Origin of the sequence: Paenibacillus sp. FSL R7-0652 (assembly GCF_038595045.1) — a bacterium.
Lineage (GTDB): Bacteria > Bacillota > Bacilli > Paenibacillales > Paenibacillaceae > Paenibacillus.
This window is the reverse complement of sequence record NZ_CP152001.1, coordinates 5,315,357-5,430,699: the sequence shown is the minus strand read 5'-3', so window position 1 is coordinate 5,430,699 and position 115,343 is coordinate 5,315,357. Positions and strand designations below refer to the sequence as shown.

Below are 115,343 nucleotides of genomic sequence, written 5' to 3'. Positions count from 1 at the left end.
GGCCAGCAGGCGAAATATACGACGATGCAGCTGGCCCAGTACACTACCATGCTTGCGAACAAAGGCAAACGATTGGAGCCTCATCTGGTGAAGGAAATTCGAGATGCAGATGGCAATGTGGTGAAGAAGTTCAAACCAAAAGTGCTTAATGAGGTGAAGTTTGCGGATGCACACTGGAACGAAGTGCATAAGGGCATGGTGACCAAAGTAAGCTCATTCGACGGATTCCCTTATGATTACGCCAGAAAAACGGGAACATCCGAGCAGGGAGCCGGACCGAATAAAAAGGAGAACGGGGTCTTTATTGCCTTTGCTCCGCGGGAGAATCCGAAGCTGGCTGTAGCCGTTGTCGTACCGGAAGGCGGGTTTGGATCGGTCAGTGCTTCACCTATAGCACGTAAAATTTTTGATGCTTACGATGAAGTGTATGGACTGGATGGTATTCCGAAGGGCAAAAAGGACCAGAAGCAGGAGTAGGATTAAGGATAAGCTTTATAAAGATGGTGCAGTTCATTTAAAGGACAAAGCTGGTTTAATTTGATGCGGCTGCATATAAACCTCAGGACAGGCAGGGGAAATTATCCCTTGCCTTTTGTTTTGTCATCAGATAAAATTTGCACAAGGGAAACATTATTAGACGAGTTTAAAAGTTGATACCTTGTACAACTTAATTAGTTGAGGACAAATGTTGTAGTAGAGGGAAAGGGGAGGCTGGAATTGTTAAAGGTGAAGATGAGGAGTATTCAACGTGGATTCATTACTCTGGCATGTATTGTGCTGATTATCGTGCTGACAGCTTGTTCAAGCAATCCGGGAACAAGCGGGAATGGGAAAGTGCAGGTCACAGCAACGACAGGAATGATCGCGGATGCAGCAAGAGAGGTAGGCGGAGCATACGTTGAGGTTACCGGCTTGATGGGACCCGGGGTAGACCCGCATCTATACAAGGCATCTCAAGGAGATATCCGCAAACTGGAGCAAGCCAAAGTGATCTTCTACAACGGCCTGCACCTGGAAGGCAAAATGACAGACATTTTAGAGAAAATGTCTAAAAGTAAGCTGGTCACTGCAGTTGCGGAGAAAATTCCGACAGAAGAGCTCCATTCCGGCCAAGCGACAGGTGGAACGGAATATGATCCCCATGTCTGGTTTAACGTTAAGCACTGGATGCGTGCGGCAGAAGCGGTTCGAGACACGCTGATCGAAGCAGATCCGGAACATGCAGAGCAGTATAAGACACAGGCACAAGCATACCTGGAGAAGCTGGAAGCTCTGGATGCGGAAGTGCGGGAGAAAATTGGGCAGATTCCCGAGTCAAGCCGGGTATTGGTTACAGCCCATGATGCATTTGGTTATTTTGGCCAAGCCTACGGGATTAAAGTGATGGGGCTTCAAGGCATCAGTACGGCAGCGGAATACGGTGCCAAGGATGTAAGCGAACTGCGGGATTTTCTGGTGGAGAACAAGATTAAAGCTGTGTTTATCGAATCAAGCGTGCCGGCGAAAGCGATGGAAGCCATCATAGCCGGCGCAGCTGAAAAGGGCCATAACGTAAGTATAGGCGGGGAACTGTTCTCAGATGCCATGGGAGCCGAAGGTACTGAAGAGGGCACCTACATTGGAATGGTGCGCCACAATGTCGAAACCATCGCAGCGGCGCTGAAATAATAATTCATCTGGAGAGAGGAGAATGACGTTGATGAGTGATATAAATGTGAAACAGCAGCCAATAGTGAATACGTCCAGTGATCGGCTTGGACAAGGAACGAAGAATCCATCTTCTCCTCTTATTGTAAGGAATCTGGCTGTGGCTTATCACAAAAAGCCGGTGCTCAGTAATGTAACTTTTGATGTTCCCGAGGGACAGCTGATTGGCATTCTTGGGCCAAACGGAGCCGGTAAATCCACATTAATCAAAGCCGTTCTGGGACTTGTGCCCAAAATGCACGGTGACATAGAAATTTTCGGACAGTCCTATCGTGAAGCACGCCGGCGTATCGGCTATGTTCCGCAGCGGGAGTCCGTAGACTGGGATTTCCCGACGCATGCGTTAGATGTAGTTATGATGGGACGATACGGGCATCTGGGCTGGTTTCGCCGTCCTGGTAAAAAGGAAAAGGATATGGCGGCTCACTGCCTCGAGCAGGTGGGTATGGGAGATTATATGTATCGGCAGATCAGCCAGCTGTCAGGAGGTCAGCAGCAGCGTGTATTTCTAGCGCGGGCTTTGGTGCAGCAGGCAGATCTGTATTTCATGGATGAGCCGTTTGCTGGCGTGGATGCTACGACGGAGAAAGCGATCATCTCGCTGCTGGAAGAACTGAAAAAGCAGGGGAAAACGGTGCTGGTTGTCCATCATGATCTGGCCACAGTAGAAGAATACTTCGATCATGTACTGCTGCTCAACGGTCGTATGGTAGCAGCTGGAGCTACAAGCGAAGTATTCACGCCCGATTCATTACAGGAGACGTACGGAGGCCGGATTGCAATGATTGGCAGCCGGACGGAGAAAGGTCAGGTGTAACCTATGTGGAACTGGATCATTTCCATTCTGTCAGATCCGAACACACGCTGGATCCTGCTTGGCTGTCTGCTCCTTGGGTTCAGCAGCGGTATCATCGGTTCGTTTACCTTTCTTCGCCGCCAAAGTTTGATGGGTGATACCCTTGCCCATGCGGCACTGCCCGGCATATGTATTGCGTTTATGATGACAGAAACCAAGTCGATTGGATTATTTCTGCTCGGTGCGCTCCTCTCGGGAATTATGGCGACTTTCGGTGTTTCCTGGATAACCCGATATTCACGGATCAAACAGGATGCTGCCATGGGCATTGTGCTGACGGTATTTTTCGGAATCGGTGTGGTGATGCTGACACGTATTCAGCACAGCGCCAGCGGAAGCCAGAGCGGACTTGACAAGTATCTCTTCGGACAGGCAGCATCTATGGTGCTTACGGATGTGTATGTGATGGCCGGGGTATGTATTGTACTGCTCATCGCCTGCCTTGTCTGGTTTAAAGAATTCAAACTGGTGAGTTTTGACCCGGGTTTTGCAAGAGGCATGGGCCTGCCTGTAGGCGTGCTGGAGCAGTTGATTCTGCTGCTCACCGTCATTGCCGTAGTGGCTGGAATTCAAGCGGTTGGCGTGGTGCTGGTTGCAGCGCTGCTGGTGACCCCGGCAGCGGCGGCAAGATGCTGGACGGATTCTCTTGCACTGATGGTGCTGCTGTCTGGACTATTCGGTGCACTCAGTGGTGCAGCAGGCACGGTGTTCAGTACGTTTGTCCCTAATCTGCCAACTGGACCGGTAACGGTGCTGGCGGCAACATTGCTGTTTGCCGGATCTGCTCTGTTCGCACCAAGACGCGGATTGTTTGCACGCAAGCTGCGGAGCATGCAGGCGAAGTCTGCTTATATGCGCGAAGAGAAGGCTGGGCTGCAGACCCTCGCTGCGCAGCCCCGAGCACAGAAACGGGGGGAGATGTAAATGGCATCGTTCTGGATTATTTTAACGGCAGTATTCGTTTCCTCCGCCTGCGCAATTCTGGGTTGTTTCCTCATTCTCCGACGTATGGCTCTGGTCGGTGACGCGATCAGTCACGCGGTGCTTCCGGGAATCGCGATTGCATTTCTGTGGAGTGGGTCCAGAGATTCGATGTGGATGCTGCTGGGGGCAGCGGTGTTTGGACTGCTGACGGTATTCTTCATTCAGAGCCTTCAGGCCGGAGGACTGTCTTCGGATGCGTCCATCGGTATTGTATTTACAGCACTCTTCGCTGTGGGGGTTATCCTGATTAGTCTGAATGCACAGCATATCGATCTGGATCTGGACTGTGTGTTGTTCGGTGAGATTGCTTATGTGCAGTGGGATACTTTAACGCTGCGGGGAATGGATGTGGGGCCGAGGGCGGTGTGGATGCTGGGCATTACGCTGCTTGTTATTCTCATCGTGATTGGGCTGTTCTACAAACAGTTCAAATTATGTGCCTTCGATCCGGCCTTGGCAGCAGCTTGCGGCATCCCGGTTGTGCTGTTCCATTACCTGCTCATGGGGCTGGTATCCATGACGTCGGTGGCTTCTTTTGAAAGTGTCGGCTCTATTCTTGTCGTAGGTATGTTAATTGTCCCGGCAGCGGCAGCTTATCTGCTCACGGATCGGCTGGGCCAAATGATTCTGTATGCTGTGCTGATTGGTGCGGCTTCCTCTGTTGGCGGTTACCTGATGGCTTACGCGATGGATGCTTCCATTGCAGGATGTATGGTGGCTGCAGCAGGCATATTGTTTGTACTCGCGCTGCTGCTGTCTCCAAAACACGGTATCGTGTTTCGTTATGTACGTCGTAAATATGCGGCAAGGTAAATGCAAACAGAAGCATCAATCGGCATGGGGTACACCCCGCGGTTGTGCTTAACCTGCACAAATCAGTTTATTCAAGTGACCGCCTGCTTGGCAGGCGGTTTTTGGTAACCTTTTTTTCAACAACAGCTGCGGCGAAGCGTCAAAGATCCGAATACAGGTTACTTTGTTGCATATGGATGATCTGTGGTAAAATGGCGTTAGCTGTGACGTCCGGGGCGTCCGCCATTAGCGGATACCGGGCGATCTTGTTGTTTTAGAGAGAATATGGAGAAAGAGAGTTTCAATGGAAGATAACATGGAGAGAGAAATACTGGAGGAGGATTTGCAGCATGAGTGAATTGAAATACAAACTGCTTGCCCTGGATATGGATGGCACGTTGCTGAATGATAATCATGAAATTACACAGGAGACGGCCAAGTGGATTCAGATTGCGATCCGGCGCGGGGTGCACGTGTGCTTGTCTACGGGAAGAGCGGTATACCACGCCATGCCTTATGCGGTACAGCTCGGACTGGAAACACCGATGGTGACCGTCAACGGCAGCGAGGTCTGGAAAGCACCGCATGAGCTTCATATGCGTCATCTGATGGACCCGAGTCTGATTCGCAAGATGCATGAGATTGGGGAGAAATACAACAGCTGGTACTGGGCATACTCCGTGGAGGAGCTGTTTAACCGAGATCGCTGGACGGACAATATCGAAGGATTGGAATGGCTGAAATTTGGATTCACCACTGAGGATGATGAGGTTCGTCATCAGATTATGATGGAGCTGCAGCAGATGGGTGGTCTGCAAATGACCAATTCGTCTCCTGTAAACATTGAGGTGAACCCGGAGAACGTATCCAAAGCTACCGGTGTATCCGAAGTATGCCAGCTGCTGGGCATCAACATGTCCGAAGTGGTTGCTGTGGGCGACAGTCTGAACGATCTGGCTGTCATTGAAGCGGTTGGTCTGGGTGTTGCTATGGGCAATGCACAGGAGCAGGTGAAACAAGCGGCAGATTTAATAATTGGAAGCAATAATGAGGATGGCATTGCTCATCTGATTCGTGAACATATTTTGAAGGGGGAGTAACCTTTGCTCGCAACCGTTGGCTGGATTTTAATTGTACTGCTGTTTGCAGTAGGTATGGCAGGTACGGTGTATCCGATTCTGCCGGGTGCAATCGCGATTTTCTTCGCATTTCTGGTCTACGGCTGGTTTTTCAGCTTTGATCCGTTCGGGGTCTGGTTCTGGATTATACAGATCCTCATTGTGGTAGTGCTGTTCGTGGCAGATTACGTCGTCAGTGCTTGGGGGGTCAAAAAGTTTGGCGGCTCCAAGCTGTCTACAACGCTGAGTACCATTGGTGTGATCATTGGTCCGTTCGTGATTCCGGCGTTTGGACTGGTTCTGGGACCTTTTCTCGGTGCATTTATCGGGGAGATCATTGGCGGTTCTTCACCTTCCAAAGCTTCCAAAGTTGGATTTGGTTCTGTCGTCGGGCTGTTTACGAGCACGGTGATGAAAATTATTTTGCAGCTTGTGATGATTGTTCTATTCATTATTTGGGTGGTTCGATTCGCCTAGAATGTCAGGTTAGCTAGCTTAGGTCCGGAGAGGTCCGGTGTGGGGGAAAGAAGGGGAATTCGTTTTGTCTAAGAAGGAAACATTTATTAAAGGTACGCTCATATTGGCGGCTGCAGCATTGATTGCAAGGGTACTCGGTCTGGTGCAGCGCGTGCCGCTGGAGCATATTCTCGGGGATATCGGTAACGCATCGTTCACGATCTCCAATACGGTGTATTTAATGCTGTTAACTGTGGCAACGGCGGGCATACCGAGTACGCTGAGTAAGATGGTTTCGGAACGCTACGCGCTCGGACGCGCAGGGGAAGCGCAGCAGATCTACCGTGCAGCCCTTATTTTCGCGGCAGTGGCCGGTGTCGTCATGTCTGTTCTGTTATGGTTTGCGGCACCATTCTATGCCACCCATATTTCCAAAGTACCGGAATCCGTGAGTGCCATCCGTGCGCTTGCTCCGGCCCTGCTGCTCTTCCCGGCGATCGCGATGATGCGTGGTTATTTCCAGGGACGCGGTAATATGACGGCAGGTGGTATCTCGCAGATCGTAGAGCAGTTTGCGCGCGTAGGCGTAGCGATTATTGTGGCATTTGTAATGCTGCAGTGGAATTACGATGATCAGACGATTGCAGCCGGGGCATCTTTCGGTGGTGTATTTGGCAGTATCGGCGCATTTGCTGTGATGCTGTACTTCACATTGAAGCTCCGCAAAAGTGATCGTGCGGCACAGCTGCATTATGAGCGGGCAGAGCAGCTGCCGATGCGCGGCATCTACACCGATATTTTTAAACTTTCAATCCCGATAGTGTTATCTTCTCTTGCTGTTCCGGCAATTAACTTTATCGACTCCTCTCTCGTCGTTCCGCTGCTTAGCGGACAGATCGGTGTGGGAGAAGCGACAGGAGTACTCGCAATTCTGGGTGCGAAGGCTCAAAGTATTGCAGGTATTCCGCCAATTCTGGCAATCGCGCTTAGTCAGTCTCTTGTGCCTGTCATTTCGGCGGCCTTTGCCCGTAAAGATGAGATTCACCTGAAAAATCAGGTGACGCTGGCCATGCGTATTTCTATCCTGACCGGGATGCCAATTGTGATTACGTTGTGTGCAGCCGCTCATTCGGTAAACGGATTGATATTTACAAGTCCGGACGGTACGCCGATTATTGCATTGCTGACGTTCGGTACCATCTTCCAAATTACCATGATGACGACGAATTCCATCCTGCTTGGGGTGGGTAAACCACGAATCACGATGATTAGCGTAGCGGCAGGTATTATCGTGAAGCTGATTGCGAGTCTTATCCTGGCGCCGATCTTTGGCATTTACGGGATTATTATCGCAACGGCGCTGTGCTTCCTGGTCATCACATATTTGAATCTGCGTGTACTGCGCAAAATTGTGGATTTCTCGATTATGGGAGATCGCTGGCTTGGATTTATGATTACGGTGCTGTTGGCGGCAGGCATTGGATTTGCAGCCAACTGGAGCGGGAATCAGATCTTTGGTGCTTTCCTGCCTGCACGCGTATCGTTCCTGGTCACCTGTATGGTAGTGGGGGTGCTGGTCGTTGTGGTGTATCTCGTGCTGATGGTTATGCTGCGCGTCCTGCGTAAGGACGAGCTGGGCAGTTATCCACGAATTTTGCAAAAAATTCTTCGTCCACTTATGCGTCTACAGCGTGGTGCCGGGCAGCGTGGATAATTCGTTATTTTGGCAGCGTAGGCTGTGTACCAGCCTTTGATTTATTAAAGCGCGGTCTGCTCCTGCAGCGGACTGCGCTTTTTTTCTTTTACGCGCTGCGTTGTTATTACATCAGATATGGCTTTCTTAACGGTGAATATTGAACTTGCTGCGTCGGGTGTTTTGGATTTTGTAATGTTGTCTTTTTGTGGTGGTATCAGGTGTACCGTTTTGCCTGCAGGTTTGTACGTTTTAACTTGTATTTCGCACGAGTGCAAGTGCTGCTTCCTTTTGGATGGAATTCATGTTATTTTTGCTCCGATTGTTAGTGAGTAATTTCCTGCACATCATGGGCCAAAGCCGTTTTTAACATGCCGTACCGATGCTCATGACTCATCTCGAACAGCCAAGGTCTGCGGGGCGAAGTAAGGTATCCAAGACAATCGCGTGTTTGAAGCCAGTCATGTCTTGTAATCGGTTCATAAGGGGTATCGCTCCAGACAGTGAGCAGCTCTGGCGAGTACAGCCTCTGACCTTCCGGCAGCCATTCCTCATTCAATAAGGCTGCGGCATACAGGTTATGATCCTTGGGTCCACTGTGATGCTTGGTGAACAGACCCGGCCAATATTCCGCCCGTGAGCCGCCGTGAGGAACGGTGCGAGCGAACTCCAACACTTGCTGCAGGACCTGTTCTACACCGAATAACAGGGCATACAAGACTTTGCCGAACTGGATGCGTTCATTTAATTTGCCAAAATGTTCGATGACCCGTCCGGTGAGTCCACCTCCTTGTCCGAGAGGGAAAACGATATGGTTCAGCCCCGCCAGATTGTGCAGATGAAAAGCAGGTTTGGAAAGCACTTCTTTTTGAAAATACGGATGCTGTACCACCCGGCTCTCAATATAGTTCTGCTCATTAATAATTAACGCCACACTGAGAATGGAACTGCAGCGTTCCAGCCAGAAGCGCTCCCAGAATGGGGTCATAAATGCCGATACGTGAAAATGGGACAGCAGATGGAAGCAGCTTCGGCCAAGCCGCCGACTGTGCATATACAGCTGCAGCTGTGGATATGCATCTTGAAATATAAGAGCATTGCACCGCTCCAGCAGGCGATACATATGCCCACGAGCCTCCTGGTTCTGCAGATTATGCATCAGGTCGCTGTGCAGGTCGGTCATATGATATCCGCCGTTGCGGGATACCATGTGCGCAAGCAGTGCCCAGTGCAGTTCGGGATACTGCTCGTAACATTCCAAGTAAGCAGCCGTACGTGTCACATTACTGCGATTCTGCTGCTGCGTTAAGGTCTTGATTTCTTCAAGAATGATACAGTCTTCTTCACATACCAGTGCACTTTGCGCCTGAATGTTCCGCGAAGGAGAGGGTCTGCCTGCTGCGGGCAGCAGCCGCTCAACTTCAACCTGCAGAGCCGCTGCTGTGTCTGCCTTCCAGTTCAGGTCACGTGAAGGATGTCTAAGCTGGGAGGATGCATGCCAGGCCGCCTGTTTACCGCGCCATACTTCCCGGGCTGCTCCGGGGATCGATCGAACGATCTGCAGGATAGAACCTGTGTGCTGGTTATCCGAAGAGTCACTTCTGGTGGAAGTCATGAATGGACACCCTTTCATGAGAAACTGTTTGATATGCCAGAACTTGTGGTTATTCTAAGTATGCGCTGAACATTTGACTTCCAATCACCAATTTGCTTCACTTAGATGGAGACAAGGTACAGAAAGGGAGATGTGACAATGGAACAGATTACATCCAAACCGGAATTTGATGTAGCGATTCAATCGCCGCGTTTGACAGTGGCCGTATTCAAGGCAGACTGGTGTGGGGACTGCAAATACATCGATCCGTTTATGCCTGAGGTGGAAACGAAGTATTCACGTAATCTTACACTCATTGAAGTGGACGTTGACCAGGTAGGTACAGTGAGTCAGGAACAAAATATTTTGGGCATCCCAAGCTTCGTAGCTTACACGGACGGACGGGAATTAGTGCGTTATGTGAACAAACTGCGCAAGTCGAGAGAAGAGATCGAACAGTTTCTGGACCGTGCAGTAGAGGTATACAATACGATTCACAAGTAAGGTAGTTAAGGATACAACCCAACCCTTATATGTTGGAAGATTGTTGAGCATAATTTAGAAAATAAAACTCCAATATTTAGGGTAGATGATTAGAATGTTTGTGAAGCGTTTATCAATTTTTTGCAAAAACATGGCTGTCAATTAAGCTCTAATCTGGGCTTAAGACAGCCTTTTCTGTTCTAATAAGACAATCACAATTTTTACATAATATAAATCTGCCAGCCTTATAGAGCAGTGCAATCTCATGCAGCTCTCAGGAACGGCTGGGCTCGGCTTCATGAAAAAGGGGGGGGCGGCCGTATGCTGCCGTATCGAAATCCCTTCAAATTTTTCCAAGAGTTTAGTATAATGACCTGCGGGTCAAAATGGTATCAGACGTTAACATTTTGTCACAAAGCGCTGCGTCAATGAGGAATTTATCCGGTATAATGAATTTAGTTGTGAAATTAGTGTCAAAGTGCAGAACAAGCACTGCATAAGTATCGTACTAGTGCTGCTAAGCAGCATACAAGTACCGGATAAACAATGCAGCTGATTTTGTACTCAAGCAATGAAGTTAATAACATCATCAAGCGAAGAATTCCTTTCGCCAATCTAAACCAACAGCGGGTGAGAAAAAATTGAAACACTTAACATTGTTTAAATGGTTAACCGTATTAACCTGTCTTGTGATGTTCCTGGCTACCTTTGGCGGCGGGATCGTAACCAAAACAGAATCGGGCCTTGGCTGTGGTACACAATGGCCTTTATGTAACGGAAAACTCGTGCCAGCTCATACTGTTGCCTCTCTGATCGAATATTCCCACCGTGCAGTCAGTGCACTGGCAGGACTGTTGTCCATCGCTTCGTTTGTGGCCTTCTTACGATTTGGCAAGCAGCGCCGGGATCTGCAGCTGTTCTCTTTCCTAACGCTTTTGTTTGTCATCATTCAGGGAATTATGGGGGCTTTTGCGGTTGTATTCTCGCAATCGTCGGCGGTCATGGCCCTTCACTTTGGATTCGCGCTAATTGCCTTCGCAAGTTCGTTAATGATGGCTCTCGGGATTCGGCAGGAAGCGAGATATGGAGGTCTGGAACGTCTGAACCAATATCCTCGCGTCAGCAGGGGATTCCGCAATTTGGTCTGGTTTTCAACTATTTATACGTACCTGGTGGTATATACCGGAGCATTCGTGAGCCATACGGACTCAGCCGGAGGTTGTTCCGGATTCCCCCTTTGTAACGGACAGATCGTTCCAGAGCTCTCCGGCGGGGTAGCTGTTGCGTTTGCCCATCGTCTGGCAGCTGTATCACTTGTTATTGTTATTGCTATTCTGGGGCATTTTGCTTATCGTAAACACCCTGATAACCGTGAACTGCGGACACTTGGTGTACTATCTGTAGTCTTGATTCTGTTACAAGTGGTCATCGGTATGTTCATGATGTGGACGATCAGCCGCCCAGAGGTTTACATGTTTGTGGCGCTGGCACATATGCTGGACATTGCCATACTCTTCGGGATTTTGACCTATATGAGTTTCCTTGTGTACAAGCTCCATCGACCGGTTAACCGGTTCTAAAAGGTTTTTTCGCTACAAATAGTGATGCTGTATAATGCATCAATAACTGTACTGGATTTTGCTGTAAAGTCCACCATCCGGTGATGTACATCATTGGATAGGTGGACTTTTGTTTGATGTTTGAGGCTGCAGGGCAACCTAAACGAAGCTGTAATGATGATGGAATTCGGGAACTTTTGCTTCGGCCTTCAGCAGTTGATCAGCTGTGACGATATATATTTTGTAGGATCAGCGAGAAAGAGGAGGGCATCTATGCTGCGAACTTTACTTGGTGAAAAGCCCCGGGTTAATCAGGGATTATTGAAGGAAGCTATGGATACTATGGCATTTACGCTGGAATCTTTTGAGCGGCAGATGCATGTGGATCATGACCCGAATCATGACTATCGGAAATTGTATGTATGGACTCAAGGACTGATCTCCTCGTTGGATGAACTGGAGCAGAGCTGTTTTGCTGCAGCCCATTTTCGTCAAAAAGTGGTGGCCGGTTCCACGGAAGATATGAGTGCAGCGGAAAAAGCGGAGTATGCTCGTTATGTTTATTTTTACAAAGACGCGTTCATAAGATGTTTCGCGATTTTGGACAAATTGGGCACCGTATTAAATGAAATTTTTCAATTGAATACGTCCAAAACGAAGGTGCATTTCTCGTATTATACCGTTCTGAGGCAGTTTGATTATCACCGGGAGCATCATGCATTGGCACTGCAGCTCATTCAGATTAAGGATAAATACCGTGAACCGATGAGCCGTCTGCGTAAGCGGCGTAATATGGAGATACATTATATGAATTCTGAGATGCAGGATGATTTGTGGCAGCTGCATCAAACGATGCAGGGGAAGGTGAAGCTGGAGGATCTGGATCAGCATCTGCTTGAGATGCAGCAGGGTGTGGATATGGTCTGTGAAACGCTGCATACAGCGTATCGATACATCAATAAAATTTGGCGTAAGCAGGGTGCGAGACGTTAATGGCATGACAGACTCCGAAAATAATACCATTTGACAAATCGGAATAGTTTGACTATACTGAGTTTCAGATCGAAACATACATGGAATCGTGTCTGTAATTAAGCATTTAATGCAGTTCGCTCATTATATATGATGAACTACATGAACCTATATAATTCTACAACTGTATATTTCTCTTATCGAGAGTGGCGGAGGGACAGGCCCGATGAAGCCCGGCAACCGATCTGCGATGATGGACTTTAATGTCTCTTATTTCAGGTGTTAGGTGCTAATTCCTACAGAATCATGAAGTGTGATTTTGGCAGATGAGAAGGTCATTTCACGTGAAGAGCCGTCTTTGTATCTGCAAAGGGCTCTTTTTTTGTGCTAAAAGGGGAGTTTTCCCTTCCTTCGGGTAAAGATATATGTAGGTGATGGGGAAGGAGCAGTACTATTGATTGAACTGGTTGGATTAACCAAAACATATGGCAAACGCGGGAAAACAACTACAGCGTTGTCAGAACTCAATCTGAATATCCAAAAAGGTGAAATATTCGGTGTGATCGGTCACTCGGGTGCGGGGAAAAGTACGCTGATTCGCTGTATCAACTTGCTCGAGCGGCCGACCGAGGGTGAGGTTTGGGTCGATGGCATTAACCTGACCGAGCTGAGTAAAAGCGAATTACAGCAGCAAAGACGCAGGATTGGTATGATCTTTCAGCATTTCAATCTGTTGTCTTCTGCAACGGTTTACGATAATGTTGCTTTCCCGTTAAAACTGGTGAACACCCCCAAGGAAGCGATTGATCGCAAGGTGAAGGAAATGCTGGCACTGGTTGGTCTGGAGCAGCACAGCAGTAAATATCCGGCACAGCTGTCTGGCGGACAGAAGCAGCGGGTAGGTATAGCGAGAGCTCTGGCAAGTGATCCGAGTGTACTTCTCTGCGATGAGGCAACCTCGGCACTTGATCCGCAGACAACGAATTCGATACTGAAGCTGCTTATGGATATCAACGAAAAGTACAACTTGACCATAGTACTTATTACACATGAGATGCATGTCATTCAGAATATCTGCGATCGGGTGGCGGTCATTCACCAAGGCGGCATTGTGGAACAAGGACCCGTGACAGAAGTGTTCCTGAAACCGCAGCATGCGATTACCCGGGATTTCGTCTCACGTGACAGCGAAGGCGGACTGGCACTCGAAGAAACGGTCTTAAACAGTGCCGGAACCGAACTGCCAACAGGCGTATCTTCCAAACTAGTCAAAGTATCCTTTCTTGGAAATAAAACGTATGAAGCGATTTTGTCGAGAACCGTTCGCAAAACGGGTGTGGATTTTGCCATTCTGCAGGGCACCATCTCTACGATCAAGCAGGTTCCTTATGGGCAGCTGACGGTACGTTTTGAGGGTGACTTCCCTGCGATTGAGCAGACTTTGTCTGAATTAACCGCAGAAGGACTTGATGTGGAGGTGCTGCGATAATGGATTTTTCCAAAGTACGCTGGGAAGAGGTTGGCACGGCCTCCATTGAAACCCTGCAGATTTTGGCGGCAGCAGGTTTATTTACCGTTATTCTAGGTCTCCCGCTGGGGGTAATCCTGTTTATGACGAGCCGCTCGGCATCAGCAAAATCAAGAATAACCTACATCATATTGTCCGTCATTGTAAATATTTTGCGCTCTGTACCTTTCATCATATTAATTGTTGCAATTATCCCTTTCACCCGTTCATTAGTGGGTACTGCAACCGGAGTGTTAGGTGTAATTCCACCTCTAGTTATCTCGGCCGCTCCGTATTTTGGCCGTCTAGTAGAAAATACACTTCGTGAAGTGGATCGCGGTGTCATTGAAGCGGCACAGGCAATGGGGGCATCCACAGGACAGATTGTCAGACGGGTACTTCTGCCCGAGGCTTTACCTGGCTTGCTAGCTGGAGTTACGATCACGATCGTTACATTGGTATCCTACACAGCTATGGCGGGTATGGTTGGCGGTGGAGGATTGGGAACACTGGCGATCAATTATGGGTACTACCGTTACCAGTATGAAATTATGATCATTTCCGTAGTGTTCATGATTATTCTGGTCCAGCTTTTGCAGATGGTTGGCGATCGTCTGGTTATCTATTTCACCAGGAAATAAACAGATAGATGAAAATATAATGCGAAGGGGTTTTACAGATGAAAAAATGGTCTATTGTGCTTCTGAGTCTAATGCTGATTGCAGTGCTTGCTGCTTGCGGCAACAACAAGAAATCGGACAGTGGTGCGGATAACTCCGCAGGCGCTCCGCGTACCGTCGAATTGAAAGTTGGTGCTTCACCTACACCTCATGCTGAAATTCTGGAAAGCATCAAACCTGAACTTGAAGCTCAAGGTATTCGCCTGCAGGTTGTGACGTTTAATGACTACGTGCAGCCAAATCAACAGCTTGCTGATGGTAAATTGGATGCGAACTTCTTCCAGCACCAGCCTTATCTGGACACGGAGAACAAAGAGCGCGGTTTTAATCTGGTTGCTGTAACTCCGGTTCATGTTGAACCTTTTGGCGGCTACTCCAAAAAGATCAAATCTTTGGATGAACTGAAAGATGGCGCCAAAGTAGCCATTCCGAATGATCCTTCCAATGGTGGACGCGCAATGCTGCTGCTGGCGAAAAAAGGTCTAATTACACTCAAAGACGATACGAACATCGCATCAACCAAACAGGACATTACAGCAAACCCTAAAAATCTGGATATCATTGAATTGGATGCAGCCATGATGCCTCGTCAGCTGGATGAAGCCGATCTCGTCTTTATCAATGCGAACTATGCACTGGAAGCAAACCTCAATCCGTCTAAAGACGCTTTGCTGATTGAAGACCTGCAGGGAAACCCTTATGCCAACATTTTGGTATCCCGTGACGATAACAAAGATGCAGATGCGATCAAAAAACTGGCAGAAGCACTTCATTCCGAAACGGTGAAAAAATTTATTAAAGAACGTTACCAAGGAGCAGTTGAACCTGCATTTTAAGGTGAAGTTCAGATCATAACTTATAAGCCCCACATGTTCTTACAAAGAGCATGCGGGGCTTTCTTATTGGGTTGGATTACCATTTGTGAACTGCTTTCGGGCTGCAAGTTGTGAGAGGGAGATAAATCTTTTATACTGGATGAGTGACTGCTCTTTGAAGAGGGGGATGAACGTGAAGGGAAAGATTGCCCTCATAACGGGAAGTGCCAAAGGTCTTGGTAAAATGACGGCCCTCAGTCTGGCGGATCAGGGATGCCACATTGCGCTTAATTATGTGCACAGCCGTTTGGAGGCTGAAGCACTGCAGGCTCAGATTACTGCCAAAGGGGTTCGCTGTACAGCCATTCAGGCCGATATATCGAAAGCAGAAGAGATTCACGCGCTCGTTGATGCAGTACAAACGCAGCTGGGACATATTGATATTTTGGTGAATAACGCCGGTCCGTTCGTGCGGGAACGCCGGGTCTTTGCAGATTATTCCGAAGCAGAAGTGCAGATGCTGGTGCAGGGCAACCTGCTTGGACCGATGATTCTGGATCAGCTCGTCCTGCCCGAGATGCGCCGCAAGCAGTGGGGCCGTATTATTCATTTTGGGTTCAGTCATGCGGGTGAAGCAAGATCTTGGCCTCATCGTGCTGTCTATGCTGCTGCGAAGGTAGGTTTGGTTTCGTTTACGAAAACTCTTGCCGTGGAAGAAGCGCCTTATGGGATTACAGTGAACATGGTATGCCCTGGAGATATACGCGGTGCGAACAAAGAGAAAACAATCGATGACATTGCAGGCATCACGGATAAGGAAACGCCGAGAGGACGACCTGGCAGCGGAGAAGATATTGCGCGAGTGATTACGTATCTGTGCCTGGATCATTCGGATTTCATTACAGGTAACATTATGGATGTGTCTGGAGGGCTTGATCCCATTCGGCCTACAATTTAATAAAGCATCAAAAAAAAGAGCCCTCCGCTTCTTCGAAGCGAAAGGCTCTCTGATCTTTATTTCGTGAAGGATTGATTAGAATACTTGTACAACTTCTTGTACACCCTCAACTTCTTCGAGGAGGGCACGTTCAATCCCGGCTTTTAAGGTAATGGTGGAGCTTGGGCAGCTGCCGCAGGCACCGACCAGTTTCAGCTTAATGATGCCATCCTCCACGTCGACCAGTTCCACGTCACCGCCATCGCGCTGCAGGAACGGACGAAGTTTATCAAGCACATCAGATACCTCATCATACATGGTGCTTTGTGCGTTTTCGCTCATATTGTTCAACTCCTTTCCTCCCTTTATTATATTACAAACGACCATAAATTAAAATGGTCAAACAAAGCAGGTGAACTGAAATGAGACCAATTATTGAATTTTGTGCTAACAATATGCATTTTGGCACCGATGAAGTCATGGATCAGCTGGATGAAAATCCGGACTATGATGTGATTGAATACGGCTGTCTGACCAATTGCGGTCAATGTTATATGACACCTTTTGCCTTGGTTAATGGTGAAGTGGTCGCCACGGACAAAGTAGAGGATTTATATAACGCCATTCTCGCCAAAATAGCTGAAGCGGATGCCTGGGACGCGCTGGATCTCGACTAACCGAGATGGCGTTTGGACATCCAGAGCACACCGCTTTTCAAAATACGAGGCACACGTCCCATCATGGACGTTTTGCCCATCAGCCCAAATCCAGCCTTTTTGCCTAGCGCGCCGAGTGTGCCGCGAAGCTTCAGAGGCTGCGGATTGGGCTTTTCGCCTTTCCAGAGAGCATGCTGAATATGAGCGATCTGTTCACCCTGAACCTCTGCAGCCTGACCGCTTGGTGCATAAGGCACGCTGGCACAGTCACCGACGACATAAACATCGGTATACTCCGGAATTTGATAATATTCGTTTAATACGACACGGCCCTGAGGGTCCTTGGTTACATCAAGGTCTTGAACGACTTTGACAGGTTGGATGCCTGCCGTCCATACAACAGCATCGGTCTGAATCTGTTCATCGCGGTTGTAGATCGCGTTTGGCTCCACCCGTGAAATGGCGATATGTCCCCGGGCCTCAACCTGATGCTCGCTGAACCATTCGTGAACATAAGCAGAGAGACGTTGAGGGAATGCAGATAATACGCGCTCACCGCGATCCAGGATACTAATATTCAGATCGGGTCTGCTTTCGCGCAATTCGGCAGCCATCTCAACACCACTCAAGCCACCGCCCACAATGTGAACATGTCCATAAGCCTTAACTTCATTAAGACGCAGATACGTCTCACGTGTTTTGCTGAAGCTTTGAATCGTGCAGCTGTATTCCTCGGCACCGGGTGTATTGTGAAAACGATCTGTACATCCCAGGCCAATCACGAGTTTGTCATATTCCAGAGGTTCCTGACCTTCGAATTCAATCTGACGCTGCTCCAGATTAATGGCTGTAACCTCACCGAAACGGTGTGTTACTTTCTCATTTACCGGAAAATGGATACGCAGGTCGTAATCCGATACTGTTCCTGCTGCGAGTGCGTAATATTCGGTCTTTAATCCTTGAAAGGGGCTGCGGTCCACCAGTACAATTTGCGTATCTGACGGGATTTTACCTTCCAGAAGTTCCTTGATGATCGTGAGGCCGCCATAACCGCCTCCAAGAATGACGAAATTTTTCATGACTCGGCTTCCTTTCTGCATCAGTCCCATTGCTGGGACCTTAACCTGCGGAGCAGCTATGCCTTCACATAGCTGCTCCGTGTGTTGTTTTTAGTTTCAAGTTAATTTAAATAATCAAGAATGAGACAATGAAAATTTTAAATATGAGATCACAGTTAAGCATCACTCTGTATAAAACGTCTCCCTGCTTGTAACAAAGTTTCGTTCTTTGATGAGTGATGCTTGTGCTGCTGTGACGTTTGCCTCGTATCGAAGCAATCGGTCAAGTCTATTCGTAAACTTGAATTTCATTGTAGAATGTATCACGTTCTACTGGAATACGTCCTGCACCTTTAATAAGCCATATGAGCTCTTTACGAGTAAGGCCTTCAGGTGTGAGAGCACCTGCGGCATGACTAATCCGTTCGCGAACAATCGTGCCATGTGCATCTGAAGCACCGAATCCAAGGGCAACTTGAGCCAGCTGTGGACCGATGTTAATGAAGTATGCTTTGATATGATCGATGTTATCCAGCATCAGTCGGCTGATCGCTATTGTTTTGAGATCCTCATAAGCCGAGTTGCGACGCATAATGCTTGCGTTTTTACTTTTTGGCTGCATGGAAAGCGGAATAAAGACCATGAATCCGTTGGTCTCGTCTTGCAGTTCACGAATCTGCACCATATGATTGACGCGGTCCTCATAGGATTCGATCGATCCATACAACATCGTCGTATGTGTACGCATGCCGAGTTCATGAGCTGTGCGGTGCACCTCAAGATAACGATCCACGTTGGCTTTGTCTACACGCATTTTTTTGCGATATTCATCCGAGAGAATCTCAGCGCCGCCACCAGTCAATGTTTTCAGACCTGCTTTCTGCAGCTCCTGCAGAACTTCTCTGATACTAAGTCCGCTAATCCGGGTGAAGAAATCAATCTCTGCCGCAGTGTAAGCTTTCAGCGTAACATCCGGATATTTCTCGTTTAAAGCACGCAGGGAATCGACATAATATTGAAAAGGAACATGGTTGTTGTGTCCACCTACGATATGGAACTCACGCACGCCTGGATGAATATGCTGCTCCACATAGTCGATCATTTCCGGACCGGATAACGTATAAGAGCCTTCTTCGCCCTGGTCTTTGCGGAAATTACAAAATGCGCAGCGAGCTTCGCATACGTTGGTGAAATAAAGGCTCATGTTCTCGATGAAATAAACTTTCTTGCCGTTCTTCCGCAGATTGGCCTCATTGGCCAGCTGGCCCAAAGTCAGCAGATCATCTGTTTGATACAGATACACGCCGTCTTCTACGCTCAGCCTTACGCCGTTCTGCACTTTCTCAACGATTTCAGCCATTCTTTTGTCGGTGAACGGTGTTACCAATGTAGACATGCTGTTTCCTCCTGTTCTTTACCGGAATTCGAGTTGTGGTGTGTTGAACCATTAAACAGAAATACATAGCAAAGATGCGGTCAACTGCCGCCTTCCTGTGAAAGACTAACTCTTATTACCCGGTGCAGCGTGTGCTGCAATCGAAAAGTTTATTTTTTCAAAAGGAGTCAAAGTGACTCTATATGCATTGGGGACTGAGAACCAGTCTCGAAATGTGAAAAAAATTACAACTCCATATATGACCAACATCCGAATAAGTCATGACGAAATATTGACATTTTCAGTGAGACCACCTATCCATTATAAACCTCGTGCCGCAGGGGTTCAATACACTGGGAAGAAAAAGGAGTTCAGGGCGAACGCGGAAACGGGTAAACATAACTTGAGCCCCTTGACGGGGTGGAGTATAATTTAAGTGTAGATTCAATGAAAAGGAGAGTGACCTGGCATGATTAGTATCAGCGAAACGGCTGCAGACCGATTGAAAGAGATGCTTGCACAGCAAGAGACACCTGGAATGTTCCTGCGTCTAGGCGTAGCACCGGGCGGTTGTACCGGATTTTCGTACGCCATGGGCTTTGACGATAAAGAGTCCGATGAGGATATATATATGGACATTCAAGACATGAAAGTGGTTGTAGAGAAAGAAAATGTGAAATATTTGAATGGACTCGAGATTGATTTTGAAGAATCCGGCATGTCCGGCGGCTTCACCATCCATAACCCGAATGCGGTTGCGACATGCGGCTGCGGTTCATCCTTCCGTACACGTGAAGAAGCGGGTGTACCGGATAAAGATTGTTAATCTGTTGTTTAGTGTGATTTCAGCGTGTTTGATGATCATCTAAAAGTAAAAAGGGTATAACGATTTAGGTGCATTTCCGGCGAAGAGGCTTCGCCAGGAAGTGTGCCTTTTTTATTTTTCTAGTATTGACATTTTGTTCCATGGGCAGGTATATTATTTTGTGCAAACGTTTGCAATATATAAGATGCATGCAGCACTTTAGATCAGAAATGCAGCGGAAAAACATAGTTATATAAGGTGTTTAATTCTCTCTATTAATGCAAACGTTTGTTCAAGAGGAACTCTTTGTTTAGACGGCACGAGATTGTAGTTTGTTTCACGCAGGATTCCAGAGGAGAGGAGGCACGAGAGCAGGCTTATTTTCAAATTCAAACAAAGGGTTCTAATAACTTTCAAATGAATTACAATTCACGGTCCCCACAGGGGCAACAGATGAGGGAGGAAAAACATGAAGCTTGTGCGCAGACTTGGCGCATTCCTGTTGGCATTATCCATCGTCATTTCCACACAACCCGCAGCAGCTTATGCCGAAATCTCCGCTTCCCATGTGTACCATAACCATATGCCGAATTTCTGGGCTTACTACGACACATCCAAGTATGCTTCCACACCTGTAGGATCACCGATTCGATACACCTATGACGGGCAGGTTATTGATCTGAAAAAGAACCCTCCGGCAGCCTATCCCTATTTTCTGCCTGGTGGTGCACCGATGCCGCATGATGATCTAGTCGACTATTATACCCATCATGCCAAAACCGGAGCCTATCTCAGCTGGCCCTGGCAGACAGCAGGCGATTTGAAAAACAACCATCCCGCCGCAGGCATGCAGGTAACGATGTCAGGCTCCCTACTGAACAATGTGGACAGTTTTATGTATACCAATAATGTAAACGGTTACAACAATAAAGCTTGGGGAGCACCCTGGAAGAACGCGTACAATAACTTGAAAACGACCAATGGAGAGCGGACGATGGACCTTGTTCATTTTTCCGGGCATCACTCCATGGGACCACTCGCCGGCAACGAATATTTGCTCAAGGACTTGATATACCAAAATGCCGTCATGGCTCAACCCTTTTTCCTGGGGGACAGCTTTAAGTCTTCCAAAGGCTTCTTCCCGACCGAGCTTGGCTTCTCGGAACGCATTATTCCGGTTCTGGATCAGCTTGGCATTGAGTGGTCTGTGATTGGCAACAATCACTTTTCGCGTACGCTCAAGGACTATCCGCTGTTAAACGATCCAGGCAAGGATACGATGGTATCTCCACCAAACCGTGCCGATCTGCAAAACACCAGCGATGTTGGATCATGGGTGTCTGCACCGATGTTTAACGAAAAACAGGTGGTGTACAACAAGTACCCCTTTGCATCCACACCACACTGGGTACGGCATGTGAATCCCGAAACCGGAGCAGAGAAGAAGATTATTGGCATTCCTGCAGCTCAAGCGGAATCGTGGGAAGAAGGGTATCAAGGATCGGTAAAGGCAGATGCACTCAAACCATTTGAAGGGCTGGTGGATCAGAAGCAGTTTTTTGTCATTGCCCATGACGGAGATAACTCTTCAGGACGTGCAGGCTCTGAGGACACCTGGCGCAATGCAGGGAATGTGACCTATGCACAGCCCGGGGTAAAAGGAGAAAGTATCAACGCATATCTGCGTACCAATACGCCCAAAGCCGAGGATGTAGTCCATGTGCAGGATGGCTCCTGGATTGACACGCGTGACTCTTCCTCTGATCCGACATGGTATCACTGGCGTCTTCCTTTTGGCATCTGGAAAGGACAGTTTGATGCGTTCAACAAGGCCACGGGCCTTAATCTGGAGCCGAAGAAGAATCTGGACGGGGTTCAGGAAGGCATGACGGTATCCTTTGAATACGGTTATCACTATCTGGAGCGTAATTTTGCGTTGGAGCAGGCAGCGCTGAATTATGCAAAGACAGCCGAGCAGATGTGGCTGGATGCCAACCCGAACCATTGGAAGCCAAGCACTGCGCTGGATCGGGAGATCACCTATGAAGGCAATCAGCTGAATCCGTGGATGATGGCATACCCCTTCAAGGGAGACCCGGCGAACAATTACAAGGGCGGGGCGAATCCGGCAGAGCTGAGCTGGTACTTCCTGCTGCCTGCGCTGGATTCGGGTTTCGGATATTATGATGAAAATGTGGATGACGGCGTGAAGCCGACACTGTCGTTTAATCAATCCCTGTTTTTCTCCAAACCGTATGTAGAAGGACAGCTATCCAAGGATCGCACAGGCCCGTCGGTTTGGTGGCCGCAGCGTTATCCTTACAATCCAGGCAGTGCTAATGTCAGCAAGGCAGAAGGCTGGACGCTTCATTATTTTGACAATACGTTTGGTATCTACACCTATGCTTATGACGTGAGTGGGATTAGCGATATCAAGGTGAAGGTGCGGACTCATCGGGATAAACAGGCGGATGCAAAGGATAACACGTTCCGTGTATATGATCCGGCAGCGCTCAAAGCCAAGGGTGTAACCAACATTGATCCGGCCAAAGTGAGCCCTTGGCAGGAATATTCGATGATCAAACGTGATTTGAAGCCTGACATCAATGGGGTGGCTTGGCAGCCAAGCAGCACAGATATGTTTAAACGTGTACCTGCTCAAGAAATTGGAGATATGTATTATACCTATTTCAACGATTTCCGGGATCAGCTGGTCGACTATTATATCGAGGCGGTAGACGGTAACGGCAATGTGACTCGCAGTGAAATTCAGACGGTATATGTAGGTACGGGAAAATACAAGAAAGATGCCTCCGGTAAAGTGGTAGAGGACGCAAACGGAACAATCCAGGGAACACACACGTTCCTCGTGGTGGATCAGACGCCGCCTTCGGCCCCAGCCGGTGTCAAAGCCGCACGCGTAACGGATCGAAGTGTTACTCTCCAGTGGACAGCTTCCACCGATAACGTGGGTGTGGAGGGATATGACATTTATCGGGACGGCACCAAAGTGGGCAGTTCGCAGACGACGGAGTACACAGATCGCGGACTTGAACCGGCAAAAACATACACGTACAAGATCCAAGCAAGAGACAAGGCAAATAACGTCTCTGCTGCCAGTAAAACTTTGGAAGTGCAGACACTCGTCGCAGATATCGAACCGCCGACAGCACCAACCAATGTGGTATCCCCAAGTTCAACCTCATCCGCTGTAACCTTGGAGTGGTCAGCGAGTCAGGATAACTACGGCGTTGCGAGATATGATATCTACCGTGACGGAAGCAAGGTTGGAGAGTCAACCCAGTTGACGTATACCGATACATCTCTTGCTCCCGCAGCAAGTTATGTATACTTCATCAAAGCAGTGGACGCTGCAGGCAATGTTTCGGCATCCAGTGAGCCGATTACGGTGAAGACCAAGGAAGGCAATGTCGTCACCATTTATTACAAACAGGGTTATACCAATCCGTACATCCATTATCGTCCGACGGGCGGGACGTGGACGACGGCTCCGGGTGTGAAAATGCCAGCAGCCGAAGTGGCAGGTTACACTAAAATGACAGTGAATGTAGGCACAGCTGCGGGGCTGGAGGCAGTTTTTAACAATGGCAGCGGGACATGGGATAACAACGGAGGGAAAAACTATCAGTTTCCGCTGGGGGTAAGCACCTTTAATGGAGGCGTCATCACCCAAGGTGCACCACAAGCAGATACGACTCCGCCAAGCGTACCGGCAAATCTGACGGTAACCTCGAAGGCTTCTGATCGTGTGGCGCTGGCTTGGAATCCTTCAACGGATAATACAAGTGTGACGGGATACGAAGTATTTCGGGATGGCGTCAAAATTGGCATAAGTCCCACACCTGCATATACGGATACCGGATTGAAGGCTGCAGCGTCCTATATGTATCATGTTATTGCGTATGATGCAGCGCAGAACAAATCGGCGGCAAGCACGGAACTACGTGTGACGACGGATGAAGCACCAAAAAGCAGCAGTGTCACTGTCTATTATAAGCAGGGTTATACACAACCCAACATTCATTACCGCCCGGTGGGCGGCATATGGACGATACCTCCAGGTGTGCCAATTCCACCGTCCGAACTGCCCGGTTATCATAAAATTACAGTGGATGTAGGCACAGCTGCCGGACTGGAGGCCGTTTTCAACAACGGAAGCGGTATCTGGGATAACAATGGGGGAAGAAACTATATATTCCCTCTGGGAGTAAGCACTTATCATGGGGGTGTCATCACCCCGGGAGCCCCTGAGGGAGCAGCTTCAAGTACGGGGGACAGCCTCTCGGCCTTTTTACCCGTGGAATTCACTTATTTCTCACCTTGGAAGATGGGACGCAAGAGCGCCTGAATGGGAGGAGCAGGATCAAGAAGGCTGGAAATTCTAATTTATACGAATGCCTCAAACTGCAGTTCAGAAGATTGGATTGGAAAAAATAGAGTGCTCTGTTCAGGTGATGAACAGGGCCTTTCTACTCTTTTTACCAGAGTTTGATCCAAAGCATGACCCATGTTTTTCATTTTGATCTTAAACATAATCCTGCAGTGCAGCTTTTCTACATAAAAGAAGAACATGTTGACAAGTTTAGTTGTAACTATTATAGTTACAATATAGAGTTTAGGAGAACGTTCCTAGCCCAAAAAGAAACAAACTTTTACATCGGAGGAGAGATTTTAATGAAGATCGGAATTATTGGTGCAGCAGGTAAAGCAGGTAGTGTCATTTTAAAAGAAGCAGCAGACCGCGGACACGAGGTAACCGCTATTGTGCGCAATGCATCCAAATTGGAAGACAAGAGCCTGAAGGTGCTGGAGAAAGATGTGTTTGACCTTACTGCAGAGGATGTTCGAGGTTTTGACGTTGTTGTTAATGCATTTGGCGCACCAGCGGGCAAAGAAAACCTGCATGTGGAAGTGGGACAAGCTCTCATCAACATTCTGAAAGATGCTCCAAACACGCGTCTGATCGTTGTGGGCGGCGCAGGAAGCTTGTTCACGGATGAGTCCAAAACACTACGTGTTGTTGATTCTCCAGGTTTCCCTGATGCGTACAAAGCAACAGCCTCCAACCAGAGCAAAAACCTGCAGGACCTGCAAGCGTCCTCCGGCATTCAATGGACGTTTCTCAGCCCGGCTGGATTCTTCAATCCGGAAGGCGTGCGTACGGGTAAGTATCAGTCAGGCAGTGATGTGATTATGGTGAACAGTGAAGGCAACAGCTATATCAGCTATGCTGATTATGCGATTGCACTTGTGGACGAGATCGAGAATTCACAGCACATAAATGAACGCTTTACTGTAGTTGGCGAAGCGAAGTAAGATATTAGTACTAAGTGCTGCACAAACGAACAAACAAACGGACACTGAGCTTAGATAAACAGTGTCCGTTTTTGTTGATTTGAAATTGTAACGGACGGCCCATAGACATGGATTAACAGCTCCTGGCAATCCATGTTGAATGATCGAAGAGACCAGTACAAAGAGACAAATGTAAATACAGCATATAACATTTTACTTCAAGGCAGTGGATATTTATTGGCGCTTTGGCATCTTGCTCTCATCCATGTAGAGTAGATTCCAGCGGTGACCGTCCAGATCGGCAAAACCTGCACCGTACATCCAGCCTTCCGTTTCGCTTGGCTTGCCAAACACGCTTCCTCCTGCACGCTCCACGTTCTGAATAAAGGAGTCGACTTCTTCTCTACTTTTGGCACCAATGGAAATAATAACTTCTGCACTATGAGAAGTATCCGCAGCTGTGGTGCCTGTAAATCTCTCAAAGGTTTCAATTGGAAACAGCATAATCGTGGTTTGGCCTATGGAGATCATGGCTCTCTCGCTGCCAACGTTCATCGCTTGGAATCCTATTGCGTCGAAAAAAGCAGCTGCCCTTTCAACATCTTTGACTGGCAAGTTAAACCAGATATCCTGTGACATCGCTGCAGCCTCCTGGAATCGTTTTTGATCTTACTATACTCTATTTTGGAAAGAAGCATGTACTTCTTATAAGGAAGCAGCGACTAAACCGGGCATGAATATTGTTAGGATCTTTGTATTTCCATAAGTATTTCTTTACTTATGCAAGGGGCGGAGCGTATAATCCGGTGAGATATTAGAGAACAAATGAGACATAACAGAGATGAAAAAGAGAGGGTACGTTTCATGAATAACGGATTAATTAATGCCATTATTGCGTATGTCATGTGGGGGATTCTCCCGCTTTATTGGAAGCTGTTTAATGATGTGCCGGCTGGTGAAATTTTGTCGCACAGGGTCGTATGGTCGTTTGTATTTATGGGGATACTGGTCGCCATTCAGCGCCGCTGGAGTGATGTGAAACGGATCTGGACCAGTCGTACGTTGCTGCTGTCCCTAACTGCCAGCGGACTGCTGATTGCGATCAATTGGCTTATTTTCATCTGGGCAGTGAACAACGGTCATGTCGTGGAAACCAGTCTTGGTTATTACTTGAATCCTTTGCTGAATGTGCTGCTTGCGGTTGTTTTTCTTCATGAAAAACCAAACCGGGGTCAATGGCTGGCTATTGCTATTGCAGCGGTTGCGGTGCTGATTATAGCGATCGACTACGGACGTTTCCCGTGGATTTCGATTTCGCTGGCGGCTTCCTTTGGTTTATATGGACTTGCGAAGAAAAAGATCAAGCAGGATGCTTCCGTAGGTTTGCTGTCAGAGACAGCGGTTGTTCTGCCTATTGCATTAGGTTACTGGGTATACCTCGGCCTTGCTGGCCAAACAACGGCCTGGACGCTGCCTGCACCTATGTTTTTTGAACTGCTGCTTTCCGGTGTGGTGACAGCCCTGCCGCTGCTGTTTTTTGCTCGTGCAGCTGCCCGCATGTCGCTGTCTACGCTCGGATTTGTACAGTACATCGGCCCAACCATTATGCTGATCCTGAGCATATTTGTGTTTAAGGAGTCCGTTTCACTTGTGCTGCTGGTTGGTTTTGCTTTAATATGGACAGCTCTGGTTGTCTATGCTGCTTCATCTATGCGAGCCGCCAAGCTGGCTAAGTCCGTGTAATAACAGAAATGGTTGTAATACTAAAAAGAAGTAATAACAAAAACGAATGGTAATAACGGTCTTCTCATCCTTGATGATGGGAGGGCTTTTTTTACCATCGTCTAAGATGAGAAGAGAATTAGGAAAATTCTTTTATTTACAAATTAAGGAACGCATGTTCTAATTGTAGAGATTGAGTTTTTTCGAACGGCGGTGGATGTTTGGAGTGAGGGAGCAGCAAAGTATTGTATTCGTTGTGAGTGTTTCGATCTTACATAAAAACAGGATGCTTATCATCAAAGAGAACAAGGCATCCGTGCGGAATAGGTGGAATTTTCCCTCAGGCAGAGTGGAGTACGGGGAAGATATACTGGATGCGGCACGTCGGGAAACCAGAGAAGAGACGGGATATGAAGTCAGATTAACAGCTGCCACAGGAGTTTACAATTTCAGAAGCAGTACCGGACAGCAGGTGGTTCTGTTCCATTTTATTGGCGAGATCATTGGCGGATCTCTGCAGCCGGATGCCTCAGAAATTGCTGATGCGAAGTGGGTTACGCCCGAAGAACTGCTCAGCCCGAATGTACTGGAGCTGCGTGATCGGGAAGTAATGCTGCAGATTGTGGATAATGTCATATTCAAAAAAGAGTATCCATTAGCGCTTTACCAGCGCCAAATATAGAAACGGAGTCATGCGACATGAAGTCCTCTTATTTAACACATCCCTTTTATTATTTGTGGACAACTCAAACGGCAGCAAACGCCGCAGATGTACTTTATATTATGGCCTTAACGGTGATGGTGCTGGATCGTACCAACTCGCTTATATCTGCGGCACTTTTGCCTTTGATGCGGAGCGGAGCTCAAATGTTAAGCAGTCTGGCCGCACCTCTGTTGATTCAGCGTTTTAAGCTGTCCAGCCTGCTTTTATTGTCACAAACCGGACAGTTTCTGCTGTTTGTCGTTCTGGCTGTGTATTTGCATGTTAATGGAGATGCCTCCTCATTGGTCCTCGTATTTTCGCTTGTATTTGTGATGTCGTTTCTGGATGGCTGGACTACTCCTGCTCGCAATGCGCTGATCCCGCGGCTGGTGACACATGAGCAGGGGTTACTCAAAGCCAATGGACTCATGAGCGTCAGTGATCAAGTTGTACAATTTGCTGGATGGGGACTAAGCGGTATCATCGTGGCATGGATCGGGTCCAGTTCAACCCTGCTGGTTACTGCTGTTATTTATGGTTTGGCAGCGGCGTTTACACTCGGCGTCAAAGAGCCAACCCATGCGGAGATGACCGGGAAGGATCTGTCAGCTGGAGCTGCAGCGGAAGTGGGTACAGGCAGATGGCATACGTTAACGGAAGGCTGGAAAATGATATGGAAAACACCCCGTCTGCGGGTGCTTACGTTTATGGATATGATCGACATGCTTGGCGGTTCAATCTGGGTGGGCGCGTTCACACTGGCTTTTGTTCAAGCTGCACTTGGTCAAAGTGAAGAATGGTGGGGCTTCATTAATGCGGCCTATTTTGCCGGAACGATCGGTGGAGGTTTGCTGGTGCTTGCACTCGCCAGAATCATTGGACGCCGCTATTTCGGAGTGATGATGTTAGGGATGGCGGGGTATGGTGTACTGACTGCCGTCTATGCACTGAACTCACAGCCGTATGCTGCCCTAATTCTCGTCATGCTGATGGGGCCATTCGCCGAGCTTGCCATGATTAACCGACGTACGTTGATTCAGAGCAGTGTGGCTAGCTCGATACTTCCCAAGGTTTTATCTGCGCAAGCCTCGATGATGCATTTTGTATTCTGCATTTCTTTGCTTGGGATGGCCTGGCTTGCTGAATATATCGGGATTATAAACCTCTATCTGTTTGCAGCCGGATTGACGATATTAGCGATTGCTGCTGGTTTGCTTCATTATCGGGCTTTTCAGGATAATACAGTTCAACGTCAAACGACGCACTAGAGAGGAGAAGGACAATGGTTAGCGATGATCGGATGCATTCCAAACGTGGTCGTTTCGTGCTGCAGGGAAATCGGGTTCGGTTGATATCTTCATTTCTTTTTTCCATCATTATCGGTGTGGTCTATGCTTGCTTGATCGTAAACGAAACAACCATGGGGTATATCCATAACATATTACCGAGTACAGATGGTCCGGATCTCTATCAATATCTTCCAATCATTGTTCCGGCAGCTGTCTTTTCGTATTTGGTACAAAGAAGACATATGATTTTTATTGAAAATATTTCATTCAGCTGTATTCAAGCGATCACTGCTTTCCTCAGTCTGGCTGCATCTCTTATGGTTGTTATGATATTCTTTTAAATCCTGAGCTTTCTCCATGAAGCTCCCACCAGTGACCCAAGTACTCAATACATAAGGGAGTGCGGCAGTGCAGTTTAACGGCAAAAGGCGCCATCCCTAAGGAAGAGCGCCTTTTATTTTGTATTCACTGTCCGGTGAAATACCGAAGCACGTTTTAGAAGCCCTTGCTTAAGGAGCCGCGCGTAGTGGAGGGGGCGGGAGTGATTCTGAAGAAGCGAAGCGCTCGCGTTTGCCCTCGGATTTCCCCCAATTGAAGGGGAAATCAAAAGAAATCCGAGGACAACCAGCGATCGCAAGAACACCCCGCCCCCGGAACGTCCCCCCGCAGCGTCCTCCCTCAATGTTTTATCTGCCTCCGTGAAATACCGAAGCACGTTTTAGAAGCCCTTGCTTAAGGAGCAGCGCGTAGTGGAGGGGGCGGGAGTGATTCTGAAGAAGCGAAGCGCTCGCGTTTGCCCTCGGATTTCCCCCAATTAAAGGGGAAAATCAAAGCAAATCCGAGGACAACCAGCGATCGCAAGCACGACCCGCCTCCGAAACGTCCCCCCGCAGCGTCCTCCCTCAATGTTTTATCTGCCTCCGTGAAATACCGAAGCACGTTTTAGAAGCCCTTCCTTAGGGAGCCGCGCGTAGTGGAGGGGGCGGGAGTGATTCTGAAGAAGCGAAGCGCTCGCGTTTGCCCTCGGATTTCCCCCAATTAAAGGGGAAAATCAAAGCAAATCCGAGGACAACCAGCGATCGCAAGAACACCCCGCTCCCGGAACGTCCACTCGCAGATCCAACCCCCGTAAAGGCTTCTAACCCCCGTGCTTAGTCAATGAACCCTTCCATGGTAGCCGTTGGCATCATATTGGACTGCCAAGCTCCTTTGCCATAGCCGCTGTTATAACCTGGTGTGGCCTGCGGCTCCCAGTAGAACACGCCTTTACCTTTGCCATTTGGCAGATTGCGAATTTGATTTTTCATCGCAGCAACAAAGCTTTTACCTGCCGCTGGCTGATTATTGTCCATACCAATTTCGGAAATCATGATTTCTTTGCCATAACGGTTGATCATATCTTTTGCATTGTTGACAGTGTTGGTCACCGCTGTATTCCAACCCGAAGCGGAAGGATAGAGGGACATGGCGATCATGTCAAAGTTAGCTCCATTGTTGATTAAGCCGCCGATATTCCAGACGTACAGGGCGTTATCATCGCCGCCAGCCAGATGTACAATCGTTTTGGTACCGCTGCTTATGGATTTTACTGCGTTATGTCCTGTATTTACGAGCCATGCATAATTTTTCATGTTAACTGAAGCTTTGCCATCATCCCACAACATGCCGTTGCTGGTTTCGTTGCCGATCTGTACCCAGTCTGGAGTGACACCTTTGCTCTGCATGGTCGTCATAACGTCACGGGTATAACTCCAGACAACATCCATCAACTGCTGGAAACTATAGTTTTTCCATGCTGCCGGTTTCGTTTGCTTGCCCGGATCTGCCCAGGAATCACTGTAGTGAAGTGTCAGCATGACACTCATGCCCGCATTTTTGGCACGCTGTGCGAGTGCGGCAGCGCGGTCTTTATTCATATAACCGTTACCGTAATCATTCGATGGATTAACGAAAACCCGGATGCGGACAGAGTTGATCTGGTAATCCTTTTTCAGAATATCAATGATGTCGCGCTGTACCCCGTTTTTATCTTTCCACTTGTACCCCTGAGCTTCCATGCCGGGAACCCAGCTGATGTCAGCTCCTTTGGCAAAACTCGGCGCAGCACTGGCGTGCTGGCCCGCTGGCAGCAGAACAGAAGTAAACAGCAAAACAAAAGCCAGCAGAATACTTGTTTTGAAACCCCTTACATTTTTGAACATTACAACATGCCTCCTCGGTTATAAGTTGGGATAGATTCATCCTCATTATAGCCTCCGGAAATCACACGGCTAAAGGGTCGGTTTCCAATATTTTGGTTGTTTTCTTAACCTCTATGCCGAAATCCTGCTTCGTTCATTTCCTGCATAACATTCGAATGAGCTTAAAAGACAAAACAAAAAGCCGTCCGAAGACGGCTTTTCTACCCGTGGCGCTTTTTAAAACATTGATCCGTATCCCGCGCCTCCACACACCCAATTTATTTGGAAGTAGTGGATCGGGTAAGGGACACGTTCAACATGACATTAGAAATGTTGACGCACCTCCTTTCCTTGTGGCAAGAGTATACAACACTCTGTTTAAGAAAGCTAGTCCTTTTTTCATGATTACGCAAATTTATTTTTCAGTTTGAAACATCGTCGTTTCCCGTGCATAATGGCTCTTCGTTCCGTTCTCATTGCAGATCCGCACGCTGTCATCACTAATCTTCTCAACAATGCCGCGGCCGACTTCACAATATACACCTGCGGGATCTTCCTGCCAAGCGGTAACCACACATTGGGACAGGGCAGCGGTGAAAAACTCGATATTTTTTTGCAGTGTTCTAGGTTTATTCGATTTCATAAGATACTCCTTTAACATAACGTAAATTTAGGACAATAACGACAGCCGGTCAAATCACACTGTATCTCACTTTACCTTGTCTATTGGCCTTTGTAAAGGGATGGAAAAACTTGCGGTCATGAGTTATCATTTACATAAATTTAACACTGCGTTAACATTCCGATGACGCTTGGAGCCGATTACGAATAGTACAATTATAGTAGAAGATCAAATAAGAATTGATATGCATTACATTCGGAGGCCATACATGCACAAGGATATTAAAACAGGCAACTATGTTAACCGTGATTTAAGTTGGGTTGAATTTAATCGGCGCGTGCTTCAGGAGGCACAGGACCCTACAACGCCTATGCTGGAGCGAATGAGGTTCCTTGGTATTGTTGCCAGCAATCTGGATGAGTTTGTCAGTGTCAGGCTCGCAGAGACCAAGGAGAAGATCAAGGCTGGATTCACGCAAAAAGATTTCACGGGTTATACGCCCTCGGGGCTGTACCGCAGATTGATTAAACGAACCGGGGCCATGGTCACGGAGCAGTATAAAACATATCGTGAGCTCATTCGCCTTCTCGCCAAGAAAGGCGTACACATCCAGGAGTATGTGGACCTTAATGTAACACAGCAGCGGGCAATGGACCAATATTATCATGACATTATTTTCCCGGTGCTTACTCCCATGGCAATTGACCAAAGCCGGCCGTTTCCGCTGGTTCATAACAAGTCGGTATATCTATCTGTTATGCTGCAAAAAGAAGATGAGCAGGATGGCGAGCCGTTCATGGCCATCGTGCAGGTGCCCTCCAATCTTCCTCGTATTGTGAAGGTTCCACTGCGGGCCAACAGCAAAAAGAAAACGTTCATTTTGATTGAAGACCTGATTAAACATCATATCCATACCTTGTTCAGCGGATATGTGTCACTGGCTGTGCAGGAGTTCAGAGTAACCCGCAACGCCGATCTCTCTATTAATGAAGAGGAAGCGGAAGACCTGCTTGAGGCGATAGAAAAAGAACTGCGGCGCAGACGCCGCGGAGCGCCCGTCAGGCTCGAAGTGTGCAAAGATTTCCGGAGTGACGCCCTGCAGGAGCTTCAGGATGAATTTGAAATTCAGGACCCGGTCTTTGAGATTGACGGACCGCTTGACCTAAGCTTCCTGGCTGGATTTGTGGACAGCCTCGAAGGTTTTTCCCATTTGAAGTATAGTCCAGTACAGCCAGTGTACCCGCCTGAGTTCCTGCCAAGAGAGAGCCATTTTGAGCTGCTGCGCAGACGAGATGTACTGGTTCATCATCCATATGAATCCTTTGAACCCGTGACGGACTTTATTCTGGAAGCTTCAGAAGATCCGCAAGTTCTGGCCATCAAGATGACGCTGTATCGGGTGAATGGTGACTCACGTCTCATTCCTGCGCTTGCTTTGGCCGCAGAGAGTGGTAAGCAGGTTACCGTCGTTGTAGAGTTAAAAGCCAGATTTGACGAAGAACGCAACATTGCATGGGCCCGCAAGCTGGAAAAAGCAGGATGTCATGTTGTCTATGGTCTGGTCGGTCTGAAAACACATGCGAAGATTATTCTGGTTGTACGTCGGGAGCAGCAGGGGCTGCGGCGTTACGTTCACGTGGGCACGGGCAACTACAATGAGAGCACTGCCAAAGTGTATACGGATGTGGGCCTGTTCACCTCTAACCCGATCATCGGTGAGGACGCGTCTGAACTGTTTAACGAGATTACCGGTTATTCGGGTCCGAAGGCACTGCAGGCATTCCGGGTTGCGCCGGATGGCATGAAGGATGAACTGTTTGCGCTGATTCAGCGTGAAACGGAGCATGCGCTTCAAGGCAGACGTTCCCGAATTATTGCCAAAATCAACTCCTTATCTCATCAGGATATGATTGATCAGCTATATGCTGCTTCTCAAGCAGGGGTGCAGATTGATCTGATTGTCCGCGGGGTATGCTGCCTGCGCCCTGGCGTAGAAGGACTCAGCGAGAATATTCGGGTCATCAGCATCGTAGACCGTTTCCTTGAGCATTCACGGTTATTCTATTTTGAAAACGGGGGCAATCCGGACGTCTTCATTTCCAGTGCTGACTGGATGTCTCGGAACTTGAACCGCCGTATTGAACTGATGTGCCCTGTATTTGATCCTTCCCTGAAGAAGATGCTGGTGGATATTCTGAATCTGTCTTTGAACGACAATGTGAAGGCCAGACAGCTTATGCCTAACGGTAATTATATATTTGTAAAAAATGAAAAGCCCCCGCTGAGAAGTCAGACGGAGGCTATGGGAATTATCCCTTGGAAACCTGCTGAATGGAGTGTTTTAACGTAACTCCCCAGGCTTCCTGTAAATCTTTGACGGCATCTTCCAAGCCGTTTAGTTCTAGTAAAGGCTCGTCTGTACAGGTTAATGTGACCTGCAGCGAGTCTTTTTCTTTGTGTGCGTGAATGGCGGCGATGCTCTCCGCGCGGTTGATCGCTTCAGCTGCACGAAGCAGCGACCCGATACGGTGGGCATGCTGTACGTCCGAATCTTTTAGAATATCCTCATGTTTATGCAGCAGTTGAGGTGTTCTTTTCTTTGGATGATAATCGGCTGCTATGGCACTAAGGATCGTCTCCCTATGGGATAGACCGTAGATGCTTGCGTTCATAATCCAGTATGCCGAATGCTGTGTATATCGAAAATAGTTAATCTGTTTGCCGGCCATGTGCAGCATGGAGGAGGCGTAGAGGATCCGCTCATCAGATGGATCGGGTGCAGCCTCCTGTAAAGCAGTATACAGCGCAACCGCATCCTGGTGAATCCGGTTCAGACGTTTCTGTGGGATAGGTGGTCCGTAATGAAGGAAGTTGCGAATGCTGTCCTTCAGTGCGTCCGGTGCAGCAGGCTGGCCGGAAGCCAAATAATCCCTTAGCAACCCATCACGAAGTCCTGCTCCGCTCACAACATAACGGTCTCCCTGGATGATGCGGAAGACGGTGCGCAGAATCAGTACGCCGGGCACGATAATGTCAGCCCGATCCTTGGCAAGTCCAGGCACCTTTTTGCGTTGAGTCGAAGTCAGGTAGGGGAGGGAGCGAGCGATGTGTTCCATCGCTTCCTCTCCAATTTCATAATGGTGTGTCACTGGCAGCGAGTACTGCGTCCGTTTTTGTTCCACCTTTGCAAGTGTACGCATCGTACCACCCAGTCCGATCAGCGGCAGACCGGGATGCTCTCGCATCCAGTCCTGTCCCTGCAGCGATTCGATGACTTCACTGCAAAGTGCTTGTTCACTGGCTTCAGTCCATTGATCTTCGCACCCATAGCGGGCATGTGAATTCACAGCGCCGATGGGCAAAGATACACTGTGCAGCCTTTCTCGATTGCGGAATAACGTAATTTCCGTACTGCCGCCCCCGATATCCACCACAAAACCATCCGCCAAATCAATGGATTGAATCACACCCAAAAATCCGTAATAAGCTTCCCGGTCCCCAGAGACACATTCGATCGTAAGTCCGGTCTCGCTCTCCAGCCAAGCAATAATCTGCTCCGCATTGACCGCATTACGTATAGCTGCCGTTGCTGCAGCCCGAATCACTTCGGTTTGATAGGCCTCACAGGCAGCTTTGAACTGCCGCAGGACAGTGATGGCTGTCGTTAAAGACGGCCGCTGAATGGTGCCATCCGCTTCTACAACCCCGCTAAGCCGGGCAGCATATTTGTCTTCATGAATAATGCGGTAGGCACCCTCTTCATCAACCTCATAGATTACCAGGCGAATGGAGTTCGAGCCAATATCAATAATTCCAAGTGTTTTATTCCGTGTCATAAATATCTCCCTTCTACAGAGGTGTTAAGTTATCCGTAATGGTACAGGACAGCCAGAGCTTCCGGTGAGCCTGGAGGCGTGGCAGAGAAGGGGGTTGTCAGCATAACAACGATGATAAAGACGATGAAACAGGCGAATATAATACAGCTCAGCGCAAAGCCGCGATTACGTTTTTTGATAAACAGACGAATACCGATGACGAAAAGAAGTACCGTGACCGCGACCAGTACAACCGACATTGCAAAATAGGCTACGCCATAAAGTGATTTGAAAAATGCTTCCATGTCTTCTGAACGCTCCTTAGATCCTCATTTTTAGCCAATACAAGTCATTCTTTAGTAGCATACGACAGATTGAATCGTTTGAAAAGCAAACCGGCTGCTGTCCCGGACTTCTCTTCACTAAACGGGACAGGTTCCACGGAAAAGGGGCCTCCGCCTTGGACAATCATCCAAGAGAATCGTTCATGGGTTGAGTATGTATAAGGAAGGACTATTTATTTGTGAAAGGAGATCAACCTATGTCGAGACAGTTAGCAAGTAAATGGCGGAAGACGGCCGCATTAATGAGATATCCGGCAGCCGCTGCGCATATTCCACAGACCAAGGCATTTAATGCTGTTAATCTGAAGCACATGCTGCAGCGTTACGGAATGGTATATATTAAACCAATTGTGGGCGGCGGAGGATATGGCGTAATCAGAGTATCTGCAAGCGGTGGGGCTTATAGGTATACACATATGAAGGTCAGCCGTTCATTCGCAAGTTTTGGGCAGATGTATCGTTCTCTAGTAAGAGTAAAGGCCAGACGAAGATATATGATTCAACAAGGGATTCATCTGGCGACCATTCATGGAAGACCTGTGGATTACAGAGTCAAAGTAGTTAAGACAGAGCAGGGCTGGGTATTTCGTTCTTTAGTTGGAAGACTTGCCCGCCCGGGTCTGTGTGTAACGAATCTGAGCAAGGGAGGAACGATGCTGTCCGGCAAAAAAGCACTTGCCTTATCGCTGCCTCACATCGCGAATCGGTATAAACGTCAGGAGATGCGTTCGCTGACGCTGACCTGTACACATATCATGGAAAGCCAGTTCCCGGGCGTGGGGCAGCTGGGATTTGATTATGGACTCGATCACTCCGGCAGAATATGGATTTTGGAAGTGAATACCAGACCTCAATGAAAATGGATGGAAAGACTAAAGAAACTGCAGGAAAAACCGATAGTATATACAAGAGAAATTGCATGGAAAGCGTTTGAAAATTTTCACTTTTGGGTAATACAATCCGAGAAACGCTGGAAAATATGAAAATAGTTCTAAAATTTTGTTTATTCATAGTTCGATAGGGTGCTTATATGTCCTGTGTATAAATAATGTCCACATTATCCACTGTTATATATTCTATGTTTTTTCCAATTATCAACAAACTATACACAGGATTTCCACACAATGTTGTGGATAACAAGAACGCTTGTTCTCTTTGCGGATCTCTGATATGATGGTTTTGAGGAAAAAAAAGGAAAGGTTGTGGCGGGAAATGGCTATGTTATCCGATGAGATGTTGTTGGATTCCTACCATAAAGCGATCGAACTGGATCTCGAACGAGATTTCATCGCGCTGCTTTTGGCAGAAATCCATAAGCGCAAACTGGGTACCGACGTATCTGCCATTCTTCACTAGAGATCCTCATTGCAGGCAATGTTACAGGTTTCCGGACGGTTCCCATAATGAAATAGGCAGCAGCATGCTTGTCTGACAATGGTGACAATACATCAAGTGATTGCAAACGTTCTCGGTTTCGTCTGCCATGTCAGAGGAAGCCTGAAGCTCGTAGGGGCTGTATGGTCCGGTGTAGTCGTCCAATTTGCCGCATTCTGACAGTCCCTGAAGGCAGTGGGGACAAGCCTGCTCCGGTACAACCAGACCGTTACACAGCGGGCATATATAAGACAAGGGTATCCCTCCTGATTATGTGAATGCTCAGGAGTAAGATACCCTTTTTTGTGCCCAATTATGTGATTATCTATATATCAGCGTTTCATGTTACTGCTGTGTCCAGGAGACAACTTGGCATCTGGATCGAAGTATACTTTCGCATTGTTCACTGCGGTTGGAGCTTCACCGAACCCAACGGCAATCAGTTTCAGCTTGCCTGGATACGTTGTTATATCGCCGGCAGCAAAGATGCCAGGGATGGAGGTTTCCATGCGGGAGTCCACGACAATGGAATTGCTGTCGATTTCGATTCCCCATTCGGCGATTGGACCAAGGGAGGATACGAAACCGAAGTTAACAATGACATCATCCACTTCAATTTCTTGAGTTTCTTTGGTCTTAACATGAGCGAGAGTGACCTTGGTGATGGTATCATCCCCGTGAAGTTCCGTAATTTCAGTCGGTGTTACGACATTAACTTTGGAATTCATGAGGTTTTCCACACTGTGCTCATGTGCACGGAACTTGTCCCGGCGATGAATCAGAGTCACCTGCTCGGCAATGGGTTCCAGCATAAGTGCCCAGTCTACAGCGGAATCTCCACCGCCGCTAATCAAAACTTTTTTACCGGCAAAAGCGTTTAAATCACTGATGAAGTAATGCAGGTTGGTCTTCTCAAACTTCGCTGCACCTTCGAGTTCAAGGCGGCGAGGTTCAAAGGCACCAACACCAGCCGTAATAATTACGGCTTTGGCATGATATTCATTCTCATCTGTCTTTACGATGAAATGCTGTTCATCTTGTTTCTCCACCGATACTACTTTTTCTTCCAGGCGGATGTTCGGGTTGAAGTGGCTCATCTGTTCGATCAGGTTATTGACCAGCTCCTGAGCTGTAACTTTAGGAAAACCGGCTACATCGTAGATGTATTTTTCCGGGTAGAGGGCAGCCAGCTGTCCGCCAAGCTGAGGCATACTTTCAACGAGTGTTACGGATGCCTGACGCATACCTCCGTAAAATGCAGCGAAGAGGCCCGCAGGACCGCCGCCGATAATAAGTAAATCGGTCATTTCATGACCGGTAGTCTGTGAAGTCAACAATCAACAACACCTTTCTTATTTTAATAGGTAGAGACGAGTAACTTATTTTGCAAATTACATCACATCATCTGCTGTGGTTCCAAACTGTCCTTCCTATTATAAACGGTGTAATCTGGGTTGCAAAGTTAGCTGGATCACTAATTCGTTAATAATTGATGAAGTTCTGGTGAGAATAGGATGAAATTGGAAATGAAAGGTTATGAAAAATAACAAAAAAAACCTTGATCTTTGCGACAAATCCAGATATCCTTGACCTGTACTATGTGCTTTTTTTGTCAATATTAGAGTGATGACGTCAGGTCGATACAACCTTCGCGTTTTGTGGAAACTTGTGGTTAATTTCACAACTAAAATCGATGATTTGCGTATAGAAATTCAAAACCATTCATGAAGTTTACATTTCTCGTCATAATGGATAAGACCTCAGCAATACTTGTAAGTAAGAGCATTTTGCATTCCACCTGCTGAAGGAAGAATGCGAGCGAAACCGGAAGGAGTACAGATATGAGCAGCATTCCCAAAATCGTCATTCTCGGAGCGGGATATGGCGGCATTCTGACAGCCCAGCGGCTGCAGAAGGAACTGAACTATAACGAAGCCGACGTCACACTGGTGAACCGGCATGATTATCATTATATTACAACCCATCTACATATGCCGGCAGCAGGCACGGATAAAATAGAACACGCCAGAGTTTCTATATCCAAGCTGATCGACGAGTTCAAGATTGATCTGGTGAAATCGTCTGTGAAAGAGATTCGTCTTCAGGACCGTAAAGTCATTCTGGAGGATGGAACACTGTCCTACGATTACTTGATTATTGGTCTGGGCGGGGAGCCTGAGACCTTTGGTATACCCGGTATGCTTGAACATGCGATGACCATTCGCAGCATCAACTCCGTAAGGCTGATTCGTGAACACATTGAATATCAATTCGCGATGTACAAAAACGATAATAAACGAAACCGTATTCGATTCGTTGTTGGCGGTGCAGGCTTCAGCGGCGTTGAATTTGTCGCTGAACTTGCAGATCGTATCCCGCAGCTGTGCAGAGAATTCGACGTTGATCCGAAGCATGTACATATTTATAATGTTGAAGCGGCACCTTCTGCGCTGCCGGGATTTGATCCGGAACTTGTGGATCATGCGATGAACGTGCTGAAGAAAAAGGGCGTGACATTCAAAATTGGTGTTCCGATCAAACAGTGTCTTCCCGATGGCGTTATTGTCGGGGAAGGCGAGAAGATCGAAGCTGCCACCGTGGTATGGACGGGAGGCATCCGGGGCAATTCGCTGCTGGAACAGGCCGGTCTTGAAGTAATGCGCGGACGTGTGAAGGTGGATGAATATTTGCGTGCGCCGGGGCATGAGCATGTGTATGTAATCGGTGACAATTCTCTTGTATTTAACAAGGAAGGAAGACCTTACCCGCCGACAGCACAAATTGCGATGCAGCAGGGTGTGAATTGCGCCAAAAATATTGTCGCCGCCATCCGCAGCAAACAACCGCAGCCTTTTGAGTTTACCAGCAAAGGTACGGTAGCCTCATTGGGGAAAGGGGAAGCCATTGCCGTCGTTGGCGATAAAAAGTACAAGGGCTGGAAGGCAGCACAGCTGAAAAAGCTGGTGGATCTGCGTTACTTGTTCATTATCGGTGGCATTCCGCTGGTCCTGAGGAAAGGACGGTTCTTTGGATGAGACATTGCAGTGTGCAGGTTCGCGGTCTGTTAACCCGTGAGGAATTGGATCGCTACAACGGTTTGATGCAGGTCGGCGGTTATTTGGAGGAACAGAATCAGTATGACCTCGCCTACATCGTTCAAAAAGAAGTGGACATTCTCATTCTACCAGCGATTGAGCGGTTGAAGGAAAAGAGCCGCGACCGTGATCGCGCAACAGCCGAATTTCTCGAATCACTGAAAGCGGTTGATGAAGAGGAGCAGGATTAAGATCTCATATAAGTTAAACAAGATTGAGTTTACACAGAGCACTCCGATGACAGAATAACCTTTCAATCGCTGTTATCCCCAGATTTTTTGGATTCCTTTTTGTCAAAGGGGAAAATTCGGTGATAAGCGTATGCTTCCGATGCAGCTTTCTTACAGAAAGCTTTTAAGCGACCGCTTCGCTTTTCCGGGTTTTTCTGCCTTCTCCGTTTTTTGTGTAAACAATTAGTTCACCTTATATACACCCAAATCATGCTTGAAGTACGTAATAGATATAGAAAAAGCACCGCGGAATAATCCTTTAAAGGATATCCACGGTGCTTTTGTTATGCTGTACTGAAATAAAAAAATCATCCAGCCTGCTTGATATAGGAGGCAGGCTGGGCGATCCATGCCATGTATAAAAATAAATTACAGTTTCAGCATCTCTTCCAGCGTGCTTTCATTTAGCAAGCTTCCGACATAGAAGGAGCCAAATTCGCCATAGCGTGCACTTACTTCATCAAAACGCATTTCATATACAAGCTTTTTGAATTGAAGTGCATCGTCTGCGAACAGGGTAACGCCCCATTCCCAATCATCAAAACCGACAGAGCCGGTAATGATCTGTTTTACTTTTCCTGCATAACTGCGGCCGATCATCCCGTGACTGCGCATCATTGTACGGCGCTCGTCCATAGACAGCATATACCAGTTATCGTTCAGCTCACGCTTTTTGTTCATCGGGTAGAAACAGATATATTGACGCTGCGGGAGCACTGGTTTCAGGCGGGCAACAATGTCCGGATTTTGCATCGGATCTTCGCCCTCTTTGCCAAGGTAGTTGCTCAGTTCAACGACGCTGACATAAGAATATGCTTTGGTTGTGTATTGGGCAAAAGTCGTTTTATTGAAGGCGTTCTCTACAGCTTTCAGATCTTCAAGCGTTTCACGCAGGTGCATCATGACAAAGTCTGCTTTCTGGCCCACCACCGTATAAACAACCGTGCTGCCTTGAGAAGCTTCCTCTACGTTTTTCCATTCATTCCAAAATTCTTGAAGCTCGTCCAGGGCAACAGCGCGTTCTTCATCATCGGCTGCTTTCCAGGCGGTCCAGTTCATTGAGCGGAAATCATGCAGGGCATACCAGCCCTCCAGGGTTGATGCGGCTTCGTTCATGGATTTTGTTCCTCCTGCAGGTTATATTTACAAATCCCGGTAAAGGGACGGTTTAATGCTTTATCGTATATTGTATCCCATCAAGAAGCCGAAGGGCAAATGATCTTCTGGTGAACATCGGCAGATTTGTCCAGAAAGTTCGTTGCTTCGCCACATTTTTTGCGGTAAACTTACTACTATCAAGAGGGAAAACCGAAAGTGTGAAAGAAGAGGTGAGTGTCAGCCGATGCAGTTCATACCTGTGCTCGTACTAATGGTATTATTTTTTGTTATGATGTTTGGTATCGGTTTCATTTTGAATATGCTTATGAAGACCACCTGGTTTCCTTCCTATTTGTTCATCATCGTAATTCTGCCTGTGGTCGTATACTCCTTATGGGATCAATCTTCTACGCTCATGTCACATCTGGGATCATTCCAACTGGTCGATTACATGACGGGTGCAGCGGGTCTCGCGGGAGCAGTCATCAGCGGCTGGGCGATTCAGAAGCTGCGTCTGGGCGGATATCGGATGTTCTAATGGCTGGAAAGTGAAGGCATATGCCGCACTGAAATTTAAAAAAGTCTTATCTTTGACGCAAACGCTTACGCGTGCAAAGGGAGGGCTTTTTTTGCTGTGATGAACATTTCAGGGGAATGTTTGTACGCCTTTTCTCATATGCATAAATTGATTGAATGGACTATATTTTCGCTTGTAATCTCGCAGCACAGCTTTTATAGTATTCTAGCAGCTCTTTCGAGCTGGTCATTAGAAAATTCGCCCAATTTTGCGAAAACGTGAACGATGTCGACCTAGGACGAAACGGAGTGAGAACGGGTTCGTTTTTTACCTGTTTTTGAGCATTTGAGGATCAGGCATTTATGATAGAATAGAAAAACAACCTTTGGGGAAGAAGGAGATCAGGCTATGCGCATGAAGAATTTGCATCATTATACGGAACATCATCGCTACTGCGTATACAGGGAGTTTGGACTAAGCGCCCTGGATGACCGCATGCTTACAGGGGCTTATCAGCCTATGGTAGGTGCTTTTGCGGTTGGCTTGTATCGGCTGTTATTTCAGCATCTCCCCGGGGAACAGGTCGGTTATTCCCCTCTGGAACAGCAGCGGAGACTGTTTATGACATTGGGGCTGGAGCCCAGTGAGAAGGGCCGTAAATATTTGGTTGAACAGGCATCCAAGCTGGAGGCCGTAGGTCTTCTTCAGACATCACGGGTCTATACTCCGGAAAATGATGATTACATCTACGAGTATGAGCTGCAGCCGCCGCTCTCTCCGGCAGAGTTTTTCCGCACACAGCATTTGACACTGCTTCTTCGAGACAAAATTGGCAAATTCGCAGTGCTGTCCCTGCGAGCCGGTTTTTCGGCTGTGGAGAACGGGGACGCGCCTTATGCCGCAGCAAATAAAGAAAATATTTCAGTTCCCTTTTACGATATATTTGAGCTTAACACCCATGTCATTGATTATGAATTGGAACAGGCTTTATCCGAAGTGTCTACCTCGGCGCAGCGAACGGGTACGAATGATACAGCCGAGGAGAACACACTCAATTATGCCGACATTATTTTACGATTCCCGCGTGAGTCGGTGAACCGTCGTTATGTGGAGCAGCTGCGCTTTGATCATGAGCAGTTCGGGATCGTCAATTATGTGGTGAACAAGTTTAGTCTTAGTGTGCAGGATGTATGCCGGCTGCTGGATGAGGATGGGGTGTTTGGACCACAAGGGCAGCTGCTTTTGGATGAGCTGCAGCACAAGGCAAGCATGCAGTTCCGGCAGACGAAGAAACGACAGGAACAGCAGACGGTACAAGCTGCCAAAGTTGTTGCTCTTCGCCAGCATATGGAGGAGCCGCCAGATACAGATTCCAGTGAGCCGCCGGTGGAGCATGTTGTACAGATGGAATATTATGTTGAGGTACCGCCGCAGTTTGCAACCAAATGTGATATTCATCAATACAATATGATGCTTCGTAATGAACCGTATACACGGCTGCTGCAGACGTTTTTCCCAGGCGCCGTACCGGACAACCTGGTTGATATTTTTGAAAAAATCGATCTGAGCTACAAACTGCCTGGTGAAGTGATCAATGTACTGATCCATTATCTGATGGCGCTGCTTGTATCGGGCGGCGAGCAGCGAATTAATCGTAACTTTGTGGAAGCGATCGCTTCCAATATGCTGTTGAAGCAGGTGAATACGTACGAGAAGGCCGTGCAGTATATTCGTGATCAGGCGAAGGTAAAAGGCAAGCAGGCTGCTGGCGCGGCCGGAACCCGTACCCGTACATACGGCAAAGGAACCAAGGCCAAACCCGAAATTCCGATTGTACAAGACATAAGCCATGACGGGGATGCTGTATCCGAAGAAGAGTTTGAAGAAATGATGCGGTTTGCCCAGCAGATGCAGGCCAGCAAGCAAAAATAAACGTTATAGTGCATAATCAAGCGGGTCCCTGGCGAGAGGTGACTCGCTTTTTTTCCAAAGGGAAGGAATCAAACCGTGCACACCTTATGCAGGGAAGGAGGACTCCGTTGAGTACCAGTACGAATCGAAAAGCAATTGAATGTCTTGAACATAACGAGTATGATGCAGCTTTGGCTCTGTTCCAGGAAGCGCTGAACGAATCCAGGGACGTGCAGTCTTTAAACAATCTGGCCTGGGTGTACTATCATGAAGAGGGAGATATAGAAGGGGCTCTGAATTTGGCTAAGGAAGCCGTGGAACTTCATCCAACCTCTCATTTTCCTTACAGCCTGTTAGGTGAAATGTTGGTTCAGAAGGAGAGGTGGGAAGAGGCTTCGGCTGTTTTGGCAGACTCCATCGCCATTGAGCCTTCCAGGGAAGCATACAACAACCTGGCTGCTGCCAAATACCATCTGGGAGAATGGAGCGAAGCCGCGGATTTGTTCCTGAAAAGTGCATCGCCTTCCGATTATGCAATGTACAGCCATATCTACTGTTTGATCAGGCTGGGAAAAAGCAATGAAGCCAAACATAAACTGGATGCTTTTTCAGAACAGGATGAAGATTTTGTTGGAGAAGTGCATGCTGCAGAACTGTACTTGGAGCTGCAGTGTTTTGCTGAAGCAGTTCGCTGGTATGAGAAATCATGGAACACCTATTATAAGACACCGGACTGGGTGTGCCGATATATTTACGCATTAGTGCAGACGAATGCAGTGGAAGATGCGCTCAAAATCGCAGAAGCATGTATTAATTCCAAACAAGAGGATATTCAAGAAGAACAAGCAGAGGTATGCAGTGAGGACTGGACAGAAAGTGACAAGGCATCGTATTTGATTCAGTTGGAAAAGGAGAAGCAGCAGTATGCACAAATCATGAATAGGATTTCTACCGGTTTTGTTCCACCGATGAAATTTACGACATCTTTAAGCTCCAGATGTTACTTATTCGGCTGCTCCAGACATAACTATCCCGAATATGCAGGTTAAGACGGTACCTGTGTGATCCTCGGAATGTTTTTTCCAAATGTATCAGTTGAGTTATTGCCCGCTTTTCTATAGAATGAACTGTACGAATGATTGAGCATGAGGCTGTAGATATGTCCTGTTATTCATAGATATTGATACTTTAAAAAGGGGGCTTGAAGCCATGGAATCCTTGGGAGGACTGCTTCAGCAGCTGAACCCTTCCTTTCGTGAGCAGTCGCGGCGAATTATGGCGGATTTATTGGAGGACCCTTATGTGCGCGAGTTCCGTGCAGGTCATCCCGAACTGAAAGATGCACAGCTAATGCCCGATCTGAGCAAGCTGTTTCAGTACGCCAAAGATTCGAAGAACTGCGCGAATTGTCCGGGACTCGACAACTGTCCCAACGATTTTCAGGGTCATTTTTGCAAACTGGAAGTAGAGAACTTCAACGGTAAACCCGAAATTATAGATATTAAAGCACCCTGCTCCAAGCAGATCGCCAGGCAGAACGAGCATATTATCAAGCAGCGGATCCGCAGTTTCTATGTGGACGAGCGCGCCCTCAGTGCCGGATATAATGATGTGGAAATTATGGGTAAAGATCGCATGCGTGCGCCAGCGGTGAACCGGGTGCTGCGTTATATCAGCGAGACCAAAGCTAATGGGCTCTCCACGCAGGGCTTGTATCTGGAAGGTTCATTCGGAACAGGCAAAACATTTCTGATGTGTTATCTGCTGCATGAACTCGCCGTTGCGGGGCATACAGGTGTCATTATTTATATGCCTGATTTTGTGGAAGATTTGAAGTCCATGATTAGTGAAGGACAGAAGCTGAAGGAAACCACGGACATTCTCAAAAGCTGTGATCTGCTCATCTTTGACGATATCGGTGCAGAGAACCTGAACCCTTGGGTCCGGGATCATGTGATGGGTTCCATTCTTAACTACAGGATGAATCGGAAACCAACGTTTTATACTTCGAACTACAACCTGGAAGGGCTTGAGAAACATCTGAGTTTTACCAACCGGGATGGTGAGGAAACGAACAAAGGGCAGCGTCTGATGGATCGAATTCGCCCGTTTGTGGACGTTATTCAGGTGCGGGGCGAGAATCAGCGCGGCAAGCGTTAGAGCGTATTTTTCCATTTGAAATTCACCAAAAGAAGCCTGGCTTTCGCAATATGCGAAAACCGGGCTTCTCTGGTCTCGGCAGCCTGAATGCTGAACTGCACATTCTACTCGGTCAGGAATTTGAAAATAACCATTCCAAAGAAGATGACAGTCATCAGGCCGCCCATGCCGACAACGCCCATAATCAGATCGAAGAAGTCGTTGCGCGGCTCCTCGTTCACATGTTCACGCGGGTCGGTCATCCGAATATTAGCGTCCATCGTTTTGCCTCCTTTGAGGATTGACAGCTTGGCCTGCAAGCAGGTCTGCAATCCGGAGTAATTTTAGTATACTTGGAAAAGAAAGCGTTTGTAAAGATTTAGCAGATGGCCTGCTTCACCTGTAATTGTGAAGATTTCATGTTGGGAAGATGAACATTGGTCTGTTCATTTCACAAGTTTAACGCACATGTGTTATACTGGAAGTGTCGTTCACGACGTTACAGGTTAAAATAAAACCGTAAGTATATATAAGGAGGACAATTTCATGGCTATTGTTAACGTATCCGATCAATCCTTTAACACGGAAGTCGAAGGAGAAGGAACGGTTCTGGTTGATTTCTGGGCGCCTTGGTGTGGTCCTTGCAAAATGCTCGCTCCAATCCTGGAAGAGCTGTCCACTGAAGTTGGCGATTCCGTAAAAATTGCTAAAGTGAATGTGGATGAGAATCCTGAATCTGCTTCCCGTTTCGGCGTAATGAGTATTCCAACATTGATCTTCTTCAAAGACGGTCAACCGGTTGATAAAGTGGTTGGTTTGAACTCCAAAGAAGCTCTCAAAGGAATCATCGAAAAACATCAATAAACAGCAAAACATCATTAGGTGCAGGCTGACACATCGCCTCCGGTTTACATGCCGGGGGCGTTTTGCGTCGAAAAGCGATATGTAGGACAATATAAAAGTAATGTAGATTATTTATAAATTATACGAATGATTATAAAATGAAACTGGAAATTTACATGATTAACAGAGAGGACAGAAATGAACAGGAGAAGCGAAGCTAAAAGCTTTCTGAAAGAAAGCTGCATCGGAAGCATCTGCTGTAGCCTTTATCACCGGATTTTTCCCTTTGTAAAAGGATAAGGATCGAAAAAATCTGGGGATAACAGCGATCGAAGGTTCATTCTGTCATCGGAATGGAACATGTAAGGTGAAGGCTTCAATTTTTTCGGAAGGGAGGACCCACCGAGCGATGGACCCATATATGCAGCAGTTAGAAGCGCAGGAGAAGGCACTGGAGCAGATTCGCCACAAACTCGCACTGCTTCCCGACATGCCGGGCTGTTATCTGATGAAAAACAGTGAAGGCACCATTATTTACGTTGGTAAAGCCAAAGTGCTGAAGAACCGCGTGCGCTCTTATTTTATTGGAAGTCATAACGGAAAGACGCAGCGTTTGGTGGCGGATATCCGAGATTTTGAATACATCGTGACAGGCAGCAACATGGAAGCACTCATCCTGGAATGCAACCTGATCAAAAAACATATGCCGCGTTACAACGTACTCCTCAAAGACGATAAGACATTTCCGTATCTTAAAATAACGAATGAAAAGCATCCACGGCTCGAAGTAACCCGTCGTGTGCTGAAGGATAAAGCCAAATACTTCGGTCCATACCCGAACTCGTATGCAGCACATCAAACAAAAAAACTGCTGGATCGTATGTATCCCCTTCGCAAATGTGGCGTGATGCCGAAAGAAGTCTGCCTGTATTATCACATGGGCCAATGTCTGGCTCCTTGTGTGAAAGATGTGGGCAAAGAGCAGTATGACGAGATTTCGCAGGAGATCGGATCATTTCTAAGCGGCGGGCATGAAGAGATTAAAAAGGACCTGCAGCGTAAAATGCAGGAAGCGGCCGAGGATCTGTATTTTGAACGGGCCAAAGAGCTTCGTGATCAGGTGATTGCAATTGATGCAATTATGGAAAAACAGAAAATTACGATGGCTGACGCCAGAGACCGCGACGTCTTCGGATTTGCAATCGATAAAGGCTGGATGTGTGTCCAGATTCTATATATGCGTCAGGGAAAAATGATTGAACGCCATGTGTCGACCTTCCCGTTTTACGGTGAGGCCTACAGTGACTTCATGTCCTTTGTTACACAGTATTACAGTGATAACCCGGCACTGCCGCAGGAAATTTTATTACCAGAAATGCCGAAAGAGCTGATGGATGACGGGGATGCGGTCGATCTGGCAGGTACTGATAACGCGAACACGACAGACCATGTTCAGGCTGCGGTAACGGCAGAGTCTGCGCAGGAGGAACAGCAGTCGAAAGCGAATCCAGCTGCCGAATCAGCATCACAGGTTGCCGAGATGCGTACAGCTTATGAAACGAATCCAGCTGCTGACGGTAACAATGGTTCAGCCGATGCGGGGGTAACGTCAAACGCCAAACTGCCATCCGAGATGGAGGACCCGTCCCAGATGGCCGCATCCCTGCAGGAGTGGCTGGAGATCAAAGTGCACATTCCGCAGCGCGGGTTGAAACGCCAGATGATTACGATGGCACTGGACAATGCGCGGGTGGCATTGGAGGAGAAGTTCCGTCTCATTGAACGTAATGAAGAACGGACATCCAAAGCATCCGAAGGATTGGGACGCTGGATCGGGCTGGAGCAGCTGCGCCGGATCGAAGCGTTTGATAACTCGAACATTCAGGGGACCAATCCGGTATCGGCCATGATTGTGTTTACCGACGGTAAACCAGACAAGAAGGAATACCGCAAATACAAAGTACGTTCTGTCGAAGGACCGGATGACTATGAAACGATGCGGGAAGTCATCCGCCGCCGTTATGAGCGCGTGCTTAAAGAAAACCTGACCCAGCCTGACCTGATCGTGGTCGATGGAGGGAAGGGACAGATTTCCGCTGCGGTAGATGTGCTTGAAAATGAGCTGGGGCTGTATATTCCGGTTTGTGGATTGGTGAAGGATGCCAAACACAAAACGTCACAGCTGATGATTGGCAGCCCGCCAGAAGTGATTGCGCTGCCGCGGGACAGTCAGGAGTTTTATCTGCTGCAGCGAATCCAGGAAGAAGTTCACCGGTTTGCCATCTCGTTTCACCGCGAGCAGCGCGGCAAATCAATGGTTACATCCCGGCTGGATGCCATCCCGGGCATTGGGGAGAAGCGGCGCAAGCTGCTGCTGAAGCATTTTGGCTCTTTACGCAAAATAAAAGAGGCCAGCGTCGAAGACTTCCGGCCTCTATCTATTGGGGATAAACTGGCAAATCAGATTATTGCAGCACTTCGTGATGAGGAGTCGTGACATACGGCTCTTCTTTTTGTTTTGGATTGAAACGATACACTGCATATCCTACGATGGCCGGCAGCACAATCCAGAAGATTCCGGCTCCAATGTTCAGTGCATCACCCATGAACACCAGACTGAGGCCCATCAGCAGGCTGTCGAAGATCACATGTGCAAAAACAACGGCAATGAAGCCGTGACGAAGCATGATCAGGCTGAACAGCAGTCCGATGACGGTCAGCTCAATCGGGCGTGTAATGACCGGATAGATCGGATACAGCGTGTGTCCGAGCGCCCAGATGATTGTAGGAACTAGGCACGCGATAAACGTGTTCCGTACGACCTTTTGCATCATACGAATACCAAACAGTCGATACACCGCTTCCTCGCCAATACCGGCCATCCAGGCCATGATCGGGAAGATCCAGGCATAGGTCATGTTATACGTTGATTGATCTGCTGACGTTGTCGACCATGTGCCGATGCTGCGCTCCAGAATAAAGAACAGAATCGACTGCACACCCAGTAGAATGAATGCCCACAGGTAACCGGTATACATACTGTGCAGCACATATTTGCCATAACCCGGCTCTTTGGCACGGGGCCATGGATTCCATCCGATTTTGCGCCACAACCCGTCACCTGCTACAAGTGACAGATAGATCATGGCACTCATCACGAGGGTAATGCCTGTCTGAATGAGCATTAGAAACACCAGCATGAAACTGGAGAGTCCCTGTGCCTCAAAGAGAGGTAACATGTTCAGTGTACCGATCATGGAAGCTGCGAAGTACACCAGCGCCAGCACCAGGCCGCGTTTAAACGATGTGTTCGCACGAGCCAGGATGCTGTAGATGAGCGCCAGCACGCCGAGAACAAACGTCAGAAACGCGTAGCCACCGTAGGTTAACCAGTTGGCCAATTTGGTCTGGTCTTTAACATAATTAGTGTGTGATTTCGGTACAGAGAAGCCCGGATCGAATGAACGGACAGCCCCATTTTCAAATGTAAAATTCAATTCAAGTTTGGAGCTGCCTATCGATTTGCTCGTATCCATATACTTCAGACCCGGCTCACCATCTCGTGTTTCCAATTGAAGCGCTGCGGCATCATAGCCGAATTGTTTTAAAACGCCAGATGCCAGCTCTTCTTTCTCGTTCAAAGGCATGTGGCCTTCTGCAAGTGACTCTGACGTTCGTTCAATCCCTTGTTCTTGTCGAGATTCAAGGGCTGTGTACAAGGAGGTTGGCAGTACACGTTTGAAAGCGACGACTTTTCCTGTTTTCATATGTACGTCAATGTTTAAATAACCGCCCTTATCCTGATCCAATAAACGCACGCGGTATACATCGTAAGGAAAGGCTGCTTCCCATGTTTTATTATACGTATCCAGCTGTTTGGTCTTCGCCATATACCCGTAAATATCGGAATGGGTCTGATAAGTTACAAGGGGTTTACTGGTATTGCTGGGGAGCGTATAGTCATCAACAGAAGCTGCGAATGAACGTGCAGATTGGATCGCATCATCCTTGCTAATGAAGGATGATGACGAAATTTCTGTTGTTTGGGATGAAGTCGCAGGAAAGATCTGAAAGACAAAAAATAAGATCAGGCCGATCACCGCAAGCAACCCCAAACGTTTGAAGTTAGCCTTAAGCTGTAAAGGCTGCTCTGAGGGATTCATGAAATGGTGTTCCTCCTTTATTCAATTACATATTAAAGTAAAGATAGCACAGGGGATGGACCCAATGCCAATGACTTCACGAAAACAGGTGCAAATCTTTGAAAATGAATGAAAATGATCAAAAAAATCTGATCCTGCTGTTAGGGCATGAACTTTCTTACCGTTTTGAGCGAATTCGATGGTATTTACACAAAAACCGTTTTGTGTGCAGCCGCCGCAGCGCTTATAATTTTTGAAGCAAATATGCAGCATCCCGCATGTCTCAAGTTCAACAAGGGAACGAATAGAACCCAGAACGATCCCAACTAGGGGGAGAATGAACAGGTTGTATATCAACTCTAATTATATGTTGCTATTTTATGAATCATACATGGGCTCCACAGGGTGGGGTTATTTTATTTTGGGCAGAGGTGGATGATACAGAAGTGAAAGCAAATGTTCAATGGATGCGATTATCGCCGCCGCGTATTCTGGTATTGGGGTTTGCCGGCATTATTATGTTGGGAACACTGCTGTTAATGCTTCCAGCATCCAGCCGAAACGGCGATAGTCTGGCCTTTATCGATGCGTTCTTCACGGCAACGTCGGCTGTCTGCGTGACAGGGCTGGTTGTTGTGGATACAGGAACCTATTTTTCTATATTGGGTCAGGTGATCATTGCTATTTTGATACAGATCGGCGGTCTCGGCTTTATGACGATGTCTACGCTGGTTGCGATTGCATTCAAACGAAAAATATCGCTCAAGGAGCGGTTGATCTTACAGGAAGCCATGAATCAAAGTACGATGGAAGGCATCGTGCGTTTGATCCGCAAGGTTGTCATCTATTCGCTTATTCTGGAGGGGATCTGCGGTACGTTGTTTGCACTGCGCTGGTCATTAGATATGCCGATTGGGCAGGCGATGTACTATGGCTACTGGCATGCAATCTCCATGTTTAACAATGCCGGTTTTGATATGTTTGGTGATTTTCGCAGTCTGACCGGGTATGTCTATGATCCACTTGTCAATTTTACCGCGATGTTTCTGATCGTTTCCGGAGGGATCGGTTTTGTCGTGCTGTCTGATCTGGTGGAATACCGTCAAACGAAGAAGCTGTCGCTGCATTCCAAAGTGGTACTGCTGATGACAGCCTTGTTGATTATATTTGGAGCACTTGTCATCTTTGTATTTGAGTTCAGCAACCCGCGAACGCTGGGCGGTTTGAACTGGGGCGGTAAACTGCTCGGCTCGTTCTTCCAGTCTGTAACCCCGCGCACAGCCGGGGCAAATACGGTCGATATTGCCGGACTGCGGCAGGCCACGCAATTTTTCATGATTATTTTGATGTTTATCGGTGCATCTCCAGGTTCAACGGGAGGCGGCATCAAAACAACAACATTTTTAATTATGGCCGGAGCGGTCATCGCTATGATGCGTGGACGGGAGGATATCGTTTTTTTCCGGTATCGGCTTGTGCAGGAACGTATTTTCAAAGCGCTGACGATTACACTGCTGGCATTGCTATTCATAATAACAGTAACAATGATATTAAGCACAACTGAGGATAGTAACTTTTTAATGATTTTATTCGAAACGACTTCAGCCTTCGGTACGGTTGGTCTTTCATTAGGTCTGACGCTCAAGCTGACGACGTTTGGCAAGTTAATGATCTGTTTTACGATGTTTGCGGGTCGCCTCGGGCCGATCACATTGGCATATGCACTGGGGCAGAAAAAGGGTAAAGATTTGTACAGGTATCCGGAAGGCAAAATGATAATAGGTTAGTGATTATTTGGATAGAGGGGTTCGTGAAGAACAATGAAAAAACAGCAGTTTGCGGTAATCGGACTTGGGCGGTTCGGCTCCAGTCTGGCGCAGGAGTTAATGGAGTTAGGTTATGAGGTGCTTGGCATCGATAAAAATGAAGAGCTCGTCGAAGACATGAGTGACTTGGTCACTCATGCGGTCGTGGCGGACGCTACGGATGAGGAAGTGCTGCGCTCTCTGGGCATTCGTAATTTTGACTGCGGCATCGTTGCCATTGGTGACGATATTCAGACGAGTATCCTCACCGCCATCCTGCTCAAAGAGCTGGGGGTCAAGACGGTTGTGGCAAAAGCCATTTCGGTTCTTCACGGACGTGCACTCGATAAATTGGGCATTGACCGTGTCGTTTACCCTGAACGTGATATGGGGATTCGGGTTGCTCACCAATTGGTTACGCCAAACCTGCTGGATTACATCGAATTATCCAATGATTACAGCATTGTAGAGATGAAGGTGCCTGCATGTCTGCACAATAAAACGCTCTCGACTCTCAATGCACGGGTGCGCTTTAACTGCAGCATTGTCGCACTGCAAAAAGAAGCCGGGGTCATCATTGCCCCGACCGCGATGGATTCCCTGCAAATGGGGGATATTATGGTCATTATTGGTAATAATAATGACATTGACCGGTTTGAGGAAGAGGTCATCAGTCAGGAAAGCTGAGCAATCCAGCTGCTTCATCGGATTGAAATCAAGGCGTTGTTGTCCTACGTGAGGGCAATGGCGCCTTTGCTGTAAAAAATGCAGCAGTCTCCCTGATCCATTGTCTGGAGGTTTCGCTGAGGTCTTCCTTTTCCCCATAGATCATGCAGGTTGTTCTTCGGGTTTGTTTTAGCTGGGGTAAGTGCACAGCAGCGAGATCATTATCGGCCAGCAGCTGCGGACGAAGATAGGATTTGGGAAGCAGGGCAGCAGCTTTACAGGTCGGCAGCAGACGGATAATCGCTTCAAATGAATCAATCTCCATACGAATATCGGGCATTACGGTACAGCGCTGGAAGAGGTCATCGGTCAGTTTGCGGTACCATGTTCCTTTGGAGAAGGTGATCATCGGCAGATCCTGAAGATGCTCCATGCCGGCTTCTTTGCCAGCCAGCGGATGTGTAAGCGGCACGACCAGCTCCAGGTGATCGTCAAACAGCGGTACACAGTTGAGTCCGGTTTCACTGATCGACGAGGCAACAATACCCACATCGGCTTTTTTGTCACGTACAAAAGAGACTATCTCATGTGTTTTGCCTGTTAACAGCTTTAATTCAGCATGCGGATGCTTTTCCATAAAAGCATTAACCAGCGGGGGCAGGGTGGTCTGAAGTGTCGTCAGGCTGGCTCCCAGGGTAATAATACTCTGTTCCTCATCCTTGTATTGGGACAGCATGGTGAGAAATTTTTGCTGCTGCTGCTTTTGTTCAACGGCGAAAGTATAAGCAAGCTGACCTACACTCGTTAATTCCAGCCGTTTACCGCGGCGGTGAAAGAGGGCTACCCCAAGCTCATCCTCCAGTTTGGAGATTTTGCGGGAGAGTGCCGGTTGGGATAAATTCAGTAATTTGGACGCACGGTTCAGACTGGATTGCTCTACGACCGCTGCAAATGCATTTAATTCTTCGAACATGAACACAAACCTCTCTTCTTATGAGTGTGATTCTTGCCCTTGATTAATCGTCTGCCATGATGTATGGCTTACCAACCTCATTTTTTTAGTCTCGCAGCGCCTGCAAACGCCTTGTTTCAATGCTTATACCTATAGGTTATAACATTTAATAATTATATTGCAATTCCCTTATAAGAAAAAAAGGAGTAACATGAATTGTGACACAAGTTGTTCACACCTGATCAAATCGGAACAATTTGTCGAACCTTTTCATGGAAAAGTGTTCGAGTCATGATAAGGTATGAGTATTAGCATTTATGAAAACGTTGTATTTAACGAAAGGGGATCGACATTTTATGAAAGGGTTTTACTCCAGAAAGCTGCACTCCTTGCTTGGCGTCATTCCGCTCAGTCTGTTTTTTCTAGAGCATCTGGTGACGAACTTCTCAGCAGTTGAAGGCGGCAAAGAAGCTTTTAACGGTGCGGTTGCCTTCTTGAACAGCCTGCCGCTCGTCATTGTTTTGGAAACGTTTCTGATCTGGCTGCCGCTGTTCTATCACGGTGTATATGGTCTGTACATTGCTTATCAGGCCAAGCCTAACGTGGGCCGTTACGGCAATGAGCGCAACTGGCGTTATACGCTGCAGCGGATCAGTGGTGTCATCACGTTTGTATTTGTGATCTGGCACGTGTGGGAGACGCGTGTACAAGTGGCTCTCGGCAATGTGACTCACGAAGAGTTAGGCGGTGTTATCCATAACATCGTGATGAATCCGGTAACATTTATTTTATATCTGATCAGTGTTGTGGCGGCATCCTATCACTTTGCCAATGGACTCTGGTCGTTCCTCGTTAGCTGGGGAATCACAGTCGGACCTCGAGCACAGCGCGTATCCTCGTATGTGTGCATGAGCTTGTTCGGTATTATTTCCATCATGTTCATCGCTTCGTTGTTTGCTTTCCGGAACGTTGATTTCCAGACAGCGACTTCAATGATGGATGCGGTAAAATCAGTGCTGATCTAAATCAAGTGATTCTAGGAATTCATGTTTAACGATGTGATTTTTGCGATTAATGCTTACTAATTTAATTATTGTGATAAAGGCTTACTTAATAAGGGAGTGAACTAGCAATGGCATCATCGAATGTAATTATTGTGGGCGGCGGTCTCGCGGGATTGATGGCGGCGATCAAATCGGCTGAAGCCGGAGTCCATGTTCATTTATTTTCACTGGTTCCTGTTAAAAGATCCCACTCCGTATGTGCCCAGGGCGGTATCAACGGTGCGGTAAATACGAAAGGGGAAGGTGACTCCCCATGGGTACACTTTGACGATACGGTATACGGCGGAGACTTCCTCGCCAATCAACCGCCAGTTAAAGCGATGTGTGAAGCGGCACCTGGTATCATTCACCTGATGGACCGGATGGGCGTTATGTTCAACCGTACACCGGAAGGTTTGCTCGATTTCCGTCGTTTCGGGGGAACGAAGCATCACCGTACAGCATTTGCCGGTGCAACAACAGGTCAACAGCTGCTGTATGCATTGGATGAGCAGGTACGTCGCTGGGAAGCAGCCGGTCTCGTGACGAAGTATGAGAACTGGGAATTCCTGCAGGCTGTTGTAGATGACGAAGGGGTATGCCGCGGGATCGTGGCACAGGATCTGAAAACGATGAAGGTGCAGACTTTCCCGGCTGAAGCTGTTATCTTGGCGAGTGGTGGTCCTGGAATCATTTTCGGTAAAACAACAAACTCCGTCATCAACACAGGAACTGCCGCGAGTGCGGTATATCAGCAGGGTGTGAATTATGCGAACGGCGAATTCATTCAGATTCACCCGACAGCAATTCCAGGAGACGACAAGCTGCGTCTGATGTCCGAATCTGCCCGTGGTGAAGGTGGCCGGATCTGGACGTACAAAGACGGTAAGCCTTGGTACTTCCTTGAAGAAAAATATCCTTCCTACGGTAACCTTGTGCCGCGTGATATCGCAACACGTGAAATTTTCAGCGTTTGCGTAGACATGGGACTTGGTGTGAACGGTGAGAACATGGTGTATCTCGACCTCTCTCACAAAGATCCGAAGGAACTGGATGTTAAACTGGGTGGAATCATCGAAATCTATGAGAAATTCATGGGTGACGATCCGCGCAAAATTCCGATGAAAATTTTCCCGGCCGTTCACTATTCCATGGGCGGCATGTGGGTAGATTATAATCAAATGACGAACATTCCAGGGCTGTTTGCAGCTGGCGAATGTGAATATCAATATCATGGTGCCAACCGTTTGGGTGCAAACTCACTCGTATCCGCAATTTATGGTGGTATGGTGGCAGGACCAAAAGCGGCTGAATATATCAAAGGACTCAAGAAGTCCTCTGCTGATATCTCTTCTTCTGTATTTGATGGCTATACGAAGCGTCAAACTGACAAATACGAAGGTATCATGAAAATGCAGGGTACCGAAAATGCTTACGTGATTCACAAAGAGCTGGGCGAGTGGATGACAGCCAACATGACCGTAGTTCGTTACAACGACAAGCTTGAAGCGACGATTGGCAAAATCAAGGAACTGAAAGAGCGTTATGGCAAAATCAACATGTATGACAACTCTGGCTGGAACAATCCGGGTGCGGCATTTACCCGCCAATTGTGGAACATGCTTGAGCTTGCTGAAGCAATGACACTCGGCGCACTGCTGCGTAACGAGAGCCGCGGAGCGCATTACAAACCTGAGTTCACAGAGCGTAACGATGAAGAATTCCTGAAGACGACCATTGCAAGCTGGACGAAGGAAGGTCCGCAAATCTCGTACGAGCCAGTGGACGTATCCCTGATTCCTCCGCGGATTCGTGACTATTCCAAAGATTAATCTGCTTTATTTATCGCGTTAATCGTTCATTCGCTGATCGATTAAGCTTCTGATGTATACTCATGGCAATCCAGCATGAATGGATCGCAGTTTCCAGCAAAGCAGCAGGAGGTGCAGGGCGCAGCGTAGGGAGCGGAAATGCCCGAAAGAAGCGAAGCGTTCGCCTTTACCACCGAATTTCAACCCCGGAAGGGTTTGATCCAAGAAATTCGGGGGTAACAGCGATCCAAAGGGCATTCCGCGACCGCAGCGCCTACCCGAGCACCAACGCCGCTTTGCGCACCAGTATTCGATTCTAGGAAGCCAGCGTTTGCAGGCTGCCATCAAAAATTACAGCAATCCAGCATGAATGGATTGCAGTTTCCAGCAAAGCAGCAGGAGGTGCAGGGCGCAGCGTAGGGAGCGGAAATGCCCGAAAGAAGCGAAGCGTTCGCCTTTATCACCGAATTTCAACCCCGGAAGGGTTTGATCCAAGAAATTCGGGGGTAACAGCGATCCAAAGGGCATTCCGCGACCGCAGCGCCTACCCGAGCACCAACGCCGCTTTGCGCACCAGTATTCGATTCTAGGAAGCCAGCGTTTGCAGGCTGCCATCAAAAATTACAGCAATCCAGCATGAATGGATTGCAGTTTCCAGCAAAGCAGCAGGAGGTGCAGGGCGCAGCGTAGGGAGCGGAAATGCCCGAAAGAAGCGAAGCGTTCGCCTTTACCACCGAATTTCAACCCCGGAAGGGTTTGATCCAAGAAATTTCGGGGGTAACAGCGATCCAAAGGGCATTCCGCGACCGGAGCGGCCTACCCGAGCACCAACGCCGCTTTGCGCACCAGCAATACAATCATCGTCACCAGAGGAGGGGACAACGATATGGCGGAACAAGCAACAGTGAGCAAAACCGTCAAGTTTATTATCACTCGTCAAGACAGCCCGGAGTCATCTTCGTATACCGAAGAGTTTGAGCTGCCGTACCGTCCAAATATGAACGTGATCAGCGCTCTGATGGAGATTCAGCGGAACCCGGTAAACAAAGATGGAAAGTCCATCGCTCCGGTATGTTGGGAATCCAACTGTCTTGAAGAAGTATGCGGCGCCTGCTCCATGATTATTAACGGTAAACCGCGTCAAGCATGCGCAGCCCTGATTGACAAGCTTGAACAGCCGGTTCGTATCGAACCGATGAAAACATTCCCGGTTGTACGTGACCTTGTTATTGATCGCACACGTATGTTTAACGCGCTGAAACGCGTCAAAGCTTGGATTCCGATCGATGGCACATATGATCTTGGTCCAGGACCGCGGATGCCAGAGAAGAAACGTCAGTGGGCGTATGAGCTGTCCAAATGTATGACTTGCGGTGTATGTCTTGAGGCATGTCCGAACGTTAACGAAAAAACAGACTTCATTGGTCCAGCAGCGCTGTCTCAGGTACGACTGTTCAATGCTCACCCTACAGGTGAGATGAATGCCGAAGAACGTTTGGAAGCGTTGATGGAAGATGGCGGTATCGAAGGGTGCGGAAACTCACAGAACTGTGTGCGTTCATGTCCTAAAGGTATTCCGCTTACTACGTCCATCGCGGAGATGAATAAGCAAACCACCAAGCATATGTTTAAACGCTGGCTGGGTGTATAATTTTAACGTATAAGCAGTGGTCAGCACTGCTTCTCCAAAAAAAGTCGTGATCCCGTGCAGTTACTTGGCCGGGTCACGGCTTCTTTTGTCATCAACGAAGGAACCGGGCATCCTGTGCAGAATATGGTATACTACAGGGATGGATAGGGGGCTATAACCGCCCTCAAGAAATAGGGTCCGAGGAGGGGAGACATGGGACAGACACCGCGTTTGAACAACAACAGCTCACCGTCTCGGCGTTTGAGCAGGACGCATGGTTCAAAGGAACCTGTTTTTCCTGGAGAAGAAAAGGATCACGATCCTTCTCGTCGAATGGTTCGACTACGAAAAATATTGATGACCGTAGGAGCAAGTGTACTGACGCTCGGGTACGCACTGTGGGAACCGCGACGTTTGCAGATCAATCACATTCATCTCAAGCTCCCGTCGTTTCCTGGATCGTTTGACGGGCTGCGTGTTATTCATTTCAGCGATGCTCATCTTGGCTTTCATACAGGGGCAAAAGAGATGCGTAGGCTGGCGGCGCAGATTAAGGATCAGCAGCCTGATCTCATCTGTTTTACCGGAGATATCGTGGAGAGACAAGCTGAACCTATGCGTGAGTGTGTGCCCATTCTGGCTTCCATGACAGCGAGATACGGAAAATTTGCCGTTTTGGGGAATCATGATTATCGAGGACAGCAGCAGCAGGAAGTGCAGGACATGTTTCGCGAAGCGGGCTTTACGCTCCTGTGCAACCAACACGTGCTCATAGAGCGGGGAGAAGAGAAGCTTGCTGTAACAGGTTTGGATGATGCTTTAACGGGAAATCCCGACCTGGAAGAAGCGATTTCAGGGCTGGAAGAACAGGTCTGGAAATTACTTCTTATGCATGAACCGGATTATGCCGACTACGCAGCTCCGCATGGGTTCGGACTGCAGCTTTCGGGTCACAGTCATGGTGGACAGGTGCGTTTTCCCTGGTTTGGTGCTGTGACTACTCCGCGTGGTTCTCGTAAATATATTCAAGGACTGCACTACACCTCTCACCAAAAAATGCCGGTGTACGTGAATCGGGGATTTGGCATGACGCAGCTTCCCATTCGTTTTTTATGCAGACCGGAACTGACGGTACTTCACATAAGCCGACAAAGTGTGAATGAACGTTAAAACCTAATAACGGGATTTAACAACGGTCATTAATAACAGATCGAATAGTAAGTATACTTAAAAAGCTGATTAGTCTACAAAAGAAATCCTAAGTCGATTGATCTTAAATACTGGTAATCTGTGATTTACGATATGGACATGAGTGGAGGTTAAACTGATGGAACGAATAGCAATTGTATCCGACATTCATGGCAACATGACTGCCTGGGAAGCCGTGCGGCAAGATATGCAGCATCGCGGCTTGAACAGAATCTTTTGTCTCGGAGATCTTGTAGGCAAAGGACCACAGCCTGCTGAAGTGGTTGATCAGGTAAGGGCGGCATGTGAAGTGGTGATTCGCGGCAACTGGGATGAACTTGTGGCAGTGAATCAGGATGTCCGGGATTTTACATGGCAGGCTGAGCGACTGGGAACAGAGCGATTAGCCTATCTTTCGAACCTCCCATTCAGTCATGAGTTTAAATTAAGCGGACGCACCGTTCGATTAGTTCATGCTTCGCCGCAAAGTGTGTATCATCGCGTACAGCCATGGGATGAGATGCATAAGCGGCTTGCGATGTTTGAACCTCCAGCCGATCATTCCGAGGCAGGGGCAGCTGATGTGGTAGGATATGGCGATGTGCATAATGCATTCCTGCAGTATTTGGATGGCAAAATGCTGTTTAACACAGGAAGCGCTGGCAATCCGCTTGATCTTCCTCAAGCCTCATACTGCATTCTTGAAGGGGAGTACGGCGATGATAGTCAGAAACCATTCAACCTTCAGTTTGTCCGGGTACCCTATGATATTGAGCAGGAAGTAAGGATCGCACAGAAAGCGGAAGTTCCGGCACTTGATGCTTACATTCGCGAGATACGTTCAGGAGTCTATCGGGGACTGCAGGAGTAGATTACATTCACAGGATAAAGCTGATTATAGAGAGGACATACTACAGTTTATAACATTATGGTCAGATCAGTGGTATGATTGCCGGATCATCTTCAGAGCATGCTTGTCTTACCGGACTAAAACCCGTTAGGCAGAGGAGTGATTGTCATGCTTACCCGAAACATGCTGATTCAAGGGCTGCCTGCCTTATGGACGGAGCGCCTTGTGCTTAGATCATTACGTCAGAGTGATTACATCACCTTGTCTGAACTGTTATCCGATCCACAAGTGATTCGATACGTGAATCGAGGTAATCAGGCACCCCCCATTCGGGCGAGAAAGCTGCTGAATCAGATTCGAAGCAGCAGTGCCAAACTGGATTCGCTGCACTACGGCATCTGTTGGAAAGACAGTGAGCAGGTGATCGGGATAACGTCTTTCCAACATTGGAATGATCAAAAAGGGACTGCTCAGATTGGTTACATTTTGAACAAGTCCTGTTGGGGGAAAGGAGTGGCAACGGAAGCCGTACGTCGTCTGCTGGCATTCGGCTTTGATGAACTTCATCTGTGGAGGGTCGAGGCACGCTGTTACGATGCCAACATTTCTTCGGAGCGGGTGCTCCTGAAAATGGGGATGACTTATGAACGTAATCTTCCATCATTCGGACTGAACGATGGAGAGAATGAGACAGCTGAATATGCTTTGGACGTTAAGGTATATGGCATACATCGGGAACAGTTTCAGCATTGAAACGAACTTCAATCTTTTGTTACACAAATGAAATATAGCTGCAATTGAACTCTAACAGACAAGGGGTAAACTTATCTCATGACCCCCTTTTTGATAATAGATAATGCTGTTGGGACCCGCGATGAGCGGGTTCATTTTTTTTGCAACAAAACGAATAAAGATCCTCACGCATGTTTTGCATGCATGGGGATCTTTGCGTTCGTATTTTTTATAAAGGAACAATCTGCATCTGTTTCTGTTTGAAATACACCCATTCGGTGAAACCAATCTCTCGCAGACGTGTGCGTACATTGTCCAATTCATCGGCCACTCGCCTAGGGATATGAGCATCGGAGCCGAAGGTGACTTTCACACCGTAATGATTTGCACGTTCCAAGATGGCATCGGACGGATACCATCCGCCGCTAAGCTTGGTTTTACCTGATGTGTTGATTTCAATCGCAACGTTGGCATCGGCAATGATCTGAAGCGTTTCGTCGATGGCATGGTCTGCAATGATCTCGGAGAATGGCGGGTAATTGCCTTTCATCGCATCAATATGGCCGAGAATCTGAAACATGCCGCTGCGGGCGGATTGGGCAATTAACTTGTAGTAGCTTTCTTTCACTTCGATTTTACGGGTTTCGGTTAGTCCGTTCCAACGGGTTTTGTTGAAAATGCTGACATCCTCTGTGTGATGAACAGAACCAATAATATAGTCGAACGGATACTGCCCCAGCGTTGTCCGGTATAATTCAGCATGAAGCGGAAAGTAGTCCGATTCAATCCCGAGCAGAACATCAATTTTCCCGGCATATTCTTCTTTTAACGCGAGCACTTCAGATACATAATGCTGTAACTCCGATTTGCCCATGGCAATTCGTGGATGTGCCTGTTCCAAATCACTTCCAAAATAAGGGGTATGGTCAGAGATTCCGATGGCCTGAAGTCCTGCCTCAATGCCTGCTTCAATATAATCCCTAATGCTGCCGTCCGCATGACCACACCGGAAATGATGCGTATGAAGATCGAATTTCATATGGAATCCCTGTCCTTTCTAATGATCCATTTTATTCTGAGCTGATAAATTGTGTTTCGGGCATGCCCTTGAGATCACTCAGGAATTGATGCATTGCCGAATTGAGGTAGCGGCTGGATTTGTAGATAACCCCTACCGGATGACTGACTTCCAATTCACTCAAAGGTATCATTCGCAATGTACCCTGGCGAAGCTCATGTGCTACGGATTGTTTGGAGATGATGGCTGCACCGAGATCAATCTCAACCATTCGTTTCACTTCTTCACTGCTCGACAGCTCCATGACGACGTTGGGTTCGATATTGTATTTCTTGAAAACAGCCTCTGTAAACCGGCGTCCGACCGTGTCCGGAGACAGTAGTATCAGGGGGGTGCTTCGCAAAACGTCGACAGCCGCATGTTTTTTCTTCGCCAGCGGGTGGGAAGGAGATACAACAAGCTCGAACGTATCGTAGTACAGTACCGACGTGCTTAGGTTAGGATTCCGCTCTGTCAGGTATCCAATCCCAATGTCCACCAGACCGTTCTCGACCTGTGTATAGATCTGTGAGGAAGGAAGAGATTGAATGCTGGTTTTGATAAGTGGAAACTGATCCTGAAAGTAGGAGAGTACTCTTGGCAGAATCTGAATCGCAATAGAAGTCGTTGTTCCAAGCACGATGCGTCCTTGCGGCGTTTCATCCAGATCAGACAACTTCTGCTTCAACTCGTCCACAATGTCGAGCATCCGTTCAGCGTGCTCCAGAAAAACCTGCCCTCGATCGGTGAGGGTTACCGGCTGGTTCCGGTCAACCAGAACCGTGTTGAATTCGTCCTCCAGACTTTTGATCTGAGCCGAGACAGCCGGCTGGGTCAGATTGAGGAGTTCTCCCGCTTTGCGGAAACTCATTGTTTTGGAAATCGTAATCAGCGTTTCCAGTTGGCTTATGTTCATATACGGCCTCCTTCGGCAAAATATCCTCTGTATGTCATCTGTCATGCAGTGAATTCCGTGACGGGTTAGGTTTCCTTTATCTTAAATTATAGGGGATTAAGGACATCAGGGCAATGAAGGGTACATCCCTATTAAAGTAGTTCGACAGACATCCAAAAGAAGCAGGCTGTAACTTTAAATTTTAAATACTTATAAAAACGGTATAAAAGTCCTATGACTCTTTAAGAGCCTGTGTAGATAATTGAGATTTTTTCCAAAGAAGTGAAAAGCGCACAAAACAGCTATAAACATTTGGTATTCGAATGACGATAAATTATAGTGCACAGGAATTACTGAATTCTTAATGAATTCTCGTACGTGATAAAGTATAATAAATTTAATGAATATGGGACTTTTGGTATGTGACCAATAACCCAGTGTGAGGAGGACATAGACAGTGAAAGCGGAAGTAATTAACCCATTCCTGGAATCTGCACGCAACGTATTTGAACAGCTCATCCAGGTTTCGCCTTCCACCGGGAGTCTTGGCGTGAAGAACGTAGAATTCATTGCTGATCATGTCTGGATTGTCATCGGAATGACGGGCCAGCTGAGTGGAAATATTGTTTTTGGTATACAAGAAACGGTCGCTTTGAAAATTGTTTCAGCCATGATGGGTGGTTTTGTGATCACCGAGATGGACGATATGAGCAAAAGTGCGATTTCCGAGCTGGGCAACATGATTAGCGGTAATGCGAGTACAATTCTGTCCAATCAGGGTGTCGTTGTAGATATTACCCCTCCACAAGTGATGCAGTCCGAACATTTAACCGCATTCAGTGCAACGAAAGCGCTTAGTATTCCGTTATTAATGGATGGAATTGGCGAGATGGATATTCAGGTGATGATCTCGTAAAATGAAGCATAGGCCTTATAAGGCAAATGTGTTCATTACGGGAGGACATCAACCATGCTGAAAGATCAGGTTGTTTTTATAACAGGAGCATCGAGCGGAATCGGCGCGCTCTGCGCACAAATGCTGATCGAAGAAGGAGCCATCCCGATTCTGGCTGCCCGTTCACGGGACAAGCTGGAACAGATTGGTGCTTCACTACAGGGACGGCATGAGCTGCTAACGCTGGATGTTACGGACAGCGAGCAGGTTCAGGCGGCTGTAGATGCGATGTTACATAAATACGGACGAATCGATATTCTGCTGAATAACGCCGGTTACGGAAAATTTGCCGCGATGACAGACATGTCTGTACAGGAATTTGACGAAATGATGGACGTGAATTACATGGGTATTGTCCGCTGTACCAAAGCGGTGCTGCCGCATATGCTGGAACGGGGAAAAGGCCAGATTGTAAATGTTGCTTCGATGGCTGGCAAAATTGGCACCGCCAAATCAGCCTCGTACACGGCCACCAAACATGCTGTACTCGGATTCAGCAACGCACTTCGTCAGGAACTGCGTAAGACGGGGGTTACCGTGACTACGATTAACCCGGGTCCGATCGATACACCATTTTTTGATCGTGCAGATCCTTCTGGAAATTACGTGAACAATGTGCGCTGGCTGATGCTGACTCCTCAGAACGTAGCAGGCCACATGATTCGGGCCATGAAGAAACGCAAGGAAGAAGTGAATCTGCCGAGGCTGGCGTCGGCTGGCATGTGGTTTTATCAGTTGTTCCCGCGGCTTGCCGATCGACTGTCACACGGTGTAATGAATCAGAAGTAGAGTGTAACATGAGCACCATATACCGGATGAAGAAGGGCTCCGCCGAGGGGCTTTTCTTTTTTTTGCGCAGACTTGAACATTTCCGGCCGGAATAAGATTTGGTACGCAGGCTTTTTTCGCATATAATGAAAGGTAATGTGAAGACAGGCTTTGTTTCTTACGAATAAACTTAAAGGATGGAATACATGACGAATCAAACTTTTGCATCAATAGGCGTGGCACAGGATTTGGAGGCGCTGCTGGCGCAGCATGATATTAATGAACCTTCTCCGGTACAGGCGCAGACCATTCCGGTTATTTTGGAAGGCAGGGATGTGGTATCCAAGTCGCAGACGGGAACGGGGAAAACGCTGGCGTATCTGCTGCCGCTGCTGCAGTCCATCAAGAGTGATATTAAAGGAACACAGAAACTGATTATCGCGCCAACGCAGGAACTGGCAATGCAAATTGTACGTGAGGCACAGCGTTATGGTGCGGATCGCGGCATTGGTGTGCAGGGGCTGATTGGTGGTGCGGCGGTGAAACGTCAGATTGAGAAATTGCGTGAGCATCCTGAGCTGGTTGTCGGTACACCTGGACGGTTGAAGGAACTGATTACACTCAAAAAGCTGAAAATGCACAACGTATCTACCATTGTTATTGACGAAGCCGATCAGGTGTTTCAACTTGGTGGTGTAAGTGACGTGGAATTTGTGCTGAAAAGCGCACTGCGTGACCGTCAGTTAATCTTCCTGTCCGCAACAATTGATGAGCATACGGCTGCGCTGGCAAAGCGCGAGATGAAAGAGCCGGTTCATATTGGTATCGAACCAGAGCGCGCCACGGCTGCCGGACTCGAACATTATTATTTCGTAGAAGAGAGCCGCAACAAGATCGATATGCTGCGCCGTCTCGTTAGACAATACAATCCGGATCGTGCCATTGTCTTTGTGAATGCAACGGAGGACATCGGTGAGGTTGAGGCAAAAATGAACCATTTGGGTCTGTCCGCAGCAGCGCTGTACGGGGACGCCGACAAGGTAACGCGCAGCAACGTACTGGCTGCCTTCCGTAACGGCAAAATTCAACTGCTGATTGCCTCCGAGGTCGCAGCAAGAGGACTGGACATCGAAGGCCTGCCAATGGTCATCAACTATGATCCTGCCTTTGACTCGGAGCATTATGTTCACCGTGCAGGCCGGACAGGCCGGATGGGACGTTCAGGGATCGTGCTGTCCATTGTGGATGAAACGCAAATTTTCATCATGCGCAAATTTGCACGCGAACTCGGCATTGAACTGCAGGAGCGTACACTCTTCGGCGGCAAAGTTTTGGCGGCTGATCCACGCCCGGATACTCGTCCTGAAGGGCATTCATTCTCCCGGAAGCCGGGACAGTCCCGGGATCGCAAACCAGGTCAGGGAAGCCGGAAACCAGGCACAAGAGCGACCGTTTCAAATCAAGGGGCAACTGGCAGCAAACCAGCAGGTAGTGCAGGCCGAACGGACCGCGATCAGAATCGTAAAAACAAGGGAGCACCCAAGTGGAGCAAAGACAGAGCACCGCGCTCTGAGGAATAATCGGATGAAAGGGGTGCAGGGATAGATGGAAAACGTTCAATCGCCTGTGCTGCAAATCAGCGGGCTTAGCGGAGGGTACAGCGCCAAAAGACCGGTGCTGCACGGCATTAATCTGGAAGTTGGACGCGGAGAAATGGTTGGGCTGATCGGATTAAACGGCGCTGGCAAGAGTACGACGATGAAGCATATTCTTGGCCTGATGACTCCGCAGCAGGGAGAAGTTCGGGTGATGGGAAAAAAACGGGATGAGGATGCACAGATTTACCAGTCTGCTATGGCATTTGTTCCGGAATCTCCCGAATTATATGATGAGATGACCGTCATGGAACATCTGGAGTTTACAGCGAGGGCATATAATGTGTCTGAGGCGGATTTTAAAAAGCGGACCGAGAAGCTCCTGGACTTGTTCCGCATGAACGAGAAAAGTACAAGTCTGTCAACACATCTGTCGAAGGGTATGCGGCAAAAGGTCATGATTATGTGTGCTTTTGTGGCAGGGCCGCCGCTCTATATTATTGATGAGCCTTTTCTGGGGCTTGACCCGTTGGGTATTCGTTCCCTGCTGGATTTCATGCTGGAGATGAAAGCTTCAGGGTCTTCCATTCTGCTCAGTTCACACATTTTATCTACCATTGAAAATTATTGTGACCGCTTCGTTGTACTGCATCGCGGGGAGGTCATTGCACAAGGTACACTGAACGAACTGCGCACACAGTTCGGAGGGCCCGACACACCGCTGGAGCACATGTTCTATTCCCTCGTGCAAGGCAGGGATTAATATGGATCTGAAGCTTTTATGGAAGCAGCGTCGGACAGGTTTCTGGAATGGAATTCTTCCTTATCTGGGCTATGTCATCCAGAGCGGTGTAGCAATGGTCTTTTTATTTCTGGTGATTGCTTTCTCTGCCTGGTATACATCGTTTGTACAGAATATTCCTGCGGGATTTCCAATACGCTGGATTGTTTTGCTGCTGCTGGCTCCGCTTGTACTGCTCAGCAGTTACCGTACATATCTGCTTCCGGCAGATATTGTCTTCCTGCGGCCGCAGGAGTACCGGATGCAGGAATATTTGAAGAACAGTTTTGTTCGTGGCGTTATTTATAAGATGCTGGGGCTGCAGCTTGTGTTTCTTACGTTATGGCCGCTCTATGTAAGAGCAGATGCAGACGCCAAACCGCTGGGCTTGTCCATTCTGTTTCTGCTGTTATGGAAAATCCTGTCCAGTTATGGAGCATGGCAGGAACTGAGAATGGTTCAAGCTGGAGCATCCAAAGGATACCGGGTGCTTCGCTGGGCGCTGGCTGTGCTTGCTGTGGCAGCCTGGCTGTGGCAGCCTCCGCTCCGTAGTCTCGTATTCCTTTTGCTTCTTGCCGCTGTTTATATTGCTGCGCTGCGTGTACCCGTTAAACATCGGGTTGCCTGGGAGCGTCTGATTCAGGTGGAGCAGACGCAGGCGGGCAGAGTGATGCGAACTTTAGGCTGGTTTGTAGACGTGCCATCGTCTGGACAGAAGGTGAGCTCCCGCCGCTGGCTCAGCAAATGGGGGAATGCTCTTCCATGGAATGCGGGGCAGGCATACCGATATCTTATGACCAAAACATTCATTCGTACGGAAGTATTCACTATTGTCATGCGCCTGATCATTCTTGGTATGCTGTTATCCTGGTGGACCGCAGGCAGTTACTTTGGAATCGGAGTATATCTGTTCTTCCTGCTGCTTACAGGCGTTCAGCTCGGGGTGCTGCGGCGAAGTCATAGTGATTCCTTCTGGATCATGATCTACCCCATTTCAGCTGAGAGCCGACGGACACAGGTGCTCGGTTTCATTTTCCAGCTGCACGCCATAACCGCACTGCTCATGTGGCTGCCGATGCTTGCTGCAGGGATGGAGGGACTTGGCATATCAGGCATTGCGCTTGGACTCGGTATACTTGTCATCGCGCTGATGCGTCGTTCACAGGGAAGTAAATGGATTAAAGAAGAGGAAGAAGATGAATAAAACAAGTTATTCCATTCCTCCACAAATGAGCTAAATGATATCGGTGAAGAATATAACATCTATATGTTCAAGGTGGAACAAAGCAGAAGTACATGCTGCTTTGTTCCTTTTTGTTTTTTTCCGTCCTCTCTTCCTCCTTCTATATCCGCTACCTAATGATGACTATTTTACTTTTATGCTGGTTTTTCTTCCAGAAGTCTGATTATGTTAATATGTGGTAATGAAAAGGAGGTATAAAATGAAAAGAATTGCTCTAATGTTTTTTTTAATATTTGTTCTAATGGGGTGTTCAAATCATGAGGAAATACCAAATGAAAATAAACGTTTGAAAGAAGAATCGGAGAGCAGTCTTAAGAAAATGAACGAAGAAAATCGAGAACAGGCGTTAAGGGAGTCATTAAACCTGACGTTTAAACTTCTCTCAGCCATGGGTGATAAAGATTACGATTTTATAGAATCAAATTCCTCTACTAGTGTAAAAGTATCTCGTGAACAGAACATGATTATTGTGAATAACGGAGAGAATTTTTACGAAGTGGCTCTTCAAAGCAAAATGGAACTGGGAGATTTGGAATTCAGGGGATATGAATTAAAGGATGCGAAACACCTTAAGTTAATGATGGCTGTAATGTTTAATCAAGATATTAAAGGTTCGGAAGGTCACGCTGCATTATATTTTGATTATATCCGTTCAGATGATGACCGTTGGCTTTTAGACGGATTCCTCACAAATTAAAAAGGAGTGTTAAATGAGGGGGCTGTAGATTATTGTCTTATCCAATGGGTTTGATTAAATTAAAAACAAGGCTCTCCCCAGCCATGATTATGACTTGTGGGACAGCCTCTTCGTTGTGCGTTGATGTAAACTCATGTTGTTATTTTTGCAGCGAACGAGGTTGTATTAGTACAGGAATGATTTTGTGATGATGACCAGCAGGATGAACAGTACCAGAATGGCACCTGTGTTAGTGAATCCTCCAAAGCCGCCGCATCCGTATCCGTATCCGCCTCTTGTATCTTCAACTTGGGACATGGGTCATACCCCTTTCGAGTGATGGTTTGGCACGCCCTTGCGTACATCGTATATTATGTACCATGGGGGTAGGTTGATTGGGCCGCAGCCCGTTCGTCATGGTTTTGGGCACCTGTCCGGGGAGATGGTACTGATTCTGCCAAAGAAACGAAGCGATATATACGGCATGACGACTGGAGAACAATAAAAAGTTGAAAGAACCCTCTGGTACGACATAAGCTTCGCTATGTCCTCCAAAGGGTTCTGTTGTTAAAAACCTTATATCATATAAGGTATTTTTATTTAAGTCGCTTGCAGATCCTGCACGCCGCGATAGATCGTATCGAACAGATCTTCCAGACCGTTTTCTTCAATACAGGAGAAGGCAATCCGCAGATCGGATTCACCCAGCGCAATCGTACCTACGCCGTATTGGTGGAGCAGGTGACTGCGAAGTTCTTCCGCACTAACTTCCTTCAGCTTCAAGCACATGAAATAGCCGGAGTTGAACGGATAGTAATCCCATACATCTCCATACTTGCCGCTGTCGAGAATGGCTTTGACTTTGTTGGCGCGGCCTTTCATAATTTCGAATTTCTCCAGCTTCTGTGCTTCGAACTCCGGTGCCTTCAGCGCATCCAGAACAAATGTCTGTGAAGGATGTGGGCCGCTGGAGATCGTTGCACGAATGATGCCGAGTGTTTTTTGCTCCAAGGCATGCAGTACGGCAGCATCTTCATGTGCATACGTAATGAATCCAACACGGAAGCCCCATACGAATTCCTCTTTGGTCGCTCCGTCAATCTTCACCGTTAATACACGCGGATGAATATTGGCCAGTTTACCGAACAGAGACTCGTGAATGGAATCTTCGAAGAACAGACCAAAGTATGCATCGTCCGTAACGGCAACGACATTCACACCAGCTTCTGCGGCTTGGCGAATAGCATCTACAATGGCATCTGCTTCTGCAGCACCCGGTGTGTAACCCGTCGGGTTGTTCGGGAAGTTAAGCAGGACGATGGCTTTGCCTTTATCCTTCTGCGCAAGCAGTGCTTGAAGCAGGCCGCTGCTGTTAAAGTTCATTTGGTCATCAAACAATGGATAATGAACCAACTGGCCGTGTCGACGAATTCCGAAAGTCAGCTCGTAATTCTCCCAGTTTTTATCCGGATATATAACAGCGTCCCCTTGTTCAGCGAACAGATCGGCGACGATACTGAGTCCATGAGTCAATGCATTCGTTACAATCGGATTGCCGAACGATTTGCCTTCCAGAGAAGGGGTTTCCTTCAGCATTTTATCTCTCCAAACGGTCCGCAGTTCAGGTTTGCCCGCAGGAGGCGCGTAAGGATACAGATCCTTCGGCTGGAATGCAGACAACTTCTCCTGAATCACAGGCAGATGCATCGGTACCCCGCCTTCCAGAGCAATACCAATCGTTGCATTGAAGGTCTTGGCTAGGCTTGCAGCTTCCGCAGATTGACTCAAAATACCTTCTTTAGGGAAATAAATTTCTTTGCCGAGTTGTGACAGCATGGAGTAGACGTGACTGCTGCCGGCCTGAATACTTTCGTTCAACTGTTCAGCCAGTGGATTCATTCTTTTCATCCTTCCAAGTCATTGTGATTCAACTGCCTAATATTATAACACCTTGACATGGCCCCGTCACGGAAATTACGCATTATGACAGTTATATCACTTTACCGCGTTGCTTCACAGGGCAAAAACGCAGTATTTGCACGAATTCCAAGCCTGATCCGGCAGGTTTACTGCTGGTGGAACGGGCAGTATTTTTGCATCATTTCAACGGTTTCCTGATCCCGGCCTTCATTTCGTTTGTGAAGCTGACCACTGATATGGTCGAATCGTTCAGGGGTTAAATTTTGTCCAAACTTAAACTTGGCGCTGACTCGCTTCGGGACGATTCGCACGACAGCAACGGCTTTGAGCCGCCCGGTGTAGCGGGAGTCCTGTGCATCAATGGGTACATAACCGCCTTGCGGCTGGAGTTTTTCCATAAATCGCTGCAGCACCCTGCCTTTCAGTTCGAGATCTTCTACAGGCTCTGCCAGACCGGAAGCCATGACGCTTTTGAAAAAAGAGGTTGCAGGACAGGCCAGTTCAGGGTCGCTGAAAAAAGAAGGAATCAGCGAGTATTCCTCCGCTACGGTAAAGCTGACAGCCGAGTGCTGCTTGATTTGTTTCATTTTTTCTCCTGCCAAACTGCCGTGAAAGTAAAAACAGCCTTCCATATACACAAAATTCAGCGGTGTTACTCTCGGTTCCCCATCCGGGCTGACTGTTCCGAGAAATCCGAAGGAGCACTGATCTAGAAATGCAATCATTTCCTTCTCTTCTTCTATTGAAAATTCTTTGCGTCTCATGTGATTTCCCCCATTGTTTAGAAAGTGTTAGAACATATAAGAGTAAGTAAGGATTAGAACACGTCAGAAACTTCAGATGAAGTACTGTTTGTCATGGAGATAACCATAAAACATATATTGACAGCAAAATAGATCCAATTTAAATTCATTTTTATAGGCCAATTGTGGAGAGCGGTCAGTGAAAAGACAAAATAAAGGACAAAGAGAGAGGAGACCCCATGGAATTGTGGCTGCCCCTTGAGTCATATGAGCTTCAATATCGCTACAAATATCAGGCCTTATATCACGCACTGCGTGATGCAATTCACGCGGGGACACTGGAGGCAGGAACAAGGCTGCCATCTACCCGTGCCTTGGCCAAACAGTATGATATGTCGCGTGGTTCAGCTGCCCAGGTCTACGATATGCTGCTTGCGGATGGGTATGTACATGCCTACCTCGGAAAAGGAACTTATGTTACAGAATCCATGTCCGCACATCATAACGATCAAATCGAAGCCGAGCTGCACTTATCTGCCTGGGGCGAACGACTGTGTACATTAACGGCAGAACATAAACGTTCTCGTGAAGAGGTTCAATTGACGCATGAATCGGTTATCAATTTTCGGATGCAGCGCCTTCTGACAGAACATTTTCCTGCCGCCGAATGGAAAAGTGCGCTTGCCGCAGTCCACCGCAGCGGATGGCAGGAACAGGGCGGGGCCGCTGGTGATCCAGAGCTGCGGGAAGCAATCGCCTCGCATCTTCGCCGGACACGCGGTATTCAGGCAGATGCTGCCCAAATTGTGCTCTTCAGCGGATCGATACAAGGCATCACCCTGCTGTCCCAACTGCTCATTACCGAGGGAAGCCCGGTTGTTCTGGAGAATCCGGGTTATCAGGGAATCGTGCATGCCGTCAGAGCCTGCGGCGGTGAGGTGATACCAACGGAAGTGGATGCCGGGGGCATTATTCCGCAGAATTGGCAGGCACAGGCGTTATTTGTCACCCCCACTCGTCAGTTTCCGACGGGAGCGGTGCTTGGGCTGGAACGAAGACGAGCGCTGCTGGCCTGGGCTTCAAAACAAAATGCCGTTATTGTTGAAGATGATTACGATAGTGAGTTTCGCTGGGGCGGTCGGCCAATTGAGCCATTGAAAGTGCTTGACCGGGAGCAGCGTGTCATCTACATCGGTTCTTTCTCCCAGACGATGCCGGCCTCGTTCCGGCTGGGTTATGCGGTACTGCCGCGCAGTCTGGTAGAACCGCTGCTTGCTGCCAAGGCTTTGTATGAACCGGTGTCACCTGCGCTGCTGGAACAGCGTGCACTGGCCAGGTTTATGACGAGAGGGGGGTATATGCGTCATCTGCGCAGGTTAACCCGGCTGTATGGGGAACGGCATGATTTCTTTGTGAAGGAGATGGAGCGATGGCTGCCGCAGGCGTTCACCATGCATCCAGGGGATGCCGGGCTGACCATCTACGCAGTCTGGAACGGGGATCGGGAGAGTTATGTACGATTTACTGAACGGGTTCACGAACAGCGGGTATTGATCCGGGATGCAGCAAAGTACCGATTGACACCAGGGGATTCTGCCGTCTGTTTCGGGTTTGCTCACCTGGATAAAGAGGAGATCCGAGAAGGTATCCAGCGGATGCGAACGGCATGGGAGAAGTGTATATTTTCGTTTCGGTGAATTCCGCTGTATAATGGGATAAGTGTGTTAAAGAGATTAACTGTCAAGGGGGAGTGGCGACATGCTGCAGGCATCGCCATCATCATTTGTAATTTTGCCCGCTGTCGCCAAAATAGTCTGTGAACCGGGCTGGAAATGGCAGAAGCGGGAAAAACCGATGCAAAATTATGATTTATTTTACGTGTGGAGCGGTGAAGGCACGGTTATTTTGAATGATCAGCCTTACGAGGTTGGCAAAGGAAGCTGTTTTCTGTTTCGTCCGGGAGATCACACCAGTGCAGCGCATAATAGGCAAAAACCACTTGTGCTTACCTATATTCACTTTGATGTGGACGGGCCTGTGGTTGATGTTCCCCAGTCTTATCGCGAAGTGCAGGAGACGGTGGAATTCGAGCATTTGCTGGCACGGTATGTTCGGCTGTTTTTATCCGATGTGTATGGACGTGACGAAGAGAGCAAGCTGATTCTAAAGCAGCTGATGATTCATCTGCTCCGAGCGGATACGGAAGAGCCAGTTGAGAAAAAAGTAAGCAACCAGCTGTCCGACGTGATTCAGGAGATTGCGAATTATGTTCGGCAGCATCCCGGAATTACGCATCGCGTCGAAGATCTGGCGGCACGGGCCGGTCTGTCCCCGCGTTACTTTTCTATCAAGTTCAAAGAATTGATCGGATCATCCGTGCAGTCCTACATTATTCGTATGAGGATTGAACGGGCAGAACATCTGCTGGTACATACCGGCATGAACGTGACCGAAGTCGCGGATGCACTGGGGTATCGGGATATCTTTTTCTTCAGTCGTCAGTTCAAGCAGTACACGGGTAAAAGTCCGTCAGAGATTCGTTAAAGATGTATTAGGGAGTCTGATCCAACATCTCACAGGGTTTCAATGCCGGATGGCTGGGGTAAGTAACTAGCATTCCAGATGACCTGACAAGGAGGAGCGTGTGATGATGAACGGAAAAAGACGGGTCCGCAGCCGCAGGAATTCCATCAAAGGATGCAGCATTTTTCGGAAACGTCTGCGCCGGTTGAAACCGGTGGAAGAACTGCAGGACGTATGGTTTTAACGTTTGGAGATATCGTTCTCTAACGGCTGATGAACAAACGATTCAGGCGAAGTGAGGCTTCGCCATGCATGTATACATGAAATGATGTTTAGCGTAATGGTTCAGAATGGTAACCTTTCATATCATGAATATTAGGGCATGAATAAAGAGGATGGCGTAACACCCGATTGAAGGTGTATGCCATCCTCTTTATTTGCTTATGAATTATGAATGTTTGGGTTTGAGACGACCAAGCAGGGCACCCATTTTAACGGAATCTCCGGGCTTCAAATCAGGAAGCGGTTCAAAGGTATCTGTTTGCATGAGCAGTACGACGGTAGAGCCGAATTCAAAATAGGCCAGATCATCTCCCTGAGCCCAGGCTTTGGTATCGACATCTGCATATTGAATGCTGCTGACGTTCATCGCACCTACTTTGACAACAGCCACTTCACCATAATCGTGCTCAATATACGTAATGAGGCGCTCGTTCCGGCTGAGCACGGATTTCATATGTGTGAGTCCAAAATCATTCACGGGATAAACTTTACCCTTGATATGTTCGCTTTCTATTCTGCGGCCGCTGACAGGCGCATGGATACGGTGATAGTCACGCGGGCTGAGGTAGAGTACGAATACATAACCATGCTTGTACTTCTCCAGATGCGGAGAGTGGTTTAATAATTCAGCGAGTGTATAATTTTGTCCCTTTACATTCAGAATCGTTCCTGCGGAGATCGGACCGGCTGCCGTGATTTTGGCGTCAACAGGGCTGATCAATGCATGTTCCGAAAGGTCCAGCGGGCGCATCCCGGGTTTTAATTTGCGAGTGAAGAAATCATTCAGGGAACGATATTCTTTCCAGTCTTTCTCGGCTTCCTGTACAGGGATGTTGTAGGTCCGGACAAAATAAGGGATAAATGCTTTGCTTCCCCGGCTTTTGGAGAAAGCTCCCACGGTCCGGGAGATCCATTTGCGCGAAGAAAGCTCAGTCATTAATCGCAACAGCGTTTTTGCCATGAATATCCCCCTTAGGGTTAGTACAAACTTCAAGGCCGCAAAAGCGGCCATTCTGCATAATATTGACACAAATCACGAATGAAATCAATACAATCCGCGATCATAGGTTTGAGGCTGTCTTGGAATGATGGAGTTCTGATCCAGCAGCAGACGTCCATAAGCCATCGGTTTGCTGTAACTCATCTGCCAATGTTCCTTCATGCCAGCCTTGCGAAAGCCGTAACGCTGATCTCTTCCATTACATTCAATAAAAAAAATCTCTCCGTTTCGGGTAATACCCAGGTCGAGACCCAGATCGGCAAGGTGAGGCAGACTGGAAGCCAAAGTTTGGGCAATACGCAGGCCAGTCATGGCAATGCGGGATTCCAGGCGGAAAAGTTCGGCATTCGGCTCCTTCATCCCGAGTGCTTCGGCTAATGTCATCACTTTACCGCCCTGAGCGATATTAGTCACAAACGTGTGGGATGGTGCTGCTTTGGCAAACATGCCGGTGACACTCCATAATCCATCCCTTCCGCGCTGTACCGACACTCTCAGATCAACAGGTCTTCCCTCGTACCGGATCAGCGGAATACGCTCCTCAATCAGATATGCATGGCGGAATATCCGGCGAAGCGCAGCGGAAGGAAGCTGTCCCCGGTTTAATCGGAAGGTGGCCCAGCCTTTGCGTGCCGCTTTGGTTTCACAGGTCAGTTTCCAATGTCCGTCCTGCTGGAATAGACGCATAATGCCATGTCCGATGCTGCCGCTGCACGGTTTAATGACGAGATCCTTATAATGTTCCATCATGTAAGCGAGAGATTCAGGTGCTGCTTTGACTGCACGAGGCAGATGATTTCTTAGAATAGGGTCCTGCCGCAGCATATCATGCACATGATCCTTGCGATAGCGGTTGCGCACGTTATATACCTGAATGCCCTGCAGCAGCAAACGGGTGATCTGCCGCTGTGCCGTACCCCGCAGCTGGAGCGAACGGTTATGGATGACGGAAGGAAGCGGTATACGCTCACGCACGTACCGATCTTCTTTTTTCACATAAGCCAGACAGGTTTTGCATTCCAGATCAATATCCTCCAGCCGTAAAAAGCAGGGCGTTAATCCGTAACAGGCTGCAGCCTGTTCATAATTTGCGAGTGATTCCTGACCGGTCCTTCCGGCCGGTATCCCCCGGTACATGCGTGAATCGAACATAATGCCGATCGTTTCTTGGAGCATGACCGTTCCTCCTTCGTTGTTAACCGCGGGCCATGAATCTGTATTCCAGTACGCCGGCCTGTCAATGCAAGGCTCTGACATCGCGATAACGCAGACCGGTGTGGAGATGTATTTCTTATACATCCGTTTATGCTCAGACACCATATCCTATGAAAGGAGCGGATAGGGGGCGTGGACAGCTGCCTTGTCTCCCCGTTTCGTACAGCCTAATTACGTCAGGACAGGTGCAGCTGTTCTTTGAATATGCATAATCACGGCATGGATTTGCAAAAGCAGGGCCAGATAAGTGGCAGATGCCCAGGTCAAAGCATATGATGCCGGAGATGAACGTTAGGGGAAGGAGCTGGCCTTATGAGTAAAAAAGGCAGAAAAAAGAGTGTGGTGCCTAAACTGCGTCATATCAGTCCTAAATTCAGGGAACTGGAGCTGACCGATCGGCGAATGGAATTCGCAAAGCCAGAGAAATCCGTGAAAAAGGAAGAGGTTTTGAGTCCGTATACGCCTGTTCCGAAGGCGGTTCCTGCTGAGTCAGCAGCAAAGCCCGAACCGATCACGTCCGATTTATCTACCAATAGACCAGATTCAGCGGCAGAAGCAGATTTGTTGGAGAAATCAGATTCGGAAGAGAGACAGCTGAAAACACAAAATACAGAAGAAAAGCAGGATAGGGTCCCGGATAACGTGGAAAAAGAAGGTGTGGAAAGAGAACTTCAGATCAGCAGTCTTGCTTCTCCGTTGAAAGAGCAGGACAGCGACAGCCGTGTAACAGGCAGACAGCGCCTTGAACGCCTGAACCAGAACCAGATGCCGGGCCACACGGGTCAGTATATTTATACGGACGATCTCAGCGAATTTGCTGTAACGGAAAGTAAACTGGCTCCTTTCTCAGTGGATGCATCCAAGCTGAAATCGGGCGCGGTAGGAAGTGAAGCACTTCAGGATTATGCTGTAACGAGCATTCATATTGCGGACGGCGCCATTGTATCAGCGAAGCTGGCCGAGGCTTCCATCGCAGAGGAACATCTGATAGACGGTTCGGTATCCGGCCACAAAATCAGAAATGCCTCAATCGCCGGAGACAAAATCCGGGATGGAAGTATTACTTCTCAAAAGCTGGGGAATCAGGTTATTGATGCAGCCAAAATTGCGGACGGTTCGATCGGTACGAGACATCTCAGCCGGCTGCTGGTCACCGAGGAATTAATTCAGAATCAAGCCGTCACGGGAGAAAAAATAGCGATCAGCGGTATAGAAACACGTCATCTATCAGGTGGTGCGGTTCATACCTCGAAACTGGCAGATGATGCAGTTACCAGTGCCAAGATTCGCGAAGGGGCCGTGACGGGCAGCAAGATTGAAGAACAGGCCATTGATTCACGCCATATTCAGGCAGGTTCGGTGAAGCAGTCTCATCTGGCAGAAGGGTCGGTAGGGCGCAATCAGCTGCTGGCCAGCAGCATTGGCAGCGAACAGATTGAGGATGGAGCGATCCATACCCGGCATATTGCCGAGCACAGCTTAAACGGAAGACATCTGGTGGATGGTTCGATCGGATCGGTGCAGATTCGGTCAGCGGCTGTAGGCAGTGAACAGATCGGCAGTTCCGAAATTGGCAGCGAGCATCTGGTCGATGGAGCAATCATCAGCAGTAAGCTGGCAGACCAATCGGTGGGGACAGCGAAATTGCTGGAGCAGGCCGTTACAGCTTCCAAGCTGGCAGACCAGAGTGTGGTTTCTTCTAAAATAGCGGATGAAGCCGTGCAGGGGAAACATCTGGCCAAAGGTTCGATTCGGGGCGAACATATTGTGAATCGCGGTATTACCCCGGTTCATGTCGATAATGGTGCGATTCATTCCATACATCTGGCCAGCGGAAGCATTGAGACAGCACATCTGTCCGAGGGAAGTGTCTCTGCAGATGCATTGGCAGCAGGCATCGTATTGGAGAAACACCTGGCAGAGTCTTCGGTGGGATCATTCCAATTGCAGGATGAAGCTGTCACAACTACTAAGCTTGCAGCGGAGAGTATTACATCCGATAAGTTGGCACCAGGTTCGGTTACAAGCCGAGCAGTTGCTTCGGGTACGGTGAATTCGTCCCATCTGGGAAGCGGAGCCGTTACGGCTGCCCATCTGACTCCGGGCAGTGTTGGTTCCGAGGCACTGCGGCCATATGCCGTGAAATCAGAACATCTGACAGAGCATTCGGTGGGTGCACCTCATCTGCAGCCAGGCAGTGTACAAACGGACACCGTGTCGCGTGCCGCCATCACCACAGACAAAATAGCTCCAGGCAGCATCACCTCGGCACTGCTCGCGGGAGGTTCGATTTTTCCGCCGCATCTGACCGATCATGCCGTAACCTCACCTAAGCTTTCACCGGAAAGTGTCTCGACCGATAAGCTCGCTGATCTGTCGGTCACTTCAGCTAAACTGGCAGACGGCAGCATTACTTCCGCTAAAATTATGGCTGAAAGCATCACTGCCAAACATATCCCTGCCGAAACGATTCGTGGGTATCACTTGAAGCAGCACGCCGTCTCACTGGAGCACCTGTCTGATGAGGTCCGCACGCCGGAATTGTTCGCAAACGGCAGTATTCCTGGCAGCAAGCTGCGTCCAAAAACAGTGACTGCAGAGCATCTGGTCGCTGATTCGGTGTCAGGTGAAGAACTGCAGTACGGGGCAGTGGGAAGCGAGCATCTGCAGCGAGCTGCTGTCGATTCCATGCATCTTGCGGAGAGCAGTGTAAAGTCCGATCATTTGGCTGCACAGACTGTGAATAGTCATCATCTGAGAGAAGAAGTGATTCATAGTGAGCATATCAGCGAACAGGTGATAACTTCGCGCCACCTCACTGCCGGCGCCGTGCAGACAGAACATCTCGCACCTCTTGCAGTAACGGAAGCGCATCTGAAGCCAGGACTGATCAGCGGGCTGCATCTGCAATACGAAGCACTGGGTGCGGCACACCTGCAGCAGGGTGCAGTTCAATCCCGCCATATCCATGATGAGGCAGTCCTCTCCCATCATATCCAGGAACGAAGCATCGGAACTGCTCATCTGGAGGAAGAGTCGGTCAGCAGTATGATTTTACAAGATGGTGCAGTTACAGCATCTAAACTGGCGAATGACAGTGTGGATGGCCATAAACTAGCGGATGGTGCGGTATCCAGTACCCACCTAACCGACGAGAGCGTGCAGTCTGCTCATATCGCAGAAAGTGCGATTCAGCCAGAACACATTGCGGATGGCAGCATCACGGCATGCCATTTGAGCGAAGACACAGTAAATACAGCTCATCTGCAGGATGGTGCAGTTACGGCATCTAAACTGGCGAATGGCAGTGTGGATGGTTATAAACTAGCGGATGGTGCGGTATCCAGTACCCACCTAACCGACGAGAGCGTGCAGTCTGCTCATATCGCAGAAAGTGCGATTCAGCCAGAACACATTGCGGATGGCAGCATCACGGCATGCCATCTGAGCGAAGACACAGTAAATACAGCTCATCTGCAGGATGGTGCAGTTACGGCATCCAAACTGGCGAATGGCAGTGTGGATGGTTATAAACTAGCGGATGGTGCGGTATCCAGTACCCACCTAACCGACGAGAGCGTGCAGTCTGCTCATATCGCAGAAAGTGCGATTCAGCCAGAACACATTGCGGATGGCAGCATCACGGCATGCCATCTGAGCGAAGACACAGTAAATACAGCTCATCTGCAGGATGGTGCAGTTACGGCATCCAAACTGGCGAATGGCAGTGTGGATGGCAGTAAATTGACTGAAGGAACGATCTCGTCGGTGCATCTGGCTGATCGAGCCATTGACGGAAGCAAGCTGAGCGAGCAAAGTATTACTTCCAGTCATTTAAATGAAGGGATTGTCGGAACGGCGCATCTAAGCGAAGAGATCTGGAATGCGATCCGGCAGGTCAGTGCAGACACGCTCGAACAGCTTGCGGAGTTTAAAAGACAGGAAGCGATGCAGGAAGTACAGCAGTTTATGCAGTCTGTAGGTCTTCAAAATGAAGGTTTGTTTGCATGGGGAGAGGATGGAGAGGACTCGGAGGATGCCTCGAATGAGCTGCCAGCAGGGAATCTGGAGCTGCAGGAGCTGCTTGGTCTGTCCAACGAGTACGAAGCAATGGCAGCCTTAACGGAAGGCGATGCCGACGTTGAAATACTTGAACCGGAAACAACGCTCAGAGAAGAGCCAGCTGCAGTGTCGGAAGAGTCGAATGCTGATCTCTCGGAATCAGCTGTACCGGTAACTCCTATTCTGGAGCCTCAATCGGTGACGCAGGAGCATTTATGTGATGGCTCTGTAGGCAGCGGTCAGCTGCAGTCGGGTGCTGTCCGTGCTGAACATCTGGCATTTCAGCCTGTACGCAGTGTAAGCAAACAGCCTGCTGTGCAGCAGTTCGGGATGGAAGCTTTTGTTTTGCCGGAGAATGAGACGTGTACGGAAGTGACGGTTGTATTCGAGGAGTCGTTTGATTCAGAGCATTATGTCATTGTAGCAATGAGCAATGATCGCGGATTCCAGGTCTCCTTGTTATCCCAGAGCGAAGATGAAGCGGTGCTGGAAGTAACACGGACAGCGGATTGTAAGCATACGTACGGTTTATTGTCCTGGATTGCGGCAGGACCATCGGCATAAGAAATACACAAAAGCGGTGTCCAGAGGTTGTCCCGGACACCGCTTTTGCTTGGCAAGCCTGACCGTTTGGACATGAGGAGTGTCGAAACGATGCTTTTTTTACCATAGGAGAAAGAAAAAAGTTCAGCTTTTATTGTGTTAAATAGATGATGCTATTGAACTTAATAATGGATGAAATCCGAGATTGTTACATATTACAGTCCTACAGCTTGATAGGCTTTGGTAATGGCCACAGCTTCAGCAGAATTTGCGCCGTACAGGTCTTTGGCTGCCTGAATGGTTGCCGTCTTGGCTGCTGCAAATTTGGATGTAGGTGTCAGGTAATTCACCAGCGTGCTGTAAAAAATACGTACGGCTTTATCACGACCCATGCCGCTAACCGTTACACCGTTATGTGTACCGCCTTGAGCTGCGAGATAATAGGCTTTATTAATGATACCGCTGTTGATATGAACACCGCCGTTATCCTGAGAACCTGTGTAGCGGTCACTGTACCTGTCAGGCTGATTATACAGCGTAGGATCGGACAGAGAGCGCAGGGCATCCCCCGGAATGTTAGGTGTATAGATGCCATCTCCAAGCAGCCAGTTTTTGCTCTCAATGGTATTACCCATAATGTCGGCAAAAGCTTCGTTTAAAGCACCTGGTTCATTGCGGTATTCCAGATTCGCGGTATATTCGATCACCCCGTGTGTCAATTCATGACCAACAACATCGAGATCACCGGAGAAGATACCGAACTGTGAGCCATCCCCGTCACCGAATACAATCTGTGCACCGTTCCAGAAGGCGTTGTTATAGTTGGAGCCATAATGGACTGTGGATCGGATCAAAAGGCCGTTCCCATCGAGGCCGTTGCGGTTGAATTTATTTTTGTAGAAATCATAAGTGGCTGCAGCATAAGCGTGGGCATCAACAGCTGCACGATCCGTCCATACGTTATCGGAATCGGTAAGCAGTGTGCCTGGAAGAGAGGAACGATTATTCGCTGTGTACGTTTGGATACCTTTACCACGAGTAGTGTCTTTCAATTGGTACGTGCTGCCGGATTGCGTTGTGGTCAGCGTTTTGGTGTCACCGAACACCCCCGTACCTGTGCCTGTTGCAAAGTTGATAATATCAAATTGGGATACGATGCTTCCATCCACGGCATTGATGAAATATTTGGTTCGAAGAGGGGCTGGTTCAAGCACGTTGACTTCCGTAATGTAGACCAGATAGGTTTGACCGTCTTCCTCATGATGATAAATATTCAGTTCGGCCTTTGGCTCAAGCTCCGGTGCGCCTAACTCGCCGATCCGGGAGGTTGCTTCATCCGAAGCGATTTTAATCGCGTCTTCTGCACTGATGCCAGGGACTCCGTCATTCGGAATCGCTTGTTCTTCAACAGGAGGAAGATCGCCAAGAGCGGAAGTCACAGCTCCAGTCTTGTCCAGATGCAGGGTTTGCTCAGCACCGTAAACCGGAATGCCTTTGATGTACTGTTTCAGACGGAAGTGTCTTACACCAGAGGTGTCTGTGCTGCGTTTAACAATTTTGAGCTGTCCTCTGACATCCGCGTTCAAAAACTGTTCCTGCTGTCCAAGATAATCATAAATGGTTTCGTCCGGGGTATTGTTCAACAGAATACTCTCCTCAGAGGCGTAAGGGGCCTCAAATGGAATGGATGGATCATCCGATGGCGCTGCAGCAGCAGAGGATACAGAAGCGAGCAAAAGAGCTCCTCCAAGAATCGTTGGCATAACTTTGGAAAATTTCATCGTTAAACTCTCCCATTCTCATATTATTTTTTGAAAAAAGTATTATGCCTATCTCGGCTGGGTTTCCGTCTGCATTGGGCAGGGCGGAGTGCGGGGCTGAAGCAGAGGTGTGTAATCGGAAGCAGGGGTTGTCCCCCCTCGGGAAGAAGAAGCTGGATTGGAACGGCATCACTCCTTTCAAGATCATCCTCTGCGGCCAGCCGCATGTGAGGAGAATAAACATCTTAACTAACCGAAGGTCAATAAATAGACAGAAAAATAGATTGGGAACACAAGTTCTGTCTAAGACTAAAAATGTAAATCTATCGGCTTGAATCGTATAGTATCACAGTGTAAAAGTTTGGAAAAGATGCAATTTTAGATTTTTTAGAAAATTGTGTCTAAGGACAGGGAACAGGCGTCATTTTTGAATTTTTTGACGAATGATGTCACAGGCGAAAGGCCTGTATGTCTGTATCACGACACAGAACCTGCCTGCTGCAAGGACATACGCCGTTTCCACTGCTCCACGAATACATAGAATAACGTGTACTCCCTTGGCATGATCAGGATGGATTGCGGGAGGTGAAATTGGTTGCGGAAACACCGGAAAATAGTCCATTTTTCAGAAAAAACAGGTAAAAAACGTACCAGAAGTACGTCAGGCAAGAGACGAAATCATTCTCCAAGAAAAAAGGGTACAATGGCCTATGCCCTCACCATACCATCTAATGATTCATTGCTGCTGAGCGATCGGAGAGAAGCACATGACTTGGTTCAGGGAGCCGTTCAACCAGATGTGAAAGCTGTACTGCAGCCGCTGTTATCGGTGATTATTCCGGCCATGAACGAAGAACGCACGATTGGAGCTGTAGTCCGCGAGGCAGCACGTATATGCCGCGATGCAGAAGTGCTGGTCATTGTGAACGGATCAACCGATAGAACGGCGAGCGAAGCGGAACGGGCAGGGGCGCGTGTGCTCCAGTACCCGGAAGCGCTTGGGCATGACGGAGGCCGTAGAGCAGGAGCGGCCGCAGCAAAAGGGCAGATACTGCTGTTTACCGATGCAGATATACCGATTCCGGCTGAACATTTGGCGCCTTACGTGCAGGCGGTTTTAAAAGGGGTGGACGCCGCGTTGAACGATTACAACGGCCCGGTGACACGAAGTCCCGTACATCCCGTCGTTGAAGCGAAACATGTGCTGAACAGTCTGCTGTCCAGATCCGATCTTGGCGGGGCTTCCATGACAGCCATTCCTCACGCGCTTAACCGAAAGGCGCTGGAGGTCATCGGTTTAGCAGCATTGGAAGTTCCACCGCTTGCTCATGCAAAGGCCATCCTTGGGGGACTGCGGGTGGAGGCTGTTCATCATGTTCCCGTGGGGAAATGGAATGCGGTTCGTATGAAGAAACGAAGCGGCGCTGATCCGCTAAGTCAAGTGGTACTGCAGGATCACCTGGAGGCGATCCGCTGGATTACGGATACACGCGGTCCCCGAGGGGGTTATCCTGATCTGAATCGTGTTCGCAGCCTGTGCAGGTAGAAGGGGAGCGTCAGGTAGGTAAATCCTGAGATCGGGTTATATGACAGTGGCGCAGCATGATGGAGGTGACAGCAATGAAAACACGATCAGGAGCAGGGGCTCGAAGACAGATGCGATCAAGGCTTATGGCTGCCGGAAGGCTGCGAAAAAGACAGCAGACACGTGGAAAAAGCAAACCGCGCCGGAAGCCTGCGGGAAAGACCCGGCAGATGATGCTGGATCTGCATCCGTTTCGACGTGCAGGCCGGCTTGCAGGCAAACAGTTTCAGGCAGATGTCGATCTGCCGGATAAACATGCTTCTCAGGCATGGCAAGCATATGCGGCAGAACTGCCGGAGCTGGACAGCGTCGGCGCAGCGTTACAGGCAGGCAGCGCATTTATGCAGGGTTATGCACAAACCTCGGGCCGTGCATCTGATATCGTACCGCTGCCCCTCCGCCATGCTGCTGCAGCCGTAGTCTGTGCCTGCAATGAGGAGCGTACGCTTGGGCAGGTGCTGAGGCAGCTGCGTCGCCTGCCGCTCCGGGATATTGTAGTCGTATTAAACGGAACAACGGATAACAGCCTCGGGCACGTGCTGCAGCATCCGGGCATTACACTTGTGTATGAACCGGATCGGGCAGGACATGATGTGGGGCGTGCACTTGGAGTCAAAATGACAGATGCGGAGACCGTTCTGTTTGTGGATGGGGACATGGTCGTCCCTGCTGAGCAGCTGGCACCGTTTCTATTTACGATTGATCGGGGGCAGGATGTCGCGTTAAATGATCTGACGTCCCTGCTTCCGCCATTTGCCAAACAGGATGAGGTCAGCCGTATCAAAGCGTATTTGAATCACACGTTAGGTCGGCGGGATCTTGGTTCCAATTCAATGACCGCTGTGCCCCATGCCGTATCCAGACGTATGATTCAGGCGGTAAAACCTGCGTCACTCGCTGTACCGCCTATGGCCCAGATGCTGGCAGTACAGCAGGGGCTGCAGGTGTCCGCTCCCTATCAAGTGGACGTCATTCGCTCGAACCGGCTGCGTCCCGGGAATACGGGCCGTGGAAATGATGTAGCCAGGCTGATTCTGGGGGATCACCTGGAAGCACTGGCTGCCTGGCTGGAACGGAATACAAATGCAGTTCAGGCCAACACGCCTTCCCGTACAGAGGTAGCTTACAGGAGGAACGCGAGATGACGCTGACCAGTATAGTCATACCGACGTATAATGGACTTTCCCTGCTGAAGCCTTGTGTGGATGCGATCAGAACGCATACAGGGGAATGCACACCGTACGAAATTATCGTTGTGGATAATGGTTCGACAGATGGCACTGCCGAATATTGTGCGATGGAGCGAATCCGGTTTGTTCGTTTACCCGAGAATCGCGGTTTCCCAGCCGCCTGTAATGCTGGACTGAGGGCTGCCTGTGGAGATGAGCTGCTGCTGCTGAACAACGATGTAACGGTTACGGCACGCTGGCTGGAGAATATGCGTACTGCACTGTACAGTGATGAGCGCATTGGCATCATCGGTCCGGTTACCAACTATGCCAGCGGCACGCAGCAGGTGGACGTGGTGTTCCGGAATGTGGAACATTTTCAGGAACTGGCCGCAGCCCATAATGTTTCGGATGCATCAAGGTGGAAGGAAGTACGCCGAATTGTTGGACTCTGTATGCTGATCAAACGAAGTGTGCTGGATGCGGTGGGATGGCTTGACGAAGCTTACTCTCCGGGACACTATGAAGATGATGACTACTGTTACCGGGCAAGGCTGCAGGGCTTCCGGCTGCTGGTATGCGGCGATGTTCTTGTACATCATCAGGGCAGCGCGAGTTTTCAGAAGACGGACCCGCACGAATGGAAACTATTACTGGAGCGTAATCGCTCCATTTTCATAAATAAATGGCATGTCGATCCGCGTGAATTTATGGACATATCCGATGAAGGAGGGAACAAGGAATGAAAGGTGTAATTCTTGCTGGTGGCACAGGGACCAGGCTGTACCCTCTGACCCGGCTTATTAACAAACATCTGCTTCCCGTCGGTAAACATCCGATGATAATGTATGGCATCGACAGGCTTCGTCAGGCAGGGATTGAGGAGATCCTGATTGTCATTAACAAACATTCCGCAGGCTTGTATACAGAGTATCTTGGAGGAGGGGCGGACCACGGGGTCAGATTAACATATCGCATTCAGGAAAAGGCGGGTGGCATTGCCGAAGCGCTTGATCTGGCATCCTCGTTTATTCTTCCGGGTGAAAAATTTGTGGTGCTGCTGGGAGATAATCTGTTCAGCGATGATTTGAAACCGTATGTGGACCGATATATGCAGCAGCCTGCAGGTACGGCACGTGTACTGCTTAAAGGCGTGGATGACGCACGACGTTACGGGGTGCCTGTCTTCGATGAACAGCATCCGGAACGCATTGCGTACATTGAAGAAAAGCCAAGTCAGCCGAAGACCTCTTACTGTGTGACCGGCATATACATGTATGACGATCATGTGTTTAAGCTGATTCACAACATTACACCGTCTGCACGCGGAGAGCTGGAGATTACGGATGTGAACAACCATTATGCTTCCAGCGGTGGACTGGAGTACGATATTTTGCAAAAATACTGGAGCGATGCCGGCACTTTCGAATCGCTCCAGGAGGCAGCCGTGCGCATGAAAGGGCAGCTGCCTTAATCCCGAATAACATGTTACAGCCGCTGTGCGGTACCTGATCATGCAGAGCTTGTGCCGGAGCCTTGAAGAAAGCTCCGGCATTTTGTGCAGCGCCAGCGGCCATCCTTTTCCATGCACAAGGAGTGAATGGTGTGAGAGCAGTTATATCCACAGGGTTGATGCATCACCGTGGAAGTAAAACACAGGGCGTGAAGGGTGCAGGTAGGGTGATACAAGTGAAGAATGCAGGGAAGTGGGGCGTGTGAAAGGTGAAGCAAGAACAGGCAGCAGGAGGGATGGAGGTAAGACTGGGAGATCGGTCAGGGTGGGGCAGGCAGGCAGGATACCGCAAAAGAGGGTAAGCGCGGGCAGAGCAGGCCGGGCCAGCCGTGCAGCGCTGGCGGGCCCGGCCCGGGGCCGCACGCGCCAAGGCACGGCCCAGCGCAGGCACGCCTCCGCGCAGGGCCGCCGCGCCGCTGCCCGCGCCAAGCAGCGCACGGCGATGCGCCGTGCGCCCAATCCAGCACCGCGTGAAACGACACCCCTAACGGGTGTCGTCGTGCCCGCGGGGCGGGAAGGCGCTGCCGCGAGCGCGGGCAGCGCAAACGGCGAGCCGCCGGCGGCAGCGCAGCATGCCGTGCAGGCGGCCGTGCCCGGCGGTTACGCCGCGGGCTACCGCGACGGCGTGTACGCCGGGGGCGAGGCGCTGGTGGCGCAGCACATCCCGCCGGATCACATCCTGCCCGCTGTCGCGGCGGCAGATTTGATCGCGGCGGGATTCCGCCAGTACGCGCCCAGCCTGACCCGGCTGACCAGCCCTCATGAGATGGCTGGTCACATCGTGGCGGCGCTGGATGCGCGGCGCCCCTTTTCTGTCGTTCGCCTCGGGGATGGCGAACTGCTTACGCTGGCAGCGGATACCGTGCTGCCAGCTCAGGAAGTGTATGAGCTGGCACCGTTTCTGCCGTATGCAGGGGTGCCGTGCTCTACGCCGGACATCCGTGCGGCGCTTGCGGAAGCCGTCCGGGGGGCAGACTGGGTGGGCGTGCCGATTTCACGCGCACCTACGTTTCAGGGACTGTTATTCCCGGTACTGCGTCATTTTGGGATTGACTGGTCCGGTCTGAAATTGACCAGCTCCACGATTAATTACGGCTTGCATCAATCCCGGCTGCTGCTGCCAATCCTTCAGGGACGGCGCGTGCTGCTGATCGGGAGCCGGGCAGCAGAACTTGGTGTCCTGCTTCATCACCATGGGGTTCAGGTCACGGGCATTATTCCGGCCGTGGCAGGTATGGCAGATGTTTCGCGGGTGATGCAGCAGACTGCGGCATATGCTTTTGATATCGCTCTGGTCGCAGCAGGCATTCCAGCCGTAGTGCTGTGCCAGCGCATTGCAGGAGAACTGGGCAGAGCTGCTCTGGATTTTGGACACTTGGCAGATAAATTGGTAACAGGAGAGCTTCAACTCTAGTGGATCGTCCCGGACAGGATATTGAGATCAATGAAGTCCTGTCCCGGGAACGAGTGGATCGGGGGAAGCAGCATGAAAATAACGGAAAAACAGCCTAGTCATGCAAGGAAAAACAGACAGAACGGCTCAAAGCAGAGCAGCAGGCTTAGAAAGGATACACCCTTAACAAGCAGCCATCCTCATCGTAAACGGGCATCAGCTTCGGTTGTACTTCATGCCGCGGGCGGCCGTAAGCGGCGCAATTCCACGCGCAAAGGCAAAAGGAGCCACCGAGGTCTTCGAAGCACCAGACTTTACAGGCAGGGATATGACCGGGGATACGAAGATGGTATGCGTCAAGGACAGAACTCATTTGGGCTTATTTTTGAAGGGGTCAGCATCATCATTCCGACGTACAATCAGCGTGACTATGTACTGCAGTGTGTATCCAGCATTGAAAAACATACCCCTGCTCCTTATGAAATCATCGTTGTTGACAATGCTTCGCAGGATGGTACGGCGGAGGCACTGCTTCGCCAAGGCGGTATGGTCCGGGTGGCCGCACTGGAGAAAAACCGGGGATTCGCGGGCGGAGTCAATCAGGGGTTGATGATGGCCAAAGGGCGGCATATTGTCGTACTGAACAACGATACCCTGGTTACACCAGGCTGGCTGGAAAATATGATGACTTGTCTCCGGAGTGACCCGCAGATCGGTGTGGTAGGTCCTGTAACCAATTATATTGGCGGAGATCAGCAGATTGAGGTGCCTTATCGTGAAGTGCAGGAGATGTGGTCTTTTGCTGCCAGACAGAACAGGCCGGATGCAGGGAAACACCGGTTAACGGACCGGCTTGTCGGATTCTGCTGGTTGTTTTCCAGAGAGCTGTTTGAACGTACGGGTTATTTGGATGAGGGTTATGCTGTTGGCAACTTTGAAGATGATGATTGGATTGTACGGGTGCGAATGCTGGGATACAAGCTTGCTGTGGCGGGTGATGCCTTTATTCATCATTTTGGGAGTGTCAGCATGAAAGCGCTCGGAGAGCAGGATTTTCACACCGTTAACCAAGGGAATGAACAATTTTACAGCCAGAAATGGGGAGATCCTCAGGCGCTCATCGCCGAAACCTGCAGGATTGCCGAGACATATGACTTGAATAGGCCATCTCAATTTCAGACATATACAGTATCCTCAGCAGCTAAGGATGATCTGCGCCAGCGGGCAGTGGTGTTTTTTTCTGAAAATAATCATGAGAAATCACCATTCAGACGAAGCAGTGATTTCTATCCCGAAGGTGCATACCTTGCTGATCTCAAAGGGGATGTCTATTTACTAGAAGGCGGGCAGCGCCGAAAGCTCAACATTCCTGTTCCGCGCGGTATTTCGCCAGTTCTTGCAGCCAAACCTGATCTGCTGGGCACAGCCGCAGGTGAGCCGTTGGTGTCTGCCAGTGACATTCGGAATTGGCCGCTCGAACCTGATCATTCTCCTCTGACTGTGCTCGATTCGAATTCAGATATGGTCGGGGGAGAAGGAAGCATTGCTGCGGCTGCGGAAGCACCCGAGATATGGTATCTGATCAGCGGAGGCAGACGAAGAAAATTCGCATCCGGTTATGCGGCGGAAAGCTGGGGAGTTAAGCCCGGACATGTACGCCAGATGCCGGGTGAACAGCTCCATCGAATACCGGAAGGGTGGCCGATTATTGCTCCGCCTCAGCTGCTGAACAAGGATTTGTAGTGAGCTGTGTTTTTGGAATCAGCAAAATGCTTATATGCGGGATGAACCGAACGAAATGGAACGTGTCCTTTCGCACGCGCTGACCGGGTTCATTCCGCATCAGGTTCTGCATGGTCGGCTCGTCATCTACATACAGACAGGGAAACGGGACAGCCATGCTCTCCACTTGAATTTTAAAATTAAAATATAATTTTTCGATTCTGTTATAGGATTATTCTATTAACCGAAGCATTGACCCTGCGGAAGCACAGGAGTACATTTATAGCCACAATCCTTATTTAACAGATAGGAATTGAGGGTCTGGATCATCTAAGCATCTGGATTTCCTTTATGAAACTTAGGAGGTATGTCGATGTCATCATCCAAAAAAGTGGTGTTGTGGAGCAAAGCGGGATGTCATTTCTGCGCGCAGGTCAAAGCATTTCTGGCTGAACAGAACCAGCCGTTTGAGAACATTGAAGTACAGGGAAACGATGTACTGCGGGATGTGCTTGAAGCAAAATACGGTATACGGCATGTACCTGTCATTGAAGTGGGCCGTGATGGAAAGTATGAAGCCTTGCTGGAACCTGACCTGGGGAAATTAGCCGCACTTCTGACACAGCCCGATGAAGCAGCAGCCGTTTGAGCTGCACGAGGGTTTAGATCTGAACCTTAGCATTAGGAGAGTAGGCAGCTGCGCTGTACATGGGTCAGGATGAGCGGGATGGGATGGAATGGAGACGACGAACGGCATGGAGCAGCATGAATGTAAGGTCACAGATTATTGGATGACTCCTTGTTAGAGGATATCAACTTCCATACCAGCCTTCGGCATTTCTCATTTTAATTAAAAAAGGGATCGTTGTACCGCTTATATACATCTCTGATGTGGTTATAGAAAAAATCTATTAGAAGCACTGTTGACCGGTGTGCGGGGCAGTGATAAGCTGTGTGAAATTAAAACAAACCAAACTCATAGGATTAATGTAATTTAGAATTTTTGCTTGATGAATGACTTGAATTTTGTATTTGAAGTGTATAGGCCTAACTGTCTTTGTCTCCACAAAGTCTACAAATCGACTCCTATAGATCAACTCCTATAGATCAACTTCTAAAGATCATCTTCTATAAGTCCACCCGGATACTCATATCCATGTCAATAAAACACCTATTTCAGGGAAGGCGGAGTGCATATGACAGCAAAACGCAGTTTGAAGTTTGGAGCCATCATTCATGGCGTTGGGGGAAGTAACACAACCTGGAGACACCCGGAGGTTCTATCCGATGCCAGTGTAAACTTTGGATTTTACAAACGTCAGGCGCTCAAGGCTGAAGAGGGCAAGTTTGATCTCGTATTCATTGCGGATGGCCTATATATTACCGAAAAATCCATTCCCCACTTTCTGAATCGCTTTGAGCCGATCAGCATTCTTTCCGCTCTGGCCGCGGTAACTTCACGCATTGGACTAGTAGGCACACTGTCCACATCTTATAGTGATCCATTTACAGTCGCCAGACAGTTCGGTTCACTTGATCTGATCAGTGACGGCCGTGCAGGCTGGAACGTAGTGACATCCCCCCTGGAAGGTACCGCGAAAAATTACAGCAAGAGTCATCACCCGACACATCCGGAACGTTATCGAATTGCAAAGGAATATTTGCAGGTGACCAAGGGATTGTGGGATTCCTGGGAAGACGATGCATTTGTAAGAGACAAGGAGAGCGGTGTGTTTTTTGATCCTTCCAAACTGCACACCCTGGACCATGAAGGGGAGTTCTTCTCTGTACAGGGGCCATTGAACATTGCTCGTTCACGGCAGGGACAGCCGGTTATTTTCCAGGCAGGATCTTCGGAGGATGGCAAAACACTGGCGGCACAAGAAGCCGATGCGGTATTCACTGGACACGATAATATTGAAGATGCACAAGCATTCTATAAGGACGTCAAAACACGGGCAGCTTCCTACGGGCGTTCGCCGCAAGATATTGTCATTTTGCCAGGCATTAACCCGATTGTAGGACAGACGGCAGAAGAAGCGGAACAGAAATATCAGGAGATCGCGAGCCTTGTAACTATTGATAAAGCACTGGACTATTTGGGACGTTTCTTCGAGCATCATGATTTCTCCCAATATCCGCTGGATGAACCGTTCCCTGAACTGGATGGCATAGGCAGCAACAGCTTCCGCAGTGGAACAGACAAGATAAAAAAAGATGCCAAAGAACAAGGTCTATCCCTGCGCGAAGTCGCTTTGCGGGCTGCAACCCCACGGAGTCAATTCCTGGGCACACCGGAGCAGGTAGCGGACAAAATTCAGGCATGGTTCGAATCGGAAGCGGCTGACGGATTTATCATTGCCTCCGAGCTGCCAAGCGGATTATCCGACTTTGTCGAGCTGGTGGTGCCGATTCTACAGGAACGCGGCATCTATCGTACGGAATATGAGCACGACACGCTGCGCGGCAATTTGGGTGTTCAGGTGCCTGTAAACCGTTATACAGCAGCAAGAACACAGGAAGAGAGTCTAACGTCATCTAATTGAATGTCATCCAAATTGAACATCATCTAATTGATTTCATTCATGTTATTTAAACGCGGTGCTCCAATCAGCGTAAAATGAAGCACAATTGCATCTGGAGCATAGAGTTAATAAAGTGAATAAAGTCTCTCATGCCTTAAAACCTACTTTTCTCATAGGAAATATAAATTATATCCAAGTTTGCTTAGCGCATCACATTAATGACACCTGTATACACAGAGGGGGAAGCAATATGAACAGGTCTATTTCATGGATAAAAGCAGTGGCATTGGCAGCCGTATTGGCGATGGTTTTATCCGGATGCGGAGCAGCATCAGGAGGCAAAACGAGCGGTGCGGCACAGGCTTCCGCTGGCGGGGGGCAGGCTGGAAAGGCAGAAGGAGGTAACCTCACCTTTGGTCTGGCGACTTCACCGGATACGCTTGACCCGCATCGCAGCGGGCTTGCCGTAGCAGTACGTGCCATTCGTACGATTTACGATAATCTGGTGGTGCAGCTGCCGGATGGCTCTATTAAACCTTGGCTTGCCAAGGAATGGAGTGTATCGAAGGATGGCAAAAGTTATACGTTCAAGCTGCGTGAAGATGTGAAGTTCCATGACGGGACCCCGTTTAACGCCGAAGCGGTGAAGTACAATCTGGATCGGGTGATTGATCCGGCCACCAAAGCTGCCAACTCGCTTGCCCTGATTAGACCTTACAGCTCCTCCGAGGTCATTGATGAGTATACGATCAAGGTCAACCTGGATGCTCCATCACAAGCATTCCTGGGTAACTTGAGTCAGGCACTACTGGGGATCGTATCTCCAACGGCTGCGAAGAAATATGGGGACCAACTGGGCAAAAATCCGGTTGGCACGGGTCCGTACACCTTTGTGAAATGGGATGAAAATGCGGATATCGTTGTGGCCAAAAACAAGGATTACAACTGGGGCCCGGAAACGGTCGAAAACAAAGGCGCTCCTTATATCGATACGATTACGTTTAAGATTGTACCGGAAGAAGCCACGCGCATCGGAAGTGTGCAGAGTAAGCAGGTACTTGCCGCAGAAAGCGTGCCGCCGCAAAATATCGCTGCGTTGAAAAGTGATCCGAACCAGCAGCTGCTGCAGGCCAATACGGTTGGTTTACCGTATACCCTCTTTTTCAATCTGCGCAGGGCACCATGGGATAATGTGAAAGTAAGGCAGGCGGTACAGTCCGCTGTAGATGTCGAGTCCATTGTGAAAACCTTGTATCTGGGTAACTACGAGCGAGCATGGTCAGCATTGTCTCCAGGCATTCTCGGCTATGACAAGGCGCTTGAAGGGAGCATCACCCCGGATATCAACCACGCGAACCAGCTGCTGGATGAGCAGGGCTGGGTCAAAGGGGCTGACGGAATTCGTGTCAAAGACGGGAAGAAGCTGAGCCTGCGTTATGTAGATGGTTCTCCTAACCGGGAGAAGCGCAATGACATTGCTGCGATCATCCAGCAGCAGCTGAAACCGTTGGGGATTGCGGTAGACATAGTGATTACCAAAGATATTGCTTCTGTGATCTATCAGAACTGGGATTATGATCTATACGGCAACAGCCAGGTGAACTCCGATCCGAACGCCTTGTATGCCTTCTATCATACGAGTGCGGAAGGGGAACGTCCGACATTATCCGGTTTGTCTGATCCAAAGATCGATCAACTGTTAGAGCAGGGGGCCGTGGAGACGGATTCGGCGAAAAGGGTAGACATCTACAGTCAGATTCAGAAATACCTGATTGAACAAGCTGTTATTTTGCCAATATACGTATTTCCGTATACCGTTGCTGCATCCAAAAACGTTGAAGGTATCCAGTTCGATTCACTTGGTTATCCACTCTTTAATGATGTACGCATTCAGCCATAATCCAAGTAAAGTTATTCAGCCATAATTCCAACATGGCGTAAGCCTGTTCCGGTTTCAGAAAGGAGCCATCCCGGTATGATTCAACTGGTCTTCTCACGTCTGGCAGCGTCGCTTCTCGTTATCTTTGGAGCTTCGGTGCTGGTGTACTGCATCATGTATCTGCTGCCGGGTGACCCGGTACTGCTTATGCTGGACCCGTCTTCGGCTACCCCGGAGATGATTGCCAATCTTCGGGCACAGCTTGGACTGGACCAACCCTTTTATATCCAGTTTGCGAACTATTTTGGCGATATGTTACGCGGGGATTTTGGTCAATCCATGGTCAACTCCGATCCGGTACTGCCCAAAATTGTGGAGCATTTCCCCGCAACACTGGCATTAACTGCCCTCAGTTCACTGATCGCTGTCACCATAGGAATTACACTTGGCGTTCTGTCGGCGATTCACCGGAACGGTGTGATTGATGTTGTGGCTCGGCTCGTTGGTTTGTTTGGCATATCGATGCCAACGTTCTGGACTGGTATTCTCCTTATTCTGTTGTTTTCCGTACAACTCGGCTGGTTCCCGGCGATGGGTTCGGACGGATTCAGTTCATTGATACTTCCGGCAGCCACACTTGGCCTCGTCGGTGCAGGATTTATTGTGCGTATGGTTCGTAACAGCATGCTTGAAGTGATTAACGAACCGTTCATCGTGGCTTTACGAGCCAAAGGGTTGTCTGAACGAACCATTATGTACGGGCATGCGCTTCGTAATGCACTGATTCCTGCGGTGACAGTCATCGGTATGTTGATCGGGGATTTGCTGGCGGGAACCGTTGTTGTAGAAACGGTATTCTCCAGACAGGGGATCGGACGTATTATTGCCGATGCGCTGATGGCAAAGGATCTGCCGGTGGTGCAGGGCGTTGTGTTTTTTACATCCATCATTTATGTCGTGTTGAATTTGCTTGTAGACATCTCGTATGCGTACATTGACCCTCGGGTTCGGCGGGCTGTCCGTACATGATGCGGATCATCATACCATCTTACCTAGACCATCAGACATATCAGGAACAGCACATATCAGGCGTAGGCAGAAGGAGGCGTTAATTCTTATGAGCATGAAACCATTGACGGGTCATAAAAAGGCATGGGCAGGAAGCGTGGTAAAAGCACGCCTGTGGAGATGGAACCGCCTGCCTTGGCGGCATCGTGTATCATCCGTCGTATCGCGATTGTTTTTGTATACCGCCCTGCTTATTGTCCTTTTCAGTGCGGCCTGTGCCATCGTGCCCGGCTGGATCGCTCCTTATGATCCAACACAGATGATGACAGATGCCATTCTGCAGGCCCCTTCTGCTGCGCACCTATTCGGTACGGACTACTTCGGCCGCGACATCTTCAGTGTGGTTGTGCATGGCAGCAGGGATTCCCTGCTGATCGGATTCGCTTCCGTGCTTATTGGCGGTCTAGTCGGCAGCGCACTTGGTATCATTGCCGGATATAAAGGAGGAATCATCGATACCGTAACGATGCGGGCGGTGGATATTCTCATGGCTGTCCCTGGTGTATTGCTGGCTTTATCGGTTGCTGCGGCGCTTGGGCCTGGACTGCTGAATATCGCACTGGCTGTTGCCGCAGCTTCAATACCCGGTTACGCCCGTGTGATGCGTGGTCAGGTGATGTCTGTCAAAAACCTGCCCTTCATTACAGCCACACGTTCATTGGGGGGTTCCAATGCTCGCATTTTCTGGAAACATGTCCTGCCGCACTCCTTGTCTCCGCTGCTCGTGATGGCAGCGATGGGTGTAGGTACATCCATCCTGACTGGGTCTGGACTCAGTTTTCTGGGACTCGGGGTATTGAAAGAAATTCCAGATTGGGGTGCGCTGCTGTCCCAAGGGAGAGGTTATTTGACGGTAGCTTGGTGGATTTGCACATTTCCCGGGCTGGCCATTACGTTATTTGTCCTGGCTGTAAATCTGATTGGAGACGATATTCGCGATAGACTTGATCCCAAAGTAACAGGAGCGGCTTGACCGCTATCCCAAGGAGGAGAACAGGATGTCCCATGTTGTTATCATTGCTGGAGCGCCATCGAAGCGTTCACGTTTGACGGGACTTACGGATTACAGCAGCCATACGTTAAATAGAGCTGGTATTTCCGTTGAAGTCATTCAGGTTGCCGATCTGCCGGCTGAAGATTTGCTGCAGGCAAAGTTCGACAGCCCGGCCATTCAGGATGCGCTTGCCATTGTGGATGCAGCGGATGCTGTCATTGTGGCGACACCTGTATATAAGGCAGCTTATTCGGGGGTGCTTAAGCTTTTTCTCGATCTGATTCCGCAAGAAGGACTGCGGGGCAAAGTGACACTCCCCCTCGTCATTGGCGGTTCAATTGCACATTTGCTTGCCATTGATTACGCCTTAAAACCTGTGCTCACCGCTCTAGGCGGGCGCCATATCCTTGGCGGCGTATACGCAGTGGATCAGACGATCGAACGCAATGAGGATGGAACATTCACTCTTGCGGCAGACATTACTGCACGTCTGGATCGATCTTTGGAAGAATTGAGTTTGACACTGGAAAAGAGTGGGATTACGATATTGTAAAACCAAGTATTTTCATAGGGGAAATATGTGTATGTAAAGGACATTTCCTTTAGAACAATTTACATCAAACGTCTGCGGACGTGGATACGGAGGCGCCCATGAATATAGAGAACATTGAAGCGTTTGTATATATCAATCATTATGGAAGCTTCAATAAGGCGGCTGAAGTACTCTTCTTGTCCCAGCCTTCGGTTACAGCACGCATTCAGTCACTGGAGAGGGAGCTGGGATGCAAGCTGTTTGACCGACTAGGCAAGCAGATCGTGCTGACGGATGAAGGCCGTAAATTTTTGCCGTATGCGCAGCAGGTGCTGCAGGTGATCCAGAAGGGCAGACAGAAAATTCAGAAGCGTAGAACGACACCTGAGGCACTGCGCCTCGGAAGTACCGTATCGGTGTCCAATTATGTCATCCCCGATTTTCTACCCCGAATCAAGGAGTTGTACCCTGAAGTCAACATTAAACTGACGACAGCAGCAGCGGATCAGCTGATTGCCAAACTGCTCAGTCAGGAGATCGATCTGGCTTTTGTGCGCAAGGTCATGCACCCTGCCATCCGTACCGTCGCCTTCTACGAAGATCCGATACAGCTGTATGTGTACAAAGGGCATCCCTTCATCGAGAGGGGACATATCAGCATGGAGGCGATCCGGCAGGAGCAGCTGGTCTTTTTTGAATGCGGCTCCCTGGACTGGCTTCGGATTCACCGTGCGTTTGACTCGCTGGAGCATCCGCCGGACATTACATATCATGTCGATAATTCGGAAACAGCAAAGAAACTGGTTGTGCAGGGTGCGGGCATCGCTTTTCTGCCGGGACTGACGGTGAAGAAGGAGGTGCAGCGTCAGGAACTGTTCCCAATTCAGGTCCATGAGGTGGCAGGTGTATCGCTGCAGATCAGTGTTGTAACTTTAAAAGAAGAATTTTCGCCATTTGCAGAACCCTTTGGGGAACTGCTGCGGCAATTATAGATGAAATGAAAGTCCGTGATACATCAAAAGGCAAGGCAGTGAATTGAACTGCATTAATGACTTCTGCTGTCACATATAAGGAGGAGAACGATATGAGTATCCGTGTTGGCATTTTGGACCAGACCCCGATTTATGAAGGGGAAACACCGGTAGAAGCATTTCGACATACCATTGAGCTGGCACAGCGGGCAGAGCAGCTTGGTTTTCATCGGTTCTGGGTATCTGAGCATCATGATGGACAGCATGTCGCAGGCTCTTCCCCGGAAGTGCTCATCTCTCATTTGCTTGCACACACGAAACGAATTCGGCTGGGTTCTGGTGGCGTGATGTTACAGCATTACAGTCCCTACAAGGTCGCTGAAAATTTTAATGTACTTGCAGCGCTGGGGCCTGGGCGAATTGATCTGGGCATCGGTCGTGCACCGGGAGGACTGCCCCGTTCGACACAGGCTCTGCAGCAGGGGACTCAAGAGGCAGCATCGCTGCAGGAAAAAATCGTTCAAGTGAGACGGTATATTCACAACGAGCCGTTTGAAGATGCATCCCATCCATTTGCAGGTCTCAGCGCCTCACCCGTATCCGGGAATCCGGCAGAGCTGTATATACTCGGAGCTAGTGCAGACAGCGCAGGTATGGCGGCCGAGCTGGGCCTGCCGTACGTCTTTTCGCTGTTTATTAACAGCAGTACAGAGGTTGCTCTGGAAGCCATTCGGGTCTACCGCGAGCGCTTTGACCGTTCCCGCGGGCAGGAGCCTTACGCTGCACTTGCCATATCGTTGATTGCAGCCGAGAGTGAGCAGGAAGCGGAACAACTCGCGAGTGAACATCAACTGGTCAAGATTCATCTGGAGAGCGGCAAAGTACTGACCGTGGGTTCCGTCGAACAGGCAGAGGAATTTGGGAGACAGTCTAACGAGTCGTACCGAGTTGAAGTTCTAGAACCAAGCGTGATTCGCGGCACCAAAGAAAAGGTAGGTCAGGCACTGCTAAAGCTGCAGCAGGATTTTGATATACAAGAGATTATTGTGACGACAGCTGCGCGGGACTTCTCGAAACGTGTTCGTTCCTTTGAATTACTGCATGAGCTGTTGGCAGCGCAGGGTGTGCCAGATTTTGTGCAGGTATCCGCTCATGGGGCAGCGAAAAGGGAAGCAGCGATCGGATAGGTTAAGCGGAAAGGAGGGCACAGGATGAAAAGTGATCTGGAGCAGCCTAGAGGGCAGCTGGAGCAGTGGAAAGATGAGCAGCATAAGGTCGAGCAGAGAGAGCAATTGCAGAATGACAAAACGTTGGATCAGCAATATGTGCTGCCATGGGTAGGGAACGCGGGGAATGTGGAGCAGGAGGAGGCGTTTGCAGCATATCTGACTGTAATCCGGCGGCACCTGCATCGCAACCCGGAGCTGTCCGGGGAGGAAAAGGAAACAACGGCAGCCATTCGCAGCTGGCTGGAAGAGGAAGGAGTTCGTATTGCCGACGAATATCCGCTGCGAACAGGGCTTGTGGCGGAAGTCGGACAGGGGAACGGTCCTGTCGCTGCGCTGCGAGCAGACATTGATGCGCTGCCTATACAGGAAGAAACCAGGTTGGAGTTTGCTTCTCAGATCCCGGGTCGTATGCATGCATGCGGGCACGATGCTCATACCGCGATTCTTATTGGAGCAGCACGATTACTGAAACAGCGTGAATCTAGTCTGCCGGGGAAAGTGAGATTCATTTTCCAACCTTCGGAGGAGAAGGCGACAGGTGCAAGGCAGGTCATTCAGAGCGGTGCACTCGCTGATGTTCAGGCTGTATTTGGTTTACACAATAAACCGGATCTGCGAGTAGGCACCGTGGGGATTCGTGAGGGTGCGCTGATGGCGGCGGCTGATGGATTTGTAGTCAAAGTGCAGGGTGTCGGCACTCATGCAGCAGTCCCTGAAGCAGGAATTGATCCGATTGTGGTTGCTGCACATATCGTTACCGCACTGCAGGCGATTGTCAGCCGGAATGTAGGTACTCAGGAGAGTGCTGTACTCAGCGTTACAAAAATAAACAGCGGTACGGCCTGGAACGTCATCCCGGAGGAAGCGATACTTGACGGTACCGTACGTACGTTTGACGAGAAGGTGCGCTCCCGTATCCGTGAACGTTTCAACCAGGTCGTAACTGGTGTGGCTGCAGCCTACGGCACAACTGCGGCAGTGCGCTGGATTCAGGGACCACCCGCTGTGGTCAATGATGAATCGCTGGCAAGGGATGCCGAACAAGTTGTGCGGGAGCTTGGGCTGAACAGTATCAGACCGCTGCCTTCGCCGGCAGGTGAGGATTTTTCCTTTTACCAAAAAGAAGTACCGGGCCTGTTCCTCTTTCTTGGGACGTCGGGTCCGCATGAGTGGCATCATCCAGGCTTTGATGTAGATGAGCAGGCGCTGCCCATTGGCGCACATCTGCTGGCAGCACTAGCGGAGCAAGCCTTGAAACGATGGCAGGCATGAAAGGGTTATCCAGCTGTACAAGGTGGTTCGTGGTCAGGAAAAGGGATTCAAGCGAAAGGCAGTTCTGACTCCCATGCAGCTTACAACAGCAGTTTTGGATAACTGTACGGCATTGTAGTTATATAGATAGCAGGCTGTATATTTGTAATGATAACCGGGTATTTCCAATATTATTGCTTAGGGCTGGCGCCAATGTGTCAGCTCTGTTCCTGTTTCCAACGATCAATGTTTCATCAAAATTACATTTGAACAAATATATTTTATTTGGAAATATTTGTTGACGATTCCCAATAGGTATGCTATATTTTTCTCGTCCTTTAATCGTAATTATTACTATTAATATCGAAGTAATGCAGTGGATCACTTCCATTCGAATCTAAAGAACAGGAGCCGCCGCCCACAATGAAACAAGAGATTGATTTTATCAAATGTAATCCGACGCAGAACATGACCCTTCTGGTGAGAACGGATCATGCATCCGAACATTACAGTGACATCGCTTCCAGCCTGATGTCCTATGATCATGTCCACGCTGAACAAGTCGGGTTCATCAAGCAGCCGGGCAGGACAGAAGCCGCTGCCCGTCTGGAGATGGCAGGAGGAGAATTTTGCGGCAATGCTTGTATGGCACTGGCAGCCCATATTGCAGCAGAAGCAGGGCTGGAGAAGCAAACATCCATGAATATCAAGCTGGATGTTTCAGGCACAGAGCACTTGATCAGCTGTCAGGTGAAGCGGCGAGAGCATCGGTATGATTGCCGGGTTACGATGCCTGTTCCCGATCAGATCGAGCGGCGGAAGATTACGTTTGAAGGTATGGAACTGGAGATGGCCATTGTTCGGTATGCCGAATTCATTCACATTGTGATTGAAGTGCAGGACGTTGACGACCTGATGAAGCGAAAGGCAGAACATCTCGCACGGTTACTAGGGCTCACGATGGGAGATAAAATGATCGGTGTTTTGTTATATCACCCTGCTGCGAAAGAGATGGCCCCCCTCATTTATGTCCCGCAGCTGGACAGTCTGATCTGGGAGAGAGGGTGCGGATCAGGTACGGCCTCTGTAGGCGCTTATCAGGCCTGGCTTAAACAGAGCGAAGTCACCCAGCTGGTCAAGCAGCCTGGAGGTGCGATAAAGGTGACCGCTCAGTGGGGTGCCCAAGGGGTGAAGGCCATTACGATTGAGGGGACTGTCGGCATTGTTGCCTATGGCACGGCTTTCATTGATACCTTACAGGAGCAGAGCAGGAATGTCGTAGAGGTTTGAGCGGATACCTGAGAATGAGACGTATAATGGTTGACCATTACAAGGTGTAGGAGGAGAGACAATGATCACGTTGATCCATTTGGAAACCAGACTCCGTGTTTTTGCCGAACAATTTGGCAAGCTTGCGGTCAGATATGATAAGACACTTGAGCACAGCGCAGAACTGGAAGCGGTAATTAATGAGTATTCACGGTTTGTGACGGACCCTGATCACAAGATTGCTTGGGGTATGTTGGGGCAAGCAGAACTGGAGGAGCTTGATCCGCTAGTTCAGGCGCTAAGAGACCAATCCGCTCAGTGCGTCGCGATTATGGAGAAATATCGGGCACTGAAGCTGCAGCATGGAGAAGTGCAGATTGCGGATTATTTTAAAAATATCGAAGAGTGCATCGACAAAGAGTTTGGCAGCTTTCAGGTGACACCTCAATCCAAAGTGCTGCTGGTGGGTTCCGGTTCATTTCCAATGACCCCTTTACTGATCGCTAAACGTACCGGAGCCGAGGTGGTCGGCATAGATATCGACGCAGAGGCAATCACGCTGGGGAGAAAAGTTGTGGAGACGCTTGGGGCGGGCTTGAACATTCGTTTAGAGCAGCAGCTGCTGGAGGATCTGGCGTATACCCGACAAGCGACACATATTATTTTCAGCTCCACCGTGGCTAACAAGTATGACCTGCTCGATCAATTATATGCGTTAACCAATGAACAAGTCGTTGCAGCCATGCGATATGGCAATGAGTTGAAATCACTGTTTAACTATCCCATGAAAGAGACGGATGGCAGCAAGTGGAGGTTGGCCGACAACATTTTGCGCCCGCATGATGTGTTTGATATCGCGCTGTATCAGAAGGTGCCCAAGTAAAAGCTGATCGTTTACTCTTTATGTTGTGACAATGCATAGTTTTAAATCTACCGTTTCTGTTCGACTTTGAGTAAGTAAGAGGCCTTGAGTCAACTGCATAAAAGTTTTACATGTTCCTGTAGGGAGGTTTGTCTTTGTTTACAAGGGAGGTATATATGAGCATCGTTCAACGTGTTCTGTTATGCGGCACAGGTCCTGCAGCGATTCAGCTTGCGGTAACTCTTAAAACACATCTGGGCTGTCACGTCGGTATGGCGGGCAGGGAATCGGTGCGGTCTGCATCGTTCTTTGCATCACTCGAACAGAGCCAGCGGCAGGTTCAGGTGACGATTCAAAATGAGAAGCACCGAGCCTTGGCCGGGGGATGTACAGTGGATCACCTTTTTAAAGGGTACAGCACTCTTGAAGGGGAGTGGGATACGATTATATTGGCAGTCACCACCGATGCTTATATCGATGTACTCCAAGAAATCAATGACGAGTTCATCAAACAACTGAAATACGTTATTTTAGTTTCCCCTACCTTCGGTTCGAGTCTCCTGGTAAGCCAGTATTTGTTTGAGCGGAATGCAGCCCCGGAAATCATCAGCTTCTCCACCTACCTGGGCGATACCCGCTGGATGCATGAACAACCATCCAATGAGGTCATCACAACAGGAGTTAAAAAAAAGGTTTATATCGGCTCCACCGTTCCCTCTTCAGCTTATGTGCGGCAGTTAAGCGAGCTGTTCGAGCGGCTGCATATTTCACTCGTCGTTATGTCTTCCCCGCTGGAAGCTGAAACAAGGAATATTTCGCTGTACGTACACCCACCACTGTTTATGAATGATTTTTCGCTAGAGGCCATTTTCGGTGAGCAGGGTGTTCAAAAATATGTTTACAAGCTTTATCCCGAAGGGCCGATTACTCCCACACTCATTCGCAGTATGCGGTCACAGTGGCAGGAAATCGAGCAGATTACAGACAGACTCCATATTCAGGGAGTGAACCTGCTGCAGTTTATGACGGACGACAATTATCCGGTTCGATTAGAGAGTTTATCACGTCAGGATATCGAACAGTTTGATCAATTAGAGGCCATCCATCAGGAGTATTTATTATACATACGGTACGCCTCGTTATTGATTGATCCGTTCTCGGAGCCGGATGCTGCCGGTACATATTTCCACTTCTCCGCTGTTCCGTTCAGCAGAATATTTATAAACCGCGAGGGAGAGCTCGACGTTCCGAGAATGCCCAAGGAAGACTATTACCGCATCAAAATGATTCAGGGCATCGCCAGACATGTGAAAGTTGATTGTCCAACGATAGATCATTTCATTGCCACATATGAAGCAAAGCTTCAGGAAGTAACGCGTACACATCCAGATCAGCGTCTGTCGACCGCGTTTGTGATCCAGTCGTTTCAGCAGGATATTCGCATGATTTGCAACAGGCTTGAGGGATAACAGGGATTGGAGGTTGTCCTGACCGAGAAGTGGCCTTGTGTACAGGGTTAATATAAATTTTATGTGCATATCAGGGGGAACTATGGTGAGAAAAAGACGTGCTTTTATACGGATGGTAACACTGGTCGCGGTCATTGCGATGGGATCAGGCTGTGCTCAGAGTGACACAAAGGAAAATACCCAAGCGGTATCATCAGTCAGTAAGATCAACAATGAAATTATCTATGCTTCTGCGAAAGATATCAATGATATGAATCCACATCTGTACACAGGTTCGATGCCTGCGCAAGGCATGGTGTATGAATCTCTGGTCGAGAACACGGCTGAGGGAATCAAACCATTGCTGGCCGAATCATGGGACATCTCCAAGGACGGCAAAACGTATACCTTTCATCTGCGCAAAGGGGTGAAGTTCCATGACGGCGAGCCCTTTAACGCCGAAGCGGTCAAACAGAATATCGAAGCGGTTCAGGCCAATGCGGGGAAACATGCCTGGATCAAGCTTTCCACGAAACTGAAGGATGTCAATGTGAAGGACGAATACACCGTGGAGTTGGTTCTGTCAGATGCCTATTATCCGGCACTGGTGGAGTTGTCCATGACCAGGCCGTATGTCTTCATCTCCCCAAAGGATTTCAAAAATGATGGAACCAAGGACGGGGTGAACGGTTTCCATGGGACTGGGCCGTACAAGTTGACGGGGCACCAGGTCGAAGAAAATGCCACTTTTGAAGCGAATACGGAATACTGGGGCGGTGTACCTGCCATTCAGAAAATCACAGCCAAAGTGCTTCCCGCTGGAGAAACGACATATTTGGCACTGCAAAAAGGGGAGATCAACTTTGTCTTCACGGATGACCGCGGGGCAGACAGCATTGACGTAGAAGCGATGGATCAGCTGGCTGCATCCGGCGAGTATCAGGTGGTGCGAAGTGATGCGATGAACACGGCGATGATTGTCGCGAATAGCAGCAAGCAAAACAGCCCGGTTCATGAAAAAGCTGTGCGGGAAGCGTTATGGATCGGTATCGATCGGGAGACGATTAGCAAAGATATTTTCAATGGCACTCAGACGGTAGCGAGTACGTTGTTTTCATCGAATGTGAACTACGCCAATGTCGATTTGAAGGTTCGAACGTATGATCCGGAAGCAGCCAAACGTCTGCTGGATCAGGCAGGCTGGACTTTGGCAGAGGGCAAGATCGTACGTGCGAAGAACGGCCAGCCCTTAGCGATGAAGCTTTACTATGACAGCAGCTCGTCCTCACAGAAAATGCAGGCGGAGTTCATCCAATATGCGATGAAAGAGATCGGTATGGAACTCGATCTGACAGGCGAAGAGTCCTCTTCCATTGCGAACCGAAGAGCGACCGGGGAATATGACCTGTTGTTCAACCAGACCTGGGGACTTGCGTATGATCCGCAGAGTACCATCGCCGCGTTTACATCGGATTCAGCATACAAACATACGACAAGTGGCATCGCCGGAGCGGATGAACTGTATCGGAAAATCGATCAGGTGATGAGCTCAACCAACGATGGCTCAACAACGGCACTTCATGATGGAAAATCGAGAAAAGCACTTTATGCGGATATTTTAAAAATAGTACATGATGAAGCGGTGTTCGTCCCGCTTACGAACGGGCGTGTCACCGTTGTTGCTCCGAAACGTCTGCAAGACATTACCTTTAAGCAGACACAGTATGAATTGCCGTTTGAAAAGATGAAATTCGAGTAGAGGGGATAGGGCTATGGGAAGTTATATCGCAAAACGTCTGCTGCTGACCATCCCTTTGCTGATCGTTATTTCGTTAATTACTTTTCTACTAATCAATCTCTCCCCACTCGACCCGGCCGTCGTTGTACTACAGGCTCAGGATGTACCGCAGATTACGGACGAACTGATCGCTCAAACGAATGAAGCGCTCGGTTTTAACCAACCTTTCCTTGTTCGTTATATGGACTGGATGGGAGCTGTTGTGCAGTTTGATTTCGGATATTCTTTCGTGTCCGGGGAGTCGGTGTGGTCTTTGATCGGGCCGGCGTTACTGAATACATTAAAGCTTACACTTGTATCCTCGGTCTTCATCATTCTTTTATCCATAGGGCTTGGTGTTCTCTGTGCCCTGAAAGAAGGGAAGATGCTGGATCAATCCGTCAGAGGTATTTCCTTTTTTCTGACAGCGATGCCGTCTTATTGGCTTGCGGCCATCCTGATCTGGTATTTTTCGGTGAAACTAGACCTGCTGCCGACCAGCGGCATGGACTCTTATCGCAGCTACATTTTACCTGTGCTGGTGATCACGGTCAGTTATACGGGCATTTATTTCCGGACAGTACGGAGTGCGATGCTGAGCAATATGAATGAAGATTATGTACTTTATGCCCGCGCAAGCGGCCTCAGCGAGCGGAAGGTCATGCTGCACATTCTGCGTAACTCCTTGCAAGTCGCGGTGTCCATCTTCTGCATGGCGATTCCGATTGTACTGGGCAGCACCGTTGTTATTGAAAATGTATTTGCATGGCCGGGGCTTGGCCGCCTGAGTGTAAAGTCGATTCTGAGCCGGGATTTTCCGATCATTCAGGCGTATGTGCTTATTTTGGCGGTAACGTTCGTGTTATTTAACATGCTTTCGGATATGATCAATGCTGCGCTGAATCCTCGTTTAAGAAAGGAAATCTGATGCGACTATTCAAAACTCTGAGCCGTGACAAGCTTGCGCTGACCTCTCTTGCCGTCATTATTGTGACCATTGTTCTGGGCATCTGTGCGCCCCTTATTGCACCTCATGACCCTGGAGCCGTCAACATGAAACTACGGTATGCCTCACCTTCCTGGCCCTATCTGTTAGGCAATGATCACCTTGGCCGATGTGTCTTATCCAGACTGATTTACGGTATCCGTCCAAGTGTGTTATGGGTACTATTCGCACTTGGTTTCTCCGTATTGATTGGTGCGGCAGCAGGATTTGTCGCAGGGTATTTCAAAGGTAAAGTGGATGCGTGGTTGATGCGAATCTGTGACATTATGCTTTCTTTTCCCGGATATGTGATGACCTTGGCGGTGGTTGGTATTTTGGGGGCGGGCCTTGAAAATATTCTGATCGCATTTGTCTGCATGAAATGGGCCTGGTTTGCTCGTGTCATTCGCACATCCGTGATGCAGTTCTCGGACATGGATTATGTAAAATTCGCCAAAGCTTCGGGCATACCCAGTTGGACGATTATTACACGTCACATCATTCCGGTAACCTTTGCCGATATCGCCGTAATCTCCAGTGGTGCGATGTGTTCCATGATGCTGCAGGTGTCGGGACTATCTTTTCTGGGACTGGGCATTCAGGCGCCCCATGCAGAGTGGGGCATGATGCTGAATGAGGCGAGAGAAGTCATGTTCTCCAGACCTGAATTGATGCTTGCACCGGGACTTGCGATCGTTGTGGTGGTGTCGGCTTTTAATTTTTTATCGGATGCACTACAGATTGCTCTAGACCCGAAATTAATGACCTCTCCAGGCAAGCCGGATAAATCTCGTGAAAGAGAGGTGAGAAAGGCAGCCTATGAATATAGTCGAGGTTGAGCATCTGAAAGTGTGGGATACCGGTACAGACCAGGCCATCATTCATGACAGTTCATTTACGGTGCGGCAGGGGAGCTGCATGGCGATTGTCGGGGAGAGCGGCAGCGGCAAATCGATCACATGCAGAGCGCTGATGCGGCTGAATAAGCCCAATATGCGCCAATCGGGAAAGATGCTGATTCAGGGCACAGACCTGAATCAGCTCTCCGAAAAGGAGATGCGGCGTCGAAGAGGCAAGCAGCTGTGTATGATTTTGCAGCATGGCATGAGTGCATTTGATCCATCCTGTGTGATCGGTGTACATATCCGGGAGACATTGCAGACGCATTACCGTTGGAACATCCGTGAGCTGGAGCGGAGAATGCGGCTCGCAATGGAGAGTGTTATGCTCCGAAATCCAATGGACATCCTGAACAAATATCCCCATCAGTTGTCTGGCGGCATGCTGCAGCGAATCATGATTGCACTCGCTCTTGTGCTCGAACCGGATCTGATTATTGCGGATGAGCCAACCACGGCGCTGGACACGATCTCCCAGTACGAAGTGCTGGAGCAGCTGATTCAGCTGCAGGAACGTATGGGCTGCTCCATGATCTTTATCTCCCATGATCTCGGCGTTGTACAGAAGATCGCAGATGATGTGATGGTCATGAAAGACGGCAAGATTGTGGAGCAGGGCAGCATGCAGTCTGTTTTGCAGGAGCCTACACATGCGTATACCCGTTATCTCGTATCCACCCGGCTGGAGCTGAGCAATCATTTCAACGCATTAATGCAGGAGGGATCATAGATGCTAACGGTAGAGCAGGTTGAGAAATCATATGTCCAAGGTGGTCTGTTCTCGAAGCATCGGCAGCAGGTGTTGAAAAAAGTGACCCTGGAATGTCGGCATAGCGAATGCCTCGGCATTATTGGCGAAAGCGGCAGCGGCAAATCCACACTGGGTCGGTTGATGCTGGGACTGGAAAGCCCGGATCGCGGCGCCATTCGGCTGGGGGGAAAAGATGTGAAAGATCGGCGCGTGCGGATGGGCCGCATCAGCGCAGTTTTTCAAAACTATACCTCTTCGATCAATCCGTTTCTTACGGTACAGGATGCGATTATGGAGCCAATGAAGGCACTCCAAAAGTCAGGAAAAGGACAGCCGATTCATGCAAAAGTAGATATATTGCTTGCCCAAGTTGGACTGGACTCATCATACCGGCTTAAGTATCCGCATGAGCTGTCCGGCGGGGAAGCACAGCGAGTCTGCATTGCGAGAGCAGTGTCGACAGAGCCGCAGTATCTTGTGCTGGACGAAGCTGTCAGCTCGCTGGACGTATCGGTTCAGATTCAGGTTTTGCAATTGCTTAAATCGTTGAAGGGCTTGTACAAGATGAGTTATGTCTTCATTACGCACGACATTCAGGCGGCAGCCTATATCTGCGACAGGGTTGTTTTTTTCAGAGAAGGCCAGATTGAAGAAACGGTTTCGGTTGATCAGTTAAGGCATGTGCAGTCCGACTATGCTCAACAATTGTTGAGCCATCTCATTTCATTTCAGCGTGGAGAAGTGGGGGAACAGCCTATGTATGCAGCACAGGAAAGCGTCTTGAGTTAAGGGAAAAGGAAGTGTTCCCAGTGGAAGCGGGAAGAATCGCCTACGCGTGTAAGTTGGGAGAGCATTATAAGTGAAAGGGGGAATATCCGTTGTGAGCGGGGCAATGTCATGGCCTTTTTTGCGTTTGTACATTTTGGTGCTGCTCTACTTCAGTGCCAATGCCATTCTGAATGTGATTATTCCATTGCAGGGGGCATTCCTCGGTGCGAGTAGTACGACGATCGGGCTGATTATGGGTGCGTATATGTTTACAACGATGTTTTTCAGACCGTGGGCAGGTAAAATCATTCAAAAGCACGGGCCGATCAAAGTGTTACGAATTATTCTGATTATCAATGGGTTTGCGCTGATTCTCTACACGTTTACAGGGCTTGGCGGTTATCTGATTGCCCGTATTTTGCAAGGGGTATCGACGGCCTTTTTTTCCATGGCGCTGCAGATGGGCATCATTGATGCACTACCGGAGAAAGACCGTTCTCAGGGCATTTCCTATTATTCGTTGTTCAGCTACATTCCGGGCATTGTTGGCCCGGTGCTGGCTTTAGCCGTCTGGCAGACCGGAGGCATGGATTATTTTACAGTGGTGCTGATCGGGATCGCGGTCTGTACGGGTGTATTCGGATATACTGCCAGGATGGAACAAAATAAGGAAGAACCGAAGCCTGCTGCAGATGCATCTGGGCTGAACGTGAGTATGTGGGAATCCTTCGGACAGCTGGTGAAAAATCCATTGTTATTCCGCTGTAGTGTGCTGATGCTGAGTGCATCGGTTGTATTTGGCGCGGTTACTACCTTTATTCCGCTGTATGCGAGTCAGATTCCAAGCGGCAATGCTGGCGTATATCTGATGCTGCAGGCGGGTACAGTGGTGCTGGCGCGAATCGGACTCCGCAAACGCATTCCTTCGGACGGAAAGTGGCATTCACCGTTTATCATGACCACGATGCTGCTGCTGGCGGTTGCGGCACAGTGTGTGAGCTTTTCCGTTACCGGAGGCATGATATTCTTTTATTTGGGTGCTGTTCTGATGGGGATTGCTCAAGCTATTTTATATCCAACGCTCACGACGTATCTGTCCTTTGTTTTGCCTCAATTGAACCGCAATGTACTCATGGGTTTATTTATTGCGACAGCCGATTTGGGCATTTCGCTCGGCGGTGTGGTCATGGGGCCGATCGCTGACATGTCTTCCTATTCATTTATGTACATGATCTGTGCTATTCTAGGAGCGGTGACGATCGTTTTTGCCTATGAACGGCGTAAAGCGACTACCGGAACCTCAATGAACTGACGCCCAGGGAACGTGGGTACGTGTTAGAGAAAGCAGGTATGAACTATTGAAATCTTCTGTAACAACAACATCCAGTGGGAAATTAAATCCGGTATCGTTTTCCTTTATCGGGTTTTACATACTGGCTTTTTTATTTTTTGCGGCGAATGCGGCGTTGACGATTATTTTGCCTTTACGCAGTGAAGCGGCCGGGTTAAATCAGGCTGAAATTGGACTGATGATGGGCAGTTACATGTTCACCTGTATGCTGCTGCGGCCATTTGCGGCACAGATGCTGGGCAAGTATGGACCGCTGCGAGTTATGCGATGGCTGCTGATGCTGCATGCCGGAACGTTGCTGCTGTTCATCGTGTCCGGGGTAGACACGTATCTGTGGCTGCGGGCACTGCAGGGTGTGGCGACCGCATTTTTCTCAATGACGATGCAGGCGGGCATCGTGGAGAGACTGGAGGATAATGATCGTGCGCAAGGGCTGGCGATGTACACTCTGTTTACGATGGTGCCTTCACTGGTCATCCCGATTCTGGCCGTGCAGATCTGGCAGAATGCCAGTGAGCTGGCGTTTACGGTGCTGATGATTGGACTGGCTGCACTCCCTTTGCTGCTCGGGTATAAGGTGGATTTGCCGCAGAGCACGGTGCAGAACAAAACGTATACGCTGGGGGATATGCTGCGCTCGTTCAGCGGCATCTGGCGCAGTACACCACTGCTCGTCAGCAGTGTGGTTATGCTGTTGGCCTCCTGTGTTTTCGGAGCGACAGCGACGTTTCTTCCGCTCTATATGGTATCGACAGGTGCAGCGAGTGCAGGTATCTTTTTGACAATTCAGGGTCTCGTGGTGATCCTGTGCCGATTCATATTGCGCAAAAAAATACCGTCAGACGGCAGCTGGAATACGCGGCTTATGGCAGGTCTGATGCTCTCGGCAGCGGTGGGGACACAACTGCTCAGCCTGATAGATATACTTGGGTCATTTGTTTATATATCTGCGGTATTTAGCGGGTTTGCGCTGGCGCTGCTGTATCCGACCCTCACCACGTATTTGTCCTTTGTGCTGCCTGCGGATTCGAGATACGTGCTTATGGGCATATTTATGTCCTCGTATGATCTCGGTTTTTCGCTGGGCGGGCTGGCGATGGGCGTTGTAGTGCAGATCAGCTCTTATTCCGTGATGTTTACCGTTTGTACGCTGCTCTCTGCTGCCGCATTGATTGTCGTGGTGTTTTTCAGACAGCGGATGGAAGCCGGGAATCAGTCCAATGCTGTGCCGATGAATTAATTTAGATAAAGCTTATGAATTTCTCTGCAAAGCGCATACGACCTATGCGATGTGGGGCAATCATAAGCTTTTTTTCACTATTTTTGGTTAGGAGTACGAAAAAAGATTTGACAACGGCGGCAGTCAGGATTATAGTCATTGTTGTTAATCGTAATAATTACTATTAAAGAGATGATCCACCGATCAAGGTGAACCGTACCTATAAGGAGTAGATCTATATGACACAAAAGCAAATACCGGTGACCGTTCTCAGCGGTTACCTTGGATCAGGCAAAACAACGGTTCTGAATCATGTGCTGCACAATCGGCAGGGGCTGAAAGTTGCTGTGATCGTGAACGACATGAGTGAGGTCAACATGGATGCGGCGATGGTGAAGGGAGAGGCCATACTTTCTCGTACCGAAGAGAAACTGGTGGAAATGTCTAACGGCTGCATATGCTGCACCCTTCGTGATGATCTGATGCAGGAGATCGAAAAGCTGGTGAACGAAGGCAAGTATGACTACATCCTGATTGAGTCCACAGGCATCAGCGAACCTGTTCCGGTGGCACAGACATTTACATATGCCGATGAAGAGACAGGCATCGATCTGACACGACTGGCAAAGCTGGATTGTCTCGTGACTGTCGTTGATGCTAACCGTTTCTGGCATGACTATGCTTCGGGACAAAGCTTGCTGGATCGGAATCAGGCGACCGGGGAAGACGATACCCGTGACATAGTGGATTTGCTCATCGATCAGATCGAAACCTGTGATGTGCTGCTGCTGAACAAGTGTGACCTTGTGGAAGAAGCAGAGCTTCACAAACTGGAGGGTATTATCCGCAAGCTGCAGCCGAGTGCCAAAATCATTCGTACGGTGAACGGACAGGTGAACCCGGTGGAGATTTTGAATACGGGATGGTTTGATTTTGAGAAAGTAAGCATGTCGGCGGGGTGGATTCAGGAGTTGGAAAAAGAGTCCCACACGCCAGAGACCGAAGAATACGGTATCGGATCATTCGTTTACCGCCGTAGGAAGCCGTTTCATCCTTCCCGTCTGGCTGAATTCATGAGCTATTGGCCAGAAGAAGTCGTACGTGCCAAAGGGCTGGTATGGCTTGCCGCTGAAGGAGATGTGGCTGCCAGTCTGAGTCAGGCGGGGCCGTCCATCCAGTTCGGGCCTGCCGGGCATTGGGTTGCCGCGCTGCCGGAAGCGGACAAGCAAGAGATTTTGCGAACGGAGCCGGATGTGCTTGCAAAATGGGATGCCGAGTGGGGCGATCGCCAAACGGAACTGGTCATGATCGGCATTGATATGGAGCGTTCCATCATTGAAGATGAACTGGATCAATGTCTGCTCAGCGATGAAGAGATGCTGGCGGATTGGGGGCATTTTGAAAATCCGTTACCCTGGCCTGTCAAGGCTGTGTAAAAGAGGTATGAGAACATAAGCGATATCAGGATGGATGCAGGCAGTTTTAGGCAGTTAGGGAGCAGGTCTGGTTTTATCAATCTTTATACAAAATTCAAATCGGACAAGGAGCTGTTGAAGATGGCTAAAAAATCAAAGGTCGTGCGTGAGAAACAACGGCAGGAAATCGTAGCGAAGTATGCGGATCTACGCCGGGAACTGAAGGAAAAAGGTGATTATGAGGCGCTGCAAAAGCTGCCCCGTAACGCTTCACCAACGCGATTAAAAAGTCGTTGCGAGATCACGGGTCGTCCGCGTGGATATCTGCGCAAATTCAAAGTTTCCCGGATCAAATTCCGTGAACTGGCTCATCAAGGTCAGATTCCGGGAGTTACCAAGTCCAGCTGGTAAGTATGATAAGCGGAGTTCTTGATAAGGAGGTCTCTCCCATGTTGGATATGTTTACGCAGCGACGCATTGTATCCTTGATGAACGGTTATGTCCATGAGAAAGTACCAGCAGAGCTGCGGACGATGGTGAAGTTAACCTACGAGATGAAGGATAATGAGTTGATTCTCAATGAAGAACGTGCAGCTGGACAACGACATCAGTGGGAGCGAATGCCGATTGCTCGCTTTTACTGGGAGGGAGACCAGTGGAAGGTGTACGCTAGCGATGATCAGCAC

The 115,343-nt window shown here is 48.8% G+C and carries 103 protein-coding genes and 1 riboswitch (2 of these 104 running past the window's edge); of the genes, 80 read left to right on the top strand and 23 right to left on the bottom strand.

Annotated elements, in window-relative coordinates; genetic code table 11:
* From MKY97_RS23825 to MKY97_RS23790, 8 genes are all read left to right on the top strand, one after another.
* Positions 1-477: the 3' end of a penicillin-binding transpeptidase domain-containing protein gene (locus tag MKY97_RS23825; protein WP_342552712.1), read on the top strand. It extends 1,494 nt beyond the left edge of the window; the window shows 477 of its 1,971 coding nt (coding positions 1,495-1,971); the start codon falls outside the window, past its left edge; the stop codon is at positions 475-477.
* A 234-nt stretch (positions 478-711) separates the two neighbouring features.
* Positions 712-1,668, top strand: coding sequence for a zinc ABC transporter substrate-binding protein (locus MKY97_RS23820; protein ID WP_342556439.1), 957 nt, complete (start codon positions 712-714; stop codon positions 1,666-1,668).
* 31 nt (positions 1,669-1,699) lie between these two features.
* Positions 1,700-2,524 carry a metal ABC transporter ATP-binding protein gene (locus MKY97_RS23815; RefSeq protein WP_342552711.1) on the top strand — a complete coding sequence of 275 codons (825 nt, stop codon included), beginning with the start codon at positions 1,700-1,702 and terminating at the stop codon, positions 2,522-2,524.
* Positions 2,525-2,527: 3 nt separating this feature from the next.
* Positions 2,528-3,487, top strand: coding sequence for a metal ABC transporter permease (locus tag MKY97_RS23810; RefSeq protein ID WP_342552710.1), 960 nt, complete (start codon positions 2,528-2,530; stop codon positions 3,485-3,487).
* A complete protein-coding gene (locus MKY97_RS23805) occupies positions 3,488-4,360 on the top strand; it encodes a metal ABC transporter permease (protein ID WP_342552709.1) in 873 nt (290 codons plus the stop codon).
* A gap of 329 nt (positions 4,361-4,689) precedes the next feature.
* Positions 4,690-5,439, top strand: a complete 750-nt coding sequence (locus MKY97_RS23800) for a Cof-type HAD-IIB family hydrolase (RefSeq protein WP_342552708.1) — start codon at positions 4,690-4,692, stop codon at positions 5,437-5,439.
* A 54-nt stretch (positions 5,440-5,493) separates the two neighbouring features.
* Entirely contained in the window at positions 5,494-5,934 is a 441-nt protein-coding gene (locus MKY97_RS23795; RefSeq protein WP_342556438.1) for a DUF456 domain-containing protein, read from the top strand.
* Positions 5,935-5,998: 64 nt separating this feature from the next.
* Positions 5,999-7,627 (top strand): polysaccharide biosynthesis protein, encoded by a 1,629-nt coding sequence (locus MKY97_RS23790; protein WP_342552707.1) that lies wholly within the window; start codon positions 5,999-6,001, stop codon positions 7,625-7,627.
* A gap of 304 nt (positions 7,628-7,931) precedes the next feature.
* Here the strand turns inward: MKY97_RS23790 and MKY97_RS23785 are convergent, their stop codons facing one another.
* Positions 7,932-9,221, bottom strand: coding sequence for a DUF2515 family protein (locus MKY97_RS23785; RefSeq protein ID WP_342552706.1), 1,290 nt, complete (start codon positions 9,219-9,221; stop codon positions 7,932-7,934).
* A 138-nt stretch (positions 9,222-9,359) separates the two neighbouring features.
* On the opposite strand from MKY97_RS23785, the gene MKY97_RS23780 reads away from it, so the two are divergent.
* The 7 genes from MKY97_RS23780 (at position 9,360) to MKY97_RS23750 (ending at position 16,174) form a co-directional block, all read left to right on the top strand.
* Positions 9,360-9,704, top strand: coding sequence for a thioredoxin family protein (locus tag MKY97_RS23780; RefSeq protein WP_342552705.1), 345 nt, complete (start codon positions 9,360-9,362; stop codon positions 9,702-9,704).
* A 620-nt stretch (positions 9,705-10,324) separates the two neighbouring features.
* A complete protein-coding gene (locus tag MKY97_RS23775) occupies positions 10,325-11,263 on the top strand; it encodes a heme A synthase (protein ID WP_342552704.1) in 939 nt (312 codons plus the stop codon).
* 252 nt (positions 11,264-11,515) lie between these two features.
* The gene (locus MKY97_RS23770) at positions 11,516-12,235 is read left to right on the top strand and encodes a Cthe_2314 family HEPN domain-containing protein (RefSeq protein ID WP_342552703.1); all 720 of its coding nucleotides are present in this window, start codon (positions 11,516-11,518) and stop codon (positions 12,233-12,235) included.
* Between the two features lie 173 nt (positions 12,236-12,408).
* Positions 12,409-12,547, top strand: a riboswitch (SAM riboswitch).
* 121 nt (positions 12,548-12,668) lie between these two features.
* Positions 12,669-13,703, top strand: a complete 1,035-nt coding sequence (locus MKY97_RS23765) for a methionine ABC transporter ATP-binding protein (RefSeq protein WP_342552702.1) — start codon at positions 12,669-12,671, stop codon at positions 13,701-13,703.
* Positions 13,703-14,362, top strand: a complete 660-nt coding sequence (locus tag MKY97_RS23760) for a methionine ABC transporter permease (RefSeq protein ID WP_342552701.1) — start codon at positions 13,703-13,705, stop codon at positions 14,360-14,362. Before MKY97_RS23765 ends, MKY97_RS23760 begins: the two co-directional genes overlap by 1 nt.
* A gap of 38 nt (positions 14,363-14,400) precedes the next feature.
* Positions 14,401-15,237, top strand: coding sequence for a MetQ/NlpA family ABC transporter substrate-binding protein (locus tag MKY97_RS23755; protein ID WP_342552700.1), 837 nt, complete (start codon positions 14,401-14,403; stop codon positions 15,235-15,237).
* A gap of 172 nt (positions 15,238-15,409) precedes the next feature.
* Complete coding sequence (locus MKY97_RS23750) at positions 15,410-16,174, top strand: SDR family oxidoreductase (RefSeq protein WP_342552699.1); 765 nt, start codon at positions 15,410-15,412, stop codon at positions 16,172-16,174.
* A 75-nt stretch (positions 16,175-16,249) separates the two neighbouring features.
* On the opposite strand, the gene MKY97_RS23745 is transcribed toward MKY97_RS23750, so the two are convergent.
* Positions 16,250-16,495 carry a NifU family protein gene (locus MKY97_RS23745; RefSeq protein WP_053783253.1) on the bottom strand — a complete coding sequence of 82 codons (246 nt, stop codon included), beginning with the start codon at positions 16,493-16,495 and terminating at the stop codon, positions 16,250-16,252.
* Between the two features lie 80 nt (positions 16,496-16,575).
* Here MKY97_RS23745 and MKY97_RS23740 point away from each other — a divergent pair, with 80 nt between their 5' ends.
* Positions 16,576-16,830 carry a YuzB family protein gene (locus MKY97_RS23740; protein WP_342552698.1) on the top strand — a complete coding sequence of 85 codons (255 nt, stop codon included), beginning with the start codon at positions 16,576-16,578 and terminating at the stop codon, positions 16,828-16,830.
* Here the strand turns inward: MKY97_RS23740 and MKY97_RS23735 are convergent.
* Positions 16,827-17,888 (bottom strand): NAD(P)/FAD-dependent oxidoreductase, encoded by a 1,062-nt coding sequence (locus tag MKY97_RS23735; protein ID WP_342552697.1) that lies wholly within the window; start codon positions 17,886-17,888, stop codon positions 16,827-16,829. The two genes, MKY97_RS23740 and MKY97_RS23735, sit on opposite strands and share 4 nt — an antisense overlap.
* 268 nt (positions 17,889-18,156) lie before the next feature.
* Complete coding sequence (gene mqnE, locus MKY97_RS23730) at positions 18,157-19,263, bottom strand: aminofutalosine synthase MqnE (RefSeq protein WP_251509123.1); 1,107 nt, start codon at positions 19,261-19,263, stop codon at positions 18,157-18,159.
* Between the two features lie 448 nt (positions 19,264-19,711).
* Between mqnE and MKY97_RS23725 the strand changes: the two genes are divergently transcribed.
* The 3 genes from MKY97_RS23725 (at position 19,712) to MKY97_RS23715 (ending at position 25,384) form a co-directional block, all read left to right on the top strand.
* Entirely contained in the window at positions 19,712-20,068 is a 357-nt protein-coding gene (locus MKY97_RS23725) for an iron-sulfur cluster assembly accessory protein (RefSeq protein ID WP_342552696.1), read from the top strand.
* A 448-nt stretch (positions 20,069-20,516) separates the two neighbouring features.
* On the top strand, positions 20,517-24,416 hold the full coding sequence (locus tag MKY97_RS23720) for a carbohydrate binding domain-containing protein (protein WP_342552695.1): 3,900 nt from the start codon (positions 20,517-20,519) through the stop codon (positions 24,414-24,416).
* 326 nt (positions 24,417-24,742) lie between these two features.
* Positions 24,743-25,384, top strand: coding sequence for an NAD(P)-dependent oxidoreductase (locus MKY97_RS23715; protein ID WP_342552694.1), 642 nt, complete (start codon positions 24,743-24,745; stop codon positions 25,382-25,384).
* 213 nt (positions 25,385-25,597) lie between these two features.
* Here the strand turns inward: MKY97_RS23715 and MKY97_RS23710 are convergent, their stop codons facing one another.
* Positions 25,598-26,002 carry a VOC family protein gene (locus tag MKY97_RS23710; protein WP_342552693.1) on the bottom strand — a complete coding sequence of 135 codons (405 nt, stop codon included), beginning with the start codon at positions 26,000-26,002 and terminating at the stop codon, positions 25,598-25,600.
* Between the two features lie 225 nt (positions 26,003-26,227).
* Here MKY97_RS23710 and rarD point away from each other — a divergent pair, with 225 nt between their 5' ends.
* The 4 genes from rarD (at position 26,228) to MKY97_RS23690 (ending at position 29,418) form a co-directional block, all read left to right on the top strand.
* On the top strand, positions 26,228-27,106 hold the full coding sequence (gene rarD, locus MKY97_RS23705; protein WP_342552692.1) for an EamA family transporter RarD: 879 nt from the start codon (positions 26,228-26,230) through the stop codon (positions 27,104-27,106).
* A 205-nt stretch (positions 27,107-27,311) separates the two neighbouring features.
* Positions 27,312-27,767, top strand: a complete 456-nt coding sequence (locus MKY97_RS23700; RefSeq protein ID WP_342552691.1) for an NUDIX domain-containing protein — start codon at positions 27,312-27,314, stop codon at positions 27,765-27,767.
* A 17-nt stretch (positions 27,768-27,784) separates the two neighbouring features.
* Positions 27,785-29,056, top strand: coding sequence for an MFS transporter (locus tag MKY97_RS23695; RefSeq protein ID WP_342552690.1), 1,272 nt, complete (start codon positions 27,785-27,787; stop codon positions 29,054-29,056).
* A 14-nt stretch (positions 29,057-29,070) separates the two neighbouring features.
* Positions 29,071-29,418 (top strand): hypothetical protein, encoded by a 348-nt coding sequence (locus tag MKY97_RS23690; RefSeq protein ID WP_342552689.1) that lies wholly within the window; start codon positions 29,071-29,073, stop codon positions 29,416-29,418.
* Between the two features lie 810 nt (positions 29,419-30,228).
* Here the strand turns inward: MKY97_RS23690 and MKY97_RS23685 are convergent.
* Both MKY97_RS23685 and MKY97_RS23680 read right to left on the bottom strand, forming a co-directional pair.
* The gene (locus tag MKY97_RS23685) at positions 30,229-31,278 is read right to left on the bottom strand and encodes a glycosyl hydrolase 53 family protein (protein WP_342552688.1); all 1,050 of its coding nucleotides are present in this window, start codon (positions 31,276-31,278) and stop codon (positions 30,229-30,231) included.
* Between the two features lie 394 nt (positions 31,279-31,672).
* Positions 31,673-31,900: a hypothetical protein gene (locus MKY97_RS23680; RefSeq protein ID WP_342552687.1), complete on the bottom strand. Its 228-nt coding sequence runs from the start codon at positions 31,898-31,900 to the stop codon at positions 31,673-31,675.
* Between the two features lie 247 nt (positions 31,901-32,147).
* Here MKY97_RS23680 and ppk1 point away from each other — a divergent pair, with 247 nt between their 5' ends.
* Positions 32,148-34,229 carry a polyphosphate kinase 1 gene (gene ppk1 / locus MKY97_RS23675; RefSeq protein ID WP_342552686.1) on the top strand — a complete coding sequence of 694 codons (2,082 nt, stop codon included), beginning with the start codon at positions 32,148-32,150 and terminating at the stop codon, positions 34,227-34,229.
* On the opposite strand, the gene MKY97_RS23670 is transcribed toward ppk1, so the two are convergent.
* Together MKY97_RS23670 and MKY97_RS23665 are read right to left on the bottom strand one after the other, a co-directional pair.
* Complete coding sequence (locus MKY97_RS23670; protein WP_342552685.1) at positions 34,189-35,715, bottom strand: Ppx/GppA phosphatase family protein; 1,527 nt, start codon at positions 35,713-35,715, stop codon at positions 34,189-34,191. The two genes, ppk1 and MKY97_RS23670, sit on opposite strands and share 41 nt — an antisense overlap.
* A 29-nt stretch (positions 35,716-35,744) precedes the next feature.
* A complete protein-coding gene (locus MKY97_RS23665; RefSeq protein WP_342552684.1) occupies positions 35,745-35,999 on the bottom strand; it encodes a hypothetical protein in 255 nt (84 codons plus the stop codon).
* A 236-nt stretch (positions 36,000-36,235) separates the two neighbouring features.
* Between MKY97_RS23665 and MKY97_RS23660 the strand changes: the two genes are divergently transcribed.
* Together MKY97_RS23660 and MKY97_RS23655 are read left to right on the top strand one after the other, a co-directional pair.
* Positions 36,236-36,895, top strand: a complete 660-nt coding sequence (locus MKY97_RS23660; protein WP_342552683.1) for a YheC/YheD family protein — start codon at positions 36,236-36,238, stop codon at positions 36,893-36,895.
* Positions 36,896-37,250: 355 nt separating this feature from the next.
* Positions 37,251-37,394, top strand: a complete 144-nt coding sequence (locus tag MKY97_RS23655; RefSeq protein WP_024632651.1) for a sporulation histidine kinase inhibitor Sda — start codon at positions 37,251-37,253, stop codon at positions 37,392-37,394.
* Positions 37,395-37,415: 21 nt separating this feature from the next.
* Here the strand turns inward: MKY97_RS23655 and MKY97_RS23650 are convergent, their stop codons facing one another.
* Both MKY97_RS23650 and MKY97_RS23645 read right to left on the bottom strand, forming a co-directional pair.
* Positions 37,416-37,667 (bottom strand): hypothetical protein, encoded by a 252-nt coding sequence (locus tag MKY97_RS23650; protein WP_342552682.1) that lies wholly within the window; start codon positions 37,665-37,667, stop codon positions 37,416-37,418.
* Positions 37,668-37,744: 77 nt separating this feature from the next.
* On the bottom strand, positions 37,745-38,746 hold the full coding sequence (locus MKY97_RS23645) for an NAD(P)/FAD-dependent oxidoreductase (RefSeq protein WP_342552681.1): 1,002 nt from the start codon (positions 38,744-38,746) through the stop codon (positions 37,745-37,747).
* Between the two features lie 507 nt (positions 38,747-39,253).
* Here MKY97_RS23645 and MKY97_RS23640 point away from each other — a divergent pair.
* Positions 39,254-40,447 carry an NAD(P)/FAD-dependent oxidoreductase gene (locus MKY97_RS23640; protein ID WP_342552680.1) on the top strand — a complete coding sequence of 398 codons (1,194 nt, stop codon included), beginning with the start codon at positions 39,254-39,256 and terminating at the stop codon, positions 40,445-40,447.
* Complete coding sequence (locus MKY97_RS23635) at positions 40,444-40,698, top strand: hypothetical protein (RefSeq protein WP_123064683.1); 255 nt, start codon at positions 40,444-40,446, stop codon at positions 40,696-40,698. Before MKY97_RS23640 ends, MKY97_RS23635 begins: the two co-directional genes overlap by 4 nt.
* A gap of 408 nt (positions 40,699-41,106) precedes the next feature.
* Here MKY97_RS23635 and hemQ read toward each other — a convergent pair whose 3' ends face one another.
* Positions 41,107-41,853 carry a hydrogen peroxide-dependent heme synthase gene (hemQ, locus tag MKY97_RS23630; protein WP_342552679.1) on the bottom strand — a complete coding sequence of 249 codons (747 nt, stop codon included), beginning with the start codon at positions 41,851-41,853 and terminating at the stop codon, positions 41,107-41,109.
* Between the two features lie 226 nt (positions 41,854-42,079).
* Between hemQ and MKY97_RS23625 the strand changes: the two genes are divergently transcribed.
* The 4 genes from MKY97_RS23625 to dnaI all read left to right on the top strand — a co-directional run bounded on the left by MKY97_RS23625 (position 42,080) and on the right by dnaI (position 46,423).
* A complete protein-coding gene (locus MKY97_RS23625) occupies positions 42,080-42,373 on the top strand; it encodes a YuiB family protein (RefSeq protein ID WP_342552678.1) in 294 nt (97 codons plus the stop codon).
* 387 nt (positions 42,374-42,760) lie between these two features.
* Positions 42,761-44,284: a helicase DnaB gene (locus tag MKY97_RS23620; protein ID WP_342552677.1), complete on the top strand. Its 1,524-nt coding sequence runs from the start codon at positions 42,761-42,763 to the stop codon at positions 44,282-44,284.
* A gap of 107 nt (positions 44,285-44,391) precedes the next feature.
* Positions 44,392-45,312 carry a tetratricopeptide repeat protein gene (locus MKY97_RS23615; RefSeq protein WP_342552676.1) on the top strand — a complete coding sequence of 307 codons (921 nt, stop codon included), beginning with the start codon at positions 44,392-44,394 and terminating at the stop codon, positions 45,310-45,312.
* A gap of 160 nt (positions 45,313-45,472) precedes the next feature.
* Entirely contained in the window at positions 45,473-46,423 is a 951-nt protein-coding gene (gene dnaI / locus MKY97_RS23610) for a primosomal protein DnaI (protein ID WP_342552675.1), read from the top strand.
* A gap of 104 nt (positions 46,424-46,527) precedes the next feature.
* Here the strand turns inward: dnaI and MKY97_RS23605 are convergent, their stop codons facing one another.
* Positions 46,528-46,683: a YqzM family protein gene (locus MKY97_RS23605; protein WP_342552674.1), complete on the bottom strand. Its 156-nt coding sequence runs from the start codon at positions 46,681-46,683 to the stop codon at positions 46,528-46,530.
* Positions 46,684-46,948: 265 nt separating this feature from the next.
* Here MKY97_RS23605 and trxA point away from each other — a divergent pair, with 265 nt between their 5' ends.
* Together trxA and uvrC are read left to right on the top strand one after the other, a co-directional pair.
* The gene (gene trxA / locus MKY97_RS23600) at positions 46,949-47,266 is read left to right on the top strand and encodes a thioredoxin (RefSeq protein WP_090919457.1); all 318 of its coding nucleotides are present in this window, start codon (positions 46,949-46,951) and stop codon (positions 47,264-47,266) included.
* Between the two features lie 388 nt (positions 47,267-47,654).
* Positions 47,655-49,742 carry an excinuclease ABC subunit UvrC gene (uvrC, locus tag MKY97_RS23595; RefSeq protein ID WP_342552673.1) on the top strand — a complete coding sequence of 696 codons (2,088 nt, stop codon included), beginning with the start codon at positions 47,655-47,657 and terminating at the stop codon, positions 49,740-49,742.
* Here the strand turns inward: uvrC and MKY97_RS23590 are convergent.
* A complete protein-coding gene (locus MKY97_RS23590; RefSeq protein ID WP_342552672.1) occupies positions 49,711-51,408 on the bottom strand; it encodes a type II CAAX endopeptidase family protein in 1,698 nt (565 codons plus the stop codon). The genes uvrC and MKY97_RS23590 overlap by 32 nt on opposite strands.
* 425 nt (positions 51,409-51,833) lie before the next feature.
* On the opposite strand from MKY97_RS23590, the gene MKY97_RS23585 reads away from it, so the two are divergent.
* Together MKY97_RS23585 and MKY97_RS23580 are read left to right on the top strand one after the other, a co-directional pair.
* Positions 51,834-53,174, top strand: coding sequence for a TrkH family potassium uptake protein (locus tag MKY97_RS23585; protein ID WP_342556437.1), 1,341 nt, complete (start codon positions 51,834-51,836; stop codon positions 53,172-53,174).
* A gap of 33 nt (positions 53,175-53,207) precedes the next feature.
* Positions 53,208-53,879: a TrkA family potassium uptake protein gene (locus MKY97_RS23580; RefSeq protein ID WP_342552671.1), complete on the top strand. Its 672-nt coding sequence runs from the start codon at positions 53,208-53,210 to the stop codon at positions 53,877-53,879.
* Between the two features lie 28 nt (positions 53,880-53,907).
* Here MKY97_RS23580 and MKY97_RS23575 read toward each other — a convergent pair whose 3' ends face one another.
* Entirely contained in the window at positions 53,908-54,831 is a 924-nt protein-coding gene (locus tag MKY97_RS23575; protein WP_342552670.1) for a LysR family transcriptional regulator, read from the bottom strand.
* A gap of 335 nt (positions 54,832-55,166) precedes the next feature.
* Here MKY97_RS23575 and MKY97_RS23570 point away from each other — a divergent pair, with 335 nt between their 5' ends.
* The 7 genes from MKY97_RS23570 to MKY97_RS23540 all read left to right on the top strand — a co-directional run bounded on the left by MKY97_RS23570 (position 55,167) and on the right by MKY97_RS23540 (position 62,085).
* On the top strand, positions 55,167-55,835 hold the full coding sequence (locus tag MKY97_RS23570) for a succinate dehydrogenase cytochrome b558 subunit (RefSeq protein WP_342552669.1): 669 nt from the start codon (positions 55,167-55,169) through the stop codon (positions 55,833-55,835).
* A 107-nt stretch (positions 55,836-55,942) separates the two neighbouring features.
* Positions 55,943-57,685, top strand: coding sequence for a succinate dehydrogenase flavoprotein subunit (gene sdhA / locus MKY97_RS23565; RefSeq protein WP_342552668.1), 1,743 nt, complete (start codon positions 55,943-55,945; stop codon positions 57,683-57,685).
* Between the two features lie 62 nt (positions 57,686-57,747).
* Positions 57,748-57,984 (top strand): hypothetical protein, encoded by a 237-nt coding sequence (locus MKY97_RS23560; RefSeq protein WP_342552667.1) that lies wholly within the window; start codon positions 57,748-57,750, stop codon positions 57,982-57,984.
* A 566-nt stretch (positions 57,985-58,550) separates the two neighbouring features.
* Positions 58,551-59,315, top strand: coding sequence for a succinate dehydrogenase iron-sulfur subunit (sdhB, locus tag MKY97_RS23555; protein WP_342552666.1), 765 nt, complete (start codon positions 58,551-58,553; stop codon positions 59,313-59,315).
* Positions 59,316-59,507: 192 nt separating this feature from the next.
* Positions 59,508-60,464 carry a metallophosphoesterase gene (locus tag MKY97_RS23550; protein WP_342552665.1) on the top strand — a complete coding sequence of 319 codons (957 nt, stop codon included), beginning with the start codon at positions 59,508-59,510 and terminating at the stop codon, positions 60,462-60,464.
* A gap of 157 nt (positions 60,465-60,621) precedes the next feature.
* On the top strand, positions 60,622-61,353 hold the full coding sequence (locus MKY97_RS23545) for a metallophosphoesterase family protein (RefSeq protein ID WP_342552664.1): 732 nt from the start codon (positions 60,622-60,624) through the stop codon (positions 61,351-61,353).
* 147 nt (positions 61,354-61,500) lie between these two features.
* Positions 61,501-62,085 (top strand): GNAT family N-acetyltransferase, encoded by a 585-nt coding sequence (locus tag MKY97_RS23540; protein WP_342552663.1) that lies wholly within the window; start codon positions 61,501-61,503, stop codon positions 62,083-62,085.
* 208 nt (positions 62,086-62,293) lie between these two features.
* On the opposite strand, the gene MKY97_RS23535 is transcribed toward MKY97_RS23540, so the two are convergent.
* Together MKY97_RS23535 and MKY97_RS23530 are read right to left on the bottom strand one after the other, a co-directional pair.
* Positions 62,294-63,103: a histidinol-phosphatase gene (locus tag MKY97_RS23535; RefSeq protein WP_342552662.1), complete on the bottom strand. Its 810-nt coding sequence runs from the start codon at positions 63,101-63,103 to the stop codon at positions 62,294-62,296.
* Positions 63,104-63,134: 31 nt separating this feature from the next.
* The gene (locus MKY97_RS23530; RefSeq protein WP_342552661.1) at positions 63,135-64,037 is read right to left on the bottom strand and encodes a LysR family transcriptional regulator; all 903 of its coding nucleotides are present in this window, start codon (positions 64,035-64,037) and stop codon (positions 63,135-63,137) included.
* Positions 64,038-64,473: 436 nt separating this feature from the next.
* Between MKY97_RS23530 and MKY97_RS23525 the strand changes: the two genes are divergently transcribed.
* From MKY97_RS23525 to MKY97_RS23500, 6 genes are all read left to right on the top strand, one after another.
* On the top strand, positions 64,474-64,932 hold the full coding sequence (locus MKY97_RS23525; protein WP_342552660.1) for a chemotaxis protein CheX: 459 nt from the start codon (positions 64,474-64,476) through the stop codon (positions 64,930-64,932).
* Positions 64,933-64,986: 54 nt separating this feature from the next.
* Positions 64,987-65,760 carry an SDR family oxidoreductase gene (locus MKY97_RS23520; RefSeq protein ID WP_342552659.1) on the top strand — a complete coding sequence of 258 codons (774 nt, stop codon included), beginning with the start codon at positions 64,987-64,989 and terminating at the stop codon, positions 65,758-65,760.
* 185 nt (positions 65,761-65,945) lie between these two features.
* Entirely contained in the window at positions 65,946-67,319 is a 1,374-nt protein-coding gene (locus tag MKY97_RS23515) for a DEAD/DEAH box helicase (protein WP_342552658.1), read from the top strand.
* 25 nt (positions 67,320-67,344) lie between these two features.
* Complete coding sequence (locus MKY97_RS23510) at positions 67,345-68,097, top strand: ABC transporter ATP-binding protein (protein WP_342552657.1); 753 nt, start codon at positions 67,345-67,347, stop codon at positions 68,095-68,097.
* Between the two features lies 1 nt (position 68,098).
* Complete coding sequence (locus MKY97_RS23505) at positions 68,099-69,319, top strand: ABC transporter permease (RefSeq protein ID WP_342552656.1); 1,221 nt, start codon at positions 68,099-68,101, stop codon at positions 69,317-69,319.
* A gap of 238 nt (positions 69,320-69,557) precedes the next feature.
* Positions 69,558-70,055 (top strand): hypothetical protein, encoded by a 498-nt coding sequence (locus tag MKY97_RS23500; RefSeq protein ID WP_342552655.1) that lies wholly within the window; start codon positions 69,558-69,560, stop codon positions 70,053-70,055.
* Between the two features lie 165 nt (positions 70,056-70,220).
* Here MKY97_RS23500 and MKY97_RS23495 read toward each other — a convergent pair whose 3' ends face one another.
* The 3 genes from MKY97_RS23495 to MKY97_RS23485 all read right to left on the bottom strand — a co-directional run bounded on the left by MKY97_RS23495 (position 70,221) and on the right by MKY97_RS23485 (position 72,718).
* Positions 70,221-70,352: a YjcZ family sporulation protein gene (locus MKY97_RS23495; RefSeq protein WP_342552654.1), complete on the bottom strand. Its 132-nt coding sequence runs from the start codon at positions 70,350-70,352 to the stop codon at positions 70,221-70,223.
* Positions 70,353-70,634: 282 nt separating this feature from the next.
* The gene (locus MKY97_RS23490; protein WP_342552653.1) at positions 70,635-71,933 is read right to left on the bottom strand and encodes an aminotransferase class I/II-fold pyridoxal phosphate-dependent enzyme; all 1,299 of its coding nucleotides are present in this window, start codon (positions 71,931-71,933) and stop codon (positions 70,635-70,637) included.
* A gap of 167 nt (positions 71,934-72,100) precedes the next feature.
* Positions 72,101-72,718 carry a pyridoxamine 5'-phosphate oxidase family protein gene (locus MKY97_RS23485; protein ID WP_342552652.1) on the bottom strand — a complete coding sequence of 206 codons (618 nt, stop codon included), beginning with the start codon at positions 72,716-72,718 and terminating at the stop codon, positions 72,101-72,103.
* 218 nt (positions 72,719-72,936) lie between these two features.
* Between MKY97_RS23485 and MKY97_RS23480 the strand changes: the two genes are divergently transcribed.
* Positions 72,937-74,394, top strand: a complete 1,458-nt coding sequence (locus MKY97_RS23480; protein WP_342552651.1) for a PLP-dependent aminotransferase family protein — start codon at positions 72,937-72,939, stop codon at positions 74,392-74,394.
* Positions 74,395-74,455: 61 nt separating this feature from the next.
* On the top strand, positions 74,456-75,241 hold the full coding sequence (locus MKY97_RS23475; protein ID WP_342552650.1) for an AraC family transcriptional regulator: 786 nt from the start codon (positions 74,456-74,458) through the stop codon (positions 75,239-75,241).
* A gap of 427 nt (positions 75,242-75,668) precedes the next feature.
* On the opposite strand, the gene asd is transcribed toward MKY97_RS23475, so the two are convergent.
* Both asd and MKY97_RS23465 read right to left on the bottom strand, forming a co-directional pair.
* Positions 75,669-76,463, bottom strand: a complete 795-nt coding sequence (gene asd / locus MKY97_RS23470; protein WP_342552649.1) for an archaetidylserine decarboxylase — start codon at positions 76,461-76,463, stop codon at positions 75,669-75,671.
* An 84-nt stretch (positions 76,464-76,547) separates the two neighbouring features.
* A complete protein-coding gene (locus MKY97_RS23465; RefSeq protein ID WP_342552648.1) occupies positions 76,548-77,678 on the bottom strand; it encodes a YheC/YheD family protein in 1,131 nt (376 codons plus the stop codon).
* A 351-nt stretch (positions 77,679-78,029) separates the two neighbouring features.
* Here MKY97_RS23465 and MKY97_RS23460 point away from each other — a divergent pair, with 351 nt between their 5' ends.
* Complete coding sequence (locus tag MKY97_RS23460; RefSeq protein ID WP_342552647.1) at positions 78,030-82,343, top strand: WIAG-tail domain; 4,314 nt, start codon at positions 78,030-78,032, stop codon at positions 82,341-82,343.
* 194 nt (positions 82,344-82,537) lie between these two features.
* Here the strand turns inward: MKY97_RS23460 and MKY97_RS23455 are convergent, their stop codons facing one another.
* Complete coding sequence (locus tag MKY97_RS23455) at positions 82,538-84,103, bottom strand: M4 family metallopeptidase (protein WP_342552646.1); 1,566 nt, start codon at positions 84,101-84,103, stop codon at positions 82,538-82,540.
* A gap of 574 nt (positions 84,104-84,677) precedes the next feature.
* Here MKY97_RS23455 and MKY97_RS23450 point away from each other — a divergent pair.
* From MKY97_RS23450 to MKY97_RS23315, 28 genes are all read left to right on the top strand, one after another.
* Positions 84,678-85,628, top strand: coding sequence for a glycosyltransferase (locus MKY97_RS23450; RefSeq protein ID WP_342552645.1), 951 nt, complete (start codon positions 84,678-84,680; stop codon positions 85,626-85,628).
* A gap of 74 nt (positions 85,629-85,702) precedes the next feature.
* The gene (locus MKY97_RS23445) at positions 85,703-86,812 is read left to right on the top strand and encodes a glycosyltransferase family A protein (RefSeq protein WP_342552644.1); all 1,110 of its coding nucleotides are present in this window, start codon (positions 85,703-85,705) and stop codon (positions 86,810-86,812) included.
* Positions 86,809-87,582 (top strand): glycosyltransferase family 2 protein, encoded by a 774-nt coding sequence (locus tag MKY97_RS23440; protein WP_342552643.1) that lies wholly within the window; start codon positions 86,809-86,811, stop codon positions 87,580-87,582. Before MKY97_RS23445 ends, MKY97_RS23440 begins: the two co-directional genes overlap by 4 nt.
* Positions 87,579-88,310 (top strand): sugar phosphate nucleotidyltransferase, encoded by a 732-nt coding sequence (locus tag MKY97_RS23435; RefSeq protein WP_342552642.1) that lies wholly within the window; start codon positions 87,579-87,581, stop codon positions 88,308-88,310. The genes MKY97_RS23440 and MKY97_RS23435 overlap by 4 nt, the downstream gene beginning before the upstream one ends.
* 481 nt (positions 88,311-88,791) lie before the next feature.
* Entirely contained in the window at positions 88,792-89,763 is a 972-nt protein-coding gene (locus tag MKY97_RS23430) for a GT-D fold domain-containing glycosyltransferase (RefSeq protein ID WP_342552641.1), read from the top strand.
* Positions 89,764-89,835: 72 nt separating this feature from the next.
* A complete protein-coding gene (locus tag MKY97_RS23425; protein ID WP_342552640.1) occupies positions 89,836-91,485 on the top strand; it encodes a glycosyltransferase family 2 protein in 1,650 nt (549 codons plus the stop codon).
* A 352-nt stretch (positions 91,486-91,837) separates the two neighbouring features.
* Positions 91,838-92,113: a glutaredoxin family protein gene (locus MKY97_RS23420; RefSeq protein ID WP_342552639.1), complete on the top strand. Its 276-nt coding sequence runs from the start codon at positions 91,838-91,840 to the stop codon at positions 92,111-92,113.
* A 547-nt stretch (positions 92,114-92,660) separates the two neighbouring features.
* Positions 92,661-94,010: an LLM class flavin-dependent oxidoreductase gene (locus MKY97_RS23415; RefSeq protein ID WP_342552638.1), complete on the top strand. Its 1,350-nt coding sequence runs from the start codon at positions 92,661-92,663 to the stop codon at positions 94,008-94,010.
* 229 nt (positions 94,011-94,239) lie between these two features.
* Positions 94,240-95,889, top strand: a complete 1,650-nt coding sequence (locus tag MKY97_RS23410; RefSeq protein WP_342552637.1) for an ABC transporter substrate-binding protein — start codon at positions 94,240-94,242, stop codon at positions 95,887-95,889.
* A 75-nt stretch (positions 95,890-95,964) separates the two neighbouring features.
* Entirely contained in the window at positions 95,965-96,897 is a 933-nt protein-coding gene (locus MKY97_RS23405; protein ID WP_342552636.1) for an ABC transporter permease, read from the top strand.
* An 88-nt stretch (positions 96,898-96,985) separates the two neighbouring features.
* Complete coding sequence (locus MKY97_RS23400) at positions 96,986-97,909, top strand: ABC transporter permease (RefSeq protein ID WP_342552635.1); 924 nt, start codon at positions 96,986-96,988, stop codon at positions 97,907-97,909.
* Between the two features lie 25 nt (positions 97,910-97,934).
* Entirely contained in the window at positions 97,935-98,483 is a 549-nt protein-coding gene (gene ssuE / locus MKY97_RS23395) for an NADPH-dependent FMN reductase (protein WP_342552634.1), read from the top strand.
* Positions 98,484-98,581: 98 nt separating this feature from the next.
* The gene (locus tag MKY97_RS23390) at positions 98,582-99,454 is read left to right on the top strand and encodes a LysR family transcriptional regulator (protein WP_342552633.1); all 873 of its coding nucleotides are present in this window, start codon (positions 98,582-98,584) and stop codon (positions 99,452-99,454) included.
* A 92-nt stretch (positions 99,455-99,546) separates the two neighbouring features.
* Positions 99,547-100,620, top strand: a complete 1,074-nt coding sequence (locus MKY97_RS23385; protein WP_342552632.1) for an LLM class flavin-dependent oxidoreductase — start codon at positions 99,547-99,549, stop codon at positions 100,618-100,620.
* Positions 100,621-100,644: 24 nt separating this feature from the next.
* A complete protein-coding gene (locus MKY97_RS23380) occupies positions 100,645-101,934 on the top strand; it encodes an amidohydrolase (RefSeq protein WP_342552631.1) in 1,290 nt (429 codons plus the stop codon).
* Between the two features lie 402 nt (positions 101,935-102,336).
* Positions 102,337-103,203 (top strand): diaminopimelate epimerase, encoded by an 867-nt coding sequence (locus MKY97_RS23375; protein WP_342552630.1) that lies wholly within the window; start codon positions 102,337-102,339, stop codon positions 103,201-103,203.
* Between the two features lie 61 nt (positions 103,204-103,264).
* Entirely contained in the window at positions 103,265-104,065 is an 801-nt protein-coding gene (locus MKY97_RS23370; RefSeq protein WP_342552629.1) for a methyltransferase domain-containing protein, read from the top strand.
* 155 nt (positions 104,066-104,220) lie between these two features.
* Positions 104,221-105,513, top strand: coding sequence for an opine metallophore biosynthesis dehydrogenase (locus tag MKY97_RS23365; protein ID WP_342552628.1), 1,293 nt, complete (start codon positions 104,221-104,223; stop codon positions 105,511-105,513).
* A gap of 82 nt (positions 105,514-105,595) precedes the next feature.
* Positions 105,596-107,251 (top strand): nickel ABC transporter substrate-binding protein, encoded by a 1,656-nt coding sequence (nikA, locus tag MKY97_RS23360; protein WP_342552627.1) that lies wholly within the window; start codon positions 105,596-105,598, stop codon positions 107,249-107,251.
* 13 nt (positions 107,252-107,264) lie between these two features.
* The gene (gene opp1B, locus MKY97_RS23355; protein ID WP_342552626.1) at positions 107,265-108,197 is read left to right on the top strand and encodes a nickel/cobalt ABC transporter permease; all 933 of its coding nucleotides are present in this window, start codon (positions 107,265-107,267) and stop codon (positions 108,195-108,197) included.
* Positions 108,197-109,093, top strand: coding sequence for a nickel/cobalt ABC transporter permease (opp1C, locus tag MKY97_RS23350; protein ID WP_342552625.1), 897 nt, complete (start codon positions 108,197-108,199; stop codon positions 109,091-109,093). Before opp1B ends, opp1C begins: the two co-directional genes overlap by 1 nt.
* On the top strand, positions 109,074-109,883 hold the full coding sequence (locus tag MKY97_RS23345) for an ABC transporter ATP-binding protein (RefSeq protein WP_342552624.1): 810 nt from the start codon (positions 109,074-109,076) through the stop codon (positions 109,881-109,883). The genes opp1C and MKY97_RS23345 overlap by 20 nt, the downstream gene beginning before the upstream one ends.
* On the top strand, positions 109,884-110,693 hold the full coding sequence (locus tag MKY97_RS23340; RefSeq protein ID WP_342552623.1) for an ABC transporter ATP-binding protein: 810 nt from the start codon (positions 109,884-109,886) through the stop codon (positions 110,691-110,693).
* A gap of 91 nt (positions 110,694-110,784) precedes the next feature.
* A complete protein-coding gene (locus MKY97_RS23335) occupies positions 110,785-111,984 on the top strand; it encodes an MFS transporter (RefSeq protein WP_342552622.1) in 1,200 nt (399 codons plus the stop codon).
* Between the two features lie 46 nt (positions 111,985-112,030).
* Positions 112,031-113,263: an MFS transporter gene (locus MKY97_RS23330; protein WP_342552621.1), complete on the top strand. Its 1,233-nt coding sequence runs from the start codon at positions 112,031-112,033 to the stop codon at positions 113,261-113,263.
* Positions 113,264-113,481: 218 nt separating this feature from the next.
* The gene (locus MKY97_RS23325; protein ID WP_342552620.1) at positions 113,482-114,678 is read left to right on the top strand and encodes a GTP-binding protein; all 1,197 of its coding nucleotides are present in this window, start codon (positions 113,482-113,484) and stop codon (positions 114,676-114,678) included.
* A 120-nt stretch (positions 114,679-114,798) separates the two neighbouring features.
* Positions 114,799-115,068, top strand: a complete 270-nt coding sequence (gene rpsN, locus MKY97_RS23320; RefSeq protein ID WP_342552619.1) for a 30S ribosomal protein S14 — start codon at positions 114,799-114,801, stop codon at positions 115,066-115,068.
* 38 nt (positions 115,069-115,106) lie between these two features.
* A protein-coding gene (locus MKY97_RS23315; protein ID WP_342552618.1) for a DUF3024 domain-containing protein crosses the window boundary here: on the top strand, positions 115,107-115,343 show its 5' portion. The gene runs 105 nt beyond the window's last position; 237 of the gene's 342 nt are visible here — the first part of the coding sequence; its start codon is at positions 115,107-115,109; its stop codon lies beyond the right edge, outside the window.

What these genes read in the sequence shown, in the direction of transcription:
- nikA (WP_342552627.1), top strand. Translation starts at nt 105,596, where the DNA reads ATGGTGAGAAAAAGACGTGCTTTTATACGGATGGTAACACTGGTCGCG.
- MKY97_RS23570 (WP_342552669.1), top strand. Translation starts at nt 55,167, where the DNA reads ATGAAAGGGTTTTACTCCAGAAAGCTGCACTCCTTGCTTGGCGTCATT.
- MKY97_RS23370 (WP_342552629.1), top strand. Translation starts at nt 103,265, where the DNA reads ATGATCACGTTGATCCATTTGGAAACCAGACTCCGTGTTTTTGCCGAA.
- MKY97_RS23480 (WP_342552651.1), top strand. Translation starts at nt 72,937, where the DNA reads ATGGAATTGTGGCTGCCCCTTGAGTCATATGAGCTTCAATATCGCTAC.
- MKY97_RS23425 (WP_342552640.1), top strand. Translation starts at nt 89,836, where the DNA reads ATGAAAATAACGGAAAAACAGCCTAGTCATGCAAGGAAAAACAGACAG.
- MKY97_RS23690 (WP_342552689.1), top strand. Translation starts at nt 29,071, where the DNA reads ATGGTTAGCGATGATCGGATGCATTCCAAACGTGGTCGTTTCGTGCTG.
- MKY97_RS23655 (WP_024632651.1), top strand. Translation starts at nt 37,251, where the DNA reads ATGGCTATGTTATCCGATGAGATGTTGTTGGATTCCTACCATAAAGCG.
- MKY97_RS23500 (WP_342552655.1), top strand. Translation starts at nt 69,558, where the DNA reads ATGAAAAGAATTGCTCTAATGTTTTTTTTAATATTTGTTCTAATGGGG.
- MKY97_RS23385 (WP_342552632.1), top strand. Translation starts at nt 99,547, where the DNA reads ATGAGTATCCGTGTTGGCATTTTGGACCAGACCCCGATTTATGAAGGG.
- MKY97_RS23340 (WP_342552623.1), top strand. Translation starts at nt 109,884, where the DNA reads ATGCTAACGGTAGAGCAGGTTGAGAAATCATATGTCCAAGGTGGTCTG.
- MKY97_RS23795 (WP_342556438.1), top strand. Translation starts at nt 5,494, where the DNA reads ATGGCAGGTACGGTGTATCCGATTCTGCCGGGTGCAATCGCGATTTTC.
- MKY97_RS23475 (WP_342552650.1), top strand. Translation starts at nt 74,456, where the DNA reads ATGCTGCAGGCATCGCCATCATCATTTGTAATTTTGCCCGCTGTCGCC.
- MKY97_RS23455 (WP_342552646.1), bottom strand. Translation starts at nt 84,103, where the DNA reads ATGAAATTTTCCAAAGTTATGCCAACGATTCTTGGAGGAGCTCTTTTG.
- MKY97_RS23345 (WP_342552624.1), top strand. Translation starts at nt 109,074, where the DNA reads ATGAATATAGTCGAGGTTGAGCATCTGAAAGTGTGGGATACCGGTACA.
- MKY97_RS23640 (WP_342552680.1), top strand. Translation starts at nt 39,254, where the DNA reads ATGAGCAGCATTCCCAAAATCGTCATTCTCGGAGCGGGATATGGCGGC.
- MKY97_RS23485 (WP_342552652.1), bottom strand. Translation starts at nt 72,718, where the DNA reads ATGAGACGCAAAGAATTTTCAATAGAAGAAGAGAAGGAAATGATTGCA.
- MKY97_RS23505 (WP_342552656.1), top strand. Translation starts at nt 68,099, where the DNA reads ATGGATCTGAAGCTTTTATGGAAGCAGCGTCGGACAGGTTTCTGGAAT.
- MKY97_RS23685 (WP_342552688.1), bottom strand. Translation starts at nt 31,278, where the DNA reads ATGTTCAAAAATGTAAGGGGTTTCAAAACAAGTATTCTGCTGGCTTTT.
- MKY97_RS23715 (WP_342552694.1), top strand. Translation starts at nt 24,743, where the DNA reads ATGAAGATCGGAATTATTGGTGCAGCAGGTAAAGCAGGTAGTGTCATT.
- ssuE (WP_342552634.1), top strand. Translation starts at nt 97,935, where the DNA reads ATGTCCCATGTTGTTATCATTGCTGGAGCGCCATCGAAGCGTTCACGT.
- MKY97_RS23580 (WP_342552671.1), top strand. Translation starts at nt 53,208, where the DNA reads ATGAAAAAACAGCAGTTTGCGGTAATCGGACTTGGGCGGTTCGGCTCC.
- MKY97_RS23635 (WP_123064683.1), top strand. Translation starts at nt 40,444, where the DNA reads ATGAGACATTGCAGTGTGCAGGTTCGCGGTCTGTTAACCCGTGAGGAA.
- MKY97_RS23515 (WP_342552658.1), top strand. Translation starts at nt 65,946, where the DNA reads ATGACGAATCAAACTTTTGCATCAATAGGCGTGGCACAGGATTTGGAG.
- MKY97_RS23625 (WP_342552678.1), top strand. Translation starts at nt 42,080, where the DNA reads ATGCAGTTCATACCTGTGCTCGTACTAATGGTATTATTTTTTGTTATG.
- MKY97_RS23720 (WP_342552695.1), top strand. Translation starts at nt 20,517, where the DNA reads ATGAAGCTTGTGCGCAGACTTGGCGCATTCCTGTTGGCATTATCCATC.
- MKY97_RS23445 (WP_342552644.1), top strand. Translation starts at nt 85,703, where the DNA reads ATGAAAACACGATCAGGAGCAGGGGCTCGAAGACAGATGCGATCAAGG.
- rpsN (WP_342552619.1), top strand. Translation starts at nt 114,799, where the DNA reads ATGGCTAAAAAATCAAAGGTCGTGCGTGAGAAACAACGGCAGGAAATC.
- MKY97_RS23590 (WP_342552672.1), bottom strand. Translation starts at nt 51,408, where the DNA reads ATGAATCCCTCAGAGCAGCCTTTACAGCTTAAGGCTAACTTCAAACGT.
- MKY97_RS23695 (WP_342552690.1), top strand. Translation starts at nt 27,785, where the DNA reads ATGAAGTCCTCTTATTTAACACATCCCTTTTATTATTTGTGGACAACT.
- sdhA (WP_342552668.1), top strand. Translation starts at nt 55,943, where the DNA reads ATGGCATCATCGAATGTAATTATTGTGGGCGGCGGTCTCGCGGGATTG.
- opp1B (WP_342552626.1), top strand. Translation starts at nt 107,265, where the DNA reads ATGGGAAGTTATATCGCAAAACGTCTGCTGCTGACCATCCCTTTGCTG.
- uvrC (WP_342552673.1), top strand. Translation starts at nt 47,655, where the DNA reads ATGGACCCATATATGCAGCAGTTAGAAGCGCAGGAGAAGGCACTGGAG.
- MKY97_RS23680 (WP_342552687.1), bottom strand. Translation starts at nt 31,900, where the DNA reads ATGAAATCGAATAAACCTAGAACACTGCAAAAAAATATCGAGTTTTTC.
- MKY97_RS23325 (WP_342552620.1), top strand. Translation starts at nt 113,482, where the DNA reads ATGACACAAAAGCAAATACCGGTGACCGTTCTCAGCGGTTACCTTGGA.
- MKY97_RS23400 (WP_342552635.1), top strand. Translation starts at nt 96,986, where the DNA reads ATGAGCATGAAACCATTGACGGGTCATAAAAAGGCATGGGCAGGAAGC.
- trxA (WP_090919457.1), top strand. Translation starts at nt 46,949, where the DNA reads ATGGCTATTGTTAACGTATCCGATCAATCCTTTAACACGGAAGTCGAA.
- MKY97_RS23660 (WP_342552683.1), top strand. Translation starts at nt 36,236, where the DNA reads ATGTCGAGACAGTTAGCAAGTAAATGGCGGAAGACGGCCGCATTAATG.
- MKY97_RS23805 (WP_342552709.1), top strand. Translation starts at nt 3,488, where the DNA reads ATGGCATCGTTCTGGATTATTTTAACGGCAGTATTCGTTTCCTCCGCC.
- MKY97_RS23390 (WP_342552633.1), top strand. Translation starts at nt 98,582, where the DNA reads ATGAATATAGAGAACATTGAAGCGTTTGTATATATCAATCATTATGGA.
- MKY97_RS23365 (WP_342552628.1), top strand. Translation starts at nt 104,221, where the DNA reads ATGAGCATCGTTCAACGTGTTCTGTTATGCGGCACAGGTCCTGCAGCG.
- MKY97_RS23710 (WP_342552693.1), bottom strand. Translation starts at nt 26,002, where the DNA reads ATGTCACAGGATATCTGGTTTAACTTGCCAGTCAAAGATGTTGAAAGG.
- MKY97_RS23725 (WP_342552696.1), top strand. Translation starts at nt 19,712, where the DNA reads ATGATTAGTATCAGCGAAACGGCTGCAGACCGATTGAAAGAGATGCTT.
- mqnE (WP_251509123.1), bottom strand. Translation starts at nt 19,263, where the DNA reads ATGTCTACATTGGTAACACCGTTCACCGACAAAAGAATGGCTGAAATC.
- asd (WP_342552649.1), bottom strand. Translation starts at nt 76,463, where the DNA reads ATGGCAAAAACGCTGTTGCGATTAATGACTGAGCTTTCTTCGCGCAAA.
- MKY97_RS23760 (WP_342552701.1), top strand. Translation starts at nt 13,703, where the DNA reads ATGGATTTTTCCAAAGTACGCTGGGAAGAGGTTGGCACGGCCTCCATT.
- MKY97_RS23535 (WP_342552662.1), bottom strand. Translation starts at nt 63,103, where the DNA reads ATGAAATTCGATCTTCATACGCATCATTTCCGGTGTGGTCATGCGGAC.
- opp1C (WP_342552625.1), top strand. Translation starts at nt 108,197, where the DNA reads ATGCGACTATTCAAAACTCTGAGCCGTGACAAGCTTGCGCTGACCTCT.
- rarD (WP_342552692.1), top strand. Translation starts at nt 26,228, where the DNA reads ATGAATAACGGATTAATTAATGCCATTATTGCGTATGTCATGTGGGGG.
- MKY97_RS23605 (WP_342552674.1), bottom strand. Translation starts at nt 46,683, where the DNA reads ATGGACGCTAATATTCGGATGACCGACCCGCGTGAACATGTGAACGAG.
- hemQ (WP_342552679.1), bottom strand. Translation starts at nt 41,853, where the DNA reads ATGAACGAAGCCGCATCAACCCTGGAGGGCTGGTATGCCCTGCATGAT.
- MKY97_RS23420 (WP_342552639.1), top strand. Translation starts at nt 91,838, where the DNA reads ATGTCATCATCCAAAAAAGTGGTGTTGTGGAGCAAAGCGGGATGTCAT.
- MKY97_RS23755 (WP_342552700.1), top strand. Translation starts at nt 14,401, where the DNA reads ATGAAAAAATGGTCTATTGTGCTTCTGAGTCTAATGCTGATTGCAGTG.
- ppk1 (WP_342552686.1), top strand. Translation starts at nt 32,148, where the DNA reads ATGCACAAGGATATTAAAACAGGCAACTATGTTAACCGTGATTTAAGT.
- MKY97_RS23785 (WP_342552706.1), bottom strand. Translation starts at nt 9,221, where the DNA reads ATGACTTCCACCAGAAGTGACTCTTCGGATAACCAGCACACAGGTTCT.
- MKY97_RS23520 (WP_342552659.1), top strand. Translation starts at nt 64,987, where the DNA reads ATGCTGAAAGATCAGGTTGTTTTTATAACAGGAGCATCGAGCGGAATC.
- MKY97_RS23435 (WP_342552642.1), top strand. Translation starts at nt 87,579, where the DNA reads ATGAAAGGTGTAATTCTTGCTGGTGGCACAGGGACCAGGCTGTACCCT.
- MKY97_RS23740 (WP_342552698.1), top strand. Translation starts at nt 16,576, where the DNA reads ATGAGACCAATTATTGAATTTTGTGCTAACAATATGCATTTTGGCACC.
- MKY97_RS23430 (WP_342552641.1), top strand. Translation starts at nt 88,792, where the DNA reads ATGCGCCGTGCGCCCAATCCAGCACCGCGTGAAACGACACCCCTAACG.
- MKY97_RS23810 (WP_342552710.1), top strand. Translation starts at nt 2,528, where the DNA reads ATGTGGAACTGGATCATTTCCATTCTGTCAGATCCGAACACACGCTGG.
- MKY97_RS23415 (WP_342552638.1), top strand. Translation starts at nt 92,661, where the DNA reads ATGACAGCAAAACGCAGTTTGAAGTTTGGAGCCATCATTCATGGCGTT.
- MKY97_RS23440 (WP_342552643.1), top strand. Translation starts at nt 86,809, where the DNA reads ATGACGCTGACCAGTATAGTCATACCGACGTATAATGGACTTTCCCTG.
- MKY97_RS23510 (WP_342552657.1), top strand. Translation starts at nt 67,345, where the DNA reads ATGGAAAACGTTCAATCGCCTGTGCTGCAAATCAGCGGGCTTAGCGGA.
- MKY97_RS23405 (WP_342552636.1), top strand. Translation starts at nt 95,965, where the DNA reads ATGATTCAACTGGTCTTCTCACGTCTGGCAGCGTCGCTTCTCGTTATC.
- MKY97_RS23770 (WP_342552703.1), top strand. Translation starts at nt 11,516, where the DNA reads ATGCTGCGAACTTTACTTGGTGAAAAGCCCCGGGTTAATCAGGGATTA.
- MKY97_RS23540 (WP_342552663.1), top strand. Translation starts at nt 61,501, where the DNA reads ATGCTTACCCGAAACATGCTGATTCAAGGGCTGCCTGCCTTATGGACG.
- MKY97_RS23665 (WP_342552684.1), bottom strand. Translation starts at nt 35,999, where the DNA reads ATGGAAGCATTTTTCAAATCACTTTATGGCGTAGCCTATTTTGCAATG.
- MKY97_RS23490 (WP_342552653.1), bottom strand. Translation starts at nt 71,933, where the DNA reads ATGAATCCACTGGCTGAACAGTTGAACGAAAGTATTCAGGCCGGCAGC.
- sdhB (WP_342552666.1), top strand. Translation starts at nt 58,551, where the DNA reads ATGGCGGAACAAGCAACAGTGAGCAAAACCGTCAAGTTTATTATCACT.
- MKY97_RS23460 (WP_342552647.1), top strand. Translation starts at nt 78,030, where the DNA reads ATGAGTAAAAAAGGCAGAAAAAAGAGTGTGGTGCCTAAACTGCGTCAT.
- MKY97_RS23545 (WP_342552664.1), top strand. Translation starts at nt 60,622, where the DNA reads ATGGAACGAATAGCAATTGTATCCGACATTCATGGCAACATGACTGCC.
- MKY97_RS23735 (WP_342552697.1), bottom strand. Translation starts at nt 17,888, where the DNA reads ATGAAAAATTTCGTCATTCTTGGAGGCGGTTATGGCGGCCTCACGATC.
- MKY97_RS23530 (WP_342552661.1), bottom strand. Translation starts at nt 64,037, where the DNA reads ATGAACATAAGCCAACTGGAAACGCTGATTACGATTTCCAAAACAATG.
- MKY97_RS23800 (WP_342552708.1), top strand. Translation starts at nt 4,690, where the DNA reads ATGAGTGAATTGAAATACAAACTGCTTGCCCTGGATATGGATGGCACG.
- MKY97_RS23815 (WP_342552711.1), top strand. Translation starts at nt 1,700, where the DNA reads ATGAGTGATATAAATGTGAAACAGCAGCCAATAGTGAATACGTCCAGT.
- MKY97_RS23670 (WP_342552685.1), bottom strand. Translation starts at nt 35,715, where the DNA reads ATGACACGGAATAAAACACTTGGAATTATTGATATTGGCTCGAACTCC.
- MKY97_RS23550 (WP_342552665.1), top strand. Translation starts at nt 59,508, where the DNA reads ATGGGACAGACACCGCGTTTGAACAACAACAGCTCACCGTCTCGGCGT.
- MKY97_RS23560 (WP_342552667.1), top strand. Translation starts at nt 57,748, where the DNA reads ATGGCAATCCAGCATGAATGGATCGCAGTTTCCAGCAAAGCAGCAGGA.
- MKY97_RS23620 (WP_342552677.1), top strand. Translation starts at nt 42,761, where the DNA reads ATGCGCATGAAGAATTTGCATCATTATACGGAACATCATCGCTACTGC.
- MKY97_RS23465 (WP_342552648.1), bottom strand. Translation starts at nt 77,678, where the DNA reads ATGCTCCAAGAAACGATCGGCATTATGTTCGATTCACGCATGTACCGG.
- MKY97_RS23745 (WP_053783253.1), bottom strand. Translation starts at nt 16,495, where the DNA reads ATGAGCGAAAACGCACAAAGCACCATGTATGATGAGGTATCTGATGTG.
- dnaI (WP_342552675.1), top strand. Translation starts at nt 45,473, where the DNA reads ATGGAATCCTTGGGAGGACTGCTTCAGCAGCTGAACCCTTCCTTTCGT.
- MKY97_RS23575 (WP_342552670.1), bottom strand. Translation starts at nt 54,831, where the DNA reads ATGTTCGAAGAATTAAATGCATTTGCAGCGGTCGTAGAGCAATCCAGT.
- MKY97_RS23495 (WP_342552654.1), bottom strand. Translation starts at nt 70,352, where the DNA reads ATGTCCCAAGTTGAAGATACAAGAGGCGGATACGGATACGGATGCGGC.
- MKY97_RS23780 (WP_342552705.1), top strand. Translation starts at nt 9,360, where the DNA reads ATGGAACAGATTACATCCAAACCGGAATTTGATGTAGCGATTCAATCG.
- MKY97_RS23380 (WP_342552631.1), top strand. Translation starts at nt 100,645, where the DNA reads ATGAAAAGTGATCTGGAGCAGCCTAGAGGGCAGCTGGAGCAGTGGAAA.
- MKY97_RS23410 (WP_342552637.1), top strand. Translation starts at nt 94,240, where the DNA reads ATGAACAGGTCTATTTCATGGATAAAAGCAGTGGCATTGGCAGCCGTA.
- MKY97_RS23375 (WP_342552630.1), top strand. Translation starts at nt 102,337, where the DNA reads ATGAAACAAGAGATTGATTTTATCAAATGTAATCCGACGCAGAACATG.